This is a genomic window from Agromyces flavus, assembly GCF_900104685.1.
Classification (GTDB): domain Bacteria; phylum Actinomycetota; class Actinomycetes; order Actinomycetales; family Microbacteriaceae; genus Agromyces; species Agromyces flavus.
This window is the reverse complement of record NZ_LT629755.1, coordinates 2,892,896-3,006,771: the sequence shown is the minus strand read 5'-3', so window position 1 is coordinate 3,006,771 and position 113,876 is coordinate 2,892,896. Positions and strand designations below refer to the sequence as shown.

105 protein-coding genes and 1 pseudogene (2 of these 106 running past the window's edge) are annotated in these 113,876 nt (G+C 72.5%); 55 read left to right on the top strand and 51 right to left on the bottom strand.

Annotation, left to right across the window (positions count from 1 at the left end):
• Window positions 1-468, top strand: the 3' portion of a protein-coding gene (locus BLT99_RS14220; RefSeq protein ID WP_092673829.1) for a phosphatase PAP2 family protein. Its footprint begins 255 nt before the window's first position; 468 of the gene's 723 nt are visible here — the last part of the coding sequence; its start codon lies beyond the left edge, outside the window; the stop codon is at window positions 466-468.
• On the opposite strand, the gene BLT99_RS14215 is transcribed toward BLT99_RS14220, so the two are convergent.
• Entirely contained in the window at window positions 465-1,013 is a 549-nt protein-coding gene (locus tag BLT99_RS14215; RefSeq protein ID WP_092673825.1) for a YbaK/EbsC family protein, read from the bottom strand. The two genes, BLT99_RS14220 and BLT99_RS14215, sit on opposite strands and share 4 nt — an antisense overlap.
• A gap of 141 nt (window positions 1,014-1,154) precedes the next feature.
• On the opposite strand from BLT99_RS14215, the gene BLT99_RS14210 reads away from it, so the two are divergent.
• Window positions 1,155-1,538: a DUF2255 family protein gene (locus tag BLT99_RS14210; RefSeq protein WP_092673822.1), complete on the top strand. Its 384-nt coding sequence runs from the start codon at window positions 1,155-1,157 to the stop codon at window positions 1,536-1,538.
• A gap of 18 nt (window positions 1,539-1,556) precedes the next feature.
• On the opposite strand, the gene BLT99_RS14205 is transcribed toward BLT99_RS14210, so the two are convergent.
• Complete coding sequence (locus tag BLT99_RS14205; protein WP_092673819.1) at window positions 1,557-2,279, bottom strand: SOS response-associated peptidase; 723 nt, start codon at window positions 2,277-2,279, stop codon at window positions 1,557-1,559.
• A gap of 230 nt (window positions 2,280-2,509) precedes the next feature.
• On the opposite strand from BLT99_RS14205, the gene BLT99_RS14200 reads away from it, so the two are divergent.
• Window positions 2,510-4,285 (top strand): LVIVD repeat-containing protein, encoded by a 1,776-nt coding sequence (locus BLT99_RS14200; RefSeq protein WP_197675500.1) that lies wholly within the window; start codon window positions 2,510-2,512, stop codon window positions 4,283-4,285.
• 97 nt (window positions 4,286-4,382) lie between these two features.
• Here BLT99_RS14200 and BLT99_RS14195 read toward each other — a convergent pair whose 3' ends face one another.
• Window positions 4,383-5,039, bottom strand: coding sequence for a DUF305 domain-containing protein (locus tag BLT99_RS14195; protein WP_092673816.1), 657 nt, complete (start codon window positions 5,037-5,039; stop codon window positions 4,383-4,385).
• Between the two features lie 105 nt (window positions 5,040-5,144).
• Between BLT99_RS14195 and BLT99_RS14190 the strand changes: the two genes are divergently transcribed.
• Window positions 5,145-6,329 carry a low temperature requirement protein A gene (locus tag BLT99_RS14190; RefSeq protein ID WP_157675003.1) on the top strand — a complete coding sequence of 395 codons (1,185 nt, stop codon included), beginning with the start codon at window positions 5,145-5,147 and terminating at the stop codon, window positions 6,327-6,329.
• Between the two features lie 38 nt (window positions 6,330-6,367).
• Here the strand turns inward: BLT99_RS14190 and BLT99_RS17675 are convergent, their stop codons facing one another.
• The 3 genes from BLT99_RS17675 to BLT99_RS14180 all read right to left on the bottom strand — a co-directional run bounded on the left by BLT99_RS17675 (window position 6,368) and on the right by BLT99_RS14180 (window position 8,787).
• Entirely contained in the window at window positions 6,368-6,538 is a 171-nt protein-coding gene (locus tag BLT99_RS17675; RefSeq protein WP_157675002.1) for a hypothetical protein, read from the bottom strand.
• 73 nt (window positions 6,539-6,611) lie between these two features.
• A complete protein-coding gene (locus BLT99_RS14185) occupies window positions 6,612-7,640 on the bottom strand; it encodes an SDR family oxidoreductase (RefSeq protein WP_092673810.1) in 1,029 nt (342 codons plus the stop codon).
• A gap of 58 nt (window positions 7,641-7,698) precedes the next feature.
• The gene (locus BLT99_RS14180) at window positions 7,699-8,787 is read right to left on the bottom strand and encodes an SDR family NAD(P)-dependent oxidoreductase (RefSeq protein WP_092673807.1); all 1,089 of its coding nucleotides are present in this window, start codon (window positions 8,785-8,787) and stop codon (window positions 7,699-7,701) included.
• A gap of 77 nt (window positions 8,788-8,864) precedes the next feature.
• Between BLT99_RS14180 and BLT99_RS14175 the strand changes: the two genes are divergently transcribed.
• The 5 genes from BLT99_RS14175 to BLT99_RS14155 all read left to right on the top strand — a co-directional run bounded on the left by BLT99_RS14175 (window position 8,865) and on the right by BLT99_RS14155 (window position 11,981).
• A complete protein-coding gene (locus tag BLT99_RS14175) occupies window positions 8,865-9,467 on the top strand; it encodes a TetR/AcrR family transcriptional regulator (RefSeq protein ID WP_166670866.1) in 603 nt (200 codons plus the stop codon).
• Window positions 9,468-9,585: 118 nt separating this feature from the next.
• Window positions 9,586-10,029 (top strand): hypothetical protein, encoded by a 444-nt coding sequence (locus BLT99_RS14170; protein WP_092673800.1) that lies wholly within the window; start codon window positions 9,586-9,588, stop codon window positions 10,027-10,029.
• Window positions 10,026-11,255: an NRAMP family divalent metal transporter gene (locus tag BLT99_RS14165; RefSeq protein WP_092673797.1), complete on the top strand. Its 1,230-nt coding sequence runs from the start codon at window positions 10,026-10,028 to the stop codon at window positions 11,253-11,255. The genes BLT99_RS14170 and BLT99_RS14165 overlap by 4 nt, the downstream gene beginning before the upstream one ends.
• Window positions 11,252-11,644, top strand: coding sequence for a hypothetical protein (locus tag BLT99_RS14160; RefSeq protein WP_092673794.1), 393 nt, complete (start codon window positions 11,252-11,254; stop codon window positions 11,642-11,644). Before BLT99_RS14165 ends, BLT99_RS14160 begins: the two co-directional genes overlap by 4 nt.
• The gene (locus tag BLT99_RS14155) at window positions 11,631-11,981 is read left to right on the top strand and encodes a hypothetical protein (protein ID WP_092673791.1); all 351 of its coding nucleotides are present in this window, start codon (window positions 11,631-11,633) and stop codon (window positions 11,979-11,981) included. The genes BLT99_RS14160 and BLT99_RS14155 overlap by 14 nt, the downstream gene beginning before the upstream one ends.
• Here the strand turns inward: BLT99_RS14155 and BLT99_RS14150 are convergent.
• From BLT99_RS14150 to BLT99_RS14115, 8 genes are all read right to left on the bottom strand, one after another.
• Complete coding sequence (locus tag BLT99_RS14150) at window positions 11,942-13,180, bottom strand: DNA polymerase domain-containing protein (RefSeq protein ID WP_092673788.1); 1,239 nt, start codon at window positions 13,178-13,180, stop codon at window positions 11,942-11,944. The genes BLT99_RS14155 and BLT99_RS14150 overlap by 40 nt on opposite strands.
• A 9-nt stretch (window positions 13,181-13,189) precedes the next feature.
• Window positions 13,190-13,939, bottom strand: coding sequence for a hypothetical protein (locus BLT99_RS14145; protein ID WP_133988366.1), 750 nt, complete (start codon window positions 13,937-13,939; stop codon window positions 13,190-13,192).
• Between the two features lie 104 nt (window positions 13,940-14,043).
• On the bottom strand, window positions 14,044-14,520 hold the full coding sequence (locus BLT99_RS14140) for a hypothetical protein (protein WP_188434364.1): 477 nt from the start codon (window positions 14,518-14,520) through the stop codon (window positions 14,044-14,046).
• Window positions 14,521-14,600: 80 nt separating this feature from the next.
• Window positions 14,601-14,930 carry a DUF7882 family protein gene (locus BLT99_RS14135; RefSeq protein ID WP_092673782.1) on the bottom strand — a complete coding sequence of 110 codons (330 nt, stop codon included), beginning with the start codon at window positions 14,928-14,930 and terminating at the stop codon, window positions 14,601-14,603.
• Between the two features lie 13 nt (window positions 14,931-14,943).
• Window positions 14,944-16,188, bottom strand: a complete 1,245-nt coding sequence (locus tag BLT99_RS14130; protein ID WP_133988368.1) for a cytochrome P450 — start codon at window positions 16,186-16,188, stop codon at window positions 14,944-14,946.
• A gap of 71 nt (window positions 16,189-16,259) precedes the next feature.
• Window positions 16,260-16,523: a CDGSH iron-sulfur domain-containing protein gene (locus BLT99_RS14125; RefSeq protein WP_092673776.1), complete on the bottom strand. Its 264-nt coding sequence runs from the start codon at window positions 16,521-16,523 to the stop codon at window positions 16,260-16,262.
• Window positions 16,520-17,629, bottom strand: coding sequence for an iron-containing redox enzyme family protein (locus BLT99_RS14120; protein ID WP_308208992.1), 1,110 nt, complete (start codon window positions 17,627-17,629; stop codon window positions 16,520-16,522). Before BLT99_RS14120 ends, BLT99_RS14125 begins: the two co-directional genes overlap by 4 nt.
• A 95-nt stretch (window positions 17,630-17,724) precedes the next feature.
• A complete protein-coding gene (locus tag BLT99_RS14115) occupies window positions 17,725-18,852 on the bottom strand; it encodes a trans-sulfuration enzyme family protein (protein ID WP_092673773.1) in 1,128 nt (375 codons plus the stop codon).
• A gap of 267 nt (window positions 18,853-19,119) precedes the next feature.
• On the opposite strand from BLT99_RS14115, the gene BLT99_RS14110 reads away from it, so the two are divergent.
• From BLT99_RS14110 to BLT99_RS14095, 4 genes are all read left to right on the top strand, one after another.
• Window positions 19,120-20,037: a DNA-3-methyladenine glycosylase family protein gene (locus BLT99_RS14110; RefSeq protein WP_092673770.1), complete on the top strand. Its 918-nt coding sequence runs from the start codon at window positions 19,120-19,122 to the stop codon at window positions 20,035-20,037.
• 103 nt (window positions 20,038-20,140) lie between these two features.
• Complete coding sequence (locus BLT99_RS14105; RefSeq protein ID WP_172802984.1) at window positions 20,141-20,980, top strand: universal stress protein; 840 nt, start codon at window positions 20,141-20,143, stop codon at window positions 20,978-20,980.
• 4 nt (window positions 20,981-20,984) lie between these two features.
• Window positions 20,985-22,415, top strand: coding sequence for an MBL fold metallo-hydrolase RNA specificity domain-containing protein (locus BLT99_RS14100; protein ID WP_092673764.1), 1,431 nt, complete (start codon window positions 20,985-20,987; stop codon window positions 22,413-22,415).
• Window positions 22,412-22,846 carry a pyridoxamine 5'-phosphate oxidase family protein gene (locus tag BLT99_RS14095; protein ID WP_092673761.1) on the top strand — a complete coding sequence of 145 codons (435 nt, stop codon included), beginning with the start codon at window positions 22,412-22,414 and terminating at the stop codon, window positions 22,844-22,846. The genes BLT99_RS14100 and BLT99_RS14095 overlap by 4 nt, the downstream gene beginning before the upstream one ends.
• A gap of 21 nt (window positions 22,847-22,867) precedes the next feature.
• On the opposite strand, the gene BLT99_RS14090 is transcribed toward BLT99_RS14095, so the two are convergent.
• From BLT99_RS14090 to BLT99_RS14065, 6 genes are all read right to left on the bottom strand, one after another.
• Window positions 22,868-23,764 carry a carbohydrate kinase family protein gene (locus tag BLT99_RS14090; protein ID WP_229724419.1) on the bottom strand — a complete coding sequence of 299 codons (897 nt, stop codon included), beginning with the start codon at window positions 23,762-23,764 and terminating at the stop codon, window positions 22,868-22,870.
• A 75-nt stretch (window positions 23,765-23,839) separates the two neighbouring features.
• Window positions 23,840-24,052 carry a hypothetical protein gene (locus BLT99_RS14085; RefSeq protein ID WP_092673758.1) on the bottom strand — a complete coding sequence of 71 codons (213 nt, stop codon included), beginning with the start codon at window positions 24,050-24,052 and terminating at the stop codon, window positions 23,840-23,842.
• Window positions 24,053-24,182: 130 nt separating this feature from the next.
• A complete protein-coding gene (locus BLT99_RS14080; RefSeq protein WP_092673755.1) occupies window positions 24,183-26,195 on the bottom strand; it encodes a DNA/RNA non-specific endonuclease in 2,013 nt (670 codons plus the stop codon).
• Window positions 26,192-29,380: an ATP-binding protein gene (locus BLT99_RS14075; RefSeq protein WP_092673752.1), complete on the bottom strand. Its 3,189-nt coding sequence runs from the start codon at window positions 29,378-29,380 to the stop codon at window positions 26,192-26,194. The genes BLT99_RS14080 and BLT99_RS14075 overlap by 4 nt, the downstream gene beginning before the upstream one ends.
• Window positions 29,377-31,257, bottom strand: coding sequence for a trypsin-like serine peptidase (locus BLT99_RS14070; protein ID WP_092673749.1), 1,881 nt, complete (start codon window positions 31,255-31,257; stop codon window positions 29,377-29,379). The genes BLT99_RS14075 and BLT99_RS14070 overlap by 4 nt, the downstream gene beginning before the upstream one ends.
• A 140-nt stretch (window positions 31,258-31,397) precedes the next feature.
• Window positions 31,398-33,017 carry a molybdopterin-dependent oxidoreductase gene (locus BLT99_RS14065; protein WP_092673746.1) on the bottom strand — a complete coding sequence of 540 codons (1,620 nt, stop codon included), beginning with the start codon at window positions 33,015-33,017 and terminating at the stop codon, window positions 31,398-31,400.
• A 128-nt stretch (window positions 33,018-33,145) separates the two neighbouring features.
• Here BLT99_RS14065 and BLT99_RS14060 point away from each other — a divergent pair, with 128 nt between their 5' ends.
• Window positions 33,146-34,021, top strand: coding sequence for a DNA/RNA non-specific endonuclease (locus BLT99_RS14060; protein WP_092673743.1), 876 nt, complete (start codon window positions 33,146-33,148; stop codon window positions 34,019-34,021).
• Here the strand turns inward: BLT99_RS14060 and BLT99_RS14055 are convergent.
• Window positions 33,987-34,535, bottom strand: coding sequence for an RBBP9/YdeN family alpha/beta hydrolase (locus tag BLT99_RS14055; RefSeq protein ID WP_229724417.1), 549 nt, complete (start codon window positions 34,533-34,535; stop codon window positions 33,987-33,989). The two genes, BLT99_RS14060 and BLT99_RS14055, sit on opposite strands and share 35 nt — an antisense overlap.
• A 195-nt stretch (window positions 34,536-34,730) precedes the next feature.
• Between BLT99_RS14055 and BLT99_RS14050 the strand changes: the two genes are divergently transcribed.
• Entirely contained in the window at window positions 34,731-36,305 is a 1,575-nt protein-coding gene (locus tag BLT99_RS14050) for an FAD-dependent monooxygenase (protein WP_092673736.1), read from the top strand.
• 181 nt (window positions 36,306-36,486) lie between these two features.
• Here the strand turns inward: BLT99_RS14050 and BLT99_RS14045 are convergent, their stop codons facing one another.
• Window positions 36,487-36,861 carry a hypothetical protein gene (locus BLT99_RS14045; RefSeq protein WP_092673733.1) on the bottom strand — a complete coding sequence of 125 codons (375 nt, stop codon included), beginning with the start codon at window positions 36,859-36,861 and terminating at the stop codon, window positions 36,487-36,489.
• On the opposite strand from BLT99_RS14045, the gene BLT99_RS14040 reads away from it, so the two are divergent.
• The 4 genes from BLT99_RS14040 (at window position 36,817) to BLT99_RS14025 (ending at window position 42,094) form a co-directional block, all read left to right on the top strand.
• Window positions 36,817-37,929, top strand: coding sequence for an NAD(P)-dependent oxidoreductase (locus tag BLT99_RS14040; protein ID WP_371874206.1), 1,113 nt, complete (start codon window positions 36,817-36,819; stop codon window positions 37,927-37,929). The two genes, BLT99_RS14045 and BLT99_RS14040, sit on opposite strands and share 45 nt — an antisense overlap.
• A gap of 97 nt (window positions 37,930-38,026) precedes the next feature.
• Window positions 38,027-38,677, top strand: coding sequence for a hypothetical protein (locus BLT99_RS14035; RefSeq protein WP_092673727.1), 651 nt, complete (start codon window positions 38,027-38,029; stop codon window positions 38,675-38,677).
• 46 nt (window positions 38,678-38,723) lie between these two features.
• Window positions 38,724-39,383 carry a DUF1349 domain-containing protein gene (locus BLT99_RS14030; RefSeq protein ID WP_092673724.1) on the top strand — a complete coding sequence of 220 codons (660 nt, stop codon included), beginning with the start codon at window positions 38,724-38,726 and terminating at the stop codon, window positions 39,381-39,383.
• Window positions 39,384-39,460: 77 nt separating this feature from the next.
• The gene (locus BLT99_RS14025) at window positions 39,461-42,094 is read left to right on the top strand and encodes a cation-translocating P-type ATPase (RefSeq protein ID WP_092673720.1); all 2,634 of its coding nucleotides are present in this window, start codon (window positions 39,461-39,463) and stop codon (window positions 42,092-42,094) included.
• A gap of 34 nt (window positions 42,095-42,128) precedes the next feature.
• Here BLT99_RS14025 and BLT99_RS14020 read toward each other — a convergent pair whose 3' ends face one another.
• The 4 genes from BLT99_RS14020 to pdxR all read right to left on the bottom strand — a co-directional run bounded on the left by BLT99_RS14020 (window position 42,129) and on the right by pdxR (window position 47,693).
• Window positions 42,129-43,445 (bottom strand): FAD-binding oxidoreductase, encoded by a 1,317-nt coding sequence (locus BLT99_RS14020; RefSeq protein ID WP_157675001.1) that lies wholly within the window; start codon window positions 43,443-43,445, stop codon window positions 42,129-42,131.
• Window positions 43,446-43,531: 86 nt separating this feature from the next.
• Window positions 43,532-45,670, bottom strand: a complete 2,139-nt coding sequence (locus tag BLT99_RS14015; protein WP_092673714.1) for a S9 family peptidase — start codon at window positions 45,668-45,670, stop codon at window positions 43,532-43,534.
• An 84-nt stretch (window positions 45,671-45,754) separates the two neighbouring features.
• Window positions 45,755-46,153: a hypothetical protein gene (locus BLT99_RS14010; protein WP_092673711.1), complete on the bottom strand. Its 399-nt coding sequence runs from the start codon at window positions 46,151-46,153 to the stop codon at window positions 45,755-45,757.
• Window positions 46,154-46,181: 28 nt separating this feature from the next.
• Window positions 46,182-47,693 (bottom strand): MocR-like pyridoxine biosynthesis transcription factor PdxR, encoded by a 1,512-nt coding sequence (gene pdxR, locus BLT99_RS14005; protein ID WP_229724415.1) that lies wholly within the window; start codon window positions 47,691-47,693, stop codon window positions 46,182-46,184.
• 78 nt (window positions 47,694-47,771) lie between these two features.
• On the opposite strand from pdxR, the gene BLT99_RS14000 reads away from it, so the two are divergent.
• A complete protein-coding gene (locus BLT99_RS14000) occupies window positions 47,772-48,476 on the top strand; it encodes a pyridoxamine 5'-phosphate oxidase family protein (protein WP_092673708.1) in 705 nt (234 codons plus the stop codon).
• A 553-nt stretch (window positions 48,477-49,029) separates the two neighbouring features.
• Here BLT99_RS14000 and BLT99_RS17785 read toward each other — a convergent pair.
• Window positions 49,030-49,191 carry a hypothetical protein gene (locus BLT99_RS17785; protein ID WP_172802983.1) on the bottom strand — a complete coding sequence of 54 codons (162 nt, stop codon included), beginning with the start codon at window positions 49,189-49,191 and terminating at the stop codon, window positions 49,030-49,032.
• A 98-nt stretch (window positions 49,192-49,289) separates the two neighbouring features.
• Here BLT99_RS17785 and BLT99_RS13995 point away from each other — a divergent pair, with 98 nt between their 5' ends.
• Together BLT99_RS13995 and BLT99_RS13990 are read left to right on the top strand one after the other, a co-directional pair.
• Window positions 49,290-52,247: a helix-turn-helix transcriptional regulator gene (locus tag BLT99_RS13995; RefSeq protein ID WP_166670868.1), complete on the top strand. Its 2,958-nt coding sequence runs from the start codon at window positions 49,290-49,292 to the stop codon at window positions 52,245-52,247.
• 102 nt (window positions 52,248-52,349) lie between these two features.
• Window positions 52,350-52,811, top strand: a complete 462-nt coding sequence (locus BLT99_RS13990; RefSeq protein WP_092676421.1) for a glutathione peroxidase — start codon at window positions 52,350-52,352, stop codon at window positions 52,809-52,811.
• Here the strand turns inward: BLT99_RS13990 and BLT99_RS13985 are convergent.
• A pseudogene (locus BLT99_RS13985) lies at window positions 52,795-54,092 on the bottom strand (leucyl aminopeptidase). The gene BLT99_RS13990 and the pseudogene BLT99_RS13985 overlap by 17 nt on opposite strands.
• 376 nt (window positions 54,093-54,468) lie before the next feature.
• On the opposite strand from BLT99_RS13985, the gene BLT99_RS13980 reads away from it, so the two are divergent.
• Complete coding sequence (locus BLT99_RS13980; RefSeq protein WP_092673704.1) at window positions 54,469-55,002, top strand: DedA family protein; 534 nt, start codon at window positions 54,469-54,471, stop codon at window positions 55,000-55,002.
• Here BLT99_RS13980 and BLT99_RS13975 read toward each other — a convergent pair.
• The gene (locus tag BLT99_RS13975; RefSeq protein ID WP_092673701.1) at window positions 54,990-56,141 is read right to left on the bottom strand and encodes a DUF998 domain-containing protein; all 1,152 of its coding nucleotides are present in this window, start codon (window positions 56,139-56,141) and stop codon (window positions 54,990-54,992) included. The two genes, BLT99_RS13980 and BLT99_RS13975, sit on opposite strands and share 13 nt — an antisense overlap.
• A gap of 65 nt (window positions 56,142-56,206) precedes the next feature.
• Window positions 56,207-57,925, bottom strand: coding sequence for an RNA polymerase sigma factor (locus BLT99_RS13970; protein WP_092673698.1), 1,719 nt, complete (start codon window positions 57,923-57,925; stop codon window positions 56,207-56,209).
• A 410-nt stretch (window positions 57,926-58,335) separates the two neighbouring features.
• Between BLT99_RS13970 and BLT99_RS13965 the strand changes: the two genes are divergently transcribed.
• A complete protein-coding gene (locus BLT99_RS13965) occupies window positions 58,336-59,025 on the top strand; it encodes a TetR/AcrR family transcriptional regulator (RefSeq protein WP_092673695.1) in 690 nt (229 codons plus the stop codon).
• 102 nt (window positions 59,026-59,127) lie between these two features.
• Here the strand turns inward: BLT99_RS13965 and BLT99_RS13960 are convergent, their stop codons facing one another.
• The 3 genes from BLT99_RS13960 to nucS all read right to left on the bottom strand — a co-directional run bounded on the left by BLT99_RS13960 (window position 59,128) and on the right by nucS (window position 63,613).
• Entirely contained in the window at window positions 59,128-61,902 is a 2,775-nt protein-coding gene (locus BLT99_RS13960; protein WP_229724413.1) for an immune inhibitor A domain-containing protein, read from the bottom strand.
• A gap of 278 nt (window positions 61,903-62,180) precedes the next feature.
• Window positions 62,181-62,867: an HAD hydrolase-like protein gene (locus BLT99_RS13955; protein WP_229724411.1), complete on the bottom strand. Its 687-nt coding sequence runs from the start codon at window positions 62,865-62,867 to the stop codon at window positions 62,181-62,183.
• A 50-nt stretch (window positions 62,868-62,917) separates the two neighbouring features.
• The gene (nucS, locus tag BLT99_RS13950; RefSeq protein ID WP_092673689.1) at window positions 62,918-63,613 is read right to left on the bottom strand and encodes an endonuclease NucS; all 696 of its coding nucleotides are present in this window, start codon (window positions 63,611-63,613) and stop codon (window positions 62,918-62,920) included.
• A 67-nt stretch (window positions 63,614-63,680) separates the two neighbouring features.
• Here nucS and BLT99_RS13945 point away from each other — a divergent pair, with 67 nt between their 5' ends.
• Complete coding sequence (locus BLT99_RS13945) at window positions 63,681-64,262, top strand: dihydrofolate reductase family protein (protein ID WP_092673686.1); 582 nt, start codon at window positions 63,681-63,683, stop codon at window positions 64,260-64,262.
• Window positions 64,263-64,283: 21 nt separating this feature from the next.
• On the opposite strand, the gene BLT99_RS13940 is transcribed toward BLT99_RS13945, so the two are convergent.
• On the bottom strand, window positions 64,284-64,757 hold the full coding sequence (locus BLT99_RS13940) for a hypothetical protein (RefSeq protein WP_092673683.1): 474 nt from the start codon (window positions 64,755-64,757) through the stop codon (window positions 64,284-64,286).
• A gap of 89 nt (window positions 64,758-64,846) precedes the next feature.
• Entirely contained in the window at window positions 64,847-66,157 is a 1,311-nt protein-coding gene (locus BLT99_RS13935; RefSeq protein WP_229724410.1) for an MFS transporter, read from the bottom strand.
• A gap of 369 nt (window positions 66,158-66,526) precedes the next feature.
• Here BLT99_RS13935 and tdh point away from each other — a divergent pair, with 369 nt between their 5' ends.
• The 4 genes from tdh to BLT99_RS13915 all read left to right on the top strand — a co-directional run bounded on the left by tdh (window position 66,527) and on the right by BLT99_RS13915 (window position 70,427).
• Window positions 66,527-67,570, top strand: a complete 1,044-nt coding sequence (tdh, locus tag BLT99_RS13930) for an L-threonine 3-dehydrogenase (protein ID WP_092673680.1) — start codon at window positions 66,527-66,529, stop codon at window positions 67,568-67,570.
• A 2-nt stretch (window positions 67,571-67,572) separates the two neighbouring features.
• Entirely contained in the window at window positions 67,573-68,760 is a 1,188-nt protein-coding gene (locus BLT99_RS13925; protein ID WP_092673677.1) for a glycine C-acetyltransferase, read from the top strand.
• A gap of 31 nt (window positions 68,761-68,791) precedes the next feature.
• Window positions 68,792-69,220 (top strand): SRPBCC domain-containing protein, encoded by a 429-nt coding sequence (locus BLT99_RS13920; RefSeq protein ID WP_092673674.1) that lies wholly within the window; start codon window positions 68,792-68,794, stop codon window positions 69,218-69,220.
• Window positions 69,221-69,347: 127 nt separating this feature from the next.
• Window positions 69,348-70,427: a LacI family DNA-binding transcriptional regulator gene (locus tag BLT99_RS13915; protein ID WP_229724409.1), complete on the top strand. Its 1,080-nt coding sequence runs from the start codon at window positions 69,348-69,350 to the stop codon at window positions 70,425-70,427.
• Window positions 70,428-70,436: 9 nt separating this feature from the next.
• Here BLT99_RS13915 and BLT99_RS13910 read toward each other — a convergent pair whose 3' ends face one another.
• The 3 genes from BLT99_RS13910 to BLT99_RS13900 form a co-directional block, all read right to left on the bottom strand.
• Entirely contained in the window at window positions 70,437-71,165 is a 729-nt protein-coding gene (locus BLT99_RS13910) for a head GIN domain-containing protein (RefSeq protein ID WP_092673671.1), read from the bottom strand.
• A 70-nt stretch (window positions 71,166-71,235) separates the two neighbouring features.
• Entirely contained in the window at window positions 71,236-72,606 is a 1,371-nt protein-coding gene (locus BLT99_RS13905) for an MATE family efflux transporter (RefSeq protein ID WP_229724408.1), read from the bottom strand.
• Window positions 72,603-72,977 (bottom strand): YccF domain-containing protein, encoded by a 375-nt coding sequence (locus BLT99_RS13900; protein WP_092673668.1) that lies wholly within the window; start codon window positions 72,975-72,977, stop codon window positions 72,603-72,605. Before BLT99_RS13900 ends, BLT99_RS13905 begins: the two co-directional genes overlap by 4 nt.
• 116 nt (window positions 72,978-73,093) lie before the next feature.
• On the opposite strand from BLT99_RS13900, the gene BLT99_RS13895 reads away from it, so the two are divergent.
• The 5 genes from BLT99_RS13895 to BLT99_RS13875 all read left to right on the top strand — a co-directional run bounded on the left by BLT99_RS13895 (window position 73,094) and on the right by BLT99_RS13875 (window position 80,442).
• Entirely contained in the window at window positions 73,094-74,443 is a 1,350-nt protein-coding gene (locus tag BLT99_RS13895) for a TrkH family potassium uptake protein (RefSeq protein WP_092676406.1), read from the top strand.
• Complete coding sequence (locus BLT99_RS13890) at window positions 74,436-75,140, top strand: potassium channel family protein (protein WP_092673665.1); 705 nt, start codon at window positions 74,436-74,438, stop codon at window positions 75,138-75,140. Before BLT99_RS13895 ends, BLT99_RS13890 begins: the two co-directional genes overlap by 8 nt.
• A 70-nt stretch (window positions 75,141-75,210) precedes the next feature.
• Window positions 75,211-77,187, top strand: coding sequence for a M13 family metallopeptidase (locus BLT99_RS13885; protein ID WP_092673662.1), 1,977 nt, complete (start codon window positions 75,211-75,213; stop codon window positions 77,185-77,187).
• 94 nt (window positions 77,188-77,281) lie between these two features.
• Entirely contained in the window at window positions 77,282-78,187 is a 906-nt protein-coding gene (locus tag BLT99_RS13880) for a serine hydrolase (RefSeq protein ID WP_229724407.1), read from the top strand.
• Between the two features lie 128 nt (window positions 78,188-78,315).
• The gene (locus BLT99_RS13875) at window positions 78,316-80,442 is read left to right on the top strand and encodes a multicopper oxidase family protein (protein WP_229724406.1); all 2,127 of its coding nucleotides are present in this window, start codon (window positions 78,316-78,318) and stop codon (window positions 80,440-80,442) included.
• 133 nt (window positions 80,443-80,575) lie between these two features.
• Here BLT99_RS13875 and BLT99_RS18095 read toward each other — a convergent pair whose 3' ends face one another.
• On the bottom strand, window positions 80,576-82,087 hold the full coding sequence (locus tag BLT99_RS18095) for an alpha/beta hydrolase (protein ID WP_229724405.1): 1,512 nt from the start codon (window positions 82,085-82,087) through the stop codon (window positions 80,576-80,578).
• A gap of 224 nt (window positions 82,088-82,311) precedes the next feature.
• Between BLT99_RS18095 and BLT99_RS13860 the strand changes: the two genes are divergently transcribed.
• Window positions 82,312-83,613: a lactate 2-monooxygenase gene (locus tag BLT99_RS13860; protein WP_092673655.1), complete on the top strand. Its 1,302-nt coding sequence runs from the start codon at window positions 82,312-82,314 to the stop codon at window positions 83,611-83,613.
• 18 nt (window positions 83,614-83,631) lie between these two features.
• On the opposite strand, the gene BLT99_RS13855 is transcribed toward BLT99_RS13860, so the two are convergent.
• Window positions 83,632-84,039 carry an NUDIX hydrolase gene (locus tag BLT99_RS13855; RefSeq protein ID WP_092673652.1) on the bottom strand — a complete coding sequence of 136 codons (408 nt, stop codon included), beginning with the start codon at window positions 84,037-84,039 and terminating at the stop codon, window positions 83,632-83,634.
• Between the two features lie 29 nt (window positions 84,040-84,068).
• Window positions 84,069-84,851, bottom strand: coding sequence for a polysaccharide deacetylase family protein (locus BLT99_RS13850; RefSeq protein ID WP_092673649.1), 783 nt, complete (start codon window positions 84,849-84,851; stop codon window positions 84,069-84,071).
• Between the two features lie 192 nt (window positions 84,852-85,043).
• On the opposite strand from BLT99_RS13850, the gene BLT99_RS13845 reads away from it, so the two are divergent.
• Window positions 85,044-86,429, top strand: a complete 1,386-nt coding sequence (locus BLT99_RS13845; protein ID WP_092673646.1) for a glycine--tRNA ligase — start codon at window positions 85,044-85,046, stop codon at window positions 86,427-86,429.
• 195 nt (window positions 86,430-86,624) lie between these two features.
• Here BLT99_RS13845 and BLT99_RS13840 read toward each other — a convergent pair whose 3' ends face one another.
• The 3 genes from BLT99_RS13840 to BLT99_RS13830 form a co-directional block, all read right to left on the bottom strand.
• Window positions 86,625-87,293, bottom strand: a complete 669-nt coding sequence (locus BLT99_RS13840; protein ID WP_092673643.1) for a GNAT family N-acetyltransferase — start codon at window positions 87,291-87,293, stop codon at window positions 86,625-86,627.
• 28 nt (window positions 87,294-87,321) lie between these two features.
• Window positions 87,322-88,728, bottom strand: a complete 1,407-nt coding sequence (locus BLT99_RS13835; RefSeq protein WP_229724404.1) for a glutamyl-tRNA reductase — start codon at window positions 88,726-88,728, stop codon at window positions 87,322-87,324.
• A gap of 74 nt (window positions 88,729-88,802) precedes the next feature.
• A complete protein-coding gene (locus tag BLT99_RS13830; protein ID WP_092673640.1) occupies window positions 88,803-89,525 on the bottom strand; it encodes a hypothetical protein in 723 nt (240 codons plus the stop codon).
• 178 nt (window positions 89,526-89,703) lie between these two features.
• Between BLT99_RS13830 and hemE the strand changes: the two genes are divergently transcribed.
• The 13 genes from hemE to BLT99_RS13765 all read left to right on the top strand — a co-directional run bounded on the left by hemE (window position 89,704) and on the right by BLT99_RS13765 (window position 101,308).
• Window positions 89,704-90,855, top strand: coding sequence for a uroporphyrinogen decarboxylase (gene hemE / locus BLT99_RS13825; protein WP_092673637.1), 1,152 nt, complete (start codon window positions 89,704-89,706; stop codon window positions 90,853-90,855).
• Window positions 90,852-92,483 (top strand): protoporphyrinogen/coproporphyrinogen oxidase, encoded by a 1,632-nt coding sequence (locus tag BLT99_RS13820; RefSeq protein WP_092673634.1) that lies wholly within the window; start codon window positions 90,852-90,854, stop codon window positions 92,481-92,483. The genes hemE and BLT99_RS13820 overlap by 4 nt, the downstream gene beginning before the upstream one ends.
• A 111-nt stretch (window positions 92,484-92,594) precedes the next feature.
• Entirely contained in the window at window positions 92,595-93,017 is a 423-nt protein-coding gene (locus BLT99_RS13815) for a YtxH domain-containing protein (RefSeq protein WP_092673631.1), read from the top strand.
• A gap of 24 nt (window positions 93,018-93,041) precedes the next feature.
• Window positions 93,042-93,449, top strand: a complete 408-nt coding sequence (locus tag BLT99_RS13810; protein ID WP_092673628.1) for a phage holin family protein — start codon at window positions 93,042-93,044, stop codon at window positions 93,447-93,449.
• The gene (locus BLT99_RS13805; RefSeq protein WP_229724402.1) at window positions 93,433-93,729 is read left to right on the top strand and encodes a hypothetical protein; all 297 of its coding nucleotides are present in this window, start codon (window positions 93,433-93,435) and stop codon (window positions 93,727-93,729) included. The genes BLT99_RS13810 and BLT99_RS13805 overlap by 17 nt, the downstream gene beginning before the upstream one ends.
• Before the next feature lie 7 nt (window positions 93,730-93,736).
• Window positions 93,737-94,429, top strand: a complete 693-nt coding sequence (locus BLT99_RS13800; protein WP_133988377.1) for a GntR family transcriptional regulator — start codon at window positions 93,737-93,739, stop codon at window positions 94,427-94,429.
• Between the two features lie 69 nt (window positions 94,430-94,498).
• Window positions 94,499-95,236 (top strand): hydrogen peroxide-dependent heme synthase, encoded by a 738-nt coding sequence (gene hemQ / locus BLT99_RS13795; protein ID WP_092673622.1) that lies wholly within the window; start codon window positions 94,499-94,501, stop codon window positions 95,234-95,236.
• Entirely contained in the window at window positions 95,236-96,459 is a 1,224-nt protein-coding gene (locus tag BLT99_RS13790) for a ferrochelatase (protein WP_092673618.1), read from the top strand. Before hemQ ends, BLT99_RS13790 begins: the two co-directional genes overlap by 1 nt.
• Window positions 96,456-97,424 carry a hydroxymethylbilane synthase gene (gene hemC / locus BLT99_RS13785; protein WP_092673615.1) on the top strand — a complete coding sequence of 323 codons (969 nt, stop codon included), beginning with the start codon at window positions 96,456-96,458 and terminating at the stop codon, window positions 97,422-97,424. Before BLT99_RS13790 ends, hemC begins: the two co-directional genes overlap by 4 nt.
• A 14-nt stretch (window positions 97,425-97,438) precedes the next feature.
• A complete protein-coding gene (locus BLT99_RS13780; RefSeq protein WP_092676391.1) occupies window positions 97,439-98,236 on the top strand; it encodes a uroporphyrinogen-III synthase in 798 nt (265 codons plus the stop codon).
• Between the two features lie 223 nt (window positions 98,237-98,459).
• The gene (gene hemB, locus BLT99_RS13775; RefSeq protein WP_231945687.1) at window positions 98,460-99,431 is read left to right on the top strand and encodes a porphobilinogen synthase; all 972 of its coding nucleotides are present in this window, start codon (window positions 98,460-98,462) and stop codon (window positions 99,429-99,431) included.
• A complete protein-coding gene (gene hemL, locus BLT99_RS13770; RefSeq protein ID WP_092673609.1) occupies window positions 99,428-100,762 on the top strand; it encodes a glutamate-1-semialdehyde 2,1-aminomutase in 1,335 nt (444 codons plus the stop codon). Before hemB ends, hemL begins: the two co-directional genes overlap by 4 nt.
• 138 nt (window positions 100,763-100,900) lie before the next feature.
• Window positions 100,901-101,308, top strand: a complete 408-nt coding sequence (locus BLT99_RS13765; protein ID WP_188434362.1) for a hypothetical protein — start codon at window positions 100,901-100,903, stop codon at window positions 101,306-101,308.
• A 45-nt stretch (window positions 101,309-101,353) separates the two neighbouring features.
• Here the strand turns inward: BLT99_RS13765 and BLT99_RS13760 are convergent, their stop codons facing one another.
• The 6 genes from BLT99_RS13760 to BLT99_RS13735 all read right to left on the bottom strand — a co-directional run bounded on the left by BLT99_RS13760 (window position 101,354) and on the right by BLT99_RS13735 (window position 106,825).
• The gene (locus BLT99_RS13760; protein ID WP_166670870.1) at window positions 101,354-101,746 is read right to left on the bottom strand and encodes a DUF1304 domain-containing protein; all 393 of its coding nucleotides are present in this window, start codon (window positions 101,744-101,746) and stop codon (window positions 101,354-101,356) included.
• 35 nt (window positions 101,747-101,781) lie between these two features.
• Window positions 101,782-102,945 carry a winged helix DNA-binding domain-containing protein gene (locus BLT99_RS13755; protein WP_092673606.1) on the bottom strand — a complete coding sequence of 388 codons (1,164 nt, stop codon included), beginning with the start codon at window positions 102,943-102,945 and terminating at the stop codon, window positions 101,782-101,784.
• Window positions 102,946-102,948: 3 nt separating this feature from the next.
• Window positions 102,949-103,776 (bottom strand): ABC transporter permease, encoded by an 828-nt coding sequence (locus BLT99_RS13750; protein ID WP_092676383.1) that lies wholly within the window; start codon window positions 103,774-103,776, stop codon window positions 102,949-102,951.
• Window positions 103,776-104,672 (bottom strand): ABC transporter ATP-binding protein, encoded by an 897-nt coding sequence (locus BLT99_RS13745; RefSeq protein ID WP_092673603.1) that lies wholly within the window; start codon window positions 104,670-104,672, stop codon window positions 103,776-103,778. Before BLT99_RS13745 ends, BLT99_RS13750 begins: the two co-directional genes overlap by 1 nt.
• A gap of 72 nt (window positions 104,673-104,744) precedes the next feature.
• On the bottom strand, window positions 104,745-105,518 hold the full coding sequence (locus BLT99_RS13740; RefSeq protein WP_092673599.1) for an isocitrate lyase/PEP mutase family protein: 774 nt from the start codon (window positions 105,516-105,518) through the stop codon (window positions 104,745-104,747).
• A 95-nt stretch (window positions 105,519-105,613) separates the two neighbouring features.
• On the bottom strand, window positions 105,614-106,825 hold the full coding sequence (locus tag BLT99_RS13735) for a cysteine desulfurase-like protein (RefSeq protein WP_092673596.1): 1,212 nt from the start codon (window positions 106,823-106,825) through the stop codon (window positions 105,614-105,616).
• 120 nt (window positions 106,826-106,945) lie between these two features.
• Between BLT99_RS13735 and BLT99_RS13730 the strand changes: the two genes are divergently transcribed.
• From BLT99_RS13730 to BLT99_RS13705, 6 genes are all read left to right on the top strand, one after another.
• Window positions 106,946-108,007, top strand: coding sequence for a serine hydrolase domain-containing protein (locus BLT99_RS13730; protein ID WP_092673593.1), 1,062 nt, complete (start codon window positions 106,946-106,948; stop codon window positions 108,005-108,007).
• A 2-nt stretch (window positions 108,008-108,009) separates the two neighbouring features.
• A complete protein-coding gene (locus tag BLT99_RS13725; protein ID WP_092673590.1) occupies window positions 108,010-109,077 on the top strand; it encodes a serine hydrolase domain-containing protein in 1,068 nt (355 codons plus the stop codon).
• 23 nt (window positions 109,078-109,100) lie between these two features.
• Window positions 109,101-110,165: a serine hydrolase domain-containing protein gene (locus BLT99_RS13720; RefSeq protein ID WP_092673587.1), complete on the top strand. Its 1,065-nt coding sequence runs from the start codon at window positions 109,101-109,103 to the stop codon at window positions 110,163-110,165.
• Between the two features lie 66 nt (window positions 110,166-110,231).
• Entirely contained in the window at window positions 110,232-111,152 is a 921-nt protein-coding gene (locus BLT99_RS13715) for an LssY C-terminal domain-containing protein (protein WP_229724401.1), read from the top strand.
• Window positions 111,149-111,721, top strand: coding sequence for a hypothetical protein (locus tag BLT99_RS13710; RefSeq protein ID WP_092673581.1), 573 nt, complete (start codon window positions 111,149-111,151; stop codon window positions 111,719-111,721). Before BLT99_RS13715 ends, BLT99_RS13710 begins: the two co-directional genes overlap by 4 nt.
• A 20-nt stretch (window positions 111,722-111,741) precedes the next feature.
• Window positions 111,742-112,830 carry a serine hydrolase domain-containing protein gene (locus BLT99_RS13705; protein WP_092673578.1) on the top strand — a complete coding sequence of 363 codons (1,089 nt, stop codon included), beginning with the start codon at window positions 111,742-111,744 and terminating at the stop codon, window positions 112,828-112,830.
• Window positions 112,831-112,836: 6 nt separating this feature from the next.
• Here the strand turns inward: BLT99_RS13705 and BLT99_RS13700 are convergent, their stop codons facing one another.
• Window positions 112,837-113,876, bottom strand: partial view of a DNA glycosylase AlkZ-like family protein gene (locus BLT99_RS13700; protein ID WP_092673575.1) — the 3' portion only. Its footprint extends 76 nt past the window's final position; only the last 1,040 of its 1,116 coding nucleotides appear in the window; its start codon lies beyond the right edge, outside the window — the gene reads right to left on this strand; the stop codon is at window positions 112,837-112,839.

Genomic DNA, 113,876 nt, shown 5'->3' with positions numbered 1-113,876 from the left:
CTCTCGTGGTACTCCGGGGTGCCGCAGACGATCGCGAACGGAGCGTTCTGGTGCGCCGTGACGTGGTGGCTGACGCGCGACCGGCGCTCCACCGTCGCCCCCGGTGCGGCGCTCGCGCTCGAGACGGCGTGCTTCGTCGGGTCCGCGGCGCTCGTCGGACGACCGCGACCGCTCGGCGTGTGGCGGCCCGAGCAGCCGCACGCCACGTCGTCGTTCCCGTCCGGTCACACGGCGGCTGCCGTCGCGCTGCACACCACGCTCGCCGACCTGCTCGACCGCCATGGCGTCCGCGGCGCTCGAGTTCTCGGACCCGTGCTGCGGTACGGGATTCCCGGCGGCGTCGCGCTCTCGCGCATCTACCGCGGGCAGCACCACATCTCGGACACCGTCGCGGGGGCGCTGCTGGGGCGTTGGAGCGCCGCCGTGGTCCGGCGGGAGCTGCTCTCGACGGGTCGGCCGCTGCGCTAGACCCCGGCGCCCAGGGCGAGCGCGAGCACCTCGGCGTTCGGCAGGCCCGCGAGGAACCGGCCGGTCACGAGCAGCTTCGAGCCCCGGATGCCGCTGCCGACGATGAGCCGCTCGTGCGCGGCGACCGGCTCGTCGAGGAGCAGCGGCCAGTCGGCCGGCAGTCCGACGGGCGTGATGCCGCCGTACTCCATGCCGGTGAGGGCGACCGCGTCGTCCATCGAGGCGAACGAGAGCCTGCGCGCGTCGAGGTACCGCCGCACGACGCCGTTGACGTCGGCGCGGTCGGAGCCCCGCACAAGCAGCGCCGCATACCAGGTGCGCTCGCCGCGGCGCGCCTGCACGACGACGCAGTTCGCGCCATCCGCCAAGGAGATCTCGTGGTGCTCGCAGAACGCGGCCGTGTCGGCGAGCCCGGGATCGATCGCGGCGACGAGCACGTCGCCGGCCGCGCCATCCGGTGCCGCGGCCAGCGCGGTCGCGGTCGGCGGCGCGAGCAGCTCGGGCGAGTCGAGGGCGGGGGTGAACTCGAGCGTTCCGAAGCGCATGCTGCGAGCGTACGACGGATGCCGCGACCGCCGGCGGTCGAATGGTCGCGGATGCACGGCCGTACGGTGCATCCGCGACCTCTCGATCACGCCGGCCCCGCCGGGGTCGCCGAGTCGCGACGCCGGTGTCAGGATCGATCCATGACCGCGTGGACCGAGGAGGAGCTGGACCGGATCGCCGAGGCCGAGGAACTGCGCATCTCCTCGCTCCGTCGCGACGGCAGCTTCAGCAAGCCGATCATCATCTGGGTCGTGCGGGTCGGAGACGACCTGTTCGTGCGCAGCGCGTACGGGCCTGAGAACCCCTGGTACGTCAACGCCCGGCGCCGGGGTCGCGGGCGGATCGCCGCAGGCGGCGTCGAGCGGGACGTCGACTTCGCGGATGCGTCGGGGACGCCCGCCGAGGCGATCGATGCGGCGTACCACGACAAGTACGACCCCATCAGCAGTCCGCGCATCGTCGCGACCGTCGTCGGCGAGCGGGTGCATCCGCTGACCCTGCGACTCGTCCCGCGCGAGGAGTGAGCGGACGCCGCCAGGGACTCACTCGACCGTGGGCGCCTCGCCGAGCGGTTCGATCAGGCCGGGATCGGAGGGGTCGACGCGTCGCGAGTTGTTGACGCGTGGATCGACCTCGTACTCGGTGATGGTGGGCGCGACGCGATCGGACTGCGCGATGAGGAAGTCGACCATCGCCTGGGCGTCGGCGGGGGAGAGCTTGGCCGGGTCGAGGTAGTGGTCGACGGCGTCGAGCGGGAGGTACACCGGCATCCGGTCGTGGATCTCGCCCGACGCGTCGCGGGCCTCGCGCGTGATGATCGAGGTGGACACCTCCCAGGACCCGTCGTCGAGCTTGCGCGCGGTCGAGATGCCGGCGGCGGCGAGCAGCTCATCGGGCCCGTGCAGGTAGTGCGCGCGCTTCTTCCCGGGGTCGCCGGTCCATTCGTAGTAGCCCCGCATCGGGACGATGCACCGGCCGGACGCGAACGCGCCCTTCCACAGTCCGTTGGTCGCGACCGTCTCGATGCGGCTGTTGAACTGCGGTCGCTTGGACTCCTTCATGAAGGAGGGCTTGAAGTCCCAGCGCGCAGGCTCGACACGACGGACGAACTCGCCGGTGTCGGACTTCGCGCGCTCGCGGACGATCGGGACGGTGTCGGTCGGCGCGAGGCTGTACGACGGCCGCCAGTCGGCGAAGTCGTTCTCGGCGTCGAACACGGCCGTGAGGTCGTCGACCTGCTGGGAGACCACGAAGCGTCCGCACATGGAAGGCCCTCCGATCGGGATCGCTCGTAGCCTACGCCGCGCCTCCGACGCGGGTGCCGGCCTCGAATCGACTGATCCGGGAAAACGGATGCTGCGCTCCATATCGGTTCATGGATAGCTTTGTTCCACAGATCGGCTTCGCCGGAGGTCGCGGGTCGCACGAGGGTGTGCGGCCCGCCCGTCGGATGGGCATCGATCGGAGCAGAAACCGAGAAGAGAGGGCACCACCGATGATGAGAACCTCCCACCCACCGGTCCGATGGCGCAGACGAGCGCTCGCCGCGAGCGGGGCGCTGCTGCTCGGCGCGTCGTTGGTGACGGCGACGGCCGCCTCGGCAGAGGACGACCCGCGCGTCGGCCTCGGCGCGGGACTCCGAGATGCCGAGATGGCGACGAGCGGCGTCGAGTTCCTGCAGAACGTGCCCCTCCCGGCCGGCTTCACGATCAACTCCGACCTGGCGTTCACCGGCGACCACGCCATCGTCGGAAGCTACTCCGGCTTCCAGGTCTTCGACATCTCCGACCCGGCTGCGCCCGTCCTCGACACGGCGTTCGTGTGTCCGGGCGGCCAGGGCGACGTGTCGGTCCACGGCGACCTGCTGTTCATGTCGGTCGAGGCGACGAACGGGCGGATCGACTGCGGCACCCAGGGTGCGGCCGGCAGCGTCAACCCCGAGCGGTTCCGGGGCGTGCGCATCTTCGACATCAGCGACCTCTCGAACCCGCTGCAGCTGCCGGGCGTGCAGACCTGCCGTGGTTCGCACACGCACACGCTGGTGACCGACCCGGATGACGCGGAGAACGTGTACATCTACAACTCGGGCACCGCCGGCGTGCGCCCCGCGCTCGAGCTCGCGGGTTGCGAGAACGCCGCCCTCACGACCGAGCCCGTGACCTCCGGCAATCCGACGCAGTGGCGCATCGACGTCATCAAGGTGCCGCTCGCGTCGCCGGAGGACGCGGCGATCGTCAGCCAGCCCCGCATCTTCACCGACGTCGAGACCGGGGCGTTCAACGGCCTGCAGAACACGCTGCCGAACACCCAGCGTCATCCGAGCGGCGCGTTCTACAGCCCGACGCCGAACACCAACACCTGCCACGACGTCACGGCGTTCCCCGAGATCGGGCTCCTCGCGGGCGCGTGCCAGGGCAACGGCATCCTCGTCGACATCAGCGACCCGGTGAAGCCGGAGCGCATCGACGCGGTCGCCGACCCCAACTTCTCGTACTGGCACTCGGCGACGTTCAACAACGACGGCACGAAGGTCATCTTCACCGACGAATGGGGCGGCGGCACCGGAGCGCGCTGCCTGGCGGAGCATCAGCCCGAATGGGGTGCGAACGCGCTGTTCGACATCGTCGACGGCAAGCTCGAGTTCGCGAGCTACTACAAGCTCCCGGCTCCGCAGACGGCGCAGGAGAACTGCGTGGCGCACAATGGCTCGATCATCCCGGTCCCGGGCCGCGACATCATGGTGCAGGCCTGGTACCAGGGCGGACTGTCGATCATCGACTTCACCGACACGGCGGAGCCGATCGAGATCGCGTACCTCGACCGCGGTCCGGTGAGCGCCGGCGGCCTCACCCTCGGCGGGTACTGGTCGACCTACTGGTACAACGGCAACGTGCTCGGCAGCGAGATCGCGCGCGGCTTCGACACGGTCGAGCTCGCCGAGAGCGACTGGATGTCGGCGAACGAGATCGCCGCGGCGGGTGAGATCGTCCTCGACGAGTTCAACGCCCAGCACCAGGCGAGGCTCGTGCACGCGCCGAGCTTCGCGGTCGCCGGGTCGTACGTCGACCAGGCGGAGCGCGCCGGCACATTGAGCGACAAGGCGCTCGCGCAGGTGCGCACGCACCTCGCCGAGGCGCAGGTGCTCGTCGCCGACGGCTCGAGCAGCACGGCGATCGTCGCCCAGCTCGACAACGCCATCAAGAAGTCGGGCGCACCGGCTGATTCGGCCGTCGTCCAGGCGATCACCGAGCTGAAGGCCACCTTCAGCTGATCCGGCACCGAACGGCGATGCCCGGCGATCCGATGGTCGCTGGGCATCGTCGTGTCATGGCCCCGGGTGGGCCGCCCGGCGGGCTCCCGACCGGCGGTCAGGAGCTGTGCTCGGCGAGCATCGCCTGCATCCGCGTGATCTCGATGCCCTGGTCGCCCTCGACGTCACGTGCGAACCGGCCGATCTCCACCTCTTGGCCGCCGCCCGCGGACCAGAGGTCGGCCACCATCTCGAGCGCGCCCGCGTGGTGCTGGATCATGTACTCGAGGAACAGTCGCTCGAACTCCTCGCCCGACGACGCTTCGAGTCGCTCGAGCTGGTCTTCGGCGAGCATGCCGGGCATCGCGCCGCCGGCGTGATCGGCGTGATCACCGCGCAGCGGCGCGCCCCGGTCCTGCAGCCATCCGGCGATGAACTCGATCTCCGCCTCCTGGCTGAGGCGCATGCGCTCGGCGAGCAGTCGGATGTCGCGATCCTGCGTCCGATCGTCGACCCATCCGGTCATCGTGATGGCCTGATCGTGGTGCACGACCATCATCTGCATGAAGGCGACGTCGTCATCGGTGTGCTCAGGGCCCTCGACCGCGGCCGCCTCGTCGGGCGACAACGTGCGGTTGGGCTCGCCGGGGGCACCCAGCTGCACGGTCGGGCTCGTCGGCTCGGGTGCTCCCGATCCGGATGCGGTGCACGCACTCAATCCGAGCGCGAGTGCGACCGCCGTCGCGAGGACCAGGGGCCGTTCCACTGCCGTCATTCCACTCCTTCGTGTCCGCACCGACCTGCACGTCCATATAACGGGATCGGCGCCGCTCACGCCACCGCCACCGCAGCCCGACTCCCGGGGTGCATGATGAACCGCATGGCCTTCGGACTCCGCCCTGACGTGCTGCGCCCCGCCGACACCGAGCGAGCCCAACGGGTCACGTACGTCGAGCTGTTCTTCGACCTCGTCTTCGTGTTCGGGCTCAACCAGCTCGCCGCCTACCTGTACGAGAACCAGACCCCGCTCGGCGCCCTCGAGGGGGTCATCATGGTGATCGCGCTGTGGTGGGCGTGGGTGTCGACCACGTGGGTCACCAACTGGCTGGATCCGGTGAAACTGCCCGTGCGCGTCACGGTCATCGGCTTCACCTTCCTCGCGTTCCTCATGAGCGCCGCGATCGCCGAGGCCTTCGGAGATCGTGCCTGGACCTTCGCACTCGCGTACATCCTGCTGAAGCTCGGACGCGCGGTGTTCATGGTGTGGGCGACCTCACGCCACTCCGCCGACGTGTCGCACGACTTCGGCAACGTGCTCATCTGGGCGATCCCCGGCTCGGCGCTGTGGATCACCGGCGCGTTGCTGCCGTTGCCGCTGCAGCTGCCGTTCTGGGCTGCGGCACTGGGACTCGAGCTGACGGGCAGCATCCTGGGATACCCGGTGCCGGGTCGTGGGCGGATGGAGATCGGCCGGTGGGACGTCTCCGGGGCGCACATCGCCGAGCGCGCCGCGCTGTTCGTGCTCATCGCGCTCGGCGAGGGACTGCTCGTCACCGGATTCGAGTTCGCCTCGGAGGAGTCCTCGACCGAACGCGTCATCGCGGTGGTCGCCGCGTTCGTCGCGGCCGCCGCGTGCTGGTGGATCTACTTCGACCACGGCGAACGGATCGGCTCCGAGGCGATCGAGGCGGCCGACACGCCGGGTCGGATGGCGCGGACCGCGTACTCGTGGGTGCACCTGCTCATCGTGGCCGGCATCGTGCTGCTGGGCGTGGGCGACAAGGAGGTGCTCGGACACCCCCATGAGCAGAGCGTCGCCGCGGTCGTGACGGTGCTCGGCGGGCCGATGCTGTTCCTCGTGGGGACCGTGCTGTTCCGGCGCGTGCTCGAGCGCCGGTGGATCCGCGCACAGCTGGCCGGGATCGCGGGCGTCGTGATCGTCGCCGCGTTCAGCCCGTTCCTCGATCCGCTCTCGACGGGCTCCCTCGCCACGCTCGTGCTCGTCGCGACCGCGGCGGGTGAGACCGTCGAGCGGATGGCGCGCCGTGCGCCGGAGGGCGGCTGAGCCGTCCGTCGATCCCGGCGTGGGACGTTCGGGCCGAGTCAGCGGCCGCCGAACTCCTCGGCGTCGTCCTCGGGGTCGGCGACCTCCTCTGCGACGTAGCCGGTGTCGTCCTCGCCGACGCCCTCCTCCTCGAGCTCCTCCCAGAACTCGGATTCCGCGAGACGGCCCTTGTCGAATGGGCCCTCGAGCGGGTCGACGAAGCTGGTCATGGTGTCCCCTTTCACCTCGTGCCGACAGGCTAACCCCGGGGTGCACGCTCCGCACCCACTTCGTACCGGGCGCTCAGGACGTCGTCGCGACCGGTCCGCGCGGCAGTGCGAGGATTCGCTCGAACGCGGCATCCGCCTCGGGGTCGATGCGCTGGAGGTCGGGGTGCGCGTCGTAGAACTCGATGATCCGGTGGGCGCCCTCGTCGAACGTGATCGTGGTGCGGAAGTCGGGCACGATCGCCGTGACCTTGGCGTTGTCGAACACCATCGAATGCGCCTTGTCGCCGAGCAGGCCGGGGCCCCAGTCGGGGTGGACGGCTGCGATGGTCTCGGATGCCACGTGCACGAGCTGCGGCTCGTCGACGCCGGCGGCCTCGGCGAGCCATCCGTAGATCTGGTTCCAGGTCGGGGCGTGATCGCCCGTGATGTGGAAGGTGTCTCCGACGGCCCGCGGGTCGCCGAGGAGGCCCACGAACGCGACGGCGAAGTCGCCGTGGTGCGTGATGGTCCAGAGGCTGGTGCCGTCGCCGTGCACCACGACGGGCTTGCCGGCGCGCATCCGCGCGATGTCGGTCCAGTGGCCCGTCGTGGGCAGCAGGGTGCGGTCGTAGGTGTGCGACGGCCGCACGATCGTCGCGGGGAACCCGCGCTCGCGAACCGCGGCGACCAGCAGGTCCTCGCAGGCGATCTTGTCGCGCGAGTACTGCCAGAACGGGTTGACGAGCGGCGTCGACTCGGTCACCGGGAGCCGGCTCGGCGGTGTCTGATACGCCGACGCCGAGCTGATGAAGACGTACTGCCCGATGCGACCCTCGAAGAGGTCGAGGTCGGCCTGCACGTGCTCGGGCGTGAACGCGAGGAACTCGCACACGACGTCGAACTCGAGTTCGTCGGCCGTGCCGGCCGCGAGCGCCGCCCGCACCGAGTCGGGGTCGCGGATGTCTCCGACCACCTGTCGCACGTCGGCGGGCAGTGGTCGCAGGCTCGACGAACCGCCTCGGTTCAGCACGGTCACGTCGTGCCCGACCTCGACGGCGCGCGCGACGCACGCCGAGCTGATGACACCGCTGCCGCCGATGAACAGGATCCGCTTCGCGCTCATCGCACCATGCTGCCACGGTCGGTGGCCGAGCAGCGGGGTCGCTCGACCACCGCAGGCGTCAGGCGGCCGACCAGCCGCCGTCCGACGCGAGCACGACGCCGTTGATGTTGACGCCGTCATCGGAGAGCAGGAACGTGATCGACGCCGCCAGCGCCTCGGCCTCCGCGGCATCCGGCAGCACCGCCATCGCCTGGCGCACGCGCTGCGCACCCAGCGGCGACGCGAAGGTCGCCTCGATGTTGGTGATGGTCGGGCCGGGCGCGACGGCATTCACGCGCAGGCCGCTCGGGCCGTACATGAACGCGGTCGACTTCGTGAGACCCACGACGGCGTGCTTCGACGCCGTGTAGGCCACGCCGGCCGCAGAGCCTCGCAGGGCCGCCTCGGATGCGGTGTTGACGATCGACCCGTGCCCCTGCGCGAGCATGGCGGGCACGACCGCGCGCATGAGCTTCATCGTTCCGTCCACGTTGACGCGCATCACGCGCTCCCAGACGGCGTCGTCGAGCTCGCCGATGGGCGTCATGTCGTCCATGATCCCGGCGATGTTCGCGAGGCCGTCGACGCGGTCGCCGGCGGCGGCGACGATCTCGGCGACCTTGGCGTCGTCGGAGATGTCGGCGACGAGCGCGACGACCTCGGCGTCGGGGTGCTCGGCGGTGAAGTCGTCGAGGCGCTCCTGCGAGACGTCGACCGCGATCACGCGACCGCCTTCGCGCGCGATGCGCGAGGCCGTGGCGCGGCCGATGCCCGAACCGGCGCCCGTCACGATGACGGTCTTGCCGGTGAACCGGCCCTGGTCGATGCGCTCGGACCATTCGGGGCGCTCGACCGCAGCCGCGTCGGACGCGGCGGAGGCGTCGGCGTCGGATGCCGCGGATGCGGCGGTCGCGCCATCCGCCGCATCGGCCGCGGCCGGCACGTCGCCCGCGGCCGCCCGCGCGACGAGCCGGTCGACCAGCTCCTGCGAGAACTGGCCCTTGCTGAGCGTGACGAGCCGCTTGAGCGCGAGCCGGTGCACCGGGCGAAGTACGTCGGCGTCCTGGCCGGCCTGCGCGAGGAGGTCGCGGATGATCGGTCCGCCGACGGGATCGGCGAGCCAGGTCTTGATGGAGGAGTCGGCGGTGAGGGGGGTGGCGGTGCTCATCAGGGGTCCTTCTGGGAGGGGGGCGCCCCGCGGGCACGAGGCACCGGACAACCTTGTCCGGTAGTAACGTAACATCCGTGCCCGAGAGTCGGAAGGACCGAGGTCCCGCCCTGCGCAAGCCCAACCTCGGGCCGAGCGCGGGTCCGGCGAACCGCCGAGCGCTCATCGCCGCAGCCCGCGAGATCTTCGCCGAGGACGGCCTCGCCGCCCCCTTCTCGGCGGTCGCGAAGCGCGCCGGCGTCGGGCAGGGGAGCCTGTACCGCCACTTCCCCGATCGGCTCGCCCTCGCGATCGCCGTCTTCGACGCCAACGTCGACGAGCTCGAAGCCGCCGTGGCCGATTCGGCGACGCCGCTCGACGACCTGCTCGATCGCGTGATCGCGCAGGCACTCGTCTCGACAGGACTCATCGACCTCATCCAGGCCCACCCGCACGATCCGCGCGTCGAGCGGCTCGGCGCACGCGTGCAGGCGATCACCGCGACCGCCGTCGAGCGCGAGCGCGCCGCAGGACGCCTCGGCGACCACGTCGAGGCCGCCGACGTGCTGCTCGCGATCTCGATGCTCGCCGGGGTGCTCGGCCGAACCGATGCCGCCGACCGCCCGGTCACGGCGCGACGCGCGTGGGCGCTCTTCCACGCGGCGTTCGCGCCGCGTGCTGCGGACCCGGCGGTCGACTAGGGACGAACCCGCCGGCGATCCGACGCCGCGAGCGACACGCGTCAAGCCCGTCCGGGAAGCCCGGTTCGCGCGATAGCGTCGCGATGTGGGGCGCCATCGCGATCGACGGGCCCGGCGCGTGGACCCGCGGCCGCGTCAGCTGTCGCGCGCGGCCGCCGCAGCCGGCCTGTTCGTCGTGGCACTCGCGATGACCGGATGCACCGGCGCGGCCGACCAGGTCGCCGATGCGATCGACCAGGCCGTCGCCGCGACCGCCACCGCGGGCCTCGCGCTCGAGCAGGATGCCGACGGCCGGACCTTCCGGCCGACCGCGCTCACGGCCGCCGAGGATGCACGCCGCGAGGCGGCCGACGCGGCCCGCACGGTCGCGATGCTGGACGTCGCCGACCAGACCGAGGCGGGCCGTCGCTCGGAGGCGCTCGACGCGCTCGACGAGACCGTGCGTGCGCTCGACGCGGCGGTGGACGCGCTCGGCGGCGTGGGGGACACCGCCGAGGCCGCCGACCGGGTCGCCGCGGCGGAGGACGCACTGCGTGCGCTCACCCGCGAGGGCCGCCCGTGAGCCGGATCTTCGCCGTCGCGCTCGGCATCCTCACGGCGATCGGCGGCTTCGTCGACATCGGGGACCTCGTCACGAACGCCGTCGTCGGGTCGCGGTTCGGGCTGGGCCTCGCGTGGGTGGTCATCGTCGGCGTCATCGGCATCTGCGTGTACGCGCAGATGTCGGGCCGGGTCGCGGCGGTGAGCGGGCGTGCGACGTTCGAGGTGATTCGCGAGCGCCTCGGCCCGAGGGCGGGCCTCGCGAATCTCGCCGCGTCGTTCCTCATCACGCTGCTCACGGTCACGGCTGAAGTCGGCGGCGTCGCCCTCTCACTGCAGCTCGCAACCTCCGTCGGACCGGGATGGTGGATCCCCGTCGCCGCCTTCGGCGTGTGGATCGTGGTGTGGCGCGCGAAGTTCAGCCTGCTCGAGAACGTCACCGGGCTCCTGGGGCTCGCACTGATCGCGTTCGGGGTCGCGCTGTTCATGCTCTCGCCCGACTGGGGAGCGCTGCTCGACCAGGCGATTCGGCCGACGGTCCCCGACAGCGAGCCGGTCGCGACGTACTGGTTCTACGCCGTCGCGCTGTTCGGTGCCGCGATGACGCCCTACGAGGTGTTCTTCTTCTCCTCCGGCGCGGTCGAGGAGGGCTGGACGCGCAAGGACCTCGCCACGTCGCGCGCCAACGTGCTCGTCGGCTTCCCCCTCGGCGGCCTGCTCTCGCTCGCGATCGCCGGCTGCGCAGCGGTGGTGCTGCTGCCGCAGTCGATCGGGGTCACCTCGCTCAGCCAGGTGGTGCTGCCCGTCGCCGAGGCCGGCGGGATGCTGCTCCTGAGCTTCGCGATCGTCGGCATCCTGGCCGCGACCTTCGGCGCCGCGCTCGAGACCACGCTCTCGACGGGCTACACGCTCGCGCAGTACCTCGGATGGTCGTGGGGCAAGTTCCGGCGTCCAGCCCAGGCGGCGCGGTTCCACGTGGCCATGATCGTGGTGCTGCTGATCGCGATCGGCATCCTGGCCACCGGGGTCGATCCCATCGCCGTGACCGAGATCTCCGTCGTGTTCTCGGCGGTCGCGCTCCCGCTCACGTACCTCCCGATCCTCCTCGTCGCGAACGACCCCGAGTACATGGGCGAGCACGTGAACGGCCGCGGCATGAACGCGATCGCGATGGTGTACCTCGTCATCATCCTGGTGGCGGCGCTCGCCGCCATCCCACTGCTGATCGTGACGGGAGCGGGCGCATGAGCGAGCGGATGCCGCGGCCGGCGGGGCGCGTGATCGACGCGCAGCTGCACCTGCTCGACCGGCAGATCCTCGACCGCGACGGGGTGCCGGTGTCGGTCGTCTCCGACGTCGAGCTCGCGGGGGTCGAGCCGGGGGCCGCGATCGCGCCGGATGCCGCGCCACCGACGATCGCCGACCTGCTCGTCGGCATCGAGCTGCCCACCCGCATCTTCGGCGGAAGCCCACCGGCGTCGCGTCGCATGCGGATCCCGTGGCGCCTCGTCTCCGGCGTCGGGACGGTGCTGCACGTGGGAGTCGCGGGTGACCGGCTCGACGCGACCTGGGTCGAGCGCTGGGTCAGCGAGCACGTGATCGGACGCATCCCGGGAGGGCGACATGATCCTGAGTGAGGTGCTCGGGGCCGAGGTCGTCGACGAGTCCGGCGCGCACATCGGCGCGGTCGTCGACGCGCGCTTCGCCCTCGACGGCGCGCCCGGGCAACTGCTCGCCGAGCCGCGCCTGGTCGGCCTGCTCGTGAGCCCACGCAGCCGCGCGTCGATGTGGGGGTACGAGCGCACCGACGTCAACGCGCCCTGGCCCATCGCGCACTACCTGCGCCGGGTGCATCGCGGGCTGTTCCTCGCGGCCTGGCACGACGTCGCGATGATCGACGTCCAGCGCGTCGTGCTCCGCGACGGGTTCGAGCGTCACGACCCGCGGTTGCGGACGGCCTCCCAGGGGTCGTAGTCGACGAGCAGCGGCTCCTGTTCGGGTCGCTGCCCCTCGGGTACGTGCTGCAGGTTCACGCGCACCCGGTACCAGAGCGAGCTCGACCCGCGCATGCCGTCGACCATCACGTCGGCCGGGGACAGGTGTCCGACGACACCGGCGTGCGCGGCCTTCCAGCGGTCGAGCGCCTCGAGCGCCTCGGGCTTGGTCTCGGTCCGCGCGACCTCGATGAGCGGCATCGACGACTGCCGTCGTCCCGACCCGTCGCCCGAGCCGCGCGGCGCCTTCTCGGCCGGACCGAGCTCGTCCGCGAGCCGGAGCAGCCCGTCGAGGCGACCGACGGCGTCGTCGATCCCCGCGTGCGGATCGCCGAGCTCGGCGTAGCGCTCGAGCACGGTGGTGACCGTGAACTCCTCGGGTCGCCGCGTGGGCACCTCGCTCCAGTCGAGCGGGGTCGAGACGCGCGCGTCGGGCAGGGGCCGCACGGAGTACGCCGACGCGACGGTGCGGTCCTTGGCGTTCTGGTTGAAGTCGACGAACACGCTCTCGCCGCGCTCCTCCTTCCACCACCGCGCCGTCGCGAGGCCGGGCGCTCGCCGTTCGATCTCGCGTGCGAGCGTCTCGGCCGCGAGGCGGACCTCGGAGTACGTCCAGTCGGGCGCGATGCGCACGAGCAGGTGCATGCCGCGCGACCCGGACGTCTTGGGCCAGCCGACGAGCCCGTGGTCCTCGAGCACGTCGCGCGCGATCATGGCTACGTCGACGATCTGCGACCAGTCCACGCCCGGCATCGGGTCAAGGTCGACCCGGAGCTCATCGGGGTGGTCGAGGTCCTCGGCGCGCACCGGGTGCGGGTTGAGGTCGAGGCATCCGAGGTTCACGACCCACGCGAGCCCGGCGGCATCCCGCACCACCGCCTCCTCGGCCGACGTGCCGCGCGCGTAGTGGAGCGTCGCGGTGTCGATGAAGTCGGGATGGTTCTCGGGCACGCGCTTCTGGAAGAAGGGCTCCTGGGCGATGCCCTTGACGAATCGCTTGAGCACCATCGGTCGACCGCCCGCGCCGCGCAGGGCCCCGTCGGCCACGGCGACGTAGTAGCGCACGAGGTCGAGCTTGGTCAGGCCCGGTTCGGGGAAGACGACCTTGCCCGGATGGCTCACGCGGACGTCGTGGCCCCCGATCTCGAGGACCTCCGCGTCATCCTTGGCGGCCGCCACGACACCACACTATGGGGTCACCGTGGTCGAGGTCACGGGGATCGCCGTCTCCCGAGCGGTGACTTGCAGCGGATCCTCCCCCTCCGCGTCCGCCTGCAGGGCGACGTCGGGGCTCGACACGCGCAGCTGCAGCAGGATGGCCGCCGAGAGGCACGCCGCGCCGAGCAGTGCGAGCAGCGCGCCGAGTGGCGAGGCATCGCCGCCGCCGAGTCCGAGCGTGCCGGCGAGGTCGAGGCCGAGGCCCACCCACCACAGCAGGAAGCTCGTGGCGTGGGCCAGCACGAGGCCACCGGTCACCGCCTCATACGGTGTCACGACGGCGAACGGCGCATCCACCGCACCGGAACGGCTCCGTTCGCGGCGCTGCTCGGAGACGCCGAGCCCGATGAGGGTGTACCCCCCGACCGCGGCCGCCAGCGCGAGCATGATCAGGAACGGCGATTCGGATGCGCCCGACCACTCCGCGAGGATCGGCAGGGCGACCGCGATCGCAACGGCGAGAGCGCGCCGCGACGGGCTCGGCGAGCCCGAGGTCGCGAGCAGGTAGGCACCGAGCGGGAGCGCGATCCACACGGCAGCGAAGCCGAGCGCGTCGGTGGCCGCCTGGACCACGGACCGCCACGCCGGCGATGCGATGCCCGGGATCGCGAGGCCGACCGAGACGCAGGTCGCCGCGAGGATCACCGCCACGGCGAGGAAGGAGACGCCGGCGCGAGCGTGCCGGTTGACGAAGGGCGCGTGCAGCGGCATCCGTGTCATGGCGACCTCATTCCGTGGCGGGCGGCGAGTCCCGATGGCTCACCATGGCACGGTCGACGTGGGGCGGAATGGGGGTTGCGCTGCGCCGGCCGGTCTGAGTCGGTTCAGCGGGCGGCGTCGGCGTGCGCGGCCGGGGACTCGGCCGGGCGGTGCACTCGCGCGTGAGCCCACGGGTGCAGCACGTCGAGCTGCACGAGCACGGCGGCGAGTTCGGCGATGCCGAGGACGAAGTAGGTCGCCTGCAGGAAGCTGAAGGGGATGTAGATCATCTGCACGAAGATCCAGACGAGCACGCCGAACGCGGCCACCGCCGAGGCGAGCATCGCCCACCGCATGCGTCGGGCCACCATCACGAACGCCGCGACGTGGGTGCCGCCCACGACGACGAGCAGCGCGAGTCCCGGCACGACGAACGACGTGAACGGCGAGCCCTCCAAATAGGACTGGGGGATCGCCATGGGCGAGTCGCTCCAGTCGAACACCGATCCGGCGATGAGCGCCGCGCCGCCGAGCGCCGACGTCACGGCGACGAAGGCCTGGACGAAGAGCAGCGTCCCGCGCGCGATGCGCTGCGGAGTCATCGGAGTCCCCTTCCGCCGTCGCCGGGTCGACTCCAGCGTTCCGCACCGCGACCGGCTGGATCGGGCCGAAGGTCACTCGGTCAGCGCGCCGCGTCGCCGCGCTCGGCCTCGCCCATCCATCCCTCCTCGCCGTCGGGGAGCACGATGCCGCCCGACTGCTCGACCTCGAGCATCATCGCGTCGACGGCATCCGGGCTGGACACCTGGGTGACGGCGTCGTCGACATGCAATCGCATCGGGATGGTGGGGTGCAGCCACACGGTCGACCGCCCGAAGCCGGCCTCCGACCAGGACAGCGTCAATCCGAGTCCCGCCTCGAGGCGCCGCTCGAGCACGACCTTCAGGTTCGCGAGCGTGTCGTCGTCGATCCGGATCGGATACTGCGCGTCGCTGTAGTACAGCGTTCCCATCGTCGTCCATCCCTCACTTCCGCATGGCGATCCGCATGCGATCCATCGGCAACGCGGGGATGTGCCGGAGGCTGATGCGCAGGTCCTGTTCGGGCACCTCGAACGGCCGGGATGCGGCGAGGCGCGCGAAACGGGCGGTGAGGGCGATGGTCGCCGCCTCACCCGGGCAGCGATGGCCCGTCGCGGCCGCCCCGCCGCCCTGCGGCACGAGGGTGTTCGGGTCGCCGTCCCACGCCTCGAACCGCTCCGGGAGGAAGCGGCGCGGCTCCTCCCAGATCCGGCGGTCGTGGTTCGTCGCGTAGAGGTCGAGGATGGCACGGTCGCCGGGTTCGAACCGCCGCTCGCGCCACTCGAACGAGCGTCGCACGGTGCCCGAGATGACCGGGAAGAACGGGTAGAAGCGGCGCACCTCGTTCGCGAACCGGCCTGCCGCCTCGGGGTCGTCGTCGAGCCGGGCCCGCCAGGCGGGGTGCGTGTGCATCGCGTGGACGGCGAACACCAGGAAGCGGCTGATCGCGACGATCGGCCGGAGCAGGTTGAGCACCTCGACGGCAGCGACCTCTTCGGGCAGCGGCGCGTCGTGGTGGTCGCCGGCGTCGGCGATCGTGCGGATGGCGGTGTGCGAGGCGGTCTCGATGTGCCCGGCGCGCACGTCGGCGATGAGGTGCGCGGCCCACGCCTCCGCCCGCCGACGTCGTGCGCGGGCGATCCAGTTGACCGGGCCGACGGCCGAGGCCGCGTCGACCATGGCGGCGAGCCGACCCGCGAGTTCGCGGTCGTCGACGGTGCCGGCGGGCACGCCGGCCCACGCGAGCGCCGTGCGCGTGAGCACGAGGTTGCCCACGTCGTAGAGCGGCACGGTCTGCCCGGCGTGTTCGGCGCGCACCTTGGCCCATTCGCGGTCGAACTCGTCGACGAGGCGGTCCACGTTCGGCTCGTCGAGCATGCGCATGAACATGGACTTGCGGTGCTCGTGCGCCGGACCCTCGAGCGTCTGAACGCTGCCCTCGTCCTGCAGCAGGTGCTGCACCGACGTCGGAATCGCGCGCTCGCGCGAGAACCGGTCGCCTCCGTAGAAGACGGATGCCGCATCCCGCCCGTACATCACCACGCCCCCGATCCCACCGAGCCGGGCGTCGTACGCGTCCGTCGCGAGATCACGGAAGCGGCGGGTACCGTACAGGTACCCGCTGCGGAGGAAGGCGATCGTGTCGTCCGGTGCCGGCGACCGACCGATCGCCCGGTCGGACTCGCTCACCATCCCACGGTAGGCCGACGCCTCGCCATCGGGCCACGGGGTTGACCGCGGCCTGCGCACCCCGCAAGGGGTCACGCCGATGCGGCGTCCGCCTCGTCGTCCGCCTCCGGCTCGCCCAGCAGCACGGCGGGCGTCCGGGCCGGTGGCACCGTGCGGAATCCCACGAGCCGGTGCGATCCGTCGCAGAACGGCCGGATGCCGGATGCGCCGCAGCGGCAGAGCGCGATCGTGCGGCGGTGTCGTTCGACCGGGTCGCCGTGCTCGTCGACGAGCTCGATCGGGCCGCGGACGATGAGCGGCCCGTCGGGGCACGCGGTGATGGTCGTCTGGGTCATGGGAGCGGCATCCGCAGGGCCGATTCGCCGCGTTCGAACGCGGCACGGACCCCGCCCCAGAATCGCCCGTCGATGGTGAGGCAGGCGGAGGCGCCGAACAGCAGGTCGTCGACGAGCGCCGGCTCGGTCTCGGCGAGCCCGCCGGCGAGATCGCGTGCGGCCAGCTGCTCGTGCACGGCATCGGCTTCGACGTGCTCGTCGAAGTAGTCGATCACGTCGGCCGGGAACCCGAGGCGACGCAAGCCGCGCGCGTAGGCGCGGCACGGCTGCGTCGAGGTCATCTCGTAGGCGGCGAGGTGGCCGACGATGGCGCCCCGCCATCGTCGATGCAGGCCGAAGAGCGACATGAGGTTCATCGAGGTGTAGGCGCGCGCGGGCACGTGGTCGGCGTAGGCGCCGTAGCGGTCGTCGAGGCCCGCGGCGCGCAGCGCGGCGGCGAAGAGCTCGGCGTGCTGGCGCTCGGGCCGTCCGCCGCCGTACTCGTCGGCCTGGATCTCGACCAGGGCGACCTTCGCCCGGCCGTGCAGGCGCGGGATCGTCCACGAATGCGGGTCGGCCTCCTTCAGCGTGTAGATGCTGCGGCAGGCGAGCACTTCCCGCACCTGGTCGGCCGTCGCGTCGGTCTCGACCCACGCCGAGAGGCCGGGGGAGTCGTCGCGCGACACGAGTTCGACGAGCGCCTCGGGTACGCCGCGCGTCGCCGAGGGCTGCGGCACGGTGCGCCGGAGGGCGAGCTCGAACGCGCGCTCCAGGTCGAGTCGCACCTTGAGCAGGCGGGGCTCCCACTCCCACGCGTCGGGCACGCCCTCGATGCCGCCGTAGTGCAGCTCGTACAGCAGGAACAGGGCGAGCTGGATGTCGTCGTCGTCGAGCACGTCCTTGGCCCGCGCGAGCGCCCCCGTCGCGCTCGCCTCGACGAGGTCGAGCCCGGCGAGCCGCGTGTGCCGCATGAGCCGGATGAGGGCCGCACTGAGCGGGCCGCGCGGCTCGGGAGTCGCCATCGGTCGCATCGGGTCGAGGGTGTCGTCGTCGTGCTCCGTCGCGGTGGGCCCGGTCGCCCGGGGACCCTCCGGCTCGACGGGGATCGGAGCGTCGGTCAACGTCACGGTCGGTGCCTCCTCGCGTTCCGCGTGTTCTCAACCTACGTCGCGGCGGGCGGGAACGGCAGGGGCTTGACGGTCGAGGGCCCGGCGACCGATCGTCAGCCTGCTGCGGAGCGAGCTGCCGCGGTGGCGAGCGCCTGCTCGAGGTCGCGCGCCAGGTCGTCGACGTGCTCGAGGCCGACGGAGAGCCGGATGAGCCCCTCGGGTATGGTCGCCGCCTCGGCGGCCCAGCGGCGGCGACGCTCGAGCTGCGACTCGACGCCGCCGAGGCTCGTGGAGTGCACCCACACCCGGGTCGCCTCGGCGACGCGCTCCGCGGCATCCGCCCCGCCCGCGACCACGATCGAGATGATCGCGCCGAAGCCGGGGTAGCGGAGCTCGTCGAGCGCGGGGTTGCCCGCGAGGCGGTCGACGAGCGCTTGCGCGGTGGCCTGCGCCCGCTCGAGTCGGACCGGAAGGGTGCGGAGTCCGCGAAGCGCGAGGAAGCTCTCCATCGGACCGGGGATGGCGCCGTGGAGGCGTCGGCGACCCTCGACGCGGTCGCGCAGCGCCTCGTCTCGCGCGATCACCGCACCCATGATGACGTCGCTGTGGCCCGAGATCGACTTGGTGGCGGAGTGGACGACGAGGTCGGCGCCGTCGTCGAGCGGGCGCTGGAGGAGCGGGGTCGCGAACGTGTTGTCGACCGCGAAGAGCGCACCCGCGGCACGCGCGGCCCGGCCGATCGCGGGGAGGTCGGCCACCTCGAGCGCGGGGTTGGTGGGCGACTCGATCCAGACGAGGTCGGCCCCCGCCGCGGCATCCGTCACCGCCCCCGTCTCGGTCACGTCGACGAGCCGCACGGTGGCATCGCGCGACGCGGCGAGGTCGTCGAGCAGGCCGATGGTGCCCGTGTACGAGTGGCGCGGCGCGACGACCGTCCCCCCGGTCGGCACGAGGTCGAGCACCGCCGAGATCGCCGCCATGCCCGACGCGAACGACACGCAGCGGCCGCCCTCGAGGGCGCCGAGCGCGGCCTCGAACGCCTCCCACGAGGGATTGCCGTACCGCCCGTAGGCGGCGGGACCGCCGGCGTGGTACGTCGACGCGAGGTGCACCGGCGTGCTCATCGGGCCGTCGGGATCGCGGCTCGGCCGGCCGACGTGCACCGCGAGCGTGTCGGGGTGCAGCCCTGAGTGCTGGTCGTCGGTCTCGCGGTCGACGGATGGCTCGTGCGCGGCGGTCATGGTGGTGCTCCTCGATTCGCGGGCGTCCCTCGATCCTCGCACTCACGGCGGCGGGTGACTGCAGCTGGGCGAGGATCGACGCCATGCCACTCCCGTTCCAGCAGTGAACAGGTGGAAAGGTATCCGCCGGATACTTTTCCACCGCATTCTCAAGAGGAGAACCGTGCACGGAAGGGCGACAGGGTGCGACTTGGAAGTCAGGGCGATCTGCGGTATCCGGCCCGGACCACGGCGGCGGGTGACGGCGGGAGGGCGCACACTGGAGGGGTGACCCCCGATCTCGTGCTCGACTGGCGTGCGCCGCACGAGACCCACGTCGCGCAGACGATCGGCGTGCTGCGGCGCGGGCCGGGTGATCCGACCTTCGCGCTCGGCGCCGACGGCGCGGTGTGGCGCACGACGCTGACCCCCGCGGGGGCCGCCACCGTGCGCATCGTCCAGCGCGCGCCCGACCTCGTGCGCGTCGAAGCGTGGGGCCCGGGCGCCGAGGCGGCGATCGCCGCCGCGCCGTCGATGCTCGGCGAACGCGACGACACCACCGGGTTCCGCACGGGCGTCGAGGTGCTCGACGACGCGCACCGACGCAACCCGGGGCTCCGAGTGCCGCGCACCGCGCGGGTCATGGAGTCGCTCGTGCCGGCGATCCTCGAGCAGAAGGTCATCACGCTGCAGGCGCACGCGTCGTGGCGCAGGCTCGTCCTGCGGTTCGGCTCGGCCGCGCCGGGCCCGGTGCCCCGGCCGATGCGGGTCGTGCCGTCGGCGAGCGGATGGCGCGCCATCCCGGTCTGGGAATGGCATCGCGCGGGCGTCGACCCGAAGCGGGCCGCGACAATCCAGCGCGTCGCCGCCTACGCCGACCGCATCGAGGAGGCGGCCGACCTGCCGCACGCCGAGGCGAGCGCACGACTCACGTACTTCGCGGGCATCGGCGCGTGGACCGCGGCCGAGGTGGCGCAGCGCGCGCTCGGCGACCCCGACGCGGTCTCGGTCGGCGACTACCACCTCGCCGGGTACGTCGGCCACGCGCTCCACGGCCGCGACATGAACGACGCCGAGATGCTCGAGGCGCTCGCGCCGTGGGCGGGGCAGCGGTATCGCGTCATCCGCCTGATCATGGCCGCGGGCCTGCGCGGGCGTCCGCGGCGCGGCGCGCGCATGGCGTTCGTCGACCACACCGCCCACTGACCGCCGCGCGAGGCCTCGAGTGACCTTCGGCCCGGCATGCGGCGGCCGGGTCCGAGAGGCTGGCAGTGGGCCCCGCCCGCAGGGCGGCTGACGAAGGGTGGTCGTGGTGTTCACGCGGATCGTGGTCGGCTGGGACGGGACACCGAATTCCGAGGCGGCGTTGCGGTGGGCGCTCGCGCAGGCAGGCGATGCCTCGATCGCCCTCGTCCACGTCATCCCGGGCGCCGACGAGTCGAGCGAGTACCTGCGCGCGACGGGCGACCTGTCCGCAGCACGGGTCGACCTCATGGAGCGCGCGGACGCCGTGCGCGCCGAGCACCCCGGTCGGACGATCACGACCTCCACGGTGCACGGCCGCCCCGAGAAAGAGCTCGGCGGGCGCCTCGACCACGACACCCTCGTGATCGTCGGCACCTCGGCGCACGGACGGGAGACCGCCTGGACGCTCGGCGCGCGCCTCGCGGGGCGTCGCGGGAAGGGGTGCGTCGCCGTCATCCCGCCCGACTGGGACGCCTCGCCGCGGTCCACGGTGGTGGTCGGCGTCGACGGCTCGATCGAATCGAAGGCGGCGATCCGCGTCGGCGCCGAGCACGCCGCACGGACCGGTCAGGAGCTGGCGCTCGTGCACGCCTGGGTCGTGCCCACGAGCTGGAACTCCGCCTACGTCGAGTACCTCGGCGATGTCGAGATGATGGAGCAGATGCGCCGCGACGTGCTCGACGACGCGCTCGAGTACGCGCGCTCCTACGGCGCCGAGCCCTCGGGGCGCCTCGAGCGCGGCGGACCCGCTCCCGTGCTCGCCGAACTCAGCGAACGCGCGAGCGTCGTCGTCGTCGGCAGCCATGCGACCGGCGGGATGGCGCGATTCCTGCTCGGCTCGGTGAGCCACGACCTGCTCCTCACGGCCGCGGGTCCGGTCATCGTCGTCAGCGACATCGAGTGACGCCATGAGCCAGGAGAGCCTCCGGTTCCTGGGCGCGGCCGACACCGTCACCGGCTCGCGTCACCTGCTCGAGGCGAACGGCACGCGGGTCCTCGTGGACTGCGGGCTCTTCCAGGGCTACAAGGTCCTCCGTGAGCGGAACCGCCGGCCGTTCCCGGTCGCTCCCGAGTCGATCGACGCCGTCGTGCTCTCGCACGCGCACCTCGATCATTCCGGCTACCTGCCGGCGCTCGTCCGGGACGGCTTCCGCGGGCGCATCTTCGCCTCGCCGGGCACCGTCGAGCTGTGCCGGATCATGCTCACCGACAGCGCCTACCTCATGGAGGAGGAGGCCCGGCACGCCGCATCCCGCCACTGGTCGAAGCATGCCGACCCGCAGCCGCTCTACACGTCCGACGACGTGCGCGCGACGCTGCCGCAGTTCAGCGAACTCGCGTTCGACGAGCATCGGGAGGTCGCACCGGGCGTCGACGCGCGGCTCGTGCGCGCCGGGCACATCCTCGGCGCCGCCCAAGTGCGGTTGCGAACGGATGACGCGCAGCTGCACTTCACGGGCGACCTCGGTCGCGCGTCCGACCCGCTCATGCACGCGCCCGCCCCGCTCGAGCCGTGCGACGTCCTCGTGACCGAGTCGACGTACGGCGACCGCACGCACTCCGCCGAGGACCCGGCGGACCGTCTCGGCGACGTCATCCGGCGCGTCACGCACAAGGGCGGCGTCGTCCTCATCCCCGCCTTCGCGGTCGGTCGGACCGAGACGGTGCTGCTGCACCTCTCGCGCCTTCGCGACCGCGGCCTCCTGCCCGCGGTGCCCGTCTACCTCAACAGCCCGATGGCCGTCGACGTCGCGGCGATCTACCAGCGGTACCCCGAGGAGCACCGGCTCGAGCGCGACGAACTGACGCGGATGTACCGACTCGCCACGCGCGTGACCACCGCCGACGACTCGAAGCTGCTCAACCTGCGCGGCGGCCCGATGGTGATCATCTCGGCCAGCGGCATGCTGACGGGCGGGCGGATCCTGCACCACCTCAGGGAGTACGGCCCCGATCCGCGCAACGCGATCGTGCTCACCGGCTTCCAGGCGGGCGGCACGCGCGGTGCCCGCCTCATCGCGGGCGAGCGCGTGCTCCGGATCTTCGGTGAGGACGTTCCCATCCGCGCCGAGGTCGTGTCGGTCGACAGCATGTCGGCGCACCCCGACGCCGACGAGATGATGGACTGGTTGCGTGCCGCGCCGTCGGCACCGTCGGCGACGTATGTCACGCATGGCGAGCCGAACGCCGCCGACGCGCTGCGCGTGCGGATCACGCGCGAGCTCGGCTGGGACGTGCGCGTGCCCGACCACTCCGAGCGCGTGCGGCTCGGCGGCCACGAGGACCCGGTGCTCGCCGTCCCGACCACCGCCCGAACCGGAACGAGGAGGAGCCCATGAACGGAGACGACGAGCGCCCGCCCACGCGCGCGCTCAGCGAGGACGAGTGCTGGCGCCTCATCGCGGACGCGCCCTTCGGCCGCATCGCGGTGGCGGCGGCCGGCGAGGTCGACATCTTCCCCGTGAACCACCGCGTCGACGACGGCCCCGACGGCAAGGCCATCGTGTTCCGCACGGCGCCCGGCACGAAGCTGCTCGAGCTCACCATCCACGCCAACGTGGCGTTCGAGGTCGACGGGTACTCCGACGAGGAGGCGTACAGCGTGGTACTGAAGGGCCGCGCCCGCCAGCTGGAGCGCGAGAGCGAGATCCAGCGCGTCGAGGGCCTCGGCGTCACGCCGTGGGCGCCCGAGGCCAAGGACCGCTGGGTTCGCGTCGAGACGACCGAGGTCGGCGGCCGCACCTTCATGCGCGCGCGCAATCCGCAGTAGGCCGAGGTCGCGCGCCGCGGGCTACTCGGCCGGCGAGGCCGCGTGCGCGAGCAGCGCGTCGAGCGACGGGTGCAGGTGCGGCGTGCCGAGCACCGCCGCGGCCTGCTCGGCGCCGAGCCGGAGGGCGGCGTCGATGCCGGCTCCCTCGAGCGTCGCATGCAGCACCCCGGCCATGAACGCGTCGCCCGCGCCGTTGGTGTCGAGCACCTCGACCGGCACCGCGTCCACGCGGTGCTCCGACATCCCGCCGCCCTCGAGCGCCACAACCGCGACAGCCCCTTCGGCGCCGAGGGTGCAGACCACGAGCCTCGCGCCCTCGTCGATCCGGTGGCGCATGAACGGCAGTGGGTCGCCGCCGACGCGGTCGGCGTTCATGAAGATCGCCTCGGCCGCGTCGAGGAACGGCCGGTGGAACTCGGCGGTGCCGTCGTAGTCGTGCACGTCGGTCCAGATCGGCCGCCCGCTCGCGCGCGCGTCGGGGATCATCCGCCGGGACCGCTCCGAGAGGTCGAGCACGATCGCCGCGGCCGTCTCCATCTCGGCCTCGAGGCGCGCGTCATCCCGCGTCGGGCGGTCGTCGGGCGTCGACAGGTAGAGCGACACGCGCTCGCCGATGGGCGTCATGAGGTTGAGGTGACGCTCGGTGCGGCCGCCGTCGATCGCGTGCAGTTCGAGGCCGGGCACGCGCACGAGCACCTCGCGAAGCCGATCGCCGTCGCCGTCGGGCCCGATGAGCGTGAACAGCTCGACCTCGCGGCCGAGCGCGGCGAGCCCGAGGGCCTTGCCCGCCGACGTGCCGCCCACGGTCTCGTGGTCGCCGAGCGCGAACTGCATGTGCGGCACGGGCTCGGGCAGGTGCTCGAGCAGCACGATCCGATTCCACGACGCGGGACCCGAGATGACCACCTTGCCGACCACGCCGCCTCCATCCGCCGCGCACGTCGCGGCGGTTCCATCCTGCCGTGGATGCCCCCGCCGCGCCGACCTCCGCGATCAGCGGTCGGTGAACTGCTCGAGCTCGTCCTCGCTCACGGCGATGCCGGCGTCGGAGAGCCGCTGCCGCAGCAGCTCCCCTTCGTCGTGCGCGTGCCCGAGGCGGACGTCCTCGCGGACCTGGTCGAGGATTCCGCGAATCTGCTCTGCGCGGGTGGCCTCGGTGGCGCCGTCCTCGATCGGGGCGTCCTGCGTTCCGGGTGTCTCGGCCATAGTGGCTCCCTCCAGCGGCGCCGCGGTGGGCGTCACGGCCGATGATGCCCCGGAACGCGAGATCCCGCGAGGCGTTGACAGGGCGGATGCCGCGTGCCCCCGCGGCGGCATCCGCCCTCGCCCCCCGGCGTCAGGTCACGATCTGGTCGAGCGTGCCCAGCGGCACGAAGAGCGGCTCGCCCGACTCGATCGCCTCGGTGCCGATGCGCGTCGCGCCGAGCGGATCGAACGGCACGTACGCCGCGAGGTCCATCCCCGTGGCCTCCGCGAGGTCGGCGATCGCGATCTGGAACGTGCGGTACGCCCCGAGCACGAAGCCCTCCAGGCCCTCGACGCGCGAGCGCTTCTGCAGCAGGTCGCGGATCAGCTCGCCCTGGCTGAGCAGATAGGCGGTGGCGTGCAGGCGCGGCCCCGCGCCATCCGTCGTCGCCGGCATCACCACGAGCTTCCAGAACTCCTGCGGCACCGGCAGGCCTGCGGCGAGCATCGGATCGTCGTTCCGGAGGATCGGCCCGGTGAAGACGCACGCCTTGAACCCCTCGGTCCGCGCGCTGTCGAGGATGTAGTTTTCGAGGCCCTGCCAGAGCTGCTTGCCCTGGTTCATGCGCGAGTGCTGGAGCGCCGAGTTCGTGTAGTGGAACGTGTCGTCGTTGGCCAGCCGGGCCCGCTGCGTGACATCGGACGGACCGCTCGCGTCCGGATCCCAGTTCGGATCCTCGCGCCGGACCATGTGACCGCGGTCGATCTCGGGATCGCCGTAGTCGTCGCGACCGAGCTGCGCGTCGAGCGGGATCCGCTCGTCGCGGAACCACTTGTCGCCCTCGCGCTTGATGCGCACGGGGTGCTCGCCGTCGATGTTGACCGCGGTGATGAGCGGCTGTCGGCGGGCCAGGTGGTACTTCACGCCGAAGTGCGTGTACCGCAGCTCGAACGGTCGCGCCGCGTCCTCGTCGCTCGGGTGGGCGAGGCCGGGCTCGAGCGCGGCCGGCACGCCGGGCCACGGTGCGACGAGCCCCGCGCCGAGGAAGTCGACGTCGTACCCGGCGCGTCCGTCGAAGAAGTCGGGGCGGTGCACGCCGTCGGACGCCGACTCGGTCCCGGCCGTCGCCCGGCGCTCGCGCGACGCCTCGAAGCCGGCCGACAGGGCCGGGCGCTCGCCGTCGATGAGGCGGCGCAGCGTGTCGACGCCGACCGCGCTGTTGGCGATGCCGTACTGGCCCGCGTAATGCAGCCCGACCACGCGCCCGTCGTCCAGGCCGATCAGCGGCGAGCCGGAGTTGCCGCCGAGGCTCGTGCAGTCGTGGGTCAGCGCCCTGCCGTCGCCGAGCGCCTGCATGACCCGGCCGGGTGCGAACCGCTTGACCTCGTAGAGGTCGCGGAAGTACCGCGCCTGGTCGGATGCGTCGTTCCGCGAGTCGTAGGCCGGGTAGCCGATGATCGCGACGAGCTGCTCCGACTCGGCCCCCGCGTCGGCGAGCGGCAGGGCCGAGGGCAGGTCGTCGCCCTCGATGCGCAGGAGCGCGACATCCGGTGCCGCGTCGTCGGCCAGGTAGGTGATCGCCGTCACGCGCACGGGCGCCGCGTCGCCGGGATTGGAGTCGACCTCCTCCTTGAAGTCGAGCTCGGCACCGTACGGCAGCCCGGTGAACGGTGCGCGGAGGAAGACGCCGCTGCCGTCGAGCCCGCGCTGGGCGACGACCTTCGCGACGTGCCGGTTCGTGGCGACGATGCGGGCCGAGTCGCCCTCTTCGTGGATCACCCACCCCGTGCCGCCCCACGCCATCGCGTGGTTGACGAACTCGACGCGGCCGACCGACCGCACGGTGCGCTCGGCGCCCTTGATGAGCGCGTCGGTGCCCGCCGGGAAGTCCGGCAGTTCCTCGAGCTCGACGGCGTCGTTGCGCACGACGAGCGGCGGGCGACCCACCCGGCGGACGATGGCCTCGAGCGAGTCGACGCCGAGCACGCTCTCGAGCTCGCTGCCCCGGTCGAGCGCATCCACCGACCTCGGCGGGACGAGGTCGGCGGGCAGTTCGCCGGCCTTCGCCTTGCGGTCGATGAGTTCCCGCAGCGCGGGCGAATCGGCGAGACGGCGGCGGACTCCCTCGAGCCGCTGTTCCTGATCGGGTCGTGAGTCGGTCATGATCGTGTCCCTTCTGCGGGGCCGGCACGCGGTGCCGGTCGGGTCGTCGGTGGTGGCGGGTCGAGCGCGACGAGCACGGCCACGGCCGGCGCGAACGCGCTCGGCAGCCCGCGCCGGAGCAGCAGCGCCGCGGCGGCGCCGGGGCCGTTGCGGGCCGCAGCGCCGGTCGCGGCCGCGAGCAGCGACGGCGAACGCTCGCGGATGACGCGCAGCACCTCGCTCCCGCTCGCGAGCTCCGGCGCCCACGCCTCGAGGTGGGCGTGCGCGATCCCGACCGGGTCCGACGCGTCGACGATCGTCGCGAGGCGATCCGCGAGCGTGACGTCGAGGGCACGGTCCCAGCCCGCGGGCGGACGCCGGCTCCCGTACGACCACGCGCCGGCGACGGTGCGGCGCCAGCGCTCCGCGGCGATCGCGACGAGTCGCAGGTCGCGGTCCCGGCGGAGGTGCGCGGCGGCACCGGCGAACTCGGCCAGCAGCCCCAGGTCCGCGAGGCTCCGCACCGCGAGGCCGGCGCCGGTGGGCACGCGGTCGTGCCACGGTCGTGCGCCGGATGGTGCGAGGAAGCCGAGGGCGTCCAGTCGCGGCCGCGCGGCCGCGGCGTACCCGCCGAGGTAGGCGTGCGAGGGCAGGCGGCTCATGGTGTCGACCACGTCGGCGAACGGGCTCAGCACGGCGGCGGTGCGCGCCATGGCGACCGCCGGGTCGGAGTCGGACGGGATCGCCGCACCCGTGCGGTCGGCGATGCGCACCCAGCCCGCCGGCACGACCGACGAGACCTCTGCCGTTCGGCCACCGCGTCGGGTCGGCTCCGGTCCGCCGGGCGCCCAGCGGCGGATGGCCGCCGCATCCGGGTCCCCGCCGGTTCGCCGGTCGGGCACGGCCGCGCCGATCGCGTGCAGTGCGAAGCGGAGGCCCCCGCCGAGCAGGCTCGCGAGCATCGGCTCGGCGGCGAGCGACACGGCGGCTGCCGTGAACGCCGTGTCGGCGCCGAGCGCGTCCACGAGCGCGTCGAAATCCGTCTCGGCCCCGATCTCGAGCCGGCAGATGGTGTCGAGCCGAGCGCTCGCGAGCCGCTGCGGGACGGGTCCGGTCGGTCGCCATCCACCGAGACGGTCGACGAGGCGGCGCGCCTCGCTCCAGCGCCCGGACCGCCAGAGGAACGTCAGCGCGGTGTCGGCGGCAGGGGTGCCCGGTGCGAGGGCGGCGCGCGCGAAGGCCCGCGCGTACAGGTGGTCGCCCTCCAGCCAGTCGGAGCGGTCGTTTGCGGCGCGCAACTCCCGCACGTCGTCGTCGTCCGGGGCGTGGCCCGGGTCGGTCGGAGCGGCGGTGGGCGCCGTGCGCGTTCGGACGCTCCGCGCCCGCCGCACGAGGTCCTGCGCCTGGGGCGGCAGCTCGGCGATGGCGTCGAGGTCGATGCGCGCAAGCGTCTCGCGCGGGATGTCGGGCGGTTCGGCTCGGCGTCGCATGAGTTGGAGTCGGTGGTACGCGGCCTCGGCGGCCGCCCAGGGTTCGGGTCGGAGGTCGAACCATCGCGCGGCGGCCCGGTCGAGCGCCGTCGAGCGCGTGGGCGCCGACTCGTAGAGATGCGGCAGCACGGCCGCGCGGAGGTCGGGCCTCGGACGGATGAACCCCGGCGCGACCGGATCGCGTTCCATCATCCAGTCCAGGCGCGCGAGTCCGTCGAACAGCTCTGCGGCGCGCTCGGCGCTGAGCCCGCGAAGGCCCGAGCGCGGGCCGACCACCGCGTGCACCGCCTCGGGGTCGAGCCGCCGCACCACGAGCGCCGCGCCCGCGACGCGGCGCAGGTCGGCGTCCTCCACTCCCGAGAGCAGCACGCGGTACAGGTACGTCGCCGTCAACGCGCCGCGTCCGGCTGCGCGGAGCAGTGCGTCGGGACCGTGCGCGGTGACGACGCGCGCGGCGAGCCGAAGGGTGAGTGGATCACCGTCGGCGATCGCGCGCACCGCCTCCCGGTCGGCGGCATCCACGCCGAGGTGCTCGAGCTCGCGTTCGGCGCTGGCGTCGTCGAGGCCGGGCAGTTCGATCCGCTGGCCGATGCGCGCGTGCACGCTGCCCAGCGCGTCGCCGTGGCCCGCACCGACCACCGCGACCGGTGCGTGCGTGACATCCACCAGCTCGTCGATCCACTCGAACAGGCGGGCCGGATGCGTCGCGCCGCGCCCGCGCAGCAGTTCGAGGTCGTCCAGGACCATCAGCAAGCGGCGCTGCGGGTACGACAGCGCGTGCTGGAGGACCAGGCCGAGTTCCTCGGGCACGCGCTCGGGGCTGTCGCCCTTCAGCGGCGACCGGCCGGGCATCGTGCCCGCGGCGCGCTGGCGCGCCTGCTGGATCGCCGCCTCCGATCCGGGCAGCTGCGTCGCGACCTGGCGGGCGAGCTCCATGGTCAGCCCGACCGTGTCCTGCACGTCGAGGCCGGCCCGGTCGAAGTCGAGGCGGACGACGATCCAGTCGTCGTCGCGGACCAGCAGTCGCGCGGCGACCTCCTCCATGAGCGCCGACGTGCGTGCGCCACGCGCCCCCTCGATGTAGAGCGCCAGCGCCGGGCCCGTCGCGAACCCCGAGTCGAGCCAGCCGATGATCCGGTCGAGCTCCGCCTCGTGGTCGGGCCGGTGATCGGTCGTGACCGCACGCCCCGAGCCGAGCAGCTCGAGCCGGGTGAGCGCCGACTTGACGCGCGGAAGCTCGCCTCGCATCGGCCCGTGCCCGTCGGCGCGGCCAAGACCCACCGCCATCCGCTCGAGGAGCGTGCGATCGGCGTCCGCGACCGCGGCGTCGATGGATTCGGCGGTGAAGATGCCACGCCCCTCGAGGGCATCCAGCAGGTCGACCGTCGCGGCGTCGGGCGCGGCCGCGCGCCGCCGCTCGACCGCCGCCGGGAGCGTGCCGTCGGCCGCGAGCCGGTCCAGCACGCGTCGGCGGATGGCGCCGCGCATGAGCCATCCGCCCGCGCCGCCGCTCGGCATGACCTTGTCGCAGTCCTGCGACAGGCTCGCCGCGACGGTGGTCAGGCTCGCGGCATCCGCCGGCGTCGTGTCGCCGTGCTGCAGCGCCTGCACGGGATCGAAGGGTCCGGACAGTGCGGCGTACTCGCGTGCCGCGTCGAGCGCACCCGCGTCGGCGGTGGCCGCGGGTGCTCCGCTCGTGGGCGGTGGGGCGCTCACGGCCCGCCGCCGCCCTGCGCGCGGAGGTACTCGAGGAACGGCTGCAGCCCGGTGACCACCCGTTCGAGGTCGGCGTCCCGGAACTCGCCGTTGAAGTCGTCGAGTTCACCCAGGAGCATGTCGACGACGAAGGCGATCCGATCGGAGTCCACGTCGCCGGTGAGGTCCTGCGAGGCGCGCGTGAGGCAGTCCAACAGGTCCTCGCGCGAGAAGCCCCCGACGTAGTCGACGACGAGTCCGTGCGGGCCGGTCGGATCCGCGGCCGCGGGGCTCGAGAACTCGAGGCCGGCGAGCGGCACGGTCTCGAGGCCGGCGATGACGAGCCGGATGCCGGGGAGCGCGAGCGATTCCGCGACGAACGCCTCGAGCTCGAGGCGCGCCGACTCGCTGAGCGGCACCGACGGGTTGTCGACGAAGAACCACACCGTGCGGCCGGTCGCCGCCGCGGCCTCGTCGACGGCGGCCGCGAGCCGGTGCGCGCGTTCTCGAGCGGACGTCTCGAGCGTGGTACCGGCCGGCGGGGCCTCGTCGAGTCCGGGCGCCGTCAGCGCGATCCCCGCGGACTCCACCCGCCGGCGCAGGTCGCCGACGAGGTCGGCCACCGGTTCGTCGAGCGGAAGCGCGACGGGCACGTGCGCCGCGCCGCGGCGCAGCAGCAGCTCGACGAGGATCCGGTACGAGAAGCCCAGTCCGGCCTCGTCGGCCTCGGCGGGGCGGCGGCGCTTGACCCGGATGCCGCGAACCGGCCCGTTCTCCTCGGCCGCAGCGGCGACCGCGGAAACGAACAGGTCGCGCCCGACGACGAGCTGCGTGCGGTCCCCGTCGAGGCGCCAGATCTCGGCGGGGGCGATGTCGTCGGCGACGAGTCCCGCCAGCGCGTCGTAGAAGAGGCGCAGCGGCACCAGCCGGCCTCGCTTCACCTCGCGTCCGCTCCGGGTGGAGCGGATCCCGCCCTGGTGCAGGCCGAGCAGGCGGAAGCTCCGGTCGAAGAAGGCGCCGCCCGACGAGCCGCTCTCGGTCGCGACGTCGTGGTACAGCCGCGACGTGACGTTGCGGATCTTCCACGTGGTGCCGTCGGCGAGTTGGCCGTCGTCGCCGTGCGGGAAGTCGAGGAGGTACACTCGCGACCTCGCCGCGACGGCCGGCGCGGCATCCGGCAGCGGCACGTAGCCGAGATGCCGTGCGGCCGGCGTCTCGAGCGCGAGCAGCGCGACGTCGTGGCGGTTCACGACCTCGGCGTCGCTGCGCGGCGCCTGGTCGTCCCACTCGGCGTCGCCGCACGGCGAGGCGTACGCGGGCGGCATGTGCGCCTCGTGCGCACTGCCGTCGGAGAGCACGACGCTCACGTGCGGGGCGACCGCGGGTTCGACCCCGGGTTCGGTGGTGCTGACCACGTGCCACGCGGTCAGCACCAGGCCGGGACCCACGAGGCATCCGCTGCCCGAGAAGGCGTGCTCGACCTCGACGCGGCAGCGGAACGTCTGCGCGCGACCCAGGAACCTGCGGAGGGCGTCGAAGTCGCTGCGCCCGGCCGCGGACGACTCGTCGTCCTCATCGTCCTCGCCGTGCGCGTCGCCGTCGTGGTCCGCCCCGCCTCCACCTCGGGTGACCGCCGTTCCTCGGCCGTTCCCGTCGACGGCGGGTGCCGGGATGCCGCGAGCGAGCAGGGCCGCCTGGAACGCGGCGAGCAGGCCGCGGGCACGCAGCTGGTCGACGCAGAGCCGGGCCGGATCGGTGCCGAGCACTCCCGCCGCAGCCGTGAAGGCGTCCAGGTCGATGGGGGCCGCGCCGCCGTCCTGCTGGATGGCGCGGAGCGCGTCGTCGACGACCGCAGGCGAGGCGTGGATCACCTCGATGAGTTCGTCGTCGTCCCACATGGTCGGCCCCCGGTCCCCCCTGTTCCATTCGATACTCCGGTCCGGCAGGCGAACGCAAGTGAAGTGAGGGAAGTTCAGTGCTGGCACGACGCCGCTTCAGTGCCGGCCCGGACCGGCCGCGGCGAGCACTCGCCGCGGAGCTACCCGGCGACGGTGACGCGCACCCGGTGCCATCCGGTCGCCCCATCGGGAGGAGGCGGAGCCGACTCGCCCGTCTGGACCTGTCCGTCGTGGTCGACGGCGCGGACCGTCAGCTCGTACGTGCCGGGTGCGGCGTCCCACTCGAGCACCCATTGCACCCACGTGTCGCGGTTCACCGGGGTCGAGAGCTCCGCGCGTCGCCACGCTCCGTCGTCGACGCGCACCTCGACACCGTCGATGCCGGTGTGCTGCGCCCACGCCATACCGGCCACCGCCGTGCGGCCGGCCGGCACCGTCGCGCCCGAGCGAGGGGTGTCGATGCGGGAGGACAGCTTGATCGGGCCCGTCGGGCTCCACCCGCGTGGCGTCCAGTACCCCTGGTCGGCGGCGAACGTGGTGACCTTCAGTTCGGACAGCCACTTCGTCGCCGAGACGTACCCGTACAGGCCGGGGACGATCATGCGGACGGGGAAGCCGTGCTCGAGCGGCAGGGGCTCGCCGTTCATCCCGACCGCGAGGATCGCGTCGCGGCCCGGATCGGTGAGTGCGTCGAGCGGTGTCGACGCCGTGAACCCGTCGACGCTGCGCGAGAGCACCATGTCGGCGCTCGCGTCGGGTGCGGCGAGGGCAAGGATGTCGCGGACGGGCACACCGAGCCAGATCGCATTGCCGATGAGGCCGCCGCCGACCTCGTTCGAGACGCACGCGATGGTCACGGCGTACTCGTCGACGCCCATGGAGGCGAGCTCGTCGAAGGAGAGCTCGACGCGCCGCCCCACCATGCCGTCGATCGTGAGCCGCCACGATGAGGGATCCACCGCGGGGACCGTGAGTGCGGTGTCGATGCGATAGAAGTCGGCGTTCGGCGTGAACAGCGGCGAGATGCCGGGCACGTCGAGCTCGGCGCCCGCCGGGATGGCCACCGTGCGGCGAGGGGTCGGCAGGCGCAGCGCGCCGCGCAGCGCGTCGATCGAGGCGCTCGCCGCATTCGACGCCCGCGCGCCGATGCCGACGACGAGGGCGGATGCCGCGGCCAGCGCGGCGACCACGAAGAATCCGCGCCGGTCGACCGTGCCGGTGCCCGCGCCATCCGCCTCATGCGTCGGCGCCGCATCGCGTGCGCGGCGGAGCCGGCGGACCAGCAGCTCGAGCACGAGAATGCCCGCGACCGTGCCGACGACGGGTGGCACCCACGAGAGCGCACCCGCGCCCGCGCGCGTGAGGATCGCCGCGAGCGAGAGCAGTCCGGCCCCGCCGAGCAGCACGGCGCCCCACGGCGGGCGGCGGAGCTCGAGCACGCCCGCGATCGCGCTCGCGATGACGACGGCGAGACCCAGGCTGCCGAGCAGCACGGCCTTGTCGGCGACGCCGAACGCCGCGATCACGAACTCCTTCACGGGCGGCGGCACCACGTCGATCACGAACGCGCCGACCGCGACGATCGGGCTGGCGTCGCGCGCGGTGAACACCGCCGCGAGCTCGGCGGCCGCGAGGAATGCGCCGGCGGCGATCACGCCCGACACGGCCGCCCAGCCGGAGGTCGCCCGGTCGCCGGGGCGCGGTGGCACCGGTCGGGTCGCGCCCGAGGCGTCCGACGGGTTCGTCGTCGGCTCCGCCATCCGCGCTCCCGCCTCTCCGATCCGCGGCGTCGGTCGCCCGCCGTCGGGTGCGTGGCGGCGGCCGCTCCGATGGACCTCCGCCTCGATCCTCGCACCGTCGTGTCGGCGGCGCATGCTGTGCTGGACGCATGGGCTTCGACGCGCGCTTCCTGGGTCTGCACGCGGCGATGCCGAGCGTGCCCGAGTCCGATGCCGCGGCATCCGTCGAGCTCGACTACCTGCACTTCACCGTCGTGCTCGACACGCGTCGGCGGCTCGCGCGCATCACCGGCGTCAACGTCGACGGAGCGGCCCTCGTCGAGGTCGAGCGCGGCGACGACTGGCGGTTCGACGCGCGGGTGCCCGAGCACTGGCAGACGGGTCCCGACGTGTACGCGCGCAACGACCTCGACCGCGGTCACCTCGTGCGGCGGCGCGATCCCGTGTGGGGCCCGCCCGAGGTCGCGGCGCGTGCGAACGCCGACACGTTCCGGTACCCGAACGCCGCCCCGCAGCAGGCCGAGTTCAACCAGTCGCTCGAGCTGTGGAACGGGCTCGAAGACCACGTGCTCGAGTACGCGCGCGTGCACGCGCAGCGCCTCAGCGTGTTCACGGCCCCCGTGCTCGCGACCGGCGACCCGCCCTACCGGGGCATCCGCGTTCCGCTGCGGTTCGTGAAGGTCGTCGCGTGGCGCTCGGGCGACGAGCTCGCCACGGCCGGGTTCGTGCTCGACCAGTCGCCGGTCCTCGATCTCTCCGAGGCGGCGCTCGCCGAGCAGGCCGACCGCGAACGGAGACGGCTGGCCGACGGCGCGGTGGTCGTGCCCGACCTCGGGCCGTTCCGCACCTTCCAGGTGCCGGTCGCATCGGTCGCCGCGCTCACCGGGCTCGTCATGCCCGTGCTGGTCGAGGCCGACCGGATGGCCCGGGCCGGCGCCATCCCGCCCGACGAGGTGCCAGAGGGCGTCGGCACCGCCGCGTGGCGCGAGGTCAGCCGGCCTGACGAGCTGTTTCTCGAGCCGTGAGCACGAAGTCCTCGAGCAGCTGAAGGCCCTCGGGCCACTCGCCGAACCCGCTCGCCACGTTCACGTGCCCGCGCGGACCGAGCTCGACGAGCTGCGCGCCCCACACGTCGGCCATGTCCGCGGCGCGATCGGGCGAGCAGTACGGGTCGTCCGACGAGGAGAGCACGATCGCCGGGATCGGCAGCGGCGCGTTCGCGATGGTGAACGTCGGCGCGGCCGCCGGGAACTCCGGACACGCCGGGTCGGGCGGCGCGACGAGGAACGCGCCCGCGACGCGCGTCGCCGCGTCGTCGACCCGCACGGCCCAGTGCGCCACGGCGAGGCAGCCGAGGCTGTGCGCGACGAGCACGGGCACGGGCCGCGCGTGCCCGACGGCGCGGTCGATCGCGTCGACCCAGTCGTCGAGGTCGGGCTCGTCCCACGAGCGCGGCGCGATGCGGTGCGCATCGAGCAGGACCGATTGCCAGCGCGACTGCCAGTGCGCGGGTTCCGAGCCGCCGATGCCGGGGACCATCAGTGAATGATGCACTCGTGCTCCTCGGGCGTCAGGGTCGGCGGCGCGGCCGCGCCTCGTCCGGGATTGCTCCAGCATGCCATTGATCGGCCCCGATCATGAAGCGGATGTCGCACTCCGTCACGGTCTCGACGGGAATCCGCTCCCGTGGTGAGGGGCTACCGTCCGGGATCGCGGTGGTGACAGGGTGGAGGCATGGCCGCCGCCGACACCGTCGCGCCCGCCGAGACCGTCCGCACCGACGTGCTCGTCGTGGGCGCCGGCCCGAGCGGGCTCATGGCCGCCGACATGCTCGCGAAGCTCGGCGTCGACGCGATCGTCGTCGACGGCAAGGACGGCCCGACCCGCGAGTCGCGCGCGCTCGTCGTGCAGGCCCGGTCCATGGAGCTGTACGACCAACTCGGGCTCGCCGATCGCGTGCTCGCGCAACGTGGCGCGGCCCTCGGCGCCGTGCTGTGCTTCCGGCACCGCGTGCTCGGCGAGATCCCTTTCCGCGAGTTCGGGGCGGCGACCACGCCGTTCCCCGACATCACGGTGTTCGAGCAGAGCCGCAACGAGCGACTCCTCGTCGACGCGCTCGGCGAACGAGGCGGGGAGGTGCGGTGGGAGCACCGACTCGTCGCGCTCGAGCCGCACGCGGCATCCGTCACCGCCCGACTCGAGGCGCCCGGCGGCCCTGTGGAGATCGACGCGCGCTGGGTGGTCGGGGCGGATGGCGCGCACTCCGCCGTCCGCGAGCTGTGTCGCATCCCGTTCGAGGGCGTCACGAACGAGCACACCTTCTTCGTCGCCGATGCGGTCGGAGCGAGCGGGCTGGTCGAGGGCCGCGTGAACATCCGGATGGCGCCCGACGACCTCCTGCTCTCCTTCCCGATGGGCGAGCCCGGGCACGCGCGCATCCTCGGCGTGGTGCGCGACGCCGATCTCGCCGCGGGCGGGGAGTTGCCCGAGGCGCTCGTCCGGTCGCGCATCGCCCGGGGGTTCACGGTCGGGTACCGCTCCTCGACGTGGTTCGCGACGTATCGCCTGCACCATCGGGTCGCCGCGCGGTTCCGCGACGGGCGGTGCTTCATCGTCGGCGATGCGGCGCACATCCACTCGCCGGTCGGCGGGCAGGGGATGAACACGGGCCTGCAGGACGCGCACAACCTGGCGTGCGCGCTCGCCGACGTGCTCGTCGGCGGCATGCCCGAGCGGCGTCTCGATCGCTACGAGGCCGAGCGCCGGCCCGTCGCGCGCAAGCTCGTCGCGACCACCGACCGCCTGTTCGGGTTGGTCACCGCCGACACCGCGCTCACGCGGTTCATCCGGGGGCGGGCGATCCCGGCGATGGGCCCGATCGCGATCCGCCTGCTGCCGCGGATCATCGGGGGTCCGCGGTTGTTCGGCTTCCTGTCGCAGACGCGGATCAGGTACCGGATGTCGCTCACGCGACCGCCGCGCTCGCAGGCGCGCGACGACGTCGTCGGCAAGCGGCTGCCGTTCGCCGGCGGAGACCCCTCGAACTTCGACTCCCTGCGTCCGATGCGGTGGCAGGTGCACGGCTACGGCGCGCCGGCCGACCTCGTCGGCTCGGTCGCCGAGCGGCTCGGGATCGACCACCACGTGTTCCCGCCCGACGCGAACGGTCGGCTGCGGTCCGATCGGCTCTACCTCGTGCGGCCCGACGGGTTCGTCGCCGCCGAGGCGAGCGTCACCGCGGGGCGGGCCGCCCGCGCGGGGCGCCCGGAAGCGGTGCCGGCGTCGTTCCGCGAGCAGCTCTCCGCCTGAAGACCTTCGGTCCTTCAGTTCGTCGGTACTCCGGTACTCCGGTACTTCGGTACTTCGGTACTTCGGTACTTCGGTACTTCGGTAGCGATTCGCAGAAGCGGGAACCGTGTCGGCGCGGCCGTCGCGGCAGCGCGGCCATCGCGGCAGCGCTCCGTCGCGGCAGCGATCAGTCGGGGTCGCGTCAGCCCGCGGCGGCCGGGTCCGGGGGCCCCGCCGGCTCCGCCGGCTCCGCCGAGGCGGCGACCGGGACGACCGCGACCCGGGCCGACCAGCTCGTCGCGTCGCGCGACATGGTCCACGGCTCGATGCGCTTGAGGCCGTGGCATCCGAGGACGACCTTCGCGACGCCGTCGGCGAGGTCGCGCGACGACGGCGGGTTGATCCGGGCCAGCTCGTCGAGGCTGAACGCGTCGACCGCGATCGGCTCGATGCCTCCGGCCGCGTAGAGCACCAGGTCCCACGACTCCACGTCGTCGGTCACGACGACCCGGCGCAATTCGACGCGTCCCGCGTGCTGCACCTCGTCGTCGGTCAGGCTTCCGAATGGCTTCGTCATGAGCGCACCCCTGACCACAGCCGACCACACGCGCGCCCGCACCGCACGCAGGTCCGGGGCGAGTCGCGCAGCGCGTGTCGTGGTCGTAGCGTGGAAGCGGGCGCGACGACGTGGTCGCGACGCGACGTCGAGGAGGACGCCATGGCCGTCATCGGGTGGATCGGGCTCGGGCACATGGGGGCGCCCATGGCCGCGCACCTCGTCGAGGCCGGGCACGAGGTGGCGGGCTTCGACGTCGATCCGCGCATGGCCGAGCGCGCGGCATCGGCCGGGGTTCGACTGGTGGCGGATGCGGCGACCGCCGCGCGCGAGGCCGACGCCGTGTTCACCTCGCTGCCGCGGTCCGAGCACTCGCGCCAGGTGCTCATCGGCGACGCCGAGCACACCGGCCTGTTCGACGTCGTGCGGCGCGGCACGCTCGTGCTCGACACCTCGACCGTGGACGTGGAGACGGCCCGCGTCTGCCATGAGGCGGCGGCGGCCCGCGGCATCCGCTTCGTCGACTCGCCCGTGTCGGGCGGCATCGCCGGGGCGCACGCGGGCTCGCTCACCTTCATGCTCGGCGGCGACGAGGAGGCGACGTCCGAGGCGGCGGCACTCGTGCAGCCGATGGCCGGGCACGTCTTCGTCGTCGGCGGGCCGACCGCCGGCATCGCGGCGAAGCTCGCCAACAACCTGATGCTCTTCATCACGCTGCAGGCCGCATCCGAGGGCGCCCGGCTCGCCGAGGCGCTCGGCCTCGATCCCGTCGTGTTCCACGACCTCGCGACCGTGTCGTCGGGCGACTCGTGGCCGCTGCGAACCTGGTACCCGGTGCCCGGCGTCGTCGAGACCAGCCCGGCGAACCGGAACTTCGACGCGACGTTCACGACCCGGCTCGCCGAGAAGGACCTCTCGTACGCGCTGGCCGCGGGCGACGCCGCGGGACTCGACCTCGCCGCCGGCCGGCTCGCCATGGAGCGGTTCGCCCGGCTCATCAACGAGGGGTACGGCGACAAGGACTGCAGCCTCGTCGTGAAGTACGTCGCACGCGACGGGCGGACGGCGGGGTTCGACCCCGCTGCGTGATCCGTCCCGAGTGCTCGGAGCGGCCGGCACGCGGCATCCGTTCACCCGGTCTCGGTACCCTCGAAGGGGCGACGCGAGCAGACGCGAGGAGGTGCGCATGGTCAGGCTGAGGCTTCCCTGGCGGCGGCGCCGCGACCGCCTGAAGCTGGCGCCGTTCGACCGGTCCGCGCTGCCCGAGCGCAAGGAGCCGACCTTCGACGAGATGCTCGAGGAGGGCATGCTCATGGCCGAGTCGGCCGGCCGGATGGCGCTGAAGAACCGCCTCATCGTCGGCGCACTGCGGGGCGACGAGCCGTACTCCGACGAGCGCGCGGCCGGGATGGCGCGGGCCGTGCTCTACGAGCTCGTACAGGAGGCCGACGAGGGCGCCGAGCACATCGCCGCCGAACGCGAGACCGCCGCGCAGCGCGACGGCCGGTCGCAGCACCAGCACGACTACCACCGCGGGGACCTGCTGAACCTGCGCCGCCGCGAGAAGGTGCATGCGGCCGTCGCGAAGCAGCTGTGGACGAAGCGGTCCGACGACGCGTACATCGCCGAGCTGGTCGATCGCGCCCGCGACGACGCGTGGCACGAACTCGGCGCCGCGATCGAGCAGGAGCTCGACCGGCGCTGGCCGCGGTACGACGAGGAGCCGGACTACGCCGACCACCGCGCCGAGCGCATGGAGGTCGTCGCCGACGACCTGCTGCGCGACCTCGCCCGCCTCGAGGCGCAGCGGGCGGTCGAGTCGATCCCCGAGTACTGACGCGCAACCCCGTGTCGTGTCTGAGGCCCCGGGCTAACGTGGTCGCATGATCGCCGCTGCCGACGAACCCGACCGCGCCGTGCCCGAGACCGAGAGATCCGAGCGCGCGGCCCCGTGGAGCGCCGGACGGTGGACCCGCGATCCGCTCGACGTGCGCACCGAAGAGGGCGGGATCGTCGTCGAGGCCGCCGCGGGCAGCGACTTCTGGCGCACCACGCACTACGGGTTCGTGCACGACGACGGCCACGCGCTGCTCGCGCCGTGGCCCACGGATGCCGCGGTCGAGGTCTCCTTCGACACGTCGACGCTCGACGGGCTCTACGACCAGGCCGGCCTCATGCTGCAGGCGGGCGACGAGGTCTGGATCAAGGCGGGCATCGAGATGAACGACGGCGTGCCCCACGTCGGCGCGGTCGTGACGAACCGGGTCTCGGACTGGTCGCTCGCCCCGGTGCCCGACTGGGGCGGGCGCATCGTCACCATCCGGGCCAGCCGGTCGGGCGTCGAGGGCGATGCGGTCACGCTGCGCGCCCGCGCCGATGAGGGGGAGTGGCGCACCATCCGGGTGGCCCCGTTCGACGCGGATGCGGCGACCGCCGGTCCGCTCGTCTGCGCGCCGATGCGTGCCGGACTGACCGTGCGCTTCACCCGATGGGCGTTCGTCGAGCCCGACGTCGACCTGCACGAGGACCCGCCCGCCGGCTGACCCGCGAACCCCGCGGGACGGATGTCCCGTCCACCCGCGTACGCACCTTCCTACGCTGACCGGGTCGAGAGGACCGGATGGCGGAGCGGCAGGAAGAGCGGCGGGGATCGGCACAGGCGCCGAGCGGCGTCGGGCTGACGACCGAGGAGGCCGCGGAGCGTCGTGCTCGCGACGGCGCGAACGTGCTGCCTCGCGCCCGGCGTCCGTCGGCGGTGCGGCGCATCCTCGGCGAGCTCACGCACTTCTTCGCGGTCCTGCTGTGGGGCGCCGCGGTTCTCTCGCTGGTCGCCGGACTGCCCGAGCTGAGCATCGCGATCGTCGGCGTGATCGTGCTCAACGCGATCTTCGCGGCCGCCCAGCAGGCCCGCGCCGATCGCGCCGCGGACCGGCTGAAGGACCTGCTCCCCGCGCGCGTCTCGGTGCGTCGCGACGGACGGCGGCAGGTCGTCGAGGCGGCCGACGTCGTCGTCGGCGACGCGCTCCTGCTCGAGAGCGGCGACCGGGTACCGGCCGACGCCGAGACGCTCGCGACGAATCGGCTGCTCGTCGACTCGTCGATGCTGACGGGTGAGAGCGTCGCGGGTGGAGTGGTGGAGGGCGAGACGCTGTTCGCCGGCACCTTCGTCGTCGAGGGCGAGGCGACGGCGGTCGTGACCGCGACCGGCGCGCGAACCCGCCTCGCCGGCATCGCGCGGCTGACCACGACCAGCGCGAAGCCCGACACGCCGCTCACGCGCGGTCTGCGCGGGGTCGTGCGGCTCACGGCCGGGATCGCGATCGGGCTCGGTCTGCTGTTCCTTGTCGTCTCGCTCATCGTCGGCAACCCGATCCAGGCGGCCTTCGTCTTCGCAATCGGCGTGACGGTCGCGCTCGTGCCCGAGGGCCTGCTGCCGACGGTGACGTTGTCGCTCGCGTGGGGCTCGGAGCGGATGGCGAAGCGCAACATCCTCGTCAGGCACCTCGAGGCGGTCGAGACCCTCGGGTCGACCACGTTCATCTGCACCGACAAGACCGGCACGCTCACCCAGAACCTGATGAACGTCGTCGAGGCGTGGACGCCCGCGGGCTCGGTCGTGCTCGACGGGCCCGGCTACGGCCCGGAGGCCGCGCTCTCCTGGTCGGGACCCGATGCGCCCGGCCCGGTGCGGTCGCTCGCGCTCGCCGCCGAACGATGCTCGACCGGATACGCCGAGCTCGTGGACGGGCGGTGGCGCGCCCACGGGGACCCCATGGAAGCCGCACTCGACGCCTTCGCGCGCCGGATGGGGGTCGACACCGACGCCGACCGGCGCGACGAGGAGCACGAGCTGCGGTTCCCGTTCGATCCGCGCTTGCGCCGGATGGCCGTGGTGCGGTCGGACGAGATCGTCGTGAAGGGTGCGCCGGACACCGTGCTGCCGCTCTGCGGTGACGACCCGGCCGCGCATGCCGCGCTCGACGCGCTCACGGCGCGCGGGCTGCGCGTGATCGCCGTCGCGTCTGCGGCGCGGGGCGCCCGAACCCCGCGCACGCTCGAGGAATGCGAGCCGGGACTGCGGCTGCTCGGACTGGCCGCGCTCGAGGACCCGCCACGCGACGACGTGGTCGAGGCGCTCGCGGCCTGCCGCGATGCGGGCGTGCGCGTCGCCATGATCACGGGGGACCATCCGACCACGGCACGCGCGATCGCCGACGAGGTGGGCCTCCGGTCACCGGACTCGCCCGTGCTGACGGGCGACGAGCTGCCGGCCGACGACCAGCACCTCGCCGCGGTGCTCGACCACGACGGCGCGGTCGTCGCGCGCGTCTCGCCCGAGGACAAGCTGCGGATCGCCCGCGCGCTGCGTTCGCGCGGGCACGTCGTTGCGATGACCGGCGACGGGGTCAACGATGCGCCCGCCCTGCACGAGGCCGACATCGGCGTCGCGATGGGACGCTCGGGCACCGACGTGGCTCGCGAGGCGGCCGACCTCGTGCTCCTCGACGACGCGTTCTCGAGCATCGTGGCCGGCATCGAGCACGGCCGCGCGACCTACGTCAACATCCGCCGGTTCCTCACCTACCACCTGACCGACAACGTCGCCGAGCTCACGCCGTTCGTCGTCTGGGCGCTGTCGGGCGGCCAATTCCCGCTCGCGCTGGGGGTCCTCCAGATCATCGCGCTCGACCTCGGCACCGACACGCTGTCAGCGGTCGCACTCGGCGCCGAGCCTCCCGCGAAGCACCTGCTGAAGGGACCGCCCGTGGGCGGACGCCTCATGAACGCGACCGTGCTGCGGCGTGCGTTCGGGGTGCTCGGCCCGCTCGAGGCGGCGCTCAGCCTGCTCGCGTTCGTCGTGTCGATGGCGGCGCTGGGCTGGCGCCCGGGCGGCCCCTTCCCGACGGGCGACGAGCTGCTGGCCGCCTCTGGCGCCGCGTACATCACGGTCGTGATCGCCCAAGCGGCCAACGCGTTCGCCTGCCGCTCGGCGACCAAGTGGCCGGGGGCGCTGGGATGGTTCGGCAATCGCCTGCTGGTCGGCGCCGTGCTCATCGGCACCGCGTTCTCGCTCGTGCTGCTGTGGGTGCCGCCGATCGCCGACGTGCTCGGCCAGGCGAACCCGCCGCTCGCCGGATGGGCGGTCGCGATCGCCGCGTTCCCCACCCTGCTCGCGGTGGACGCACTCGACAAGCGACTCCGGTCGCGTCGCGGTGCCCCACCGCACGCGAACGCCGTCCACTCGGCTCGGTGACGTCCTCGCGACGACCACCGACTGCAGCGTGTGGCTATGGCGCGATGTGGTGGCTCGCTCGGAACGCGTCGCCCGGGTCGACCTCGCGCTTGACCGCGCGCAGGCGTTCGAGCGTGGCCGGCGGATAGATGTCGCCGATGGACTCGTCGCCGAACTCGGGCGTGAAGTTCGCGTACTTGCCGGTCGTGAACGTCATGGCCTCGTCGACGGGGACGCGCGCGGCGGCGACCTGCTCGGCGCTCGCGTCGGGCGGCAGGATGCCGTTGATCGCCACGAGCGCCTGGCCGTCGCGTTGCGCGATGGCGGTGGCGTCGGGGGCGACCCGTGAGAACGCGCCGCCGAGCGCTCGGATGAGGACCATGGTCGGGATCTCGCGGTCGACGGCGCGGGCGAACGCCTCGAGCGCCGCGTCGGAGAGATCGGGTGCGAAGCCGTTGCCCCCGACGAACAGGAACGGCGGCTTGCCCGGCGGAGCGGCCTCGAGCAGGTCGACGTACTGCACCGGGCCCAGGGACTCCTCGACGAGCGAGTCGAGCGAGGTCATCGGCTCGAGCAGCGCACGGAGGTCGGCCTCGGACCCGCGAAGCGCCACCGCGAGCTGCGGCCCGGCGGGCATCTCGGGGGCGAGCGGGGGCATCACGAGGAGCGTGCCGTTCAGCTCGTCGGGCGCGACGCGCAGGACGTCGCGCCACGCGCGCAGCACCGCAGGCGCGTCGGACGCCTCCCACCGCAGGTGCCCGCCCACGAGCCCGTCGACCGGCGCGGCCTGGAACGTGAACCGCGTGGCGACGCCGAAGTTGCCGCCGCCGCCGCGCAGCGCCCAGAACAGCTCGGGGTGCGACTCGGCGTTCACCGTGAGCACGTCGCCCGAGGCCGTGACGAGCTCGACCTCGCGCAGGATGTCGACCGTGAGGCCGTGCGTGCGGGCGAGCCACCCGATGCCGCCGCCGAGCGCGAGCCCGCCCACGCCGACGTCGAGGGTGTCGCCCGAGGTGATGCCCAGGCCGTGCGGCGCGAGGGCGGCGGCCACGTCGCCCCATTTCGCGCCGGCACCGACGTGCACGAGGCCGTCGGTGCCGGCCAGCTCGACCCCGTTCAGCTCGCCGAGGTCGATGACGAGGCCGGCGGTGGCGGGTTCGGAGCCGTGTCCGCCCGAGCGGACGGCGATCGGCACGCCCGCGTCGACCGCGGCGCGCACCGCCTCGGCGACCTCGGCCGCGGAGGCGGGACGCACGACGGCATCGGGCGTGCCCGTGGCGCCGAAGACGGCCGCGCCCGCCTCGTACTCGGGACTGCCGGGTGCATGGACGCGCTGCGGCATCCGCTGGCTCAGTTCGGCGATGAACGACATGGGCGCCAGTCTGCCGAGTGCCACCGACATCCCACGAGCCCCGATCGGGGCACGAATCGCGGAGATCCCGCCATTCCGCGCCGCGCCTACTCGCCGCTCGGGTGCGCCCCCGCCGCGTCGATGATCCACGCGTTCGCGAACGCGCGCTCGCGCCACGCCGCGTAGCGACCCGAGACCCCGCCGTGCCCGGCCGCCATCTCGATCTTCAGCAGCGGGTCGGCGCCCACCTCGCGCAGGCGAGCCACCCACTTCGCGGGCTCCACGTAGAGCACGCGGGTGTCGTTCAGCGACGTGATCGCGAGGATCCGCGGGTACTGCACTGCGTGCACGTTCTCGTACGGCGCGTACGACTTCATGTACGCGTACACCTCGGGATCCTCGAGCGGATTGCCCCACTCGTCCCACTCGATGACCGTGAGGGGCAGCGAAGGGTCGAGGATCGACGTCAGCGGGTCGACGAACGGCACCTCGGCCACGATGCCCGCGAACAGGCGGGGGGCGAGGTTCGCGACCGCGCCCATGAGGAGTCCGCCCGCGGATCCGCCCTGCGCGACGAGGTGGTCGGGCGAGGTGATGTCGCGGTCGACCAGGTGCTCGGCCGCGGCGATGAAGTCGGTGAACGTGTGGCGCTTGTGCAGCTTCTTGCCGTGCTCGTACCAGAGACGACCCATCTCGCCGCCGCCGCGCACGTGCGCGACGGCGAACACCATGCCGCGGTCGAGCAGTGACAGCCGTGGGATGCCGAAGCCGGGGTCGATGGCGTGCTCGTACGAACCGTAGCCGTAGAGCAGCATCGGGGCGGGCTCGCCGAGGGTGACCAGGTCGGGGCGGTACACGAGCGAGATCGGCACCTTCGTGCCATCCGGTGCCGTCGCCCATTCGCGCTTCTGCGCGTAGCGCTCGGGGTGGTAGTCGCCGAGCACGGGCTGCTGCTTGCGGACGGTGCGCTGCCCGGTCGGCACGTCGACGTCGATCACGGTCGACGGGGTCACGAAGCTGCCGAACCCGATCCGCAGCGACCGCTGCTCCCACGCCGGGTTCGCTCCCACGCCGGCCGAGAACAGCTCCTCGTCGAACGCGAGCTCGTGCAGCGTGTCGTCGGGCGTCGCGTCGTCGGGCAGGCCCTGCGGCGGGACCTTGGCGATCGCGACGCGCGGCAGGCCGTCGCGGCGGTACTCGAGCGCGACGAAGTCGCGGAAGGCGTGCGCCCCCTCGATGCGCATCCGCGGATCGTGGGGAAGGAGCATCCGCCTCGGCCCCTGCGGGTCGTCGACGGCGACGCTCACGAGTTCGAAGTTCACCGCGTCGCCCTCGTTGTGCACGATGAGGAGGCGGTCGCGACCGCCGGCGACCACGTGCTCGACGTCGTACTCGACGCCATCGCGCCGCGGCCAGACCACGCGGAACTCGCCCGTCGGGTCGGCGGTGTCGAGCAGCCAGGTCTCGCTCGTGACCTGCGAGCCCGCCTCGAGCACGAGGTAGCGGTGGCTCCGCATGAGCCCGACGCCGAGCCAGAACCGCTCGTCGGGCTCGTGGAACACCTGCACGTCGGCCGAGGCGGGGGTGCCGACCTCGTGCCGCCAGATCGTGTCGGGACGCCACGCGTCGTCGACCGTGGCATAGAAGAGGTATCGGCCGGTCGGCTCGAACACCGCGCCCCCGGCGGTACCCGGGATCTCGTCGTCGAACTCGCGGCCCGATCCGTCGATCGAGCGCAGCCGCAGCGTGTACCGCTCGTCGCCCTCGACGTCGACGGCGTAGAGCATGGTCGTGCCGTCGGCGGTCACGTCGAAGCTCCCGAGCGCGTAGAACTCGTGCCCCCTGGCCTCGGCATTGTCGTCGAGCAGCACCTGCTCGTGCGGCAGCGGCGATCCGTCCTCGGGCACCGCGGGCGGCTCCCAGTCGTCGGGCGTGGTGACGGGCACGCGGCAGTGGATGGCGTACTGGAGGCCCTCGACCGTGCGCGAGTAGTACCACCACGTGCCCTCGCGCGTGGGGACGCTGAGGTCGGTCTCCTTCGTGCGTCGCTTGATCTCCTCGAACACCTGCTCCTGCAGCAGCGACAGGTGCTTCGTGCGCGCCTTGGTGTAGGCGTTCTCCTCGTTCAGGTGGGCGATCACCGCGGGGTCGTCCTTGTCGCGCAACCACTCGTAGTGGTCGATCACCACGTCGCCGTGGTGGGTGCGTTCGGTCGGTCGCTTCTCGGTCACCGGAGGAGTCAGCACGACCCAACGCTACGCCGACCGTCGGCGTCGCGACATCCGGCCGTCGCGATCGACTGAGCGGATGGCGCGCCTCGCGCCCCCGGCTCAGTCCTCGTCCTCCGCGACCTCCCGCACCTGCCACTGATCGTCGTCGACCTGCACGATCACGCCCCGGACGCGCACGCCGTCGCGCACCGCCTGGAACGCGATGGGCGGCGTCTCGCCCGCGCCGAGGCCCATGCTCGCGCTGAACGTGGGCGTCTCGTAGCCCAGCGAGACGAGCGCGTCGGTGCGCTGCTCGGTGTCCCAGATGCCGGCCATGGAGTAGGTCATGGCGCCCGCCGCGAGCGCGCCGAACACGATCGCCACGTAGCCCGTCTCGCGCAGCGGCTTGACGCGCCGGTGCGTGCCGATGATCGACACCACGACCCCGGCGAGCACGATCAGCGCCGGGACGACGAGCGGCAGGGGGCTCCACGGTTCGAGCGTGACGATCTCGTCCATCCGGCTCCCTCCGGCCTCGCCGCTCAGGCTAGCGCCGGGCCTGCGGATGGCGCGACAGCTCGTGCTCGACGGCCGCGCGCACGAGGCGCAGCGCGCCCGCGAGTCGCGAGTCGGGCGGCGACGCGTAGCCGAGCACGAGTCCGGACGGACCCTCGCCCGGGATCGCCGAGTAGTCCGAGAGCGGTGCGACGAGCACGCCGTCGGAGGCGAGTCGCGCCACGACGGCGTCCGCGACCGTGTGCGCGGGCAAGCCGATCACGGCGTGCAGTCCGCCGTCGAGGCCCGACAGCGGTGCGCCGTCGATGCCGGACAGCTCGGCGAGCACGAGTGCACGACGGTGGGCGTAGTCGCGTCGCGCCGCGGCGATGTGGCGTCGCACGGCGCCGGTCGCGAGGAGCTCGGCCGCCGCCTCCTGTGCGATGCCCGGAACCGGGCAGGTCTCGTCGTCGCGCACCGCCGCCACCGCGGCGCGGACCGCGTCGTCGGCGGGCAGGACGATGTACCCCAGCCGCAGCCAGGGCGTGAGCACCTTCGAGAAGCTGCCGACCAGCGCGGTCCGTCCGGCCCGGTCGAGCGACGCGAGGGCCGGCAGCGGCGCGCCCACGTGCCGGAACTCGCTGTCGTAGTCGTCCTCGATGACGAGGGCTCCACGCGACTCGGCCCACTCGAGCAGGGAGAGGCGCGCCGCGACCGGGAGGCGTCCGCCGAGCGGGTACTGATGGCTGGGCGTGACCATGACCGCGTCGGGGGCGGGCCGGATGCCGCGCAGCGCCGTCAGGTCGATGCCGTCGGCGTCGACCGGCACCGGCACCGCCCGGAGCGCTCCGCTTCGCTCGAGCACGCGCCGGGCGGACGGATACCCCGGGTGCTCGACCGCGACCCGCGGGGCGCCGCCGAGGGCGAGTCGGAGCGCGGACGCGAGCAGCGCGATCGCGTCGCTCGTGCCGGCGGTGACGACGACGTCCTCGGGCGAGCAGGTCACCCCGCGCGCGTGGCGGAGGTGATCGGCGATCTCGGACCGCAGCCGGAGTTCGCCGAACGGCGGCGCGGTGTCGCCTGGGACGGCCAGACCCCCCGCGTGGCGCCATGCCGCGCGCCAGGCGCGCTCGTCGAGGCGCGCGGTCGACGGCCGGCCCGGACGGAGGTCGAGCGGTTCCGCCCGCCCGCTGCCGGGGCCCGCGCCATCCGCCCCGGTGAGGACGGTCGTCGCGGGTGCGCCGGTCTCGTGACCCGCATCGAGGGTCGTCACCGTTGCGGGCGAGTGCACGGGTGCAGGGACCGCGGAGTGCCCGGCGAACGACGCGACGCGGGTCGGCGCGCCCTGGCGCAGCTCGAGGTACCCCTCGCCGGCGAGTTGGTCGTAGGCGGCGACGACGGAGCTCCGGGCGACGCCGAGCTCGGTCGCGAGCGAGCGCGTCGACGGCACGGGGTCACCGGCCCGCAGCTGGCCGTCGAGGATGCCGCGGCGCAGGCCCTCGACGAGCTGTGCGCCGAGCGGGCGCGCGTCGTCGCGGTCGATGACGAGGAGCGGTCCGTCCACGGCGACCCCTGACTGGACTGGTCGAATACGCGACAACTGGTCTGCACACCATACCAGCGCGGCGCGCACACTGGTCGCATGACCTCGACCGCGACGCCCGCCGCATCCGCCCGCACGACCGTCGCCGCCCGGCGCGTCCGCCGCCTGCCCGACCGGCAGACGACCGACCGGCTCGCCCTGCACGATCTCCTCGACTCCGAGCTCGTCGGACACCTCGCGGTCGCGCTCGACGGCGTGCCGGTGGTCGTCCCGATGGGGTTCGCCCGCGTCGACGGTCACGTGCTGGTGCACGGCTCGACCGGAGGCGGATTCGCCCTGCGCGCGGCATCCGCCCGCCTGCCCGTCGTGTTCTCGGTCACGGCCCTCGACGGCCTCGTGTACGCGCGGTCGCTGTTCGACAGCTCGATGAACTACCGCAGCGCGACGATCCAGGGCGTGCTCGAGCCCGTGTCGGCCGACGAGGCGGATGCCGCGCTGATCGCGCTGTCGGAGCGGCTCATGCCCGGCCGACCGGCCGAGGTGCGCGGAACGCGGCGCAAAGAGGTCGCCGCGACCCGCGTGCTCCGGCTCGCGCTCGACGACGTCGTGATGAAGCAGCGCTCGGGCGGCCCCTCGGAGGAGCCGGACGACGGTGAGGACCACTCCTCATGGGCCGGCGTGGTCCCCCTCGAGCGGCGGTGGGGCACGCCGATCGCCTCAGGGCTGACCCCTGCGGGTACGCCCGTGCCGGATTCCGTGATCGCGCTGACGACCCGCAACGCGCCATCCGACAGGCTCGAATGATGGAAGGAGGTGCGTGATGTTCGCCACCCTGCTCGTGCTCGGACTCATCGTCGGCTGGGCGGTCACCGCTGCGCTCGTCGAGTTCCGCAGCGACGGCTCTCGCCGGACCCCGACCGCCGCGCACTGAGCGTCGTCGCGACCCGACATCCGCACCGCTCTCGGCCTGAGGGCCCCTCAGCCGCCTCAAACCCCCGAAATACGCAGATCGCCCGACGCACGCCGGGTACCTCAGCGAGCACGCTCGCATCACGACCGACCGACCCCTGACGCAGTGAAAGGAGGTGTGCGATGTTCGCCACCATGCTCGTCCTCGGCCTCATCTCGGTGGGAGCCGTCGTCGCCGCGGTGATCCAGTTCCGTCGCGACGGATACCACCGCACGACGACGCTCTCCCACTGAGGCGGCGGAGACCCGGACATCCGCACTCGAATCCGCCGCCTGAGGCCCCCTCACCGCCTCGGCCCCCGAAATACGGACATCGCCCGATGAACCGTCACCGCCTTAGGGCGCAGCATCGGAACATCGCCCCGGACCAGGAGGAATCATGCAGCACTCAGCCGGCTTCATCGCCCTTCGACTGCTCGACGCCGACGTGCAGCGAGCCGAGCACGAGCTCGCGATCCATCGCGCCGCCGCCGAGCGCGCCCGCCTGGAGGAAGGCCGTCTCGCCGGCCTCGCGTCGCGCGTCTCGCGCCGTCGCCACCGCATCGGCCACGCTCCCCAGTTCGCCCGATGAGCACCGACCACGTCGGAGATCGGCGCCGGGTCCTCGGGCCCGGCGCCGATGTCGTCGGTGCGTGGGACGATGGTCCCGTGACCAGCTCCCCGTCGAGCCCCACCATGATCGGCCGAGACACCGATCTCGCGTGGTTGAGCGACCTGCTCCTCGGCGTGCGCGCGGGCACGCCCGCGACGGCGATCATCGGCGGCGAGGCGGGCATCGGCAAGAGCCGGCTGGTCCGCGAGTTCACCGCCGGGCTCGGTCCCGACGTCCGGCTCATCCTCGGCCAGTGCGTCGACCTCGGCGAGGTCGCCGCACCATACGCCCCGATCAAGGGCGCCCTGCGCGCGCTCGTCGCGCAGGTCGGCGCCGACCGGGTGCTCGAGGCCGTCGGCCCCGGCCGTGCTGCGCTCATCGCGCTGCTGCCCGAGCTCGCGACCTCCGGCGGCGCCACCGCGGGCGAGATCGTCATCACGCCAGGCGGGGCGGGCAGCGGGCAGCTGCACGAGGCCGTCGCGGTGCTGCTCGAGACGCTCTCCCGCGATGAGCCGATCGTGCTCGTGATCGAAGACCTGCACTGGGTCGATGCGGCGACGCTCGGGCTGCTTCGGTTCCTGCTGCGCTCGCTCGGATCCAGCCGCGTGCTGCTCCTGCTCACCTATCGCAGCGACGACGTGACTCGCGGTCATCCGCTCCGCGGCTTCCTCACCGAGGTCGAGCGCGACCGATGGGTCGAGCGTCGCGAGCTCGGCCGGCTGTCGCACGACGAGGTGCGCGACCTCGTCCGCACCCTCCTGGCCGACGACGCATTGAGCGAACAGGCGCTCGACACGGTGTTCGCGCGCAGCGACGGCGTGCCGTTCTTCGTCGAAGAGCTCGTCGGCATCGACGGATGCCGCGACGAGGGCTTCGTGCCCGACACCCTGCGAGACCTGCTGCTGGCCCGCTACGAGCGGCTGCCCGACGCGGCGCAGGCGTTCCTCCGGTTGCTCTCGACCGGCGGCGTGCGCGTGCCGCATGCGCTGCTCGCCGCCGTCGACGGAGGCGACGAGGGCGCGCTCGACGCGGCCGCCCGCGAGAGCGTGCGCTACGGCGTGATCGAGATCGACGGCGACGACTACGCCTTCCGCCACGCACTGGTGCGCGAGGCGATCCTGGCCGACCTGCTCCCGGGCGAACGCGCTCGATTCCACGCGCGGTACGCCGAGGCCTACGAGGCGCAGGCGGCGGCGGGCGGGCGCCGACTCGCCGCCGAGATCTCGTACCACTGGCTCGGTGCGCACGATCCCGTGCGAGCGTTCCCGGCGACGATCCAGGCCATGCGCGAGGCCCGCGCGGCGGTCGCCTACGCCTCTGCGGCGCAGCTGGGTGAGCGCGCGCTCGAGCTGTGGCAGAGCGTGCCCGACCCCGAGCAGGTCTCCGGCATGGGCAAGCTCGAGCTCATGGGGCGCACCGCGTCCTACCTGCGGCACGCGGGCGAGGGCGAGCGCAGCCTCGCCATGGTGAAGGCCGCGCTCGCCGAGTGCCCGCCCGACGACGAGCAGTATCCTCGCCTGCTGCGCGACAAGGCGCTCTACCTCGCCGGCGTCGGGCGTCCGGGCTCGATCGCGATCCTCGAAGAGGCGCTCGCGGCGCTGCCCGCCGACGACTCCGACGACCTCCGAGCGACCATCCTCACCGCGCTCGCGGGCCGGCTGATGATCGAGGCACGCATCGACGACGCCGTGCGCGTCGCCGGCGAGGCCTTCGAGCTCGCCGAGCGCATCGACTTCCCCCGCTACGCGTCCGTCGCCATGAACATCGCCGCGGTCAGCCGCGCCGCGCGGGGCGAGGTCGATCGCGCGCTCGTCGACATCGAACGCGCGCGCGAGCTCGCCAAGGGTGAGGGGTCGGCGCTGCTCCGGTACTGGGTCAACGCCTCCGACCTGCGCAACCTCGTGGGCGACTACCACGAGGCCGTCCGCCTCGCAGAAGAGGGGCTCGACCGCGCCCGGCGACAGGGCGTCGAGCGCAGCTCCGGCGTGATCCTCGCCTCGAACGCGGTCGATCCGCTCTTCGCGCTCGGCGAGTGGGACCGTGCCGACGCCCTCATCGAACGCGGACTCGCCCTCGATCCGCCCGCCCCGTTCCGGGTCTACCTGCAGCGCGCCAAGCTGTGGGCGCTCGTGTGGCGCGGCGACGCCGAGCGCGCCGCCGAGCTCCTGCGCAGCTCACGGGCGACCATGACGCCGATCATGGCCGTCGAGATGCAGACCCGCCTGGGCGTCCAGCGCGTCGCCGTCGAGATCGGGCTCGCCGTCGGCGACGTCTCGCAGGCCTGGCGCGACGGACGCGGCGTCCTGCATGAAGCGCAGCTGCCGCTCGCCGGCTACGCCGAGCCGCTCATGTGGGCGCTGGCGCGCGTGATCGCCGCGGTCCGCGCCGATCCCATGCGCGTGTCCGAGGCCGAGGCGGCCGAGATCCTCGACGCCGAGCCCGCCCTCCGCGAGCTGGTCGACCGGCTCGCCTTCTGGCCGACGCACGCCATGTGGGCCGCGTTCGTCGACGCCGAACTGCAGCCGACCGAGGCCGCGTGGCGCGCCGCAGCCGATGCGGCGCGTGCCGAGACCGCGCCCGGCTTCCTGCTCCCGTACGCCGAACTCCGGCTCGGCGAGGCGCTGCTGGCCGACGGCGATCGCGTCGGCGCCCGCGAGGCGCTGCAGGCCGCGTTCGACTCCGCGGTCGCCGGCGGCGTGACCGCCGTCCAGACGCGCGCCGCGCGCGTCGCGATGCAGGCGGCGATCGGGCTCGACGGCGCCACGTCGGGCGACGTCTCCCGCGGGTCGGCCGGTGTCGCCGGCGCCGATGACGCGGCCGACGCGGTCGCCGAGCTCACGGCTCGCGAACGCCAGGTGCTCGACCTCATCGCCGAGGGCCTGAGCAACCGCCAGATCGGCGAGCGGCTCTACATCAGCGGCAAGACGGCGAGCGTGCACGTGTCCGCGATCCTCCGCAAGCTGGGCGCCTCGAGCCGCACCGAGGCGGTGTTCCTGGCACGCGTCGCGCGGTGACTGCCGAGGCGCCCGAAGCGCCGTCGGTCCGAGCATGCTCCCAGCCGCCGTCCGTACCGTGGAGTCGTGACGACGACGCTCGAGCAGATCCCGTTCCAGACGATGACCGGTGAGACGCGCACGCTTGCGGACTGGCCCGACCAGGCGCGGTTGGTCGTCAACGTGGCGTCTCGGTGCGGCCTGAGCCCGCAGTACGAGAAGCTCGAGCAGTTGCAGCGCACCTACGGCGACCGCGGCTTCACCGTGCTCGGGTTCCCCAGCAACCAGTTCCTGCAGGAGCTCTCGACGAACGAGGCGATCAGCGAGTACTGCTCCACGACCTGGGGCATCACCTTCCCGATCCTCGACAAGGTCCGGGTCAACGGCCGCAGGGCCGCACCGCTCTACGCCGAGCTCACGAAGACGCCGGACGCCTCGGGTGCGGCCGGTCGCGTGGTGTGGAACTTCGAGAAGTTCCTCGTGCTCCCCAGCGGCGAGGTGCGGCGCTTCCGTCCCACCGTCGAGCCCGACGACCCGGCGATCATCTCCGAGATCGAGGCGGCGCTCATCACGACACGGGGCTGAACTCCTTCGCCACCTCGATGAGCAGGCGGGTGCCGTAGCCCGTCGCACCCTTCGAGCGCCACGATTCGTCGCTCGTCGAGTTCATGGTGCCGGCGATGTCGAGGTGGGCCCAGGGCGTGTCGCCGACGAACTCCGCGAGGAACAGCGCCGCGGTGGTCGCCCCGGCGTTGTCGCCACCGATGTTGGCGATGTCCGCGATGTCGGAGTCCATGAGCTTGCGGTACTTCCGCTGCAGCGGGAACTGCCAGGTGAGCTCGTCGGTCGCGTCGCCGGCTTCGCGCACCCGGTCGACCAGCGGCTGGCTCGTGCCCAGCACGACCGAATGCGTCTCGCCGAGCGCCCGCATGGCCGAGCCGGTGAGTGTGGCGATGTCGACGATGGCGTCGACCCCTTCCTCCGTGGCGAGCGCGAGACCGTCCATCAGCACCAGGCGCCCCTCGGCGTCGGTGTTCTTCACCTCGACCGTCGTGCCGCCGCGGGCCGTGAGCACGTCGCCCAGCTTGTAGGCCGAGCCCGACGGCATGTTGTCGGTGCACATGAGCCATCCGGTGACCCGAGCCGTGGCGCCGATGTCGCGCAGCGCGGTGAACGCGCCGAGCACCGCGGCCGCGCCGCCCATGTCCATCTTCATGAGCAGGTGCATGGGGTCGCTCGGCTTCAGGCTGATGCCCCCGAGTCGTACATGATGCCCTTGCCGACCAGTCCGAGGTGACCGGTCGGCGCGCCGTCGGGCGAGTAGCGCAGCACGATCATCCGCGGCTCCTCGGCGCTGCCGGCGTTCACGCCGAGCACCCCGCCGCATCCGAGCTCGATCAGCTGCTCGCGGTCGAACGACTCGACCGCGAACCCGAAGCGGCCGCCGAGCAGTTCGGCGACCTCGGCCAGGTCGACCGCCGTCAGGTGGCTCGGCGGCGTGTTGGCCAGATCGCGCGCGATGGCGGCCGCGCGCGCAGTGACGACGCCCGATTCGGCAGCGGCGGAGGCCTCTGCCGTGTCGGCGCCGTCGATGCGCAGCTCGACGACCTCGAGCCGGGCTTCGCGCGCCTCGGACTTGAGCGCGTCGTACCGATAGCGGCCGAGCAGGGCGCCCTCGACGAGCGCGCGGGCGGCGGCCGGCGCGCCGACTCCGCCGAGCGACGGCACGCGCAACCCGATCGATGACGCCTTCGGCGCGGCGCGCACGAACGCGGCGGCCGCGTCGCGGAACGTGGCGTCCGTCGTGTCGGGCTCCGGTCCGCCGCCGACCACGATGATGAGCGTGCGTCCGGCCTGGGGGATCACGAGCGTCTGCCCGGCCTTCGCCTCGAATCCCGCGCGCGCGAGCGCCGCCCGGTCGAGCGGTATGCCCTCGGGCAGCTCGCCCTCTGCGTGCACGAGCACGCCGATCGCGTCGAGGCCTGCCCCGCCCGTTCCTCCGCCGAACTCGTCGACCACGGCGACGCGCACCGCGTCGTACGCCTCGAGCGAGGGAACGGGCGAGAAGCCGTCGGGGATGAGCTTGGCGGGATTGCGGGTCACGTTGCCTCCTGGAAGTCGCCGGGCCTCCGCCGGGCGCGCATTGTTCAGACCGTACTCCCGGTGACGCCGTCACGGTAGACCGCCCCGGGCCGGCGGCTTCCCTGCCGCTCGTGAGCCGCGGCGACTAGACTCCAGCCCGGTGGAGATCTTCGAGGGCTGGCCGCTTCCGGCGGCGATCGCGGTGCTGTTCGTGATCGTGCTGTTGCGTGCCGGCGGCACGTACGCGCTCGGCCGCGGGTCGCGCGCGGGGGTGAAGCGGCTGCTCGAGCGGCGAGGCAGGATGGCGCCGCAGCTCGCGCGCGCCGAGGCCGTCATCGAACGATTCGGCTCGCCCGTCGTCGCCCTGTCGTTCCTCACCGTCGGCTTCCAGACCGTGGTCAACCTCGCCGCGGGCGTGCTGCGCATGCCGCTCGTGAAGTACATCCCCGCGCTCGTCGTCGGCGGGGCCATGTGGGCGACGATCTACGGCGTGCTCGGGCTCGCGACGGTCAACGCGATCATGCAGGCCGCCGCGAAGAACCCGACGGCCGCGATCCTCAGCATCCTCGGCGTCGCCGCGCTGCTCGCCCTGGTGGAGTTCGCGACGCGCAGGGCCCGCTCGTTCGCCGCGGCCCACAGCGATGCAACGGAACCGCGGCTCCCCGAGGCATCCGACGCCGGTCAGGCCGAGTAGGGCGCGCCGGCCGGCGCGACCTCGGGCCCGTCCGTGAGGGCGTTCTCGAACCGGATGAACACCGAGATCCAGCCGAAGATCGTCGCGAACGCGAGCAGTTCGAACGCCGTCAGGTTGTAGTACCCGACCGGCTCGAAGAGCAGCGCCCCGCCGACGACGAGGGCGCCGGCACCCGCGCAGAACCAGAAGAAGCGTGCGGGCATGCCCTTGAGCGTCCACGGCGACGAGGCGAGCAGCACGAGGAACGACAGCGACATGCCGATCGCGCAGGAGTTGTGGAGCGCGACGCTGACGGTGAGCGGGAACAGCCCCACGCCCGCCAGCATGACGCCCATCACGATGAAGACGACCGACACGAAGCGCGGCGCCCACGCATTCACGAGCACGCCCTGGCGCACGAGGGTCGTGAGGTCGCGATCGACGTAGAGTGCGAACGTCGTGACGAACGCGCCCGCGACGATGAGCGCGAGGTTGAACAGGCCGCTCGAGAAGTCGCCCGCGGTCCCGAGCTGGCTGAAGTGGTACTCCCACCATTGCGGGTCCTGGGCGGTGGCCATGCTCGCGAGCGTGGCCGAGGCCATGAAGAACACGAGCAGCGTCGCCAACCGGTTGGTCGTGATGGACGAGACCGAGAGGAAGATCCAGTAGCCGGCGAGGCCGGCGGACGCCGCGGTCGCGCCGGTCGCGGTCAGCCCGTCGACCACGAGGCCCTCGAAGCTGCGCTGCAGCATCGCGAAGGTCACGACCGCGAGGATGCCGCCGATGATCGCGTGCACCGCCGACACCGTCCCCACGTCGAGCGAGAACTTCCACGGGCGCAGGCCCCGCCGCCACTCCTGACCCGGAAGGTCGCGCGACCGCCAGTATCCGATCGCGCCGAGCACGAGCCCTGAGACGAGGACCGCGATGGCGGCCGCGGCGCCCACGGACCATCCGCCCCACAGCGGCCACACCTGCCCGCTCATGGTGACGGCTGCGACCAGTCCGCTCGCCGAGGCGGCGAACACACCGCCGACGACGGCCTCGGTCTCGACCGCGAGACGGCGGCCGGATGACGCTCGGGCGACGGGGATCGAGGGGGCGGGCTCGTACGCGGCGGGTCGCCCCGGTCCGTCCGCGGCGACCGTCGATGCTGACATGGCGTCAGGGTAGGGAGGGCGCGCTCGATGGATCGGGACGAAAGTCCGGCGATCCGCGGCGTCGCCTACTGGTCGCCGGGCGCGCTGGAGCCGGCGGTGAGGGCCGACAGGCCGTAGCCGATCGAGAGGTTCGAGATCGAGCCGCGGATCGCCAGCTCGGCGCTGCCGTCGGAGTCGAGCACGCCCGTGTAGAGGACGTCGCCGTCGTTGCTGACGACGTAGGACGCACCCGGGGTGCCGCTGAGGGTCAGGGTGCGCCATCCGTTCGCGCCCGGCTTGCCGACCTCGTACGTGATCGGACCGGACGGGCCGGCCGGCGCGCTGACGGGATCGCGGACGATGGGCGTGCCCGGGTCGCCGGTCGGCGGCTCGGGCGTGTCGTCGGAGGGTGGGTCGGTGGGGCTCGGATCGGAGTCGCCGCCGGGTGTGGACCCGGAGTCGGTGGCTCCGGTCTCTCCGCTCGCCGACTCGTCGCGGGCGTCGGCGCCGGACTCGGTGCCGGGCTCCGGCGCATCGGCGTCCGTGGGTGGGGCCGAGCCGTCGTCGGGCCCCGGGTCGTCGGTCGCTCCGGGCAGCTCGGTGGCCACGACGACGGGGGGCATCATGCCGGGCGCCTGCTCGGCGATGTCGCCCGCGCCGGCAGCCCCGAGCGATGTCGGGCGCTCGGTGGAGAGGGGCCCGGTCAGGCTCACGGCGACGACCACCGCGGCGGCGGCCACCGCTCCGAGCAGGCCGGCGACGACCACACGACGTCGCGGACGGAACCGGTGAACCGTCGACGCCGCGACCGACGGGGCCGGTTCGGCCGACGGTGCGGGCGGGATCGGCGCGGTGGGCCGGCCGGCGGGCTCTGGAGTGCGGGCCAGTGCGCTGAGTCCGGCGCCCGTCGAGGCGACGAGGGTCGCGACGGCGCCGCGCTCGTCGACCGGCGGCACCGGTTCGAGGGCCGTCGCCGACGAGCCCGCGCGCGTGGCCTCGAGGAACGCGATGCCGGCTGCGCCGCCGAGCACGAGGATGGGCAGTGACGTCATCAGCCGTTCGGCGAGCCCTGCCGGCTCGCCGCTCGCCGCACGACACGTCGCGCAGGCGTCGAGGTGCGCCCGCACCTTCGGCCTGAGCCGTGCCGTGACGCGGTCGCCGTGCGAGCGGCGTGCGAGGACGCGAGCGCAATCGGAATCAGACGACAGCCTGGACGCGAGCGCGTCGGCCCACGCCGCGTCGAACGCGGTCGAGGCCTCGAGCAGGAGCCCGTCGGTTCGCGGCAGCGTGAGCCCGAGCTCGGCGGCGATGTCGGCGGTCGAGTGCCCGTCGATCTCGGCGAGCCACAGCGCCTCCTGCGCGACCACCGGCAACGTCGCGTACGCCTCGACGACCGCGACCCCGTCGCGGAGGCCGTCGGGAAGCGTCTCGGCGTACCACTCGGCGGGGGCGAGCAGCGATGGGTCTCGGGCCACGAGGCCGGCGGCGCGCCCGTCGGCGGCGGCGGCCGCCTCGCGGACGGCGGCGAGGACGTACGGCCGGGCGGCACCCGCGGGGCCACCGCCCTCGCGGATCGTCTGCTCGACGAGCGCGGCCGCAGCCGCCACGACCTGCTCGACGCCGGCGTGGCCGGGCGTGGCCGACGCCGCGGTCGTCGCGGCGGACTCGTGGCGGTGCCACAGGCGGGAGAAGGCGAAGTCGTCGCCGGAGCGCACCGCCGCGACGAGATCGGCGTCGGAGGGCGAGTCGACCACGGGGAGCGTGATCGGGCTCGTCACGGGATGGCTGCCGGGGGCGTCCTGCACATCCACTCCTCTCGGTCCGCCGGGCGGCGGAGGCGCGGAACCGCGCTCGTCCGTTCAGGGCGACGCGTCGTTCATCGGCACGCCGTCGGGTACTGGGGCAGCGTCAGGCGCAGCGGGTGCAGGGCCCGGCGCCTCCGAAGTGCGGGGGGCGGAGGCTCGGTGTCGGGCTGCACCGCGCCGATGTCGCCATCAGCATTGGGCCCGAGTCTACGACCACACACCGGTTGCGCCGCAAGACCCCCGAATGTGCGGTTTCCGCTGCGGAACTGCGCAGCGACGGCGGCGGTCGGCAACGACGCCACGTGGCGACGCACGGTTTCGGCCGCGTCTCGGGACGCGGACGTCGTCTGGACGCGTCGCGCGCGCCGAACACTGTACGGTGTGTCGAGTCGCCCCACACGGAAGGCCCCATGAGACCCGGACCCCGACGCAGCGTGACCCACGCCGAGATCCTCGGCGCCGCCTTCGAGCTGCTCGAGACGAAGGGCTTCGACGCCGTGTCGGTGCGCGGCGTGGCGGGCGCCCTCGGCCTCACGCCGACCGCGATGTACACGTACTACCCGAACAAGCAGGCGCTGCTCGCCGGCATGGTCGAGCAGGTGTTCGGGCGGCTCGCGATCGACGCGGCGCCGGCGGATGGCTCGGACTCGACGTCCGCGACGGACGTCGCCGGGGCACGCGCCCGCGTGCTCGCACTCGCGCATGCCCTGCGCGACCTGCTCGTCGACCGACCGGGCGCCGTGGGACTCCTGCTCGCGACCCCCCTCGACGGACCCAACGCGACGCGCGTCGACGAGGAGCTGCTCGCGGCCTTCACCGCGGCCGGGCTCGACCTCGTGGCGGCCGACCGGGCCACGCAGGCCGTTCGCGTCCACGTGCTCGGCGCGGTCGCGTTCGATGCGGCCCGGGCCGCACGAGTCGTCGAGGCGGCGGCGGAGCCCGAGGCGCCGGCCGCGTCATCCGACACCCTCTGGGACGACCTCGAGTCGTTCCCGCTCGCCGACCGCAGCCGCGAACTCGACGACGATCCGGTGCAGCGCTTCGCGTGGTCCGTCGAGCGCCTGCTCGACGGACTCCTCGCCGGGGTGCCCGTCCGCTGACGACCGCGCTGGCGCACCACGCGCCTCGCGTGCGCGGGCGCGCACACGACGAGGCGCCGACCCCCGAAGGAGCCGGCGCCTCGCCGTGTCAGACTGGTCGGATCACTCCGCGCGCGGCGCCGTGACGGCGATCAGCGCGGCGGTGTTGCCGTCCACTGCCTTCTTGACCTGGATGACCGTGCCGTAGCCGACACCCGAGTCCGCCGGGTTGCCCGAACCGAACACGCCGAGCCCGACGTCGATGCCGTCAAATCCCGTGTAGCGGTTGCCCTGCAGGTCGTACAGCGGGGTCGTGTACGGTGCGTTCCCGACCGACGGGACGACCGTGGACGCGTCGCGGTCGCGGTAGTACAGCTGGCCGGTGGCCGGGTTCACGGCGAAGCCGGGCACCCAGCCCTGGTTGTCGGTGAACGTGCTCACCGCGTCGAGGGCCGTGATGTCGGTGCAGAACTCCGTGAGCGCCGTGTTGGTGAAGCACTCCGTGAAGGGGTACGTCTTCGTCAGGCCGAAGGCCGCGTTCGACGACTGCGCACGCGAGGGCATCACGTTCAGCGTCGACGGGTCGGCGTCAGCCGCGGCACCCGTGCGCTGCAGCGGGTTGAAGTGGCTGTCGACGATGAGGAGGCCGCCCTTCGCGCCGTAGCTCGGCAGCGCGGTCTCGTTGGCCGTGATCTGGTTCGAGTTGCCGTACGTGGTGTCGCGGTACCAGACCAGTGCGCCGGGAGCGTTGTAGGCGAGCTTCTCGACCTTCCACGCGTCGACGCTGTACACCGAGTTGTAGGCGTACTTGAGGCCCTCGTCGAAGCCGTCGAAGTTGCGCCACTCGACCAGGTAGTACTGCGCCTTGACGTTGGTGCCCGTGTCGATGCGCCAGCCGGGGCCGGTGGTCGTCGTGAACGACGCGACCTCGGCGTTCCAGCCGTTCGCACCCGACTCGACGTCGTCGGACCACACCGTGGTCGCACCGCTCGTCAGGGCGAAGTCGTCGCTGAACCAGCCGCGGTCCTGGTAGGCCGCGTCGGTGGCGAGGCGCAGGCGAACCTGCACGGTCTGGCCGGCGTACGCCGACAGGTCGACGTACTGGTGCGCCCAGCCGTGCGAGTCGCCCGTGAGGCCGTACTTCTTGTTGCCGTAGTCCTTCATGCGGCCGTTCGGGTCGGCGTAGCCGTCGGGCGTCGAGACCTCGGTGCCGTCCTCAGCGCGGACCTTGAGCTCGCTCCAGGTCGATCCGCCGTCGGTCGAGACCTCGACGAAGCCGAAGTCCCAGTCCTCCTCGATCACGAAGTTGTTCCACATCCAGAACTTCGCGTCGGCGGGGACGTTCTCGATCGTGCGGCCGAGCCGGAGGTCGGCCCAGTCCTGGTCGGCGCCGGTGTACCACATCTCCTCGCCGCTGTGCGGTTCGGCGAGCGTGACCACCTTGTCGGGCAGGTTGACCTTGATGCCGTCCTGCGTGCCCTTCTTGGGGCGCGAGGTCTGGCCCACCTTGACGGTGGTCGGGTCGTCGCCCGGGTTGATCACCTGCGGGTCGGCCCAGCCGAGCACCCACTTGTCCCAGAGGCCCATGTGCGTCGGCATCGACTGGAAGATCGGGCCCGAGTGCGAACCCGAGCTCATGAGGTCCCAGAAGTCGACGTCGGAGCTGGCGGCGTTCGAGGTGTCGTACAGGTCAGGAAGACCGAGGTCGTGGCCGTACTCGTGCGCGAACACGCCGACGCCGGAGTCCTCGGGCTGCACGATGTAGTTCGACAGCTTCAGGTCCGTGCCCGGGATGTCGGCGCCGCCGGCCACCGCCGAGGAGTGCGCCCAGATGGCGTAGGTGCTCTCGGCGCCGCCGCCGCCGGACTTGTCCTCGCCGGCGTGGACGAGCACGACGTGGTCGATCACGCCGTCGGGCTCGAGCAGGTTGCCGTCGCCGTCGCGGTCGCCCTGGTCCTCGACGTCGTAGTCGGCCCACGGGAAGTCGGGCTGCGCCGCGGCGAGGGCCGCGACCGCGTCGATCGGGAGCTGGCCGGGTCCGAGCGGGTTGTCGGGGTGGCCCTGCATGTCCTGGATCGCGCCGGCCTCGTAGACGCCCGCGTCGTTCTTGAAGCAGAGGCTCGCACCGTAGTACGCCTCGGAGTGCGGCACCGTGACCCACGGGGTGGCTGCGCCGTGCACCGTGTAGGCGTTGCGCGACATCTCCTCGTACATGTTCTTCATGGTGTAGCCCGAGATGTCGAAGCCGGGCTGGCCGTCGGGCCCCGTGAGGTCGGTGCGGACGCGCTCGGTGATGCCCTCATCGCTGAAGAGCATCTTGTTGTAGTGCTCGGACGAGAAGTCCGGCACCCACATCGAGTTGTTGTCCTCGAGCTCGTAGTCTGCGGGGTTCGGGATGTTGTTGTGCAGCGGGCCGTTCTGGACCGAGCCGGGCTTGCAGTCCGTCGCGCCGAACGCGGTGGGCACCTGCACCTGCGAGAAGTCGTCGTTCGCGTTCTCGTCGAACTCGACGAGGATCGTCAGGAGCTTGGCCTCCTGCGTTTTCTTGGACCCCTTGAGCGCCCTCGGGCTCTTGCCCGTCTCGATCGACTTGGCCTCGAGCTTCGCCAGGCCGCGCGCGGCCGTCGGGTTGCCCTGGCTGAACTTGCGATCGAGGGCGTCGGCCTTCTCGATCGCAGCATTCGCGCCCGCCGTGTCGCGCTGGACTCCGCCGTCGATCGAGCCGACGAGCTCGTCGGTGCCGAACGCCGCCTCGGCGCGCGGCGCCGCGTAGTTCATGTAGTACTCGGAGGCGTCGATCGACACCTCGCTTCCCTGCGGAGCCGCCGTCGCCATCCCGCTCGCGCCAGTGGCGGCGAGTCCGGATGCGACGAGGGCCAGCGCGGGAATGACCGCCACGGCGCGCCTCCGCGCGCGTGGAGTGGTTCCTGCCATGGTTCTCCCTCCGGTGTGCCCGCGTCGGTGGCGCGGACACGAACGTCGCCCACCGGTGGGCGGGCGTAGAGGGCATCCTGCCTCCCGCATGGGGAGCGTGTGAAGCCCCCCGGAGGGAAACTGCGCGGAATCGTTGCTATCGAGGAATCCTCGACGAATCTCGCCGAGCCCCGCGTCGGATCCTGCGGCTCGCGATCACGCGAATCGAAGGATCCTCGATTCCGGATGGCGCCTCGGGCGCCTCAGCCGAGGAGCAGGCCGCGGAGCTGATCGGTCGAGTGCGCCACTGCGATCGCCTCGGACGCCTCGACCGGCGATCCGTAGCCCCACTCGACGAGGATCGTCGGCACGCCGTTCGCGGCCGCGCCCAGGACGTCGTAGCCGCGATCGCCGATCATCACCGCGTTCTCGGTGTCGATGCCCTGCTCCCGCAGGCGGCGGAGCGCCTCGGCGACGACGTCGGCCTTCGTGCTGCGGGTCTCGTCGTCGCTCGCGCCGGCGATCGTGGTGAAGTACCGGTCGAGGTCGTGGTGCGCGAGCACCTCGCGGGCCATCGACTCGGGCTTGCTCGTGGCCAGGGCGATCGGCAGGCCCGCGTCGTGCAGGCGGTGGATCAGCCCCTTGACGCCAGGGAAGACCGGCGAGCGGAGCAGGTGCTCGTCGTAGTGGTCGCGGTAGACGTTCAGCGCCTCCCACGATTCGACGTCGGTGAAGCCGGCCGTCATGCGGAGGCTGTCGAGGAGCGGCGGGCCGACGTAGGACCGCAGCACCTCCTGGTCGGGAACCGGCACGCCCATCTCCGTGAACATGTGCGCGAGCGAGTCCATGATCTCGGTCGCGGAGTCGACGATGGTGCCGTCGAGGTCGAAGAGCACCGCTGACCACGTGCGCGCCGGCGCGATCGTGGTGGTGGGCAGGTCGGAAGTCACCGGGCCATCCTAGGACTCGTACTTCCGAGCCTCTCTCAGGTTGACATGCCTCAGAACAGCCTCGCGTGGCCGCTCTCGACGCCCTTCATGGCGTCGTAGTCGAGGACGACGCAGCGGATGCCGCGGTCCTCGGCGAGCGTGCGCGCCTGCGGCTTGATCTCCTGCGCGGCGAACACGCCCGACACGGGCGCGAGTCGCGGGTCGCGGTTCATGAGCTCGAGGTAGCGCGTGAGCTGCTCGACGCCGTCGATGTCGCCGCGGCGCTTGAGCTCGACCGCGACCGAGCGGCCCGAGCCATCCGTCGCAAGGATGTCGACCGGACCGATCGCGGTCATGTACTCGCGCCGCACGAGCCGGTACCCGTCGCCCAGCAGCTCGATCTGCTCGGCGAGCAGGCGCTGGAGGTGCGACTCGACGCCGTCCTTCACGAGGCCCGGATCGACGCCGAGCTCGTGCGCCGAGTCGTGGATGACCTCGTGGATCGACACGATCAGCTGGTCGGCGGTCTTGGCGTGCGTGACCTTCCACACCTCGGTGACGCCGGCGTCGCGCTGGTCGTCGTCGGGCTCGGCGGTCGCGAGCGTGCACGGCGGGCTCATCCAGTTGAGCGGCTTGTAGCTGCCGCCGTCGGAGTGCACGAGCAGGCTGCCGTCGCCCTTGACCATGAGCAGGCGCGTCGCGAGCGGCAGGTGCGCCGACAGCCGGCCGGCGTAGTCGACGGAGCAGCGGGCGATGACGAGGCGCACGCAGCGAGTCTACGTTGGACCTCGGACGGGTTCCGGCGCAGGGCCGCCGGCCCGGGGAAGGGCCGCGATGGCGCGCGTGTACTACGGCAACCAGATGTCGCTCGACGGGTACGTCGCCGATCGCGAGGGGCGATTCGACTGGGCGATGCCCGGTGAGGACGTGCACTCGGCGATCAACGACGACGTCCGCGGGGTCGGCACATTCCTGCTCGGCCGGCGCATGTGGGAGGTGCTGCGCGCATGGGACGTGATGGACATCGACGGCGAGCCCGAGGTGATCGGCGACTTCGCCGCCATCTGGCGCTCTGCCGACAAGGTCGTGTTCTCGCGCACGCTCGACGAGGACGAGCTCGCGGACGCGCCGCGAACGCGTCTCGCCCGCCGGTTCGACGTCGACGAGGTGCGCGGGCTCGCGGCATCCGCCGACCGAGACCTGTCGATCGGCGGGCCCGAACTCGCCGCGCAGGCGCTCGCCGCGGGGCTCGTCGACGAGGTCGCGCTCTGGACCTACCCGGTGGTGGTGGGCGGCGGCACGCCGGCCTTCGCCATCGGGGCGGATGACGCGCCCGGCCGCCTCGACCTCGAGCTCGTCGAGACGCGCCGCTACGACGGCGGGGTCGTGGGCCTGCGCTACCGCCCGCGCGGCTGAACCTCCGCCAGCCGGGGCGGCTCAGCCCTGCGACGACCCGTCGTGCGGACGGGCCTCGTGTCCGGGCAGGCCGCGCGTGCGCTCGCGCTCCTTCATCTCGGCCTCCCACAGGTGCCGCCGACCGCCCACGAGCTCGTCGCGCGCCGCCTGGTCGGCCGCCTTCACGGCCGCGAAGTAACCGTCGTCGTACTCCTCGATGACCTGGAACGTCCACCGCCCCTCGAGCACGTTGCGGCCCACGATCTCGGTGTCGAGGCGGTCGGCGATCTCGTCGTGGCCCGCCTTCCGGAATAGCTCGACCGCCTCGCCGATGCCGAGGTCGGCCGTGCCGGTGAGGCGGTGGAACCGGTACAGCGAGCCGCGCGCGTCCTCGAGCACCTCGAGTGCCTCCGAGAGCTTGCCGAGCGCCTCGATCGTGAGGTCGGAGACCCCGTCGGGGCGCGTGTGCTCGGGGAGCGGTTCGTCGGGCACGGTCTCGTCGTCGCGCGGGCTCATGCCTGCATCATGCCGAGCGGATGTCGCGAGCGACACCCCTTGTCCGGGGCGGGAAGCTCTGTCGCCCGGGCCGGACCCGCGGTGCGGCCTCAGGCGCGGCGCGTGCGGGTGCGCTCGCGCGCGGCGGGTGCCGCGAGCCCCGCGATCACCATGAGTCCGAGGAGGAGCAGCAGTCCGTTGAGGATGCCGAAGTGCTCGCCGAGGAACCCGATGAGCGGAGGCCCGACGAGGAACGCGCAGTAGCCGATCATGGCGACCGCCGAGACGCGCGCCGCGGCATCCGCTCGATCGGGGACGTCGGCCGCGGCCGACATCCCGACCGGGAACGCCAGCGAGCAGCCGACGCCCCAGAGCGCCGCGCCGGCCACGAGCATCCAGGTCTCGGTCCCGAAGATGAACATCGACAGGCCCACTACGCCGATGCCGGCCATGACCTGGAGCACGATCACTCGGCCGAAGCGGTCGATGAACGGGCCGCCGAGCACGCGCGCGGCGGTGATCGCGATCGTGAACACCGTGAAGATCGCGGCGCCGGCGGTCGCGTCGAAGCCGTGCCCGTCGACGACCGCCAGGGCGAGCCAGTCGTTGGCGCTGCCCTCGGCGAAGGCCATGCCGAGCATGACGACGCCGATCAGCAGCAGGCGGACATCGGCCCACACCGAGAGGCTGCGCTTGAGCCGAACGGTCCACGGGTCGCGCGGGGCCTCGGTATGCGGATCGTCGCCGAGCTCCTCGCGAACGGGCACGAAGCGCACCGCGATGACGACGGCGACGGCGATCACCGCGGCGATGATGACGAGGTGCACCGACACGGAGAGGTCGAGCGCCGATGCCCCCGCGGCGAGTGCGGCACCGGCGACCGTGCCGAAGCTGAAGAACGCGTGCATGAGGGGCATCACGGTCTTGCCGAGCTCGCGTTCGGCCTCGGCGCCCTCGACATTCATCACGACGTCGACCGCGCCGTTGCCGAAGCCGAACAGCGCCAGTCCGATCACCACGAGCAGCACGCTCGGCAGCACCGAGCCGCCCACGCCGACGAACACGAGCCCGATCGAGACGGTGACGAGCATGCCGGTCATCGCCAGGCGAGCGCCGAACCGCGCCAGGAGCCACGGCGCGGCGATGAGCCCGAAGATCGAGGCGATCGATCCGGCGAGGATGACGAGGCCGACGCCCTGGGTGCTCAGGCCGACGTCGTCGCGCACCACCGGGAGGCGCGCGACCCAGCTCGCAAGGCTGAGACCCGAGAGGAAGAAGATCGCGAAGATCGCGTTGCGCCAGGCGATCAACTCGCGGCGCGGTCGAGCGGATGTCGCGGCCGCCGGAGCCGCGACACCTGGGGAGTTCGACTGCTGCTCGTGTTCGGTCATCGTCGGTGCGCTGTCTCGGTGCTGCGACATTACTGCCTCGTCGTCGGAGTGGTCTGGGTCCAGAAGGCTCGAATCGATTCGACTCGAATCGATTCGACTGTACCGGTGACGCGCGCCGCGGCGCAACCCGAAGTCACGGCGTTCTCGCAGCAAACGGGGGATGGCGCGAGCCCGGGCCGGCGTGTGATGATCATGCCAATCGAGGACGACGCAACTTGCACTGCGCCGTCCTCGTCCATGTTCCCGGCCCGGTGCCGGCCGTGGTGCCGGCCCGCGCGTCATCCGCCCCGCTCGCGTGACTACGATGGCTGGGTCACCTCGACGCTGCGCCGTGACCCTCGGCGCACGAAGCCGGCGCCGGCCCACCCCGCGGGCGCCCGTACGCAGAAGGCACCGCCGATGAAGGCCCTGTACAAGTCCGCGCCCGGCGCGGGATTCGAGTTCGTCGATCGTCCCGAGCCCGAGCCGGGGCCCGCCGACGTGAAGATCCGGGTGCTGCGCACGGGCATCTGCGGTACCGACCTGCACATCGACGAGTGGGACGACTGGTGCTCGTCCGAGATCCGCACGCCGCTGATCGCCGGTCACGAGTTCTACGGCGAGGTCGTCGAGGTCGGCGACCTGGTGCACGACGTGGCCGTCGGCGACCGCGTCTCGGGCGAAGGGCACATCGTGTGCGGCATGTGCCGCAACTGCCGTGCCGGCCGGCGCCAGATGTGCATCCGCACCAAGGGCCTGGGCCTCCATCGCGACGGCGCGTTCGCGGAGTATGTCGTGATCCCGGGCGAGAACGTCTGGGTGCACCACGCCGACGTCGACCCCGAGGTCGGTGCCATCTTCGATCCGTTCGGCAACGCCGTCCATACCGCCTTGGCCTTCTCGCTGGTCGGCGAGGACGTGCTCGTGACGGGCTGCGGCCCCATCGGGCTCATGTCGATCGCGGTGGCGCGCCACGTCGGGGCCCGGTTCATCGTCGCGTCCGACGTGAGCCCGGCGCGGCTCGAGCTCGCGACGCAGATGGGGGCGGATGCCACGGTCGACGTCTCGCGCGAGCGCATCCGCGACGTCCAGCCGCGCTTGGGCATGCGCGAAGGCTTCGACATCGGCTTCGAGATGTCGGGCTCGGCGAAGGCGCTGCCCGAGATGATCGAGAACATGAACCACGGCGGCCGGATCGCCCTGCTCGGCCTGCCGAGCGAGCCGTACGCCATCGACTGGGGCAAGGTCGTGACCCACATGCTCACGCTGAAGGGTATCTACGGACGCGAGATGTTCGAGACGTGGAACTCGATGAGCGCGATGCTGCAGACCAGCGCCGAGCTGCGTTCGCGCGTGGCATCCATCATCAGCGACCGCTACCCCGCGCACGAGTGGCGCGCGGGGTTCGACGCGGCCAGGTCCGGCGGCGCCGGCAAGGTCATCCTCGACTGGACGGAGGTCTGAGCGTGTACGGATCGGTGAAGGAGCAGCTGCGGGCGGAGCTCGACGAGATCGAGGCCGCCGGGCTCACGAAGCGCGAGCGCGGCATCCACGGGCCCCAGTCCTCGGAGATCGAGGTCGCGGGCCGAGAGGTGCTGAACTTCTGCGCGAACAACTACCTGGGGCTCGCGAACGACGCCCGCATCGTCGCCGCGGCCCACCGTGGACTCGACGAGTGGGGGTACGGCCTCGCGAGCGTGCGGTTCATCTGCGGAACCCAGGAGCTGCACCTCGAGCTCGAGCGGCGCGTATCCGAGTTCCTCCGTTACGACGACACCATCCTGTTCTCGTCGTGCTTCGACGCGAACGGCGGCGTCTTCGAGGTGCTCTTTCGGCCCGATGACGCGATCATCTCCGACGAGCTCAACCACGCGTCGATCATCGACGGCATCCGCCTGTCGAAGGCGCAGCGGTTCCGCTATCGCAATCGCGACATGGCCGACCTCGAGGCGAAGCTGCAGGAGGCGTCGGGCGCGCGCCGACGCGTGATCGTCACCGACGGCGTCTTCTCGATGGACGGCTACATCGCGCCGTTGCAGGAGATCTGCGACCTCGCCGAGCGGTACGACGCCCTCGTCTTCGTCGACGACTCGCACGCCGTCGGGTTCGTGGGCGAGCACGGCCGCGGCACGCCCGAGTACTGCGGCGTCGAGGGCCGGGTCGACATCACGACCGGCACGTTCGGCAAGGCGCTGGGCGGGGCATCCGGCGGCTACGTCGCCGCCCGCCAGGAGATCGTCGACCTCCTGCGCCAGCGTGCGCGCCCGTACCTGTTCTCGAACACGCTCGCGCCGGCGATCGTCGCGGGCACGATCGAGGCGCTCCGGCTCGTGTCGGAATCGGGCGACCTGCGCGAGCGGCTCGTCGCGAACGCCGCGCTGTTCCGCGAGCTGATGACGGACGCGGGCTTCGAGCTGCTGCCCGGCTCCCACCCGATCGTCCCGGTCATGTTCGGCGACGCCGCGCTCACGGCCCGCGTCGCCGATGCGCTGCAGGAGCGCGGCGTCTACGTCACCGCGTTCTCGTATCCGGTCGTGCCGAAGGGGCTCGCGCGGATCCGCGTGCAGCTGTCGGCCGCGCACACCGAGGACGAGGTGCGTCGTTGCGTCGCGGCGTTCGCCGAGGCGCGTGACGCGGTGGGCGCTGCGGCGTAGCCTTCCACAGGTTGGAGTATCGGAGGTGCCCATGGACGACGACTTCGTGGCGACGTCGAGGGTCGAGATCGACGCACCACCCGAACGGGTCTGGGCCGTCATCACCGACCCCGCCGCGGCGCGCGAGTTCATGTTCGGGACCGAGCTGGCGACCGATTGGGCGGTGGGCGAGCCCATCCGCTGGCGCGGCGAGTGGGAGGGCACGCCCTACGAGGACCACGGCACCGTGCTCGAGTTCGAGCCGCCACGACGGCTCGTCACCACGCACTTCAGCCCGCTGAGCGGGCAGGAGGACGTGCCCGAGAACCACCACACGCTGACGTGGACGATCGACGGCGACGGCCCGACGGTGCTCACGCTGGCCCAGGACGGGAATCCGACACCCGAGGCCGCCGCGCACTCGCAGCGCAACTGGGACTCGCTCGTGGCGAGCGTCAAGGCGATCGCCGAGCGCTCGTGAACGGCGGCGCCGCCGAGATGCCGGTTCGACCGGGTTTCGCCGCGACGGACCCCGCCGAAGTGGCATCTCGGCGCGTGAAACGCGACCGCCGGCGCGGATCGAATCGATTCGACCGTAGAATCGGACCGTGACCATCGAATCATCCGCGCCCGAGACCGGCGTCGTCCCGCGCGTGACGCTCGCCGACGTCGCCGCCAGGGCCGGCGTCTCGGCGTCGACCGCGTCGCTCGCGTTCAGCGGCTCCGGCCCGGTGTCGGATGCCACGAAGGAGCGCGTGTTCGCCGCCGCCGCCGAGCTCGGCTACGGCGGACCCGACCCGCGAGCCCGTTCGCTCCGCCGCGGCCGCTCGGGCATCGTGGGCGTCGTGCTCGAGGAGCGCGTGCGCGCCGCCTTCCTCGACCCCGTGAAGATCCAGACCCTCGACGGGCTCACCGAGGGCATCGCACCGCTCAAGGCCGGCCTGCTGCTCCTCACCGACACCGGCGACGACGAAGCCCCCGTGAGCATCGATACCGCGCCGCTCGACGCGGTCGTGCTCATCGGGTGCAGCCCGCGATTCCAGCGCCAGGTCGAGTCGCTGCAGCGACGCGGCATCCCGATCGTCGCCATCGAGGGGGCGCCCGGCGGTGCCATCCCCGAGATCACGATCGACAACCGCGCGGCCACGCGACTGGGCGCCGAGCACCTGCGCGACCTGGGGCACACGGATGTCGCGACCGTCACGCTCCCGTTCGAACCCACGCGAACACGCGGCGCCCTCACGACCGAGATGGAGTCGACCGCGACGGTCGACACATCCGTCGAACGCCTCCGCGGCGCGCGCGACGTCTTCCCCGACGTGCGTGTGCAGGTCGGCGCGGCGAGCTCGATCGAGGAAGGCCTCGAGGCGGGTCGCGCCATCCTGGCCGACGCCGCGACCCGGCCGACCGCGGTCATCGCGCAGAGCGACCTCCTCGCCGCAGGCGTCATCCAGGCCGCCGAGGAGCTCGGCCTGCGCGTGCCCGAGGACGTGAGCGTGATCGGCTTCGACGGCATCCGCGTCGACGGCCTGCAGCACGACCTCACGACGCTCGTGCAGCCGTCGGTCGCGAAGGGCCGCGCCGCGGGCGAGGCGATCGTGCGCATGCTGTCGGGCGAGCCCGCCGCGGGCACCGACTTCACGAGCACCCTCCACGTCGGCGAGACGACCGCCCCGCCGCGCGCCTGAGCCCCGTGGCTACTCGGGCGTGATCTCGCCCGACCCCGAGACCGTGCTGCGCACCTCGGGCCGTCCCGAGTAGCGCACCGTGCCGCTGCCCGAGAGCGTGACGTCGAGCGAATCCGACGCGTCGACCGAGATCTCACCGGAGCCGGAGAGCACCACCTGCGCGTTCGCCGAGCTCAGTTCGCTCGCGTCGACGTCGCCCGACCCGCTCAGGTCGACCACGAGCTGGTCGGTGCTGCCCGAGGTCTCGATCTGACCCGAGCCGCTGATCGAGAGGCGCACTGCGGATGCGTCGAGCTCGTCGGTCTCGATGTCGCCCGAGCCGCGCAGGTCGACCGAGACCTCCTCAGCGTCGCCGAACTCGGCCGAGATGTCGCCCGATCCGTTGATGATCACGGAATCGAGGGACGTCACCGTGACATCCATCTCGAGATCGCGTTCGCCCACGATGAGCGGCCCGCGGCGCATCTCGATCACGAGCTTGTCGCCCTCTGTGTCGGTGTAGAGGCGATCCAGGACGTTCTCGCCACCGGTCACGGTGAAGGACGGTTCATCGCCCAGCCGGATGGTCAGGTCGCCGCCGCTGCGCAGTTCGACCTCGGTGGCATCGTCGATGTCGCGATCCTCGGTGCGGCGGTCGCCCGCCGTGACGAACGGGACGCACGCCGTGAGCACGAGCATCGAGGCGGCGACCGCGACGGCTCCGCCCGCGCGGGGAACGGTGACACGTCGGCTGGACATGGCAGCTCCTTCGTCGGGGTGTGGATGCCTCGACGCTAGCGAGCCCGGACGCCGGCCCGCGGGCCGTTGGTCACGCGGGCGCGCCCGTGACGATCCACGCCCGACCGCGCGCGCGGAGCCCGAGCGTCACCGCGCGCGCGGCCAGGTACCCGATCGCGAATGCCGCGGTGAGGGCCGCAAGCGCCGCCGCGCCGGGCACCGCGGGGCCTGAGGCATCCGCCCACCACACGACGCCGAACGCGAGCGGCACGAACACCGCGAGGTTCACGAGCCCGGTCCACGCCAGGTAGCGCGCATCGCCCGCGCCGATGAGCACGCCGTCGAGCACGAACACGAATCCGCCGAGCGGCGCCGAGAGACCGAGCACGACGAGCGACGGGGGCAGGAGGGCCGCGACGTCGGCCGACGAGGTGAAGACGGCGGGCAGCACCCACGCAGTCGCGATCACGAGCGCGCCGATGACGGCGCCGGAGCCGATGCCCCACTCGACGCACCGCCGCAGCACCGCACGGACCTGCGCGACGTCGCCCGCGCCGAGCCCCTTGCCGATGAGCGCCTGCGCCGCGATGGCGAGCGCATCCAGCGCGAACCCGAGCGTGAAGTAGATCGTGATGGCGACCTGGTAGGCCGCGAGCTCGTCGCGCCCGAGGGATGCCGCGGCCCACGTCGCGAGCAGCAGCGCGACGCGCAGGCTCAGCGTGCGGAGGAAGAGCCATCCGCCCGACTTCGCACCGCGCAGCACGCCCGCGTGGTGCGGCCACGGGCTCGCGCCGACTCGTGCAACGTGGCGCGCGATCACCACGAGGTAGACGAGGACCATGCCCCACTGAGCGACGACCGTGCCGATCGCCGAACCGGCGATGCCCCATCCGAGCCCGTAGATGAACAGCGCGTTGAGCGCGATGTTCGCCGTGAAGCCGACGCCCGCGACCCAGAGCGGCGTGCGAGTGTCCTGCAGGCCGCGCAGCAGTCCGGTCGCGGCGAACACCACGAGCATCGCCGGCAGCCCGGCCATCGAGATGGCGAGGTAGGTCGTCGCCTGGGCCGTCACCTCGGCCGACGCGCCGAAGGCGCTCACGAGCCACGGCGAGGCGAGCCATCCGACGACCCCCAGCACGGCGCCCAGCCCGAGGGCCAGCCACAGCCCGTCGACGCCGGATGCGACCGCACCGCGCTCGTCGCCCGCGCCGAGCCGTCGCGCGACCGACGGCGTCGTCGCGTAGGCGAGGAAGATCATCAGCCCGATGATCGTCTGGAGCACCGCGCTCGCGAGGCCCAGGCCGGCGAGCGGCGCCGCGCCCAGGTGGCCGATCATCGCGGTGTCGGCCAGCAGGAACAGCGGCTCGGCGACGAGCGCGCCGAGCGCGGGCACCGCGAGGCGCAGGATGTCGCGGTCGACCTCGCGGCGGGCGGCGACGTCGATGGTGGCCGGGTCGCTCACTTCGACTCGACGATCTCCTTGCCGAGCGGCGCGAGCGAGACGGGGATCAGCTTGAAGTTGGCGATGCCGAGCGGGATGCCGATGATCGTCAGGCACATGATCACGCCGGTGATGAGATGCTCGAGCGCGAGCCACCAGCCCGCGAGGAGCACCCACACGACGTTGCCGAGGAACGAGAGCACGCCGGAACGCGGGTTCGAGACGACCTCGCGCCCGAACGGCCACAGCGAGTAGTTGGCGATGCGGAACGACGCGATGCCCCACGGGATCGTCACGATGAGCACGCACATGAGGAGGCCGGCGAGCATGTACCCGATCCAGAGCCAGATGCCCGCGAGGATCAGCCAGATGACGTTGAGGATCGTGTTCATGATGGCTCGATCCTCGCACTCCCCGCCGACGTCCGCGAGGGCCGCCCGCCCGCGTCCGCTCGCGCGGTGCCCGGGCGTATGATGCGGCCGTGACCACTCGGGAGTCGGTCCGCGCGATGCGGCGCCTCCGCGTCCGGCGGGGATTCCGACTCCACCCTGCCCAGGCGGTCGTGGTCGGGTTCGCGATCACGGTGGCCGTCGGCACGTTGCTGCTGTGGCTCCCGCCGATGACCCTGAACCCCGACGGCACGTCGTTCATCACCGCCCTGTTCACGTCGACCAGTGCGGTGTGCGTCACCGGGCTCACGGTCGTCGACACGCAGGCGCACTGGAGCCCGCTCGGGCAGGTCGTGATCATGGCGCTCATCCAGGTCGGCGGACTCGGCATCATGATCTTCGCGTCGCTCATCGGGCTCGTCCTCGCGCGCAAGATGTCGGTCCGCTCGCGACTCAACACGGCGGCCGAGGCGAAGACCGTCGGCTACGACGACGTCCGGGGCCTGATCCGGGGGATCGTGCTCATCTCCTTCACGATCGAGGCGATCACGTGGGCGTTCCTCTTCCCGCGCTTCCTGTTCGGATATGCCTACGAGCCGGGGGAGGCCGCCTGGTACGCGATCTTCCACTCGGTCTCGTCGTTCAACAACGCCGGGTTCGCGCTCTACTCCGACAGCCTGATGGGCTTCGTCGACGACCCCTTCATCTGCCTGCCGATCTGCGCGGCCATCATTCTCGGCGGCCTCGGCTTCCCGGTCATCATGCAACTGCGCAAGGAGTTCGCGAGGCCGCTGCACTGGTCGATGAACACGAAGCTCGTGCTCTGGGCCACGCCGATCCTCCTGGTCGCGGGCACGATGTACCTCACGGTGGTGGAGTGGAGCAATCCCGACACGTTCGGCCGGCTGAACCCCGCCTCGCGGATCCTCGCCGGCTTCTTCGCCTCGGTGCAGACGCGCAGCTCCGGCTTCAACACCGTCGACACCGGGCTCATGCGCGACGAGAGCTGGGTCGGCATGGACGTGCTCATGTTCATCGGCGCCGGCCCGGCCGGCACGGGCGGCGGCATCAAGGTGACGACGTTCGCGGTGCTGTTCTTCATTCTGCTCACCGAGCTGCGCGGCGAGGGAGCCGTCAACATCTTCGGCAAGCGCCTCTCGCGTGCCGTGCACCGGCAGGCGATCACCGTCGTGCTCATCGCGGTCGGGGCGGTCATGTCGGCGACCGTGGTGCTCATGCTGTTCACCGGTCTCACGTTCGACGTCGTACTGTTCGAGGTGATCTCGGCGTTCGCCACGGTGGGCCTGTCCACCGGCATCACCGGCGACTTCGCCGAGATCGAGCAGGCCGTGCTCGTGTTCCTCATGTTCGCGGGACGCCTCGGCCCCCTGACACTCGGCACGGCCATCGCGCTCCGCGACCGCCGCATCCTGTACGAACTCCCGAAGGAGAGGCCCGCGATTGGCTAGGTTCACGCTCTTCGGCGGCGCATCGGACACCTCGCGCCGCATCGCCGAGGCCGACTCGGTCGCGGTCATCGGACTCGGGCGGTTCGGCACGTCCCTGGCGCTCGAGCTCATGGCGGGCGGCACCGAGGTGCTCGGCATCGACGCCGACGAGGAGATCGTGCAATCCCTCAACGGGGTCCTCACCCAGGTGGTCCGGGCCGACTCGACCAAGACCGAGGCGCTCCAGCAGCTCGCGGTCGACGAGTTCGACCGGGTCGTCGTGGCGATCGGGTCCGACATCACCGCGTCGATCCTGACCTGCTCGGTGCTGCTGGGCATGAAGGTCCCCGGCATCTGGGCGAAGGCGGTCACCGAGCAGCACGCGCTCATCCTCGAGCAGCTCGGGGTGCACCGCGTGATCCGCCCCGAGGCCGAGATGGGCCGGCGGGTCGCGCACCTGGTGCGCGGAGCGGCTCAGGACTACATCGAGATCGACCGTGGCTACGCGATCGTGAAGTCCGCCCCGCCCGCCCGTCTGCACGGCATCCCGCTCGGGCAGACCGGCCTGCGCAAGGAGTTCGGCGTCACGGTCGCGGCGTTCAAGAAACCCGGCGGCGAGTGGCACAACGCCGACGCCGACACCGTGCTCTCCGAGGGCGACACGATCCTCATCGTCGGGCCCACGCGCAAGGCCGAGGGGTTCGCCCAACTGCGGTGAGGGGCGGATGGCGCGCCGTCGTGCCATCCGTTCAGCCGGTTCGAAGCGACCCGCCACGTAGGCTGTGGGGATGAGCGCTGCGACGACGCCCTCCGGTATCATCCTCGACGAACTCGACCCCGACGTGCGCCCGCAGGACGACCTGTTCCGGCACGTCAACGGCAAGTGGATCGCGCGCACCGAGATCCCCGCCGACAAGGCGCGGTACGGCAGCTTCATCGTGCTCTACGAGGAGGCCGAGAAGGCCGTCCGCGAGATCATCCAGGAGGCCCAGGGCGCCGAGCCCGGCACCGAGGCACGCAAGGTCGGCGACCTCTACGCGTCGTTCATGAACGAGGAGCGCGCCGAGCTCCTGGGGGCCACGCCGATCGCCGCGCAGCTCGTCGAGGCGTCGCTGCCGGGCAGCGTCGAGCAGCTCCTCGAGACCGCCGGTCGGCTCGAGCGCCAGGGCGTGTCGGGCTTCGCGCAGCTCTTCGTCGACAACGATCCCGGCGATCCCGAGCGCTACCTGGTGTTCGTCGAGCAGGGCGGCATCGGGCTGCCCGACGAGAGCTACTACCGCGAGGAGCGGTTCGGGCCCATCCGCGAGAAGTACCTCGCGCACCTCGAGCGCATGTTCGGCCTCGCGAAGCTCGCCGATCCGGCCGGCCGCGCGCGTCGCGTCTTCGACCTCGAGACCGAGATCGCGGCCTCCCATTGGACCAACGTCGACTCGCGCGACAGCCAGAAGACGTACAACCTGATGCCGTGGGCGGATGTCGCGGCCGCGGCATCCGTCGACCTCGACGTGTGGCGCGATGCCATGGGCGTGCCCGCGCGCGCGTTCGACGAACTCGTCGTGCGCCAGCCGAGCTTCGTCGAGGGAGTCGGGCGGCTGCTGACCGACGATCGGCTCCCGGCCTGGCGCGACTGGCTCGCCTGGCAGGTCGTGCGCAGTTCCGCGGCCTACCTCTCGTCCGACTTCGTCGAGGCGAACTTCGACTTCTACGGCCGCACGCTCACGGGCACGCCAGAGCTGCGCGAACGATGGAAGCGCGGCGTCTCGTTCGTCGAGGCCTCGGTGGGCGAGGCGGTCGGCCGCATCTACGTCGAGCGGCACTTCCCGCCGGCCGCGAAGGAGGCGATGGACGAGCTCGTCGAGAACCTCGTGGAGGCGTATCGGCAGTCCATCTCCGAGCTCGACTGGATGGGCGAGGAGACCCGCGCGAAGGCGCTCGACAAGCTCGAGAAGTTCACGCCGAAGATCGGCTACCCGGTGAAGTGGCGCGACTACTCGACCATGGCGGTCTCGGCCGACGACCTCGTCGCCAACGTCCGCGCCGCGGCGGAGTTCGAGTTCCACCGCCAGCTCGGCAAGATCGGGCAGCCCATCGATCGCGACGAGTGGTTCATGACGCCGCAGACCATCAACGCGTACTACAACCCGGGCTTCAACGAGATCGTGTTCCCGGCGGCCATCCTGCAGTTCCCGTTCTTCGACGCCGAGCGCGACGCCGCATCGAACTACGGCGCGATCGGCGCGGTGATCGGGCACGAGATCGGGCACGGCTTCGATGACCAGGGCTCGCGCTTCGACGGCGACGGGCGCCTCATCGATTGGTGGACCGAGGCCGACCGCGCCGCGTTCGAGGAGCGCACCAAGGCCCTGATCGACCAGTACGACGTCCTCGTGCCCGAGCAGCTCGAGGCGTCTTCCGACGGCGAGCACCACGTGAACGGCGCCCTCACGATCGGGGAGAACATCGGGGACCTCGGCGGCCTCGCGATCGCGTGGAAGGCGTACCAGCTCTCGCTCGGCGGGACGACGCCGCCCGTGATCGACGGCCTCTCGGGCGCCCAGCGGTTCTTCCTCTCGTGGGCGCAGGCGTGGCAGCTCAAGGGCCGCGACGAGGAGGTCATCCGCCTCCTCGCGATCGATCCGCACTCGCCGAACGAATTCCGGTGCAACCAGATCGTCCGCAACATCGACGAGTTCTACACTGGCTTCGAGGTCACTTCCGATGACGCGCTCTGGCTCGATCCGGCCGAGCGCGTGCGCATCTGGTAGCGCCCCGCCGAAACCGCCGTCCATCCGTCGCACGCACCGCTTGGCCGCGGTGGGGGAGCGCGCGACCCGAACGAAAGCCGCCTGTACCGCCGTGGTGACCTCGTCGCAGGATTCCGAGCGCCGTGCTCGACACGCCAGCATCAACCGAGGACGCCGCCGCGCCGACGAACCGAACGAGGACTTCTCGCGCGGGTTCGACACGCTGGGCGAGCTCGCGCTCGCGGGCGTGCAGGTGTCGGCGCGCGCGACCGACCTCGCGACCGGCCGCGTGCTGTTCTCGGTCGACGACCACGTGGTCATGCCGACCGCGTCCATCGGCAAGGTGCTGCTGCTCGTCGAGGTCGCCTCTCGCCTGGGGCATGCGAGCCCCGAGGCGTTCACCGTGCTCGACCGGGCGCCGCGAGACGCCGTGGGCGACTCGGGCATCTGGCAGCACCTGCAGACGCCGTCCCTGCCGATGGCCGACCTCGCTGCGATGGTCGGCGCCACGAGCGACAACCTCGCGACGAACGTGCTCATCCGGCACATCGGCCTCGAGGCGGTGCGCGCGCGTACCGAGGCGCTCGGCCTGACGCGCACCGCCCTGCTCGACCTCGTGCGCGACCATCGGGGGCCCGACGACGCGCCGCAGCTCTCGATCGGCTCGGCGAAGGAGCTCACCTGGCTGTTCGCCTCGCTCGCGCGCGGCGAGATCGTCAGCTCAGAGGTCTCCCAGCGGGTGGTCGGATGGCTCTCGCTGAACTCCGACCTCTCGATGGTCGCGGCCGCCTTCGGGCTCGATCCGCTCGCGCACCGGATGCCCGACCACAACCTGCTGCTGATGAACAAGACCGGCACCGACGGCGGCGTGCGCAGTGAGGTCGGCGTGCTGCGCGGCCCCCGTGCGAGCGTCGCCTACGCGGTCTCGATGTACTTCGCCGACACCAAGCTCGCCTCACGGCTCGCGGTGCTCGACGGCATGCGACAGGTCGGGGCCGACCTGCTCGAATACGTGCACTGAGCGAACCGCACCGATCGCTGCCTCGAACTGGGGGTTGCCCCGCTCCCCACGGAAGGCGCATACCTGAGAAAGGCTCCTCTTTTCGCGGGTCGAGGTCCGCCGCACCCGCGCCCGAGCAGGTGGTGACGATGCCCGAGTCCGTGTCCCCGCAGCGGCTGCCCCTCAGCCGTCGCACGTTCATCAAGGCGGCCGGCGCGGCCGGCGCCGGGTTCATCCTGTATGCGATGGGACCGGGCGGCCGCGCCACGGCGCTCGCGCAGGTCGCCCACGCCTCGCTCGATCCGGCCTCGATCACCAAGTTCGCGACCCCGCTGCTGATCCCGCCGGTCATGCCCCGCGCCGGCAGGATCACCACGCGCGGCGGCAAGAACATCGACTACTACGAGATCTCGATGCGCCAGCTCTCGCAGCAGGTCCTCCCGGCGGGGATGCCGGCGACCACGGTCTGGGGCTACGGCGCCGTCACGGCCGCGAGCAAGAAGGGCCTGCTGCTGCACCACGCGCCATCCCTCACGATCGAGGCGCAGTGGAACCGGCCCGTGCGCGTCAAGTGGATCAACGAGCTCGTCGACGGTACGGGCGGGTACCTTTCCCACCTGCTGCCGGTCGACCCGACGCTGCACTGGGCGAACCCCCCGGGCGGCGAGGAGCACCGCGACCATCGGCCGCACTTCGACGAGACGCCGGGGCCGTACACCGGTCCCGTCCCGATCGTGACCCACGTGCACGGCTCGGTCGGCGTGGGCGACGAGAGCGACGGCTACGCCGAAGCCTGGTACCTCCCGGCAGCGATCGACATCCCGGCCGGGTACGCGACCGAGGGCACGTGGTACGACTTCTTCGCGACGAAGGCCGGCGACGCGTACGGCGTCGAATGGGGTCCGGGCTTCGCGACGTTCCAGTACCCGAGCACGCAGCGCGCCTCGACGATCTGGTACCACGACCACACGCTCGGGATGACCCGACTGAACGTGTACGCCGGACCAGCCGGGTTCTTCCTCATCCGCGGCGGCCCCGAGGGCGACGACGCCCTGCTCGACGCGAGGACCGGCGCGCGCGCCATCCTGCCCGGGCCGGCTCCGAAGGAGGGCGACAAGTTCCCGCCGAACAAGACGTACTACGAGATCCCGATCGCGGTGCAGGACCGCTCGTTCAATCCGGACGGGTCGCTGTTCTACCCCGACTCGCGCGAGTTCTTCGACGGCATCGCCGGCGAGTACATTCCCGAGGGCGAGTTCTCGCCGATCTGGAACCCGGAGTTCTTCGGCGAGACGCTCATCGCCAACGGCAACACCTGGCCGTTCCAGGTCGTCGAGCAGCGCCGGTACCGGTTCCGGTTCCTCAACGGCTGCCAGTCGCGCTTCCTCATCCTGGACTTCGGTGACATCCCCGGCGTGCGCGCATGGCAGATCGGCAATGAGGGCGGGTTCCTGGCCGCGCCGGTCGACCTCGCGGAGCACGCGAATCGGCTGCTCCTGGGTCCGGCCGAGCGCGCCGACCTCGTGGTCGACTTCGCCGCCGTTCCCCTCGGGGACCACGTGCTCGGCAACGTCGGGCCCGACGAGCCGTTCGGCGGAGGCGAGCCCGGCGTCGACTTCCCGCTCGCGAACCCGCAGACGACCGGTCAGGTGCTCGCGTTCCGCGTGGTTCCGGCGGTGGGACCCGATCCGACCACGCCGCCCGAGCACCTGGTGCTGCCGCCGCTCACGCCGTTGCCGGCGGAGTCGTTCGTGCGCCCGCTCGCGCTCATCGAGCAGATGGGGGAGGGCGTGGATGCCGCGGGGGAGCCGCTCGAGGGGCCGACCGAGGCGCAGCTCGGTACGGTCGACGATGATGGTGTCCCGACCGAGTACGACTGGGACGACGAGATCACCGAGAATCCGGACGTCGGCAGCACCGAGGTGTGGGAGTTCTTCAACACCACGGGCGACGCCCACCCGATGCACGTGCACGAGGTCGCGTTCGAGGTCGTGAGCCGCGAGGGACTCGTGATGGAGGGGGAGGGCGAGGAGCGCGAGGTGGTCGTGCCCCTCCGGCTCGACGGGAACGTCACGCCGCCCGAGCCGTGGGAGACCGGCGTCAAGGACACCGTGATCGCCTATCCCGGCCAGGTCACGCGTCTCCGTGCCACCTTCGACCGTGCCGGCCAGTACGTGTGGCACTGCCACATCGTCGAGCACGAGGACAACGAGATGATGCGCCCCTACCGGATCGGCCCGGTGCAACCGGGCCAGCCCGGCGAGGAGGACGACTAGGCGACGGGCGGATGCCGCGATTCTCACGCCACGCGGCATCCGCCCGGCGGTGATCGTGGGCTCGGATCGAACGGTCGCAGATGCACGGTGCGGCGCGCCATCCGCGCCGTCTCGACGCCGCAGGCCGCTGCGCTCAGGGGGTGCGCGCCGGGTCCAGCAGCCGCTCGACGCCCTCGAGCACCGCGCGATGCGTCTCGGGTGCGCCGAGGATCCGGAAGTGCCCCGGCACCGGCACGCGGATGTTCGTCGCCCCGTCGAGCACGCTGCCGTCGGGGATGTGCGGGTCGAAGCGCCCGAACACCGACACGATCCTCGAGTTGACGGATGACGCGCGCCCGAGCATCACGATCGTCTCGTCGCTCGGCAGCAGCGCCCGCACGCTCGGGTCGATGAGGAGCCGGGCCAGCCGCGACCCCGCGAACGGCGTGGTGATGGCGACCAGGCCCAGCAGCCCGCGGGCGGGGGCGGGCACGGCATCCGCCTCGGACACCAGCAGCTGCTTCGCGATCAGGCCGCCCTTGCTGTGCGCGACGATCACCCGGCCCGCGGCCGGCACGGGCACCTTGGCGAGTGCGCGGCCGAGCCGGTTCGCGGTGTCGGCGATGCCACGGCGGTTCGTGCCCATGCCGTGCACGACGCGCACGCGGTATCCCGCCCGGTTCACGGCGTCACCGAGCGGCCGCATGAACGACCAGTGCTCGTAGATGCCGGGGAGCATCACGACCTCGGGCAGGCTCGCGTCGCCCGTGCGCCAGCGCCCCGGAGGGATCCAGCCCTCGAACACGATCGCGACCTGCCGCCATCCGGCGTACACGTAGTCGCCCGCCCACCACCAGGCGCGTTCGATCCGCGACGGCTCCTCGGGCGTCGACACGCGCTCGACCTCCCGGCCGACCGACTCGCCGCGCGCGTGGGCCTCGATGAGCTCGGCGACGCGCTCGCCGGCCGTGACCATCGTCTCGTGTCCGCGGTCGGGCACCTCGACGTAGCGGCCGTCGGGCAGGATGTTCGCGACCTCCTCGGCCCACGCACGGGGCGCGAGGCGGTCGTGCTCGCCGCGGATGACGAGCGTCGGCGCCGCGACATCCGGCAGCACCAGCTCGATGCGATGCGCCAGCATCTGGTGCAGCTTCTTGAAGTACCAGCGCGGGCCGGCCTGCAGGTACATGCGGATGCCGAGGACCACGACCTTCGGGCGGATCAGCGAGGGGTCCTCGGCGAGGCGGATGGCCTGGACCACCGCGGAACGCTCGCGCGGGTTGACCGTCGGCGCGACGAGCACGAGCGACGCGATCAGGTCGGGGCGCTGAGCCGCGGTCTCCGCGACGATCTGCGTGCCCATCGAGTGGCCGACCAGCACGACCGGCCCCGGCAGCGCCTCCGCATCGATCAGTTCGGCGAGGTAGGCGCCGGCCTCCGACATGGTCTGCGGATGGCTCGGCTCGGGCGCCTCGCCGAAGCCCGGCAGGTCGAGCGCGAGCACCCTGCCCTCGCGAGCGAGCGCGTCGGCCAGGTCGGAGAAGTAGCGGTGGCCCATGCCGATGCCGTGCACGAGCACGAACGTCGGGGCGTCGGCGCGCTCGCTGCCGGCCTCGGTGATCACCGTCACCGCGTCGCCGCGGCGGAACTCGCGGATGCCGTCCACCCGGTCCCCTTCCCCCCGCGCGCATTCAGGAGAACGGAGGCTGCTCAGGAGCGGATCCGTCCTCGCGTCCTGAGCAGCGCGTGAACTCCTGAGACCGAGTCTGCCGGATGCCGCTGGGCCGGCGCTGCTCGTCGTCGGGGGGTTGCGAGGTCGGCCGTGCCGGTGCGACGGCGGACCCGCCCTCACTACGCTGGCTCGCAGTGCGATCGCGAAGGGGCGAGCCGATGACCGATGCCAACCGCGCCGTGGCGCGTGCCGCGCAATCCGACATCTACCGAGCGGGCCTTTCGGGCACGCGACCCGCGGTGCCGGTCGACCCGGCCGCGCTCGAGCGGGCGGCGCGCAAGGCCCTCCCCGCCGAGGCCTTCGCGTACCTCGCCGGCGGCGCCGGATCGGAGTCGACCATCGCCGCCAACCGCGCCGCCTTCGCGCGCTGGGCGATCTGGCCGCGCGTGCTGCGCGACGTCGCCGAGCGCGACCTCTCGATCGAGCTGCTCGGCCGCCGCCGGCCGACGCCGTTCGTGCTGTCGCCGATCGGCGTGATCGAGCTGGCCCATCGCGAGGCGGATGTCGCGGTCGGTCGGGCCGCGGCGGCGCTGGGCGTGCCGTACGTGCTCTCCAACCAGGCGTCGCGCCCGATGGAGGAGGTCGCCGAGGCGATGGGCGACGGTGCGCGCTGGTTCCAGCTGTACTGGAGCGGCTCCGACGAGCTCAACGCCTCGTTCGTCCGGCGGGCCGAGGCATCCGGCTGCGAGGCGATCGTCGTCACGCTCGACACGCACCTCCTCGGATGGCGCGTGCGCGACCTCGATCTGGGCTTCCTGCCGTTCCTGCGGGGGCAGGGCATGGCGCAGTACACGTCCGACCCCGTGTTCGCCGGTCTCGTGCGGGAGCGGGTGGCGCGCGGCTCGGACCGCGGAGTGCGCCCGCGGGTGACGCCGACCCTGCTCAGGTCGGCGTTCGCGATCGCCCGGTCCGGCGCCCGTACTCCGCTCGTGGAGGGCGGCGTGCGAGCCGCGCTGCGTTCGCCCATCCCGCTCGCGGCGATCGAGACGTTCCTCGAGTACTTCGCGAATCCGGCGCTCGAGTGGCCCGATCTCGCCCGCCTGCGCGAATGGACGAGCCTCCCCATCCTGCTCAAGGGCGTCCTGCACCCGGATGACGCATCCCGCGCGCTCGACCACGGGGCCGACGGCCTCGTCGTCTCCAACCACGGCGGGCGCCAGGTGGACGGCGCGGTCGCCGCGCTCGACGCGCTGCCCGGCGTGGTGGATCGGGTCGGCGGGCGCGTGCCCGTCATCCTCGACAGCGGCGTGCGCGGCGGCGCCGACGCCGTGAAGGCGCTCGCGCTGGGCGCGACCGCGGTCGGCCTGGGGCGGTCCTACGCCTACGGACTCGCGATCGCGGGCGAGGCGGGCGTGCGCGAGGTCGTACGCAACCACCTCGCGGAGCTCGACCTCACCGTCGGGCTGGCGGGGCACCGTTCCCTCGCGGAGCTCGGCCCGGACACGCTCCGCGCCGCGTAGCCGTACGGCGGGCGGGCCTCAGTCGATGAGGTCGGATGCCGCGAGCCGGCGCAGCACCTCGACGCCCGCCGGCGGGCAGCGGTACGCGTCGGCCGTGCCGACCCAGTGCACCGCGCCGACCTCGCCCGAGGGCGACGGCGCGGCATCCGTCTCGGCCAGGAAGACGTGCATGAGCACGTGCTGCCCCTCGGCCTGGCCGTGCGCGAGCTCCCGGACCGTGAACGCCTCGGCGAGGACGGCGGGATCGAGCGCGATGCCGACCTCCTCGCACGCCTCGCGCGCCGCCGCCTGGGCCGGCGTCTCGCCCGGGTCGATCTTGCCGCCCGGCATGTAGTGCACGTCGCGGCCACGTGCCGTGACCATGAGGACCCGTCGATCGCGCACGAGCGCGATGGCGGCGACATGCAGGTCGGGCGGGTGCGGCATCCGCCCAGCCTACGGACGCGGGTGCGAGGTCACGGGTGCTGCTCGCTCGTGAAGACGTCGTTGAGCGTCACGGTCGTGAGCCCGCGCTCGTCGAGGATCGACTCGAGCCGGGGGAACACGTACGTCACGGGGTCGTGGTTGAGGTGGCCGATGATGATGCGGCCCGCGGCGAACCACTCGACCGCGAGGTCGATGATCGCCTGCTGGCCGAGCTCGCCGGAATCGCCGAGCGAGCCGTACCAGAGCGTGGGCACCGTGTAGCCGATCGCCGCCGCCGCGGCGTCGACGCGCGCGTCGTGGAGGCCGTAGGGCGGGCGGAAGTACGGGCGGGCGTCGACGCCGTACACGGAGGCGAGGTAGTCGTGGTTGCGCTGCAACTCGGCCTGTATGCCCGCGTCGTCGAGCGTCGTGAGGTCGGGATGCGACCAGGTGTGGTTGGCGAGCTGGATCTGGCCGCTCTCGACGAGTGGACGGATCGCGTCGGCGTTCTCGTCCCACGAGGCGTAGGTGCCGTTCACGAAGTAGGTGAGGCGGATGCCGCTGCGCGCCGCGAACGCGGTGTAGGCGGCGACCACGGCCGAGTCGGTGCCGTCGTCGACGGTCCAGGCCATCACCTCGCCCGCCTCGGGCGGCAGCGCCGTGAGCGCGCCGGGCGGCACGGGGACGCGGTCGAGGTTCGGCCCTGCAGCGAGCACCGGCTCGGGCGCCGGACCGGATCCGGTGGCCTGCTGGTCGGCCGCGCACTTGACGAGCACGGCGGCGGCGCCGAGGCCCAGGCCGGTGAGCAGCGCACGACGCGTCAGGCTGCCCATGGTGCTCCCCACCGGCGCCGGCGTTCGGACGCCACGCGGCCGTTGTACACCCGACGGGGTGCCGTCGCCGGTCGCGGCGCCCGTGCGGCGCGGATCCCGCGACATCCGCCGCCTCGCGCATTTCGTAGGATGGACGGGACTTCGGGCATCTCCGCCCCGACCCCCACGCACACCAGGACCATTGGAGCCACCGTGGCCGCACCCAGCCGTCTCGACGCCGTCATCACCCTCGCCCAGCACCGGGGCTTCGTCTTCCAGGCGGGTGAGATCTACGGCGGATCCCGGTCGGCCTGGGACTACGGCCCCCTGGGCGTCGAGCTCAAGGAGAACATCAAGCGCCAGTGGTGGCGCACCGTCGTGCAGGGTCGCGACGATGTCGTCGGCCTCGACTCGAGCGTCATCCTGCCCACGCAGGTGTGGGAGGCCTCGGGCCACGTCGAGGTGTTCACCGATCCGCTCATCGAGTGCCTGCACTGCCACAAGCGCTTCCGCGAGGACCACCTCGTCGAGGCGTACGAGGAGAAGAAGGGCCGTGCACCCGAGAACGGGCTCGGCGACATCGTGTGCCCGAACTGCGGCACGCGCGGCCAGTGGACCGAGCCGCGGGCGTTCTCGGGCCTGCTCAAGACCTTCCTCGGCGTCGTGGACGACGACTCGGGCCTGCACTACCTGCGCCCCGAGACCGCGCAGGGCATCTTCGTGAACTTCGCCAACGTGCTGCAGGCGGCGCGCATGAAGCCGCCGTTCGGCATCGGCCAGATCGGCAAGTCGTTCCGCAACGAGATCACGCCCGGCAACTTCATCTTCCGCACGCGAGAGTTCGAGCAGATGGAGATGGAGTACTTCGTCGAGCCCGGCACCGACGAGCAGTGGCACCAGTACTGGATCGACGCGCGCCTGCAGTGGTACATCGACCTCGGCATCGACCCCGAGAACCTGCGCCTGTTCGAGCACCCGAAGGACAAGCTCAGCCACTACTCCAAGCGCACGGTCGACATCGAGTACCGCTTCGGCTTCACCGGCGGCGAGTGGGGCGAGCTCGAGGGCGTCGCCAACCGCACCGACTTCGACCTGTCGACGCACGCGAAGCACTCCGGCAAGGACCTCTCGTTCTTCGACCAGTCGAAGAACGAGCGCTGGACGCCGTACGTGATCGAGCCGGCGGCCGGCCTCACGCGCTCGCTCATGGCCTTCCTCGTCGACGCCTACCACGTCGAGGAGGTGCCCAACGCGAAGGGCGGCACCGACTCGCGCACCGTGCTGAAGCTCGACCCGCGCCTCGCCCCCGTGAAGGCGGCGGTGCTCCCGCTCTCGCGCAACGAGCGCCTCTCGCCCCTCGCACGCGAGGTCGCCGCCAACCTGCGCAAGCTCTGGAACGTCGAGTTCGATGACGCCGGCGCGATCGGCCGCCGCTACCGCCGCCAGGACGAGATCGGCACGCCGTTCTGCGTCACGGTCGACTTCGACTCGCTCGACGACGACGCCGTGACGGTGCGCGACCGCGACACCATGGGGCAGGAGCGCGTTCCGCTCGGGGAGCTGCAGTCGTACCTCGCCGCGCGCCTCGTCGGCGCCTGAGCGCCGCGGAGCCGCCGCCCGGCTCCCTCCGGCACGACCTCGTTTCAGGAACCCGGAGGCTGCTCAGGACGCGATCCGCTGAATCGTCCTGACGAGCCTCCGACGTCCTGAATCGGGCGGCGGGATGGCGCCGACGCCGATGACCGCGATGGCCGGCGCGTGGGGCGCTCTGGGACTGACGGCACCGCGCGCGCGTCAGCCGCGAAGTCGCCGCCACTCGCGGCGGAGCATCGCGTACGCGGCGGTGTCCTGCCATCCGTCGTCGTCGTACTCCTCCTCGAGGAGCGTCGCCTCGAGCCGCATGCCGAGGCGTTCGCAGAGGCGGGCGGATGGTGCGTTCCGCGCGTCGAGGTGGGCGTAGACGCGGTGCGCGGCGAACCGCCCGAAGGCGACGTCGAGGAGTGCCTCGGCGCCCTCGCGGGCGAGCCCGCGGCCCTGGAAGTCGGGGTGGACCACCCACCCCACCTCGAGCTGCGCGTGCTGCAGGCTGCCGAGGCGGATCATGAGGTCGCCGACCACGCGATCGGGTAGCGCGTGCCCCGTCGCCACCTCGCGCAGCGACGGCTCGCCCGTCAGCACCATCGCGAGGAACACCGCGTCGCCATCGGCCTGCAGTCGCCGCATCTCGGCCCGCAGCCTGGTGTGCTCGGCCGCCTCGTCGCGGTTCCGCTGCGGCCATGGGATGTAGCGGAGCACGTCGGGCAGCCGCTGGTACTCCCAGACGTCGTCGGCGTCGGATGCCGCGAGCGGGCGCAGCACCATCCGCTCGGTTCGCAGGGGGCGATGGTCGAATACCGCCATGTCGAACGGGAGGCGCAGCGCGGGCGGGCCGGCGTCGGCGGCTTCGTCGGGGAGGGCGTGCATCGTCACGCAGCGTACCGCGCGCCCGGGATCAGAGGACGTCGCGTTCGGCGTCGTCGGCGGATGACGCGGCCGACCCGGCCTCGGCCTCGGGCCGGATGCCGAAGATCGCCTCGAGGCCCTCGAGCCACGCCTGCTGCTCGCCGGCGCGCGCGTACTCGCGCGAACGGACCATCGGCGTGTGCAGCAGCACGCCGGCCATGTGCCGGAGCGCGGCCTCGGTGCGGCCGTCGTCGTCGCCGCGCGAACGGGCGCGCGCGATCTCGCCGTCGAGCACGTCGAACACGTGCCGGCGCAGCGCCACGACCGCGGGTGCGAGGTCGAGCTCGTCGCCGACGCGGCCGAAGTTCCGCGCGGCGCGGTCGACGAGCTCGCGCGCGGCGTCGGTGGCGCCGAACTCCTCGAGCGGCGCGTGGATCTTGATCGTCTCGAGGTCGAGCAACTCGACGCCGGCGACCTCGACGACGTCGGGCGCGACGTTGCGCGGCAGGCCGAGGTCGATCACGAGCTGGCGGGGGGCATCGGATGTCGCGGCATCGGCCGGCGTCGCGGCATCGGCCTGCCCCGCGGCATCCGTCGACCCGCGACCCGGAAGGAGCGCGACGGGCAACGTGCCCTCGGAGACCGCGAGCTCGGCGCGGCCGAGTTCGAGCAGCTCGCGGTCGACGACGTGGTGCTCGACCATCGTGCAGGTCACGATGAGGTCGGCGCCGGCGGCGGCCATCGCGTAGTCGCCCGATGCGACCGCCTCGATGTCGTGGCTCGCGGCGAACCTGGGGCCGCGACCCGTGGGGGAGTACACGGCGACGTCGTTCACGCCGCGATCACGCAGTGCGGCGAGCGACGCGCCGGCGTAGCGGCCGGTGCCGACGAGCAGCACGCGCACGGCCGACCAGTCGGTGATGCGGCTCTCGGCGAGGTCGAGGGCGAGGCGCACGAGCGAGCGGCCCTCGGCGCCGATGCCGGTGCGGTTCTTCACGCGGCGGGAAGTCTGGGAGGCGCGCTGGAACAGCCGCTCGAGCTCGGGCGTCGTGGTGCCCTCGTGCCGCGCGCGCTCGAGGGAGCGACGCACCTGCCCCGCGATCTCGCCCTCGCCGACGACGACCGACTCGAGGCCGGACGCGACCGAGAACAGGTGGCCGGCGACGGCGTTGCCGTGCACGAAGCCGAAGGTGCTGCGGAGCTCGTCGGCCTCGAGCCCGGCGACCTCGCCGACCGCGCGGACCGCGTCGTGCACCGCGTCGACGGGCGAGTCGCCCTCGGGCGTGTCGAGGTCGAGGTACGCCTCGAACCGGTTGCACGTCGCCACCACCACGGCGCCCTGGACGGCGGGGTGACCGTCGAGGAGGCGCGGCGCGGCGTGCTCGGAGGACGCCGAGAGGCGTTCGAGCATGTCGAAGCCGGCGTTCTTGTGGCTCGCGGTGAGACAGATGAGCACCCGACGATTCTACCGGTGGTCGAAAGGTGCTCCGACCGGCCGCGTCACCGTCGGTCGACGCGGTTCGCCGTCGGTCAGGCGGCCGCGCCGGCCGGTCCCTGGCGGATGATGGGGATCGCGCCGGTCAACGGTGGCAGCTCGAGGCCTTCGGCCGCGAGGGCGGCGCGGTGGCGGGCCTTCCAGGCGCGCACGGTCGCGAAGAACGGCGCGTCGGTCAGCGCGTACCGGCCGAGGCGCGGGTCGCTGAGCATGACGGGCAGCTCGATCGAGGTGCCTCCCCGGCGGATGCGCACGACCGCCACGGGCACGCTGGCGCTGCCGACGACCGTGTGGTCGGAGCGGATGTTGCGGATCTCGCGCCACGGGAACGCCGCCACGCGCTTCGGCCTGCGGCCGCCGCCCCAGAACGAGATGCCGGCGTCGTCGGCGACGATCGAGAAGCGCGCCGGCAGGGCGACACCGCGGCTGCCGGGCCGGCTCAGCTCGTCGAGCCGGGCGATGAGGTCTCGATTGCGGATGCCGCAGCTCACGGCGCCCGCGTGCACCGAGCCCAGCGCTCGGCGACGTGCGTCGGCGCGCACGGCGGCGGCGGCGCGACGCAGCATCGCGACGGCGATGACCGCCGCCGCGACGGCGGCGACGCCGAGCACGACGGGCGTGGGATGCACGTCGGGCAGGCCGGTGATGGTCCGCTCGACCTCGCGCTGGCCGAGCACGAGCCCGGTCACGAGGAGGACGGCGGCAGCGGCCACCAGGGTGATGAGCGCGGTGCGGTACCGCGATGCGATGCTCGGCACGATGGGTTCTCCGTGGGTTGCGGAGGCGGGTCGGCGCGTGGTCGGCGGCGACGCGTCGTCGTGGGTCGGGAGCGCACGACGGGTCCGACCCTAGCGCTGTGAGAGCGCTCCCGCCATACCCCAGTTCCCCGCATGGCCGATCCCGCCGCCAGCCGGCGCCCAGCCCCGATGGGGGAGGATGAGACGCGTGATCCTCTCCCCGCAGCATCCGCTCGCCGCCGGCCTCACCCACGACTCACGCCTCGTCCGGGCGTACCGCGGCCTCCGCAGCGACACGCTCGCCGTGTGGTTCATGCGGCAGGCCGGCCGATCGCTGCCCGAGTACCGCGAGCTGCGCGTCGGCACGCGCATGCTCGACGCGTGCCTCGATCCGGCGATGGCGGCCGAGATCACGCTGCAGCCCGTGCGACGCCACGGGGTCGACGCGGCCATCTTCTTCAGCGATATCGTCGTGCCGCTCAAGCTCGTCGGCGTCGACGTCGAGATCCAGCCCGGACGCGGCCCGGTCTTCGGCCGCGCCTTCGCCGACGCGGCGGCGGTCGCCGAGCTCACGGCGATCGATCCCGCGCGTCTCGACGAGACCGGCGGATCGATCACCGAGGCCGTGCAGCGCACGGTCGCCGAGCTCGCCACGCTGACCGCGCCGGGCGCGCCGACCTCCACGCCGCTCATCGGCTTCGCTGGCGCGCCGTTCACGCTCGCGGCGTACCTCACCGAGGGCGGCCCCTCGAAGGACCACCTCGCCGCGCGTACGCTCATGCACGCCGACCCCGGAGCGTGGCGCGCCCTCATGGAGTGGACGGCCGAGCTCACCGGGCGGTTCCTGCGCACGCAGGTGCTCGCGGGCGCCTCCGCCGCGCAGCTGTTCGACTCGTGGGCGGGGGCGCTGTCGCTCGCCGACTACGAGGCGCACGTCGCCCCGGCGTCGGCGGCCGCACTCGCGCACGTGCACGACCTCACCTACGAGGCGACGGATGCTTCGGGCACGGCCGGTGCGCTCGCGGTCCCCGTCGTGCACTTCGGCGTCGGCACGGGCGAGCTGCTCGGCGCGATGAAGCGCGTCGGCGTCGACGTCGTCGGCGTCGACTACCGCGTGCCGCTCGATGTCGCCGCGGGTCGCATCGGCACCGGCGTGCCGCTGCAGGGCAACCTCGACCCCGCGCTGCTCGCGGCGCCGTGGCCCGTGCTCGAGTCCGCCGTGCGCGACGTCATCGCGCGCGGCCGCGTCGCTCCGGCGCACGTGTTCAACCTCGGACACGGCGTGCCGCCCGAGACCGACCCCGAGGTGCTCACGCGCGTGGTCGAGCTGGTGCACGAGGCCGGTCGATGAGCACCGCCGAGCCCGCTCCATCCGCCGACCCGGTCGCGACGCCGGGCGAGGAGCGTCGCTCTGCCGACGTCGTGGTGATCGGCGGCGGTGTGGCGGGCCTCGTGGCCGGACTCGAATGCGCCCGCCTCGGACTCGGCGTGGTGGTGCTCGAGCACGCCGAACGGCCCGGTGGATGCGTCGGCCGCATCGACTTGGACGGCCTGGCGCTCGACAGCGGCGCCGAGTCCTTCGCGACGCGCAACGGCTCGGTCGCCGAGCTGCTCGGCCGTCTCGGCCTCGAGGACCGGATCGTGCCGCCGAACCGCGGCGGCGCCTGGCTCGTGTGGGGCGACCGCGGCGAACGCCGTGCCGCACCGCTGCCGCGCACCGGCGTGCTGGGCATCCCAGCCAACCCGCTCGGCGACGACGTTCGGGCGATCATCGGATGGCGCGGGGCCTGGCGCGCATGGCGGGACCGCATCACGCCCATCCTGAAGATCGGGCGCGCCGAACGCCTGGGCCCGCTCGTGCGCCAGCGCATGGGCGCGGCGGTGCTCGACCGCCTCGTCACGCCGATCTCGGCGGGCGTGTACTCGACCGACCCCGACGACCTCGACGTCGACGTGGTCGCCCCCGGCCTCAACGAGGCGATGACGCGGGCCGGTTCCCTCTCGGGCGGGGTCGGGCAGCTCGTCGAGGCGCGCCGCGCGGGCAGCGCGGTGCTCGGCCTCCGCGGCGGCATGCACACGCTCGTCGATGCCCTCGTCGCCGAGCTCGAGCGGTTCGGCGCCGACGTCCGGACGGGCGTGCGAGTGACCGGACTCGAGGCGCTGCCGGCGCGGCCGTCCGACGCCGGCGCGGTCGCGTCGTCCTGGCGCGCGATCGGCGAATCGAGCGTGGAGACGACAGACGTTGCGGGTGCCGCGTCGGCCGCACCCGCGACGAGTGTCGTCACCGAGACCGCCGCGCGGAAGGACTCCGCGCTCGACGCCGGACGCGTCGTCGTCGATGCGCGCTTCGCGATCGTCGCCACGCCGGCGCACGTCTCGCGCGGACTGCTCGCCGGGGTCGCACCCGACGGCGCGCTCGAGCAGGCCTGGCCCGACGCGGCATCCGTCGAGCTCGTCACGCTCGTGCTCGACGCGCCCGAGCTCGACGCCGCGCCGCGCGGCACGGGCGTGCTCGTCGCCGCCGATGCGCCGGATGTGACCGCCAAGGCGCTCACGCACTCGACGGCGAAGTGGTCGTGGCTCGCCGAGGCGGCCGGCGGCCGACAGGTCGTCCGCCTCTCGTACGGGCGCGCGAGTGCGACCAATCCGCTCACCGGACTCGCGGACGACGCGGTGACCGAACTCGCGGTCCGCGACGCGTCGGCGCTCCTCGGCGTCGCACTCGACCGCTCGCAGGTGCGCGCGGCGGGTCGCAGTGCGTGGCGCGACGCGCTCTCGCAGGCGGCGGTCGGCCAGCCCGCTCGCGTGCGCGCGCTCGAGGCGTCGCTCGAGGACCGGTCGGGCCTCGCACTCACCGGTTCGTGGGTCGCGGGCACCGGGCTCGCGTCGGTCGTGCCGCACGCGATCGAGGCGGCCGGACGCATCCGTCACCTGGCGCTCCGGATCGCCGAGCCGGCCGACGACGCCGGAGATGCATAGCCGCAGCGGAATATTCTCCGCGCGAACCGCCCGCAACCCCCTTGCGCGGCGGTCGTCGGGGTCTACGCTGGAGTGACTGCTGTCCGGAACCGCAGCGGGGATGGGGTGCACATGAAGGGCAAGTTCCTCTTCGTCGTCGGACTCGGCGTGGGCTACGTGCTGGGCACGCGCGCCGGTCGCGAACGTTACGAGCAGATCCGCAGGGCGGCACAGGACGTCTGGAACCAGCCGAAGGTCCAGGAGGGCGTCCAGACCGTGAAGGACTTCGCGATGAGCCGCGCCGGCGACGTCGGCGAGAACGTCCTCGACGGCGCCAAGAAGCTCGTGGCCCAGATGTCGGGCTCGCAGAACTCGTCGACCGCCCGGTCGTCCGCGGCCCGGTCGGCGTCATCGACGCCGTCGAAGCCGACCACCACGGCCTCGTCGTCGCCCTCGTCTGCGAAGTCGACCGCGTCGAGCGCGAAGCCCGCATCGAAGCCGAAGTCCGGCTCCGGCTCGTCGACGAGCTCGGGTTCGACCTCGAGCTCGTCCTGACCGACCCTCGGAGGTGGACTCCCGATGGCTGCACCACTGAACGACGAGCGGTCGCTCTTCACGCTCGTCGGCGAACTGCCCGACCAGATCTCGGCGCTCGTCCGCGCTGAGCTCGACCAGGTCAAGGCCGAGCTCAGCTACAAGGCGAAGCACTTCGGGATCGGCGCAGGGCTCGTCGCCGCCGCCGCATTCGTCGGCATCTTCCTGCTCGGAACGCTCATCGCGACCGGCATCCTCGCGCTCTCGCTCGTGATGCCGGGATGGGCCGCGGCGCTCATCGTCTCGGGCGTCCTGCTGCTGATCATCGCGATCCTGGTCGGCATCGCGCTCGCGAACTTCCGCCGCGGAAGCGAGCCGCTCGAGTCGATCGAGAGCGTCCGACAGGACATCGACGCGATCACCGGAAGGGGTGCGTATGGCAGCCGGGACTGAGGTCGTCAAGCTCGACAAGACGCAGCAGCGCAATCTCTCCCGGATTCAGGCGCACGACAACGCCCGGGCCGCGCGGGCCCAGCTCGTCGGCACGCTCAACGCGCTCGAGGACCGCCTGAACGTCCCCAAGCGCGTCGCGCGGGCGACTGGCCGTGCGAGGGTTCGCATCCGGCGCTTCGCCGACGAGCAGCCCGGCGCGGCGATCGCCGTCGCGGCGGGTGTGGTGGTCGCGGTGGGCGTCGGCGTCTGGCTCGTGGTGCGCGCCAACCTCGACCGATGACCGGCCCGTGACGGATGCCGCGCCGAGTGCCGGCGCGGAACGGCACGCCTCGGCGACCACGGCCGTCGAACGCGTCACGGCTGAGGTGCGCGACGAGATCCTGAGCGGCGCACTGGGTCCCGACGCCCCGCTGCGCGAGGAGGCCTGGGCCGCCCGGCTCGGCGTCTCCCGGCACACCGTGCGCGCCGCGTTCCAGCGTCTCGTCGCCGAGCGGCTCGCGACCGCGGAGCCGTACCGCGGAGTCCGCGTGACGAGCTTCGACCGTCGCCAGATCCTCGCCCTGCAGCAGCTGCGCTCGGCGCTCGAGGTCGAGGCGGTGCGCATCGCGCTCGAGCGATCGGGCGGCGTGCTGCCCCGCGATGCGGTGGCGTCCGCGCGTGCGGCGATCGACGCCATGGCGGCGATCGATGCGGGCGACGGCGACGGGGGCGAGGGGGCGGATGGCGCGTGGCTGGAGGTCGAGCGGCGCCACGCCGAGTTCCATGCGGCGCTCGTCGCGGCATCCGGAAGCCCGAGGATCATCGAGGCGCACACCGCGATCGGCAGCGAGCTGCTGCTGTTCCTCCTGCACGCGCGCACGCACTACAGCATCGCGTCGCTCGTCGACGAGCACCTGAGGCTCCTCGACGAGCTCTCGTCACGCGGGCCCGACGCGCTCCGCGAGCACCTCGAGCACTCGACGCGGCTGCTGCTCGGCTGATCCGCCGAGCCACGTGGCATCCGTCGTCGCGCTTTTCGTCTTTTCAGGTTGCGGGGGGAGGATAGTGGCATGTCTTCCCCCGCTGCCGAAGGGGCAGCTGACGCGCTCCAGACCGATTCCACCGCCGAGCAGTCGTACGAGGGCTACACGCTCTTCGCCGTGCTGCGCAAGGACCCGACCCGCCCTGACGATCTCGACGGTCACGACGTCCCGCGCTTCGTCGACGAGCTCGACGGCGTGGTGAACCTCGTCGAGGACGAGGGCGTGACCGTCCGCGGCATCTACGACGTCTCCGGCCTCCGCGCCGACGCCGACGTGATGCTGTGGCTGCACGGCCCGACCGCCGAGGGCCTGCAGTGGGCGCTGCGCGAACTGCGCCGAGCGCGCCTGTTCCGCGCGCTGCTGCCCACGTGGAACGCCATGGGCGTGCACCGCGACGCCGAGTTCAATAAGGCGCACGTGCCGGGCTTCCTGCGCGGCGTCGAGCCGAAGGGGTGGCTCACCGTCTATCCGTTCGTGCGCAGCTACGAGTGGTACCTGCTGCCGCCCGAGGAGCGCGGCCGGATGCTCGCCGAGCACGGGCGCAAGGGCGCCGCGTTCCGGGGCGTCATCGCCAACACGGTCTCGGCCTTCTCGCTGGGCGACTACGAGTGGCTGCTGCCGCTCGAGTCCGACGAGCTCACCGACCTCGTCGACCTCATGCGCGACCTGCGCGCGACCGATGCCCGCCGGCACGTGCGCGACGAGCTGCCGTTCTACACGGGGCGTCGCATCTCGACCGCCGAGCTCGTGGAGGTGCTGCAGTAATGGCGGCGACGAACCTCGGTCGCAAGCCCGCACCGGCCACGGCGGCGTACTGCGCGCCCGGCGCGATCGTGCCCGGCGCGACCGAGCCGGCCCAGTCGGGGCCCGAGCACGTCGAGGCGCCCGTGCGCTACGACGCGATCCTGCTCGCCGGCTTCGGCGGACCCGAGGGCCAGGATGACGTCATCCCGTTCCTCCGCAACGTCACGCGTGGCCGGGGCATCCCCGACGAGCGCCTCGAGGAGGTGGCGGTGCACTATCGCCATTTCGGGGGCGTGAGCCCGATCAACGAGCACAACCGCGAGCTCAAGGCGGCGCTCGAGGCCGAGCTCGCGAGTCGCGGCGTCGACCTGCCGGTGATCTGGGGCAACCGCAACTGGGACCCGTACATGAACGACGCCGTGCGCGAGGCGGGCGAGCGCGGCTTCACGAATCTCATCGCCGTCGCGACGAGCGCGTACAGCTCGTACTCGAGCTGCCGGCAGTATCGCGAGGACTTCGCCGATGCACTCGAGGACACCGGCCTGAGCGGTGTCGTCCGCATCGACAAGGTGCGCCAGTTCTTCGACCACCCCGGGTTCGTCCAGCCGTTCGTCGAGGGCGTGCGCGACGCGCTCGCGTCGCTCGAGGCCGAGCACTCCGGCCTGAGCCGCGCGTCCGAGGTCGAGGTGCTCTTCGCGACGCACTCGATCCCGACGACGGATGCCGCGAAGTCGGGCCCCGCCGAGCGCGGGTTCGGCGAGGGCGGCGCGTACGCCGCGCAGCACCGCGCGGTCGCCGAGGTCGTCATGCGCGAGGCCGGCGCCGCCGACGTGCCCTGGCAGCTCGTCTACCAGTCGCGGTCCGGCCCTCCGACGCAGCCGTGGCTCGAGCCCGACGTGAACGACGCGATCGCCGAACTCCCCGCGGCGGGCCGCAAGGCCGTCGTGATCGTGCCGCTCGGGTTCGTCAGCGACCACATGGAGGTCATGTGGGACCTCGACGAGGAGGCCATGGCGACCGCGGCCGAGCACGGGCTCGCCGCCGTCCGCGTGCCGACGCCGGGCATCCACCCCGCCTACGTCGCAGGCCTCGTCGACCTCGTCATGGAGCGCGTGAACGGCACGCCCGCTGCGGAGCGCCCTCACGTCACCGACCTCGGTCCCTGGTACGACGTGTGCCGTCCCGGCTGCTGCGAGAACGTGCGCCTCGGCTTCAAGCCGGCGCTCGCGGGGATCGCGCCATGAACGCCGCCCCCGGTCGTGACGTGATCCGCGTCGGCACGCGCGGCAGCGCGCTCGCGCTCGCGCAGACGAAGCAGATCGCCGAGCGCCTGGGCAAGGCCGCCGACGTCGAGATCGAGATCGTCACCGTCACCACCCAGGGCGACACGTCCCGCGCGTCGCTGCAGACGATCGGCGGCACCGGCGTGTTCGCCGCCGCGCTGCGCGAGGCGCTCATCGCGGGCGAATGCGACCTCGTCGTGCATTCGCTCAAGGACCTGCCGACGGCCGAGCACCCCGAGCTGCGCCTCGGTGCGGTGCCGAAGCGCGCCGACGCGCGCGACGCGCTCTGCGCGCGCGACGGGCTCACGCTCGCCGAGCTCCCCGAAGGGGCGCGGGTCGGCACCGGGTCGCCGCGGCGGATCGCGCAGCTCGGCATCGCGCGCCCCGACATCACCGCGGTCGACCTCCGCGGCAACATCGACACGCGGCTCGGCTTCGTCGAGCAGGGCGAGCTCGATGCCGTGCTCCTCGCGTCGGCCGGCCTCGGCCGGCTGGGGCGGGCGGATGCCGCGACCGAGCGGTTCCCACTGTCGGAGTGGCCGACCGCGCCCGGGCAGGGCGCGCTCGCGCTCGAGGTCCGTCGCGAGCGCGGGTCGCGCCACCTGGAGCGAGGACTCGAGGCCGTCGAGCACGTCACGACGCGCGCGACCGTGCTCGCCGAGCGCCTCGTGCTCGCCGGACTCGAGGCGGGCTGTGCGGCCCCGGTCGGTGCCACGGCCTTCATCGAGGACGAACTTCTGTTCCTCACGGCGACGGTGTACAGTGCCGACGGGACGCGGTCGTTGACGAGTTCGCATGCCGCCACCCCCGACAGCCGCTCGGCCGCCGACCTGGCGGATGCGGCACGCGACGTCGCAGAACGCGTCGTCGCGGAACTCCTCGGCAACGGCGCCGCCGATCTCGCACCTGCCCTGGAGTCGCCGTGACCGAATTCGAACCGATGACCGGCGCGATCCACCTGCCCGGAGTCAGTGGATCCAAGCCGCTCGCCGGATGGCGCGTGCTCGTGCCCCGCGGAGGACCCTGGGGCGATGCCGTGGCCGCGTCGCTGCGCGCCCGCGGCGCCTCGCCGGTCATCGCGCCGATGATCAACTTCGCGCCCACCGACGACCAGCCAGCGCTCGAGGCGGCATTGTCGAAGCTTGCCGCGGGAGGGTTCGACTGGGTCACGGTCACGAGCGCGACCACGGTCGACGTGCTGTCGTCGTACGGCGCGGTCATCCCGGATTCGACGAAGGTCGCCGCGGTGGGCGAGACCACCGCGGCCGCCCTCGTCGCCGCCGGCTACCGCGCCGACATCGTCCCGTCCGAAGAGAACTCGGCCCGCGGCCTTCTCGAGGAGTGGGAAGCCGCCACCGACGGCGCCAAGCCGTTGCGCGTGCTCGCCCTCCGCTCGGCGATTGCGAAGCAGGTGCTCTCGATCGGTCTCGAGCGCATCGGCCACCACGTCGAGGCGGTCGTCGCATACCGCACCGTCGGCGTGCCGGTCGCGCAGAAGGTCGTCGACGACGTCCGCGCCGGGAAGGTCGATGCGATCCTCGTCACGTCGGGCAGCGTCGCCGAGCAGGTGCACGCGCAGCTCGGCCCCGTCCCCGAGAGGACCCTCGTCGCCGCGATCGGCCCGCAGACCCAGCGGGATGCCGCGAAGATCGGCCTGCGCGTCGATGTGGTCGCGGTCGACCGCACGGCCGAGTCGCTCATCGACGCCGTCGTGCAGGCGGCGACGCAGACCGTCTGAGCCGCATCGCGCCACCCGTCGCACTCGCGCCCGCGCCCATCCGCTCGCCCTCGCGCCATCCGTTCGCCCGCTCCAAGTGAGGTTTCTGCGCTGGAGGGACGTTCCGCGAATGACTCCACGCCAGAAGCTTCACTTCGGTGAAGCCCTTGGCGGCGACCCCACCCACCGACCGCTCAGCCGCGCGCGCGTAGGCTTGACGGGTGACTTCCGCACCCGCCCCCGCGTGCGGCCCCGGCGCCTGCGTGAGACGCCGGCCCTGCGCCGCCTCGTCTCCGAGACCCGCCTCGACCCGGCCGACCTCGTGCTGCCGATCTTCGTCCGCGAGGGCGTGAGCGAGCCCATCCCCATCGCCTCCATGCCGGGCGTCGTGCAGCACTCGCTCGACTCCGTGAAGCAGGCCGTGACGGATGCCGCGTCCGCGGGCGTCGGCGGCGTGATGCTGTTCGGCGTGCCCGAGGTGCGCGACGCCGTCGGCAGCGGTGCGACCGACCCGAACGGTATCCTCAACGTCGCGACGCGTGTCGTGGCCGACGAGGTCGGCGACGCGCTGGTCGTGCAGACCGACCTGTGCCTCGACGAGTTCACCGACCACGGCCACTGCGGCGTGCTCGACCCGCTCGGCCGCGTCGACAACGACGCCACGCTCGAGCGCGACCGCGAGATGGCGCTCGTGCAGGCGGCATCCGGATCGCAGCTGCTCGGCCTCTCGGGCATGATGGACGGCCAGGTCACCGCCGTGCGCGACGCGCTCGACGGTGCCGGCTTCACGCACACCGCGGTGCTGGCGTACTCGGCGAAGTACGCCTCGGCCTTCTACGGTCCGTTCCGCGACGCGGTCGAGTCGACGCTCGAGGGCGACCGCCGCACGTACCAGCTCGACCCGGGCAACCGTCGCGAGGGCCTGCGCGAGGCGATGATCGACATCGACGAGGGTGCCGACGTCGTCATGGTCAAGCCCGCCGGTTCGTACCTCGACGTGCTGGCCGACGTCGCCGCGGCGAGCGACGTTCCCGTGTGGGCGTACCAGGTGTCGGGCGAGTACGCGATGATCGAGGCCGCGGCGATGCACGGATGGATCGACCGCCGCCGCGCGGTCGTCGAGTCGGTGCGCGCCATCCGCCGCGCCGGCGCCGACGCCGTGCTCACGTACTGGGCGAGCGAGCTCGCCGGCTGGATCCGGGAGGGGATCGAATGACCGCTGCGACCACGACGAACGCGGCGCTGTTCGACCGCGCGCAGGCCGCGATCCCGGGCGGCGTCAACTCGCCCGTGCGCGCGTTCCGCTCGGTGGGCGGCACGCCACGCTTCCTCGTGTCGGCGCGCGGGCCGTACGTGACCGACGCCGAGGGTCGCGAATACGTCGACCTCGTCGCAGGGTGGGGACCCGCCATCCTCGGCCACGCCCACCCCGAGGTGATCGCCGCGGTGCAGGATGCCGCGGCGCGCGGCCTCTCGTTCGGCGCCTCCACGCCCGTCGAGACCGAGCTCGCCGAGCTCATCGAGCAGCGCGTGGCGCCGGTCGAGAAGCTGCGCCTCGTGTCCACCGGCACCGAGGCGACCATGAGCGCCATCCGCCTCGCCCGCGGCTTCACCGGGCGCGACCTGCTCGTGAAGTTCGCCGGCCACTACCACGGGCACTCCGACGGGCTGCTCGCCGAGGCGGGTTCGGGCCTCGCGACATTCGCCCTGCCGGGCTCCGCGGGCGTGCCCGCCGAGGTCGCCGCGCTCACGCTCGTCGTGCCGTACAACGACCTCCACGCGCTGCGTGCGGTGTTCGCCGAGCACGGTGAACGCATCGCGGCCGTCATCACCGAGGCGGCCGCCGCGAACATGGGCGTCGTGCCGCCGCTGCCGGGCTTCAACCGCGCGCTGGTCGAGCTCGCGCACGCGCACGGCGCGCTCGTCATCAGCGACGAGGTGCTCACGGGCTTCCGGGTGTCGAAGGCCGGATGGTGGGGCCTCGAGTCGGGCACCGACGCCGAGTACACGCCCGACCTCGTCACCTTCGGCAAGGTCGTCGGCGGCGGCATGCCCGTCGCGGCGCTCGGCGGTCGGGCCGAGATCATGGAGCGGCTCGCGCCGCTCGGCCCCGTCTACCAGGCGGGCACGCTCTCGGGGAACCCGGTCGCCGTGACCGCCGGCGTCACGACGCTGCGTCTCGCCGACGACGCCGTCTACGCGAAGCTCGACGAGGTCGCCGTGCTGCTGCAGCGCGAGGTGTCGGCGGCGCTCGCGGCCGAGGGCGTCGCGCACGGCGTGCAGCGCGCGGGCAACCTGTTCAGCTTCCTGTTCGGCGACGCCGTCGTCGGGGGAGCCCGCGACTACGCGGGCGTGCTCGCGCAGGAGTCGTGGCGCTATGCGCCGTTCTTCCACGCGATGCTCGACGCGGGCGTCTCGCTTCCGCCGAGCGTGTTCGAGGCGTGGTTCGTCACGGCCGCGCACGACGACGCCGCCGTGACGCGGATCCTCGACGCGCTCCCGGCGGCCGCCCGGGCCGCGGCTGCGGCCACCCCGGCAGTCGCCTGACGCGGGGCCTCCGAGTCGAGTCATCCGCCCGCCCTGGCCTGACGGCGCTCCGATGTGAGGTTCCGTGAACGGAACCGATCCGTCGTTTGTGGAGCGTCGACGACGCGACCCGATGGCAGGTCGGGCAGGATGGAACATATGGCCAACCTGCGCGTGCACAACGATCGGCTCGAGGTCCACCTCACGCCGGCCGAGAAGACGCTCGCGTTCCGCAGTGCCGACGTGATCGTCCAGCGCGACGACATCCGCTCGGCGACCATCACCGACGATCCGTGGATCTGGATCCGCGGCATCCGTCGTCGCGGCACCGAGGTGCCGCTCGTGATCGCCATCGGGGCGTGGAAGACGCACGGCGGGAGCGACTTCGTGGTCGTCAAGGGCAAGCGCCAGGCCGTCGTCCTCGAGCTCGCGGGCGGCGAGTTCGCGCGGCTCGTCCTCAGCACCAACCGCGCGGGCGAGCTCGTCGAGAAGCTGCGGGTCGGCGTGCCGACCGGGCACCACGTCGCCGACGAGATCTTCGCCGAGGAGGAGACGAGCGGCGACTGAGCCCGCCGCGCTCGCCACCGCGCCGCTCGCGTCCCTCGCGCCGGCTCAGGCGAACAGGAACAACGCGAACCCGATGAGCGGCAGCGTGCCCTGCACGAGCGCGGGCCGAAGGTAACCTCGCCCGGTCGTCGTCAGCACGATCGCGGCGGCCGCCATGCAGGCCGTGGTGAACAGGATGAGCGCGCGCGCCGCGTAGGGCAGGCTGCCCTCGAAGTAGAGGACGAGCCCGGCGCCCGCCCCGATCGCCAGGAACAGGTTGTAGAACCCCTGGTTGTAGGCCATCGGTCGCAGGGTCTCGGCCTGCTCCTCGTCGCGCACGTTGAAGATGCGCCACGTGCTGGGCTGCATCCACCGCACGCTCTCGAGCACGAAGATGTAGACGTGCAGCAGCGCGGCCAGCGCCACGACCACGCTGCCGATGATCGCGATGACGGACATGGCTGGATGCTACGCGCCCGCGCGCACACTGGCGCTCAGTGGCGCGCGACGCGTTCGACCTCGATCGCGACCGGCCGCTCCACGAACCGCTCGAACGCGGCGATCGCGTCGTCGCGCGAGGCGACCTCGGCGCGCGACATCCGCCGCCACGGCACGATGCGCACGGTCGCCGAGCGCGGGCCGACCGTCGGCGCCCACCGCCCGCACATGACGCCGTCCGCGAGCATGGCGTGCAGGGGGAACTCCGCCCCGTCGGCGCCCGGATGCCTCGCCGGAAGCAGGTACGTGCGGGGCGCGGCGTACCCCATCACGTACTCGTCATAGGCCTGCACGAGGTCGACGCGGGGCGCGCCATCGGAGGGCCGGGCGGATGTCGCGTCGCGATGCCGCTCGGCGACCTCGGCGTCGTGCCAGTAGGCGGTCCCGTCGGCGCCGTCGATCCGCGCGATGCGGCCGTTCGTCCGGTCGGCCGCATCCGCCAGCGCAGCTCGGGCGTCGCGCAGCCCGAACCCCGACCACGCGGAGAGGTCGCGGTCGGTGACGGGCCCTCGGACGCGCAGGTACCGCTCGGCGAGCTCGGCGAGCCCCTCGTCTCTTGCCCGGGTCGCGGCATCCGGCACTCGCTCGCGGAACGCCGCGTACGTGCGCTGCGCACCCGCGCTCGCGCCGGAGATCACCACGCGCTCGAGCTCGGCGAGCATCAGGCAGTAGGCCAGGGCGTTGCCCGTGGACGGGAGCCCGACGTCGGCCAGCGCCGCGCCGATCTCGGCCCGCGTCCGGTGGCCCTGGGCGACCGCGGCCTCGATGGTCGCGAGCACGCGATCGGCCACGGCGCCGGCGAGCCCGTGCCGTGTGTAGTACGTGCCGTTCGCGCGGTGCACGCGCTCGGCGGAGAGCGCGATGAGCCAGCCCGCGTCGGCGGGCGTCACGAAATGCCAGGTGGGCCGGAGCACGTGCGTGCGCAGGACGTCGCCGCGGTCGATCGCGGCGCCGACCGCGGCGGACGACGGGCGATCGTCGCCCGGAAGTCGCTGGGCGAGCCCCCACTGCGCGGGCAGGTACTCCTGCGACTGGACGGCGAGGAACCGCGACACCACATCGCCCGGTGTCGTCGCATCCAGCGCGTGGACGCCGTCCGTCGCGCGCAAGCCCTGGGCGGCGAGTCGCCGCGCCCGGACTTCCGCGAGCGTGAGCCTCATGGCCTACGAGACATCCCGCCGCCAGGTGGTAGCGCCGCCGATCACCGTGGCGACGACCGCGATGCCGAGCAGCACGATCCCACCCTGCCACCACTCGAGCGAGTCGGTCGAGCCGAGAGATGCCACGTTGTAGAACGACGCGCCGACCAGCGCATCGCTCGCGGCACCCGGAAGGAACCGCCCGACGTTCGCGGTCACCTCGTTGAGCGAGCTCACCAGGCGCAGCACCGGCTCGACGAACTGCGTGAACGCGATCACGATGACGATGGCCGCGACCTGGTTCGGCACGAGCGAACCGAGGCCCACGCCGATCGCGCCCCACAGCGCCATCGCGAGGACGCCGCGGCCGACGAGCGCCCACGCGTCGCTCGAGTCGAGCCCGGTGTCGAACCCGAATGCCGCCAGCGCGGCCGCGCCCGCGCCGACGGACGTCGCGAATCCGATGACGCCGAAGAGGCCGCCCACGATCAGTCCGGTCCAGAACTTGCCCGCGAGCACGGTCGAGCGGTGCGGCTCGGCGAGGAACGTCGTCGTCAGCGTGCGGTGCCGGAACTCGGAGGTCACGGCGAGCGCCCCGATCAGCACGGGGAACACGTACCCGGTCGACGAGGCGAAGCTGTAGAGCAGGGGGGCGAGGTCGACCCCGGGGGGCAGCCCGGTGCCGCCCGTGGAGGCCGCGGCATCCGGATTCTCGGTCGCCCAGCCGAGGAACGCGCCGAACCCGCCCGCCATCGTCGCGACGTACGCGACGAGGATGAGGGCCAGCAGCCACCACATCCGCGTGGTGAACACCTTCTGGAACTCGGCGGCGAGCGATCGTGCGAAGGCCATCACTGCGCACCCCCGTTCACGAGTGCCAGGAACGATTCCTCGAGGCCCGAAGCCAACCGGTGCAGGGCGCTCACCTCCACTCCGCCGACGAATGCGGCATGTCCGACGACCGCCGGATCGGGTTCGGACACGATCAGCCCGTTGCGGCCGTCGACGTACTGGAGGCCGGCCTGGTCGAGCGCGGCGGCGAGCCGCGCGCGGTCGGGCGAGTCGATGACGGTGCGAGGCGAGACCTCGGACTCGAGCTCGGCCAGCGAGCCGGCCTTGACCAGCCGGCCGCGCGAGATGATGACGACGTCGTCGACCGACTGCTGCACCTCGCTCAGCAGGTGCGAGCTGACGAGCACGGTGCGGCCCTCGGCGGCGAGGCTGCGGAGGAAGCCGCGGATCCAGCGGATGCCCTCGGGGTCGAGCCCGTTGATCGGCTCGTCGAGCACGAGCACGCGCGGGTCGCCGAGCAGCGTCGTCGCGAGCGCGAGCCGTTGCCGCATGCCGAGGGAGAAGCCGCCGACCCGACGATCGGCGAACTCGCTCATGCCGACCTGCGCCAGGACGGCATCGACGCGGTTCCGGCGGATGCCCCCCGCGGTCGCCATGACGCGCAAGTGATTCCGCGCGGTGCGGCCGGGATGGAACGCGGCGTCGAGGGCGGCGCCGACGGTCTCGAGGGGACGGGGCAGGTCGCGGTACCGAGCGCCACCGATCGAGGCCGTGCCGGCGGTCGGGCGCTCGAGGCCAAGCAGCAAGCGCAGCGTCGTGGTCTTGCCGGCTCCGTTCGGCCCGAGGAACCCGGTCACCCGCCCCGGCGCCACGGTGAAGGAGAGGTCCTCCACCGCGGTCACGGCGCCGAAGCGCTTCGTCAGTCCGGTGATCTCGATGGGGATGCCGTCGGTCATGTGCCTCCTCGGCGCTCGGGGCTCGGCGCTCGGCTCGGTCGGAATCGGGTCGGGGGTCGGAGCGGGCCGCCGTCAGTTCAGCGGCCGGATGCCTGGAGGCAGCACGCCTCCGGAGTACAGCATGGCGGCGAGGTCCTGCAGCGCGCCGAGGCTCACGCGCTGCGTGTTCGGTCCGTACGAGACGCGCGCGACGCCGAGTTCCTCGAGCCGATCGGGCGGCGGGACGTCGGACAGACCGATGAGCGACACGCGGCGGTGCCCGATGCCGTCGACGAGTTCGGCGATGACGTCGTCGCCGAAGTTGCCGGGGACGAAGACGCACGTCGCACCCGCATCGAGGTAGGCGCGGCCGCGCTCGATCGCGTCGGCGAGGCGCTCGTCGCGCGGGCGCTCGGCGCCCCGGATGAACGCATCGGTGCGGGCGTTGAGCGCGAAGGGCACGCCCTCGGCGTCCGCGGCGCCCACTGCCGCCTCGACAGCGGCGACCGATTCGGCGAACGGCCGCAGCTGGTCCTCGAGGTTCGCCCCCGCGATGCCTTCGCCGATCGCGCGACGGATCGTCTCACCGGCGTCGCCGTAGCCGGCCTCGAGGTCGGCCGTGACGGGCACCTCGACGGCGCGGGCGATGCGCCCGGCCATGTCGAGCATGAGGTCGCGGGGCATGTGCTCGCCGTCGGGGTAGCCGAACGTCGCGGCGATGGAATGGCTCGCCGTCGCGATCGCCCGGGTCTGGGGGAGGTCGGCCACGACGGTGGCGCCGATGACGTCCCACACGTTCACGACCTGCAGGAGCTCGTCATCGGTGTGCAGGCGCCGCAGCTCGGCCGCCCGATCGGCGAGGGTCATGCCCCTCAGCGTAGGGCGCGGAGGGTGCGTCAGCCCAGCCGATACGCCGTGGACAGCGCGATCGGGAGCCCGAAAGGGGGAGAATCCTCCGCTCGTCAGGCGAGCGCGGCGCGAAGCCCGCCGAGCAGGCGTTCCACGTCACCCTGGTCCGTGTACGGCGCGAGCCCCACGCGCAGGCCGCCCTCGTCGCCCAGCCCGAGTCGCCGCGACGCCTCGAGCGCGTAGAAGTTGCCGGATGGCGCGAGCACGCGATCCTCGGCGAGTCGACGCGTCACGTCCTCCGCGGCGATCCCGTCGAACGTCATGAGCACCGTCGGCGTGCGTCGCTCGGCCCGCGACCACACGGTCACCCGAGGAAGTGCCGCGAGACCCTCGCCGAGGCGCGCGGCGAGCGACGCCTCGTGCTCATGGAGCGCGGCGTACGAGGCGACGAGCCGTTCACGACGCGAGCTCGCGGCATCCGGTGCCCCGGTGTCGAGCGAGGCGAGCACCTCGACCGCCGCAGTGACGCCCGCCAGCAGCTCGTACGGCAGCGTGCCGAACTCGAAGCGCTCGGGCACGGCGTTCGTCGCCGGCAGCAGCTTGTCGGGCGTGATCGTCTCGAGCAGCTCGGGACGCGCGACGAGCACGCCGCAGTGCGGACCGAGGAACTTGTAGGGGGAGCACGTGAAGAAGTCGGCGCCGAGCGCGGCGACGTCGGGCAGCTCGTGCGCCGTTAAGTGCACGCCGTCGACGAAGAGCAGCGCCCCCGCGTCGTGCACGGCCGCCGCGATGGCGGGCAAGTCGGGCTGGGTGCCCAGGAGGTTCGACGCGGCGGTGACGGCGACGAGTCGCGTGCGATCGGAGAGCAGGCCGGTCACCGCGTCGACCGGCAGCTCGCCCGTCTCGGGGTCGAAGTCGGCCCAGCGCACCGTGGCGCCGACGCGCTCGGCGGCCTGGACCCATGGGCGCACGTTCGAGTCGTGGTCGAGCCGCGTCACGACCACCTCGTCGCCCACGCCCCACTGCCGTGACAGGTGGCGCGAGAAGTCGTACACGAGCTGCGTCGCGCTGCGGCCCTGGACGATGCCGCGCGGGTCCGCGTTCACGAGGTCGGCCATCGCCAGCCGGAAGCCGTGCACGGCCTCCTCGGCGCGCTGTTCCGACACCCCGATCGAGCCGCGGTTCGACAGCGGGCCGGTGAGCACGGATGCCACGGCCTCGCCGACCTGGCGCGGTGTCTGCGTGCCGCCGGGGCCGTCGAACTGCGCCCAACCGGACTCGAGCGAGGGGAACCAGGAGCGGATGCGCGCGACGTCGTAGGCCATGGTCTCGAAGCCTAGCGACGCCTCCTGCTGCTGCCAGTGGCGAACACGTCGGGGGGACCCGGCGGGTATGTCCCCCGGATGGGTCTGCTCGCGGGAGCGGCACGCGAGTAGCATTCGGCCATGGCCACGCGTCGCGTGGCGCACCCACGTATCGTGCTCGTCATCGCCGCGGTCGCCGCGATGACCGGATGCCTGTACGGCCCGCCGTACGACCAGATCCTGACGGGCGACGAGGAGCTGCTCGAGTACGCGCGAGAGACGTTCACCGACGCGGGCGATCGGGTCGCGATGGCCGTGATCGACGGCGATGAGGTGCGCACCGCCTTCGTCTCGGCCGACTCGTCGACGATGTTCGAGCTCGGCTCGGCGACGCGGCTGCTCACGGGGTTGCTGCTCGCCGATGCGATCGAGCGCCGCGAGGTCGCGCTCGACGATGAGGTCGGAAGGTACCTGCCGTTGGGGGAATCGCCGGCCGCCGAGTTGACGCTGCGGGCGCTCGCGACACAGCACTCGGGCCTGCCGGTACCGCCGAGGTGGAGAGCGGGCGGCTCGAGTTCTCCGGAGCCGGACGAACAGACGTCCGTCGAGCTGGAGGAGTTGCTCGAGCTCGTCGCGTCGTTGCCGGTGGACGACGAGCAGCGGTACGACTTCAACGATGTCCAGGCAGCACTGGTCGGTCACGCTGTTGCCGAAGCCACGAGCCGCGACTTCGCCGACCTGCTCGAGGAACGGGTCCTCGAGCCGATCGGCATGGACGACACGGTGCTGGCCGAGTCGGCCGACGACATTCCCGAGGCGCTCGCGCAGGGACGGACCGACGTCACCAAGGAGGCGGTCGAGTCCACCGACGCGGGCGCGTATACCCCTGCCGTCGGTGCCATCGTGACGCTCGACGACATGATCGCGCTCGCGCGCGGCGTGATGTCCGGTGCGATGTCGGACAGCGCCGCCCTCCGACCCATCGCTGACACGCCCTGGGCGAGCGAGGGCATCGGCTACTTCTGGGAGCGCGAACCGCGGCCCGAAGGCGATCTCACGAGCCTCTTCGGATGGTCCGAGGGCTTCTGCGCCGCCATGGTCGCGTATGCGGACGACGGCCAGGCGGCGATGGTCCTGCGGAACCTCGGCGAGACCTACCCCTGGGATGAAGCCGTCGCGCTGCTCGAGATCGTCAGGGAGTGACGATGCCCGATCGGATGCGAGTCGTTCGGGCATCGGTGGCACTCGCCGCCGTCGCTGCCATGAGCGGGTGCCTCTACGGTCCGCCGTACGACCAGCTGCTCTCCGGAGACCCGGCGCTCATCGAGTACGCCAGTGAACGCTACACCGACGCGGGGGACCAGGTCGCGGTGGCCGTGATCGACGGCGACGAGGTGCGCACCGCCTTCGTGTCGGCCGACGACTCGACGCGGTTCGGGTTCGGCCCGGCCACGCGAGGACTGACTGGACTGCTGCTGCAGGACGCGATCGAGCGCGGCGAGGTGGCGCTCGACGAGCGGATCGGCACGTACCTGGATCTCGGCGACGCTCCCGCCGCCGCGTTGACGTTCCGCCAGCTCGCCACCCACCATTCCGGATTGCCGCAGGAGCCGCTCGGACCGGCGGCGTGGGAGCCTCCGGTGTCGGCGGAGACGCAGCTCGCGGGCTCGGACCGCGGCGGGCTGGATGCGCTCCTCGCTCGCGTCGGGTCGATCGACCTCGTCCCCCAGCTGGACTTCAACGTGAGCGACTTCGATGCCGCGCTGGTCGGGCAGGCGATCGCCGCGGCCGCGGGAGTGCCGTTCGCCGACCTGCTCGAGCAGCGCGTGCTCGTACCGGGCGGGATGGCCGACGCCGTGGTGGTCGAGGACGTCGACCTGATGCCGACCGGTCTCGCCCAGGGCCACGATCGGATCGGCCGCAAAGTCGCGCGGGTCGGCAACGGCGCGTATGCGCCGGCGCTCGGCGCGGTCGTCACGCTCGCCGACGTCGTGGCGCTCGCCCGGGCCATCCTGGACGGGCCCTTCGCCGAGAACGCCGTGTTCGAGCCGATCGAGCGGACCCGCTGGCCGCAGGTGCGGATCGGGCTGTTCTGGGAGCGCATGGACACCTCCGACGGCGAGGTCGTGTACATCGAGGGCGCGTCCGACGGCTTCACGGCTGCGGTGCTGGTCGACCCCGCCGAGCGCACCGCGGCGGTCCTCCTCTCGAATGCCGAGGAGATCTGGCCGCGATCGCACGTGCGGCCGCTCCTCGCGGCGATCACCGAGTGACGCCTGAGGAGTACCATGCGGGTATGGCCACGCGTCGCGTGGCGCACCCACGCATCGTGTTCGTCATCGCCGCGCTGGCCGCGATGACCGGGTGCATGTACGGCCCGCCGTACGACCAGTTGCTCACGGGTGACGAGGAACTGCTCGAGTACGCCAAGGAGAAGTTCACCGACGCCGGCGATCGCGTCGCCATGGCGGTGATCGACGGCGACGACGTGCGGACGGCGTTCGTGTCGGCCGACTCGTCGACGATGTTCGAGTTGGGCTCGGCGACGCGGCTGCTCACGGGGTTGCTGCTCGCCGACGCGATCGAGCGCGGCGAGGTCGCCCTTGACGATCCGATCGGGTGGTACCTGCCGCTGGGTGATTCGCCCGCTGCGTCATTGACATTGAGATCCCTCGCCACACAGCATTCCGGACTGCCGCCCGGCGGTCCGCGGTGGGTCGATCCGGAGGTGCTCGCCGACGGTGCTTCGGACTCGAACGACGCCCCACCCGAGGTGCCTGCGCCGGTCGATCTGGAGGAGGTGCTCGACCTCGTCTCGGCCGTTCCGGTGGACCCGTCGGTCTACGACTACAGCCACCTACAGGCAACCTTGGTCGGTCATGTCCTGGCCGAGGCCGCGGACCGCGACTTCGCCGAACTGCTCGAGGAACGCGTGCTCGAGCCCGTCGGGATGGAGAACGCCGTGCTCGCCGAGTCGGTCGAGGACGTGCCGGACGCGCTCGTCCGGTCGGAGGGCGCATACGTACCCCAGACCGGGGCGTACGCGCCCGCGATGGGCCTGATCGTGACGATCGACGACATGATCGCGCTGGCCCGAGACGTCATCTCCGGAGACGCCTCCGACAGTGCCGCCCTCGAACCGCTCGTGAACACGCCCCACGGGAAGCGGATCGGTTACTTCTGGGAGGTCGCGTCACGCCCGGAAGGCGACATCATCGCCCTGTACGGGTGGTCGCGCCAATTCTGCGCTGCGATGGTCGTGAGCGCGGAGGACCGGCACGCGGCGATCGTGCTGCGGAACAGCGGCGACACCTATCCGTGGGATGAGGGCCTGGAGGTCTTCGCCATCGTGGAGGACTGAGCCCGCGAAGCAGGATCCGGGTGATGTTCCCTCCGATCACCGTCCGGCCCGGGCTAGCATGCAGGCATGCAGGACGCGGGGCCTGCGGGTATGCGCGAGCGGGATGAGGGGCGACCGACGGCCGCGGTCGACGAACGCCCTCCTCCGGAGCTGCCGCCGCGCACGTCGTTCACCACCGTGCTCGACGGGTTCTTCTTCGTGTACGCCGGCGTCGCGTCGGTCTGGCTCGCGTGGCTGCTGCTGACGCAGTCATTCGAATTCGGATGGTTCGGCATCCTGTTCTTCCTCGTCTTCTGGCTCGTGCTGGCTTACCTCGTGCTGCCACGACTGCACCGGATCCTCACGACGATCTACGTCCCCGACTACTTCATCGGGCGCACACGCACGAGCGACGGCCTGCTCGGCGACCCCGTGAACCTCGCGTTCGACGGGCCGGAGGCCTCGCTGCACGCGGCGATGCGGGCAGCCGGATGGACGCGCGCCGATGACGTGACGCTCGCCTCGGGATGGCGCATCGTCACGTCGACGCTGTCGCGGCGGAGCTACGACGAGGCGCCCGTCAGCCCGCTGTTCCTGTTCGGCCGGCAGCAGGACTTCGCGTACCAGCAGGAGGTCGAGGGCAACCCCGCGAGACGCCACCACGTGCGGTTCTGGCGGACGCCCGACGGATGGCTGCTCCCCGGCGGTCGGCGCGTGGACTGGCTCGCCGCAGGCACCTTCGACCGGGCAGTGGGATTCTCGCTCTTCACGCTGCAGGTCACCCACAAGATCGACGCCGACATCGACATCGAGCGCGATCACATCGTCGCGACGCTGACCGGCGCCGTCCCCGAGGTGCGCATCGACGTGCTGCGCGACTTCTCGACCGGATACCACTCGCGCAATGGCGGCGGCGACACCATCCGGACGGACGGCGACCTGCCCGTGGTGAACGTGACGGCGGTGCCCGGTGCACGGGTGGGATCGCCGAGGGAGGCCTGCCAGTGAGCCGCCGCGGCCGCGCCGTCCCGGCCGGGCCCACCTCCGTCGAGAAGCGCACGGCGTACGAGCCGCCGGCGCGGCTGGCCGAGCGCGAACCGGCGCCGAAGCGCGTCCGGCGACCGGCCGCGACCACGTTCGGCACCGTGCTCGTGGTGCTCCGCGTGATCGCCGGCGTGATCTGGCTGGTGTCGCTCGCGCTGCAGTGGGACGAGGTGGTCGAGCGCGAGCTCGACGTGGTGCTCGAGGGTCGCCCCGAGGCCGCGGCCGCCGACATGGGGCTGAAGGTCGTACTCGTGGTCGGTTCGATCCTCCTCGTCATCCAGCTCGTGCTCGCCGTGCTCATCTGGTTCGGCAGCAACGGTGCGCGCATCACGGTCATGCTGTTCTCGACCGCGACCATCACCGCCGCGGCGCTCGACTCGATCACGGGCGATGTCGAGGTGACGATCCAGACGACGTTCCTGACGGTCGCGCTGGACATCCTCGTCCTGCTCGCGCTGTCGAGTCGCGAGGCGCGGTCGTTCGCGCGGCGCACGCGCGGGTTCGCCCGGCCGCGTCGGGTCGACCGACCGTGAATGCACGAGCCTCTCCTACGATGGCGTCCATGCGTGCGATGCGGGTGCGGCGGCCGGCTGGTGTGATCGCGGCCACGATGGCGGTGGCCGTGATGGCCGGATGCAGCGCCGGCGCACCGCAGGCGGAGGAAGCCGGAGCGTCGACCCGCTACTCGGGCGACGAGGAGCTGCTCCAGGTCATCCGCCCGTCGTTCAGCGGCCCTGACGATATCGCGGCGGTGGCCCTGGTCGCCGACGGCGAGGTTCGGACGGCCTTCGTCCGCGCCGATGCCGAGACGCGGTTCGAGATCGGCTCCATCACGAAGACCTTCACCGGCCTGCTCCTCGCCGAGGCGATCGAGCGGGGTGAAGTGGCCCTCGACGACCCGCTCGGCATTCATCTCGATCTTGACGACGCACCGGTCGCCGACGTCACGCTCGGCGCACTCGCGACCCATCAGTCGGGCCTGCCGATCTTCCCCAGCGATCCCGAATGGCAGCAGGAGGCTGCGGCGCTGGACGCCGAGGGCAAGGACGCGGTCGACGAGACGCTCGACGAACTGCTCGCGCTCGCGCGCGCCGAGCAGCTCCCGAACGACCCGACCACGGCGTACTCCAACTTCGGCGCCGCCCTCGCGGGGCAGGCGCTGGCAGCGGCCGCCGGCACCGAGTACCGCGACATACTCGCCGAGCGCATCCTCGAGCCGCTCGGGCTCGAGGACACCTCCCTCCCCATCGAGGACGACGATCATGTGAAGGGGCTGGCGCAAGGCTTTACGGGCGATCGCCGGAAGGCCGATCCCAGCACCCTCGGCGCGTTCGCGCCGGCCGGCGGCATCGTCACGACCGTCGAGGACCTGGCCCGCTACGCGCAGGGCGTCATCGACGGACCCTACGCCGGCAGCGCCGCGCTCGAGCCGAATCCGTTCGGGGACGGCGACTACGGCTACTTCTGGGCGCTCTCGTCGCGCGGCGACCGCGACCTCGTCTCGCACGACGGAATGACGACCGGCTTCACGAGCGCGCTGCTCATCGACCGGACGGCCGGCACCGCGGCGATCGTGTTCGTCAATCGCAGCTCGCGCCCGGTCCATGAGGTCGCACGCGACCTGCTCGGCCAAGTGGACTGAGCGCCGTCAGGCCAATCCGACCCCGCGTCCGCGGATCTCGAGCCCGAGCCATCCGGCCAGCGAATCGAGTTCGGCGAAGACCGCCTCGACGACCTCGGGCGTGAACGGCTCGTCCTCGTGGATCGCGTCGACGCGCAGCACGCCCTCAGCACGGTCGGCGGTCGCGTCGACCTTGCCGACGAGCCGGTCGCCGTGCAGGACCGGCATCGCCCAGTATCCCCAGCGGCGCTGGTCGCGCGGCTTGTACATCTCGAGCACGTACTCGACGTCGAAGAGCTCGGCGAGGCGCCGCCGATCGAACACGAGGCGGTCGAGCGGCGACAGCAGCGCGGTGCGAGGGCGCAATGGCTCGTCGACGCGGGCCAGCGCCGCGCCATCCACGCGCCAGGCGCCGGGCAGGCCGTCGACCCGCGCCGGCTCGCCGATGCCGCGCGTGTCGATCGGCTCGTTCGGCGTGCTCGACCCGCGGCCCTCGCGCAGGATCCCGAGCGAGGCGAGGCGCCGCTCGTTGCGCAGCCGGTACGCGTCGGCCTGGTCGAGGTGATCCTGCTCGAGCGCCTCGGGGTAGACGCGCTCAGCGAGGTCCCACAGTCGGGCGCCGTCGCGACGGCCGGCGACGGCGACATCACCGCGCATCATGAGGCACTCGAGCATGGTCTGCACGTTCTTGTCGTTGGTCCATCCGGTCGACGACCAGGCCACGACCGAGGTGTCGGGCAACTCGGTCGCCGGGAGCGGGCCGTGGGCGGTGAGGCGCAGCAGCAGGTCGCTGCGGAACGACGAGTTCGCCTCGATCCAGCCGCGCGTGCGATCGTGGCGTGGCCAGTCGCGCATCGACGGGCGGAACAGCCGCAGGTCGTCCATGGGTCGCACCATCAGGTCGAGCTCGAACAGCGTGCGCTCGACCTCGAGCGCGCGCGTGAGCTCGGCCGGGTCGTACCGTTCGCCGAGGCGGCTCCACAGCACGACGTCGGCGCTCGGGGCGATCGCCGAGACCGGGTCGACCTTCACGAACGTGAGTCGTCGCACGGTGTCGACCACGTCGG

Bases quoted from the DNA above. Each gene is read 5' to 3' on its own strand.
- BLT99_RS14215 (WP_092673825.1), bottom strand. From the start codon at position 1,013: ATGCGCTTCGGAACGCTCGAGTTCACCCCCGCCCTCGACTCGCCCGAG.
- BLT99_RS14210 (WP_092673822.1), top strand. From the start codon at position 1,155: ATGACCGCGTGGACCGAGGAGGAGCTGGACCGGATCGCCGAGGCCGAG.
- BLT99_RS14205 (WP_092673819.1), bottom strand. From the start codon at position 2,279: ATGTGCGGACGCTTCGTGGTCTCCCAGCAGGTCGACGACCTCACGGCC.
- BLT99_RS14200 (WP_197675500.1), top strand. From the start codon at position 2,510: ATGATGAGAACCTCCCACCCACCGGTCCGATGGCGCAGACGAGCGCTC.
- BLT99_RS14195 (WP_092673816.1), bottom strand. From the start codon at position 5,039: ATGACGGCAGTGGAACGGCCCCTGGTCCTCGCGACGGCGGTCGCACTC.
- BLT99_RS14190 (WP_157675003.1), top strand. From the start codon at position 5,145: ATGGCCTTCGGACTCCGCCCTGACGTGCTGCGCCCCGCCGACACCGAG.
- BLT99_RS17675 (WP_157675002.1), bottom strand. From the start codon at position 6,538: ATGACCAGCTTCGTCGACCCGCTCGAGGGCCCATTCGACAAGGGCCGT.
- BLT99_RS14185 (WP_092673810.1), bottom strand. From the start codon at position 7,640: ATGAGCGCGAAGCGGATCCTGTTCATCGGCGGCAGCGGTGTCATCAGC.
- BLT99_RS14180 (WP_092673807.1), bottom strand. From the start codon at position 8,787: ATGAGCACCGCCACCCCCCTCACCGCCGACTCCTCCATCAAGACCTGG.
- BLT99_RS14160 (WP_092673794.1), top strand. From the start codon at position 11,252: ATGAGCGAGCGGATGCCGCGGCCGGCGGGGCGCGTGATCGACGCGCAG.
- BLT99_RS14155 (WP_092673791.1), top strand. From the start codon at position 11,631: ATGATCCTGAGTGAGGTGCTCGGGGCCGAGGTCGTCGACGAGTCCGGC.
- BLT99_RS14145 (WP_133988366.1), bottom strand. From the start codon at position 13,939: ATGACACGGATGCCGCTGCACGCGCCCTTCGTCAACCGGCACGCTCGC.
- BLT99_RS14140 (WP_188434364.1), bottom strand. From the start codon at position 14,520: ATGACTCCGCAGCGCATCGCGCGCGGGACGCTGCTCTTCGTCCAGGCC.
- BLT99_RS14135 (WP_092673782.1), bottom strand. From the start codon at position 14,930: ATGGGAACGCTGTACTACAGCGACGCGCAGTATCCGATCCGGATCGAC.
- BLT99_RS14125 (WP_092673776.1), bottom strand. From the start codon at position 16,523: ATGACCCAGACGACCATCACCGCGTGCCCCGACGGGCCGCTCATCGTC.
- BLT99_RS14115 (WP_092673773.1), bottom strand. From the start codon at position 18,852: ATGACCGCCGCGCACGAGCCATCCGTCGACCGCGAGACCGACGACCAG.
- BLT99_RS14100 (WP_092673764.1), top strand. From the start codon at position 20,985: ATGAGCCAGGAGAGCCTCCGGTTCCTGGGCGCGGCCGACACCGTCACC.
- BLT99_RS14095 (WP_092673761.1), top strand. From the start codon at position 22,412: ATGAACGGAGACGACGAGCGCCCGCCCACGCGCGCGCTCAGCGAGGAC.
- BLT99_RS14085 (WP_092673758.1), bottom strand. From the start codon at position 24,052: ATGGCCGAGACACCCGGAACGCAGGACGCCCCGATCGAGGACGGCGCC.
- BLT99_RS14080 (WP_092673755.1), bottom strand. From the start codon at position 26,195: ATGACCGACTCACGACCCGATCAGGAACAGCGGCTCGAGGGAGTCCGC.
- BLT99_RS14070 (WP_092673749.1), bottom strand. From the start codon at position 31,257: ATGTGGGACGACGACGAACTCATCGAGGTGATCCACGCCTCGCCTGCG.
- BLT99_RS14065 (WP_092673746.1), bottom strand. From the start codon at position 33,017: ATGGCGGAGCCGACGACGAACCCGTCGGACGCCTCGGGCGCGACCCGA.
- BLT99_RS14060 (WP_092673743.1), top strand. From the start codon at position 33,146: ATGGGCTTCGACGCGCGCTTCCTGGGTCTGCACGCGGCGATGCCGAGC.
- BLT99_RS14055 (WP_229724417.1), bottom strand. From the start codon at position 34,535: ATGGTCCCCGGCATCGGCGGCTCGGAACCCGCGCACTGGCAGTCGCGC.
- BLT99_RS14050 (WP_092673736.1), top strand. From the start codon at position 34,731: ATGGCCGCCGCCGACACCGTCGCGCCCGCCGAGACCGTCCGCACCGAC.
- BLT99_RS14045 (WP_092673733.1), bottom strand. From the start codon at position 36,861: ATGACGAAGCCATTCGGAAGCCTGACCGACGACGAGGTGCAGCACGCG.
- BLT99_RS14035 (WP_092673727.1), top strand. From the start codon at position 38,027: ATGGTCAGGCTGAGGCTTCCCTGGCGGCGGCGCCGCGACCGCCTGAAG.
- BLT99_RS14030 (WP_092673724.1), top strand. From the start codon at position 38,724: ATGATCGCCGCTGCCGACGAACCCGACCGCGCCGTGCCCGAGACCGAG.
- BLT99_RS14025 (WP_092673720.1), top strand. From the start codon at position 39,461: ATGGCGGAGCGGCAGGAAGAGCGGCGGGGATCGGCACAGGCGCCGAGC.
- BLT99_RS14020 (WP_157675001.1), bottom strand. From the start codon at position 43,445: ATGTCGTTCATCGCCGAACTGAGCCAGCGGATGCCGCAGCGCGTCCAT.
- BLT99_RS14010 (WP_092673711.1), bottom strand. From the start codon at position 46,153: ATGGACGAGATCGTCACGCTCGAACCGTGGAGCCCCCTGCCGCTCGTC.
- BLT99_RS14000 (WP_092673708.1), top strand. From the start codon at position 47,772: ATGACCTCGACCGCGACGCCCGCCGCATCCGCCCGCACGACCGTCGCC.
- BLT99_RS13990 (WP_092676421.1), top strand. From the start codon at position 52,350: ATGACCGGTGAGACGCGCACGCTTGCGGACTGGCCCGACCAGGCGCGG.
- BLT99_RS13975 (WP_092673701.1), bottom strand. From the start codon at position 56,141: ATGTCAGCATCGACGGTCGCCGCGGACGGACCGGGGCGACCCGCCGCG.
- BLT99_RS13965 (WP_092673695.1), top strand. From the start codon at position 58,336: ATGAGACCCGGACCCCGACGCAGCGTGACCCACGCCGAGATCCTCGGC.
- BLT99_RS13945 (WP_092673686.1), top strand. From the start codon at position 63,681: ATGGCGCGCGTGTACTACGGCAACCAGATGTCGCTCGACGGGTACGTC.
- BLT99_RS13940 (WP_092673683.1), bottom strand. From the start codon at position 64,757: ATGAGCCCGCGCGACGACGAGACCGTGCCCGACGAACCGCTCCCCGAG.
- BLT99_RS13935 (WP_229724410.1), bottom strand. From the start codon at position 66,157: ATGTCGCAGCACCGAGACAGCGCACCGACGATGACCGAACACGAGCAG.
- tdh (WP_092673680.1), top strand. From the start codon at position 66,527: ATGAAGGCCCTGTACAAGTCCGCGCCCGGCGCGGGATTCGAGTTCGTC.
- BLT99_RS13920 (WP_092673674.1), top strand. From the start codon at position 68,792: ATGGACGACGACTTCGTGGCGACGTCGAGGGTCGAGATCGACGCACCA.
- BLT99_RS13910 (WP_092673671.1), bottom strand. From the start codon at position 71,165: ATGTCCAGCCGACGTGTCACCGTTCCCCGCGCGGGCGGAGCCGTCGCG.
- BLT99_RS13900 (WP_092673668.1), bottom strand. From the start codon at position 72,977: ATGAACACGATCCTCAACGTCATCTGGCTGATCCTCGCGGGCATCTGG.
- BLT99_RS13895 (WP_092676406.1), top strand. From the start codon at position 73,094: ATGCGGCGCCTCCGCGTCCGGCGGGGATTCCGACTCCACCCTGCCCAG.
- BLT99_RS13885 (WP_092673662.1), top strand. From the start codon at position 75,211: ATGAGCGCTGCGACGACGCCCTCCGGTATCATCCTCGACGAACTCGAC.
- BLT99_RS13875 (WP_229724406.1), top strand. From the start codon at position 78,316: ATGCCCGAGTCCGTGTCCCCGCAGCGGCTGCCCCTCAGCCGTCGCACG.
- BLT99_RS13860 (WP_092673655.1), top strand. From the start codon at position 82,312: ATGACCGATGCCAACCGCGCCGTGGCGCGTGCCGCGCAATCCGACATC.
- BLT99_RS13855 (WP_092673652.1), bottom strand. From the start codon at position 84,039: ATGCCGCACCCGCCCGACCTGCATGTCGCCGCCATCGCGCTCGTGCGC.
- BLT99_RS13850 (WP_092673649.1), bottom strand. From the start codon at position 84,851: ATGGGCAGCCTGACGCGTCGTGCGCTGCTCACCGGCCTGGGCCTCGGC.
- BLT99_RS13840 (WP_092673643.1), bottom strand. From the start codon at position 87,293: ATGCACGCCCTCCCCGACGAAGCCGCCGACGCCGGCCCGCCCGCGCTG.
- hemE (WP_092673637.1), top strand. From the start codon at position 89,704: ATGAGACGCGTGATCCTCTCCCCGCAGCATCCGCTCGCCGCCGGCCTC.
- BLT99_RS13820 (WP_092673634.1), top strand. From the start codon at position 90,852: ATGAGCACCGCCGAGCCCGCTCCATCCGCCGACCCGGTCGCGACGCCG.
- BLT99_RS13815 (WP_092673631.1), top strand. From the start codon at position 92,595: ATGAAGGGCAAGTTCCTCTTCGTCGTCGGACTCGGCGTGGGCTACGTG.
- BLT99_RS13810 (WP_092673628.1), top strand. From the start codon at position 93,042: ATGGCTGCACCACTGAACGACGAGCGGTCGCTCTTCACGCTCGTCGGC.
- BLT99_RS13805 (WP_229724402.1), top strand. From the start codon at position 93,433: ATGGCAGCCGGGACTGAGGTCGTCAAGCTCGACAAGACGCAGCAGCGC.
- hemQ (WP_092673622.1), top strand. From the start codon at position 94,499: ATGTCTTCCCCCGCTGCCGAAGGGGCAGCTGACGCGCTCCAGACCGAT.
- BLT99_RS13790 (WP_092673618.1), top strand. From the start codon at position 95,236: ATGGCGGCGACGAACCTCGGTCGCAAGCCCGCACCGGCCACGGCGGCG.
- hemC (WP_092673615.1), top strand. From the start codon at position 96,456: ATGAACGCCGCCCCCGGTCGTGACGTGATCCGCGTCGGCACGCGCGGC.
- BLT99_RS13780 (WP_092676391.1), top strand. From the start codon at position 97,439: ATGACCGGCGCGATCCACCTGCCCGGAGTCAGTGGATCCAAGCCGCTC.
- hemL (WP_092673609.1), top strand. From the start codon at position 99,428: ATGACCGCTGCGACCACGACGAACGCGGCGCTGTTCGACCGCGCGCAG.
- BLT99_RS13765 (WP_188434362.1), top strand. From the start codon at position 100,901: ATGGCCAACCTGCGCGTGCACAACGATCGGCTCGAGGTCCACCTCACG.
- BLT99_RS13760 (WP_166670870.1), bottom strand. From the start codon at position 101,746: ATGTCCGTCATCGCGATCATCGGCAGCGTGGTCGTGGCGCTGGCCGCG.
- BLT99_RS13755 (WP_092673606.1), bottom strand. From the start codon at position 102,945: ATGAGGCTCACGCTCGCGGAAGTCCGGGCGCGGCGACTCGCCGCCCAG.
- BLT99_RS13750 (WP_092676383.1), bottom strand. From the start codon at position 103,776: ATGGCCTTCGCACGATCGCTCGCCGCCGAGTTCCAGAAGGTGTTCACC.
- BLT99_RS13745 (WP_092673603.1), bottom strand. From the start codon at position 104,672: ATGACCGACGGCATCCCCATCGAGATCACCGGACTGACGAAGCGCTTC.
- BLT99_RS13740 (WP_092673599.1), bottom strand. From the start codon at position 105,518: ATGACCCTCGCCGATCGGGCGGCCGAGCTGCGGCGCCTGCACACCGAT.
- BLT99_RS13735 (WP_092673596.1), bottom strand. From the start codon at position 106,825: ATGGCCTACGACGTCGCGCGCATCCGCTCCTGGTTCCCCTCGCTCGAG.
- BLT99_RS13730 (WP_092673593.1), top strand. From the start codon at position 106,946: ATGGCCACGCGTCGCGTGGCGCACCCACGTATCGTGCTCGTCATCGCC.
- BLT99_RS13725 (WP_092673590.1), top strand. From the start codon at position 108,010: ATGCCCGATCGGATGCGAGTCGTTCGGGCATCGGTGGCACTCGCCGCC.
- BLT99_RS13720 (WP_092673587.1), top strand. From the start codon at position 109,101: ATGGCCACGCGTCGCGTGGCGCACCCACGCATCGTGTTCGTCATCGCC.
- BLT99_RS13715 (WP_229724401.1), top strand. From the start codon at position 110,232: ATGCAGGACGCGGGGCCTGCGGGTATGCGCGAGCGGGATGAGGGGCGA.
- BLT99_RS13705 (WP_092673578.1), top strand. From the start codon at position 111,742: ATGGCGTCCATGCGTGCGATGCGGGTGCGGCGGCCGGCTGGTGTGATC.